The sequence below is a fragment of the uncultured Rhodococcus sp. genome (genome assembly GCF_963525155.1).
GTDB classification, from domain to species: Bacteria; Actinomycetota; Actinomycetes; order Mycobacteriales; family Mycobacteriaceae; genus Rhodococcus_F; species Rhodococcus_F qingshengii.
The window spans coordinates 1-104,422 of record NZ_CAURKP010000002.1 but is presented as its reverse complement, the minus strand read 5'-3'; the positions used below and the strand labels follow the sequence as shown (position 1 = coordinate 104,422).

At 62.8% G+C, this 104,422-nt stretch carries 98 protein-coding genes and 4 tRNA genes; 42 read left to right on the top strand and 60 right to left on the bottom strand.

Annotated elements, in window-relative coordinates:
• The coding region (locus RWT78_RS01060; protein ID WP_314673368.1) for a GGDEF domain-containing protein at positions 1-815 on the top strand (815 nt) is incomplete at its 5' end.
• A gap of 12 nt (positions 816-827) precedes the next feature.
• On the opposite strand, the gene RWT78_RS01055 is transcribed toward RWT78_RS01060, so the two are convergent.
• Positions 828-1,283, bottom strand: coding sequence for an Rrf2 family transcriptional regulator (locus tag RWT78_RS01055; RefSeq protein WP_003943908.1), 456 nt, complete (start codon positions 1,281-1,283; stop codon positions 828-830).
• A 128-nt stretch (positions 1,284-1,411) separates the two neighbouring features.
• Here RWT78_RS01055 and RWT78_RS01050 point away from each other — a divergent pair, with 128 nt between their 5' ends.
• Positions 1,412-2,353: a sterol desaturase family protein gene (locus RWT78_RS01050; protein ID WP_003943902.1), complete on the top strand. Its 942-nt coding sequence runs from the start codon at positions 1,412-1,414 to the stop codon at positions 2,351-2,353.
• Here the strand turns inward: RWT78_RS01050 and RWT78_RS01045 are convergent.
• From RWT78_RS01045 to RWT78_RS01035, 3 genes are all read right to left on the bottom strand, one after another.
• Positions 2,319-2,657 carry a DUF202 domain-containing protein gene (locus RWT78_RS01045; protein ID WP_003943794.1) on the bottom strand — a complete coding sequence of 113 codons (339 nt, stop codon included), beginning with the start codon at positions 2,655-2,657 and terminating at the stop codon, positions 2,319-2,321. The genes RWT78_RS01050 and RWT78_RS01045 overlap by 35 nt on opposite strands.
• Positions 2,658-3,008 (bottom strand): DUF202 domain-containing protein, encoded by a 351-nt coding sequence (locus RWT78_RS01040; RefSeq protein ID WP_314673364.1) that lies wholly within the window; start codon positions 3,006-3,008, stop codon positions 2,658-2,660. It abuts the gene before it with no gap.
• A gap of 123 nt (positions 3,009-3,131) precedes the next feature.
• Positions 3,132-3,815 carry a YceI family protein gene (locus RWT78_RS01035; protein WP_003943876.1) on the bottom strand — a complete coding sequence of 228 codons (684 nt, stop codon included), beginning with the start codon at positions 3,813-3,815 and terminating at the stop codon, positions 3,132-3,134.
• 245 nt (positions 3,816-4,060) lie between these two features.
• Here RWT78_RS01035 and RWT78_RS01030 point away from each other — a divergent pair, with 245 nt between their 5' ends.
• Both RWT78_RS01030 and RWT78_RS01025 read left to right on the top strand, forming a co-directional pair.
• Entirely contained in the window at positions 4,061-4,234 is a 174-nt protein-coding gene (locus RWT78_RS01030; protein ID WP_003943953.1) for a hypothetical protein, read from the top strand.
• A 98-nt stretch (positions 4,235-4,332) separates the two neighbouring features.
• Positions 4,333-5,820 carry a DUF1254 domain-containing protein gene (locus RWT78_RS01025; RefSeq protein WP_231915696.1) on the top strand — a complete coding sequence of 496 codons (1,488 nt, stop codon included), beginning with the start codon at positions 4,333-4,335 and terminating at the stop codon, positions 5,818-5,820.
• A 52-nt stretch (positions 5,821-5,872) separates the two neighbouring features.
• Here the strand turns inward: RWT78_RS01025 and RWT78_RS01020 are convergent.
• The 4 genes from RWT78_RS01020 to RWT78_RS01005 all read right to left on the bottom strand — a co-directional run bounded on the left by RWT78_RS01020 (position 5,873) and on the right by RWT78_RS01005 (position 7,351).
• Positions 5,873-5,963, bottom strand: a tRNA-Ser gene (locus RWT78_RS01020).
• 56 nt (positions 5,964-6,019) lie between these two features.
• Complete coding sequence (locus RWT78_RS01015; protein WP_003943869.1) at positions 6,020-6,211, bottom strand: CsbD family protein; 192 nt, start codon at positions 6,209-6,211, stop codon at positions 6,020-6,022.
• Between the two features lie 138 nt (positions 6,212-6,349).
• Entirely contained in the window at positions 6,350-6,811 is a 462-nt protein-coding gene (locus RWT78_RS01010) for a nucleoside deaminase (RefSeq protein ID WP_003943976.1), read from the bottom strand.
• Positions 6,812-7,351: a tRNA adenosine deaminase-associated protein gene (locus RWT78_RS01005; RefSeq protein ID WP_003943823.1), complete on the bottom strand. Its 540-nt coding sequence runs from the start codon at positions 7,349-7,351 to the stop codon at positions 6,812-6,814.
• A gap of 48 nt (positions 7,352-7,399) precedes the next feature.
• Between RWT78_RS01005 and RWT78_RS01000 the strand changes: the two genes are divergently transcribed.
• Positions 7,400-8,374 carry a prephenate dehydrogenase gene (locus RWT78_RS01000; RefSeq protein ID WP_314673381.1) on the top strand — a complete coding sequence of 325 codons (975 nt, stop codon included), beginning with the start codon at positions 7,400-7,402 and terminating at the stop codon, positions 8,372-8,374.
• A gap of 26 nt (positions 8,375-8,400) precedes the next feature.
• Here the strand turns inward: RWT78_RS01000 and RWT78_RS00995 are convergent, their stop codons facing one another.
• Positions 8,401-8,988 carry a putative glycolipid-binding domain-containing protein gene (locus RWT78_RS00995; protein ID WP_073512852.1) on the bottom strand — a complete coding sequence of 196 codons (588 nt, stop codon included), beginning with the start codon at positions 8,986-8,988 and terminating at the stop codon, positions 8,401-8,403.
• 238 nt (positions 8,989-9,226) lie between these two features.
• On the opposite strand from RWT78_RS00995, the gene RWT78_RS00990 reads away from it, so the two are divergent.
• The 5 genes from RWT78_RS00990 to RWT78_RS00970 all read left to right on the top strand — a co-directional run bounded on the left by RWT78_RS00990 (position 9,227) and on the right by RWT78_RS00970 (position 13,668).
• Complete coding sequence (locus RWT78_RS00990) at positions 9,227-10,372, top strand: DNA cytosine methyltransferase (RefSeq protein ID WP_030535749.1); 1,146 nt, start codon at positions 9,227-9,229, stop codon at positions 10,370-10,372.
• Positions 10,369-11,229 carry a hypothetical protein gene (locus RWT78_RS00985; protein WP_003943911.1) on the top strand — a complete coding sequence of 287 codons (861 nt, stop codon included), beginning with the start codon at positions 10,369-10,371 and terminating at the stop codon, positions 11,227-11,229. The genes RWT78_RS00990 and RWT78_RS00985 overlap by 4 nt, the downstream gene beginning before the upstream one ends.
• A 10-nt stretch (positions 11,230-11,239) precedes the next feature.
• Positions 11,240-11,644 carry a very short patch repair endonuclease gene (locus RWT78_RS00980; protein WP_003943838.1) on the top strand — a complete coding sequence of 135 codons (405 nt, stop codon included), beginning with the start codon at positions 11,240-11,242 and terminating at the stop codon, positions 11,642-11,644.
• Between the two features lie 10 nt (positions 11,645-11,654).
• Positions 11,655-12,344: a DUF998 domain-containing protein gene (locus RWT78_RS00975; RefSeq protein ID WP_007731663.1), complete on the top strand. Its 690-nt coding sequence runs from the start codon at positions 11,655-11,657 to the stop codon at positions 12,342-12,344.
• A 79-nt stretch (positions 12,345-12,423) separates the two neighbouring features.
• The gene (locus tag RWT78_RS00970) at positions 12,424-13,668 is read left to right on the top strand and encodes a prolyl oligopeptidase family serine peptidase (protein WP_314673350.1); all 1,245 of its coding nucleotides are present in this window, start codon (positions 12,424-12,426) and stop codon (positions 13,666-13,668) included.
• Between the two features lies 1 nt (position 13,669).
• On the opposite strand, the gene RWT78_RS00965 is transcribed toward RWT78_RS00970, so the two are convergent.
• From RWT78_RS00965 to RWT78_RS00920, 10 genes are all read right to left on the bottom strand, one after another.
• Positions 13,670-14,848: a cation:proton antiporter gene (locus RWT78_RS00965; RefSeq protein WP_003943855.1), complete on the bottom strand. Its 1,179-nt coding sequence runs from the start codon at positions 14,846-14,848 to the stop codon at positions 13,670-13,672.
• Between the two features lie 34 nt (positions 14,849-14,882).
• Positions 14,883-15,512, bottom strand: coding sequence for a pyridoxamine 5'-phosphate oxidase family protein (locus tag RWT78_RS00960; RefSeq protein WP_007731668.1), 630 nt, complete (start codon positions 15,510-15,512; stop codon positions 14,883-14,885).
• On the bottom strand, positions 15,509-16,324 hold the full coding sequence (locus tag RWT78_RS00955) for an ABC transporter ATP-binding protein (protein ID WP_075831856.1): 816 nt from the start codon (positions 16,322-16,324) through the stop codon (positions 15,509-15,511). Before RWT78_RS00955 ends, RWT78_RS00960 begins: the two co-directional genes overlap by 4 nt.
• Positions 16,321-17,373 carry an iron chelate uptake ABC transporter family permease subunit gene (locus RWT78_RS00950; RefSeq protein ID WP_003943885.1) on the bottom strand — a complete coding sequence of 351 codons (1,053 nt, stop codon included), beginning with the start codon at positions 17,371-17,373 and terminating at the stop codon, positions 16,321-16,323. Before RWT78_RS00950 ends, RWT78_RS00955 begins: the two co-directional genes overlap by 4 nt.
• The gene (locus RWT78_RS00945) at positions 17,370-18,413 is read right to left on the bottom strand and encodes an iron ABC transporter permease (RefSeq protein WP_314673342.1); all 1,044 of its coding nucleotides are present in this window, start codon (positions 18,411-18,413) and stop codon (positions 17,370-17,372) included. The genes RWT78_RS00950 and RWT78_RS00945 overlap by 4 nt, the downstream gene beginning before the upstream one ends.
• Positions 18,410-19,444 carry an iron-siderophore ABC transporter substrate-binding protein gene (locus RWT78_RS00940; protein ID WP_064442985.1) on the bottom strand — a complete coding sequence of 345 codons (1,035 nt, stop codon included), beginning with the start codon at positions 19,442-19,444 and terminating at the stop codon, positions 18,410-18,412. The genes RWT78_RS00945 and RWT78_RS00940 overlap by 4 nt, the downstream gene beginning before the upstream one ends.
• Before the next feature lie 156 nt (positions 19,445-19,600).
• Positions 19,601-20,518, bottom strand: coding sequence for an AraC family transcriptional regulator (locus RWT78_RS00935; protein ID WP_314673339.1), 918 nt, complete (start codon positions 20,516-20,518; stop codon positions 19,601-19,603).
• Positions 20,519-20,564: 46 nt separating this feature from the next.
• Positions 20,565-20,637: transfer RNA gene (locus RWT78_RS00930), tRNA-Arg, on the bottom strand.
• An 82-nt stretch (positions 20,638-20,719) separates the two neighbouring features.
• Positions 20,720-20,811: transfer RNA gene (locus RWT78_RS00925), tRNA-Ser, on the bottom strand.
• 96 nt (positions 20,812-20,907) lie between these two features.
• Positions 20,908-21,627 (bottom strand): dienelactone hydrolase family protein, encoded by a 720-nt coding sequence (locus tag RWT78_RS00920; protein WP_003943860.1) that lies wholly within the window; start codon positions 21,625-21,627, stop codon positions 20,908-20,910.
• A 61-nt stretch (positions 21,628-21,688) separates the two neighbouring features.
• Here RWT78_RS00920 and hisC point away from each other — a divergent pair, with 61 nt between their 5' ends.
• From hisC to RWT78_RS00905, 3 genes are all read left to right on the top strand, one after another.
• Positions 21,689-22,765 (top strand): histidinol-phosphate transaminase, encoded by a 1,077-nt coding sequence (hisC, locus tag RWT78_RS00915; RefSeq protein ID WP_314673337.1) that lies wholly within the window; start codon positions 21,689-21,691, stop codon positions 22,763-22,765.
• Between the two features lie 100 nt (positions 22,766-22,865).
• Positions 22,866-24,560: a bifunctional UDP-sugar hydrolase/5'-nucleotidase gene (locus RWT78_RS00910; protein ID WP_209448262.1), complete on the top strand. Its 1,695-nt coding sequence runs from the start codon at positions 22,866-22,868 to the stop codon at positions 24,558-24,560.
• 37 nt (positions 24,561-24,597) lie between these two features.
• Positions 24,598-25,467: an MYG1 family protein gene (locus tag RWT78_RS00905; protein ID WP_003943978.1), complete on the top strand. Its 870-nt coding sequence runs from the start codon at positions 24,598-24,600 to the stop codon at positions 25,465-25,467.
• An 8-nt stretch (positions 25,468-25,475) separates the two neighbouring features.
• Here RWT78_RS00905 and RWT78_RS00900 read toward each other — a convergent pair whose 3' ends face one another.
• The gene (locus RWT78_RS00900; protein ID WP_064687965.1) at positions 25,476-26,486 is read right to left on the bottom strand and encodes an alpha/beta hydrolase family protein; all 1,011 of its coding nucleotides are present in this window, start codon (positions 26,484-26,486) and stop codon (positions 25,476-25,478) included.
• Between the two features lie 399 nt (positions 26,487-26,885).
• Here RWT78_RS00900 and RWT78_RS00895 point away from each other — a divergent pair, with 399 nt between their 5' ends.
• Positions 26,886-27,506: a LysE family translocator gene (locus tag RWT78_RS00895; RefSeq protein WP_007731691.1), complete on the top strand. Its 621-nt coding sequence runs from the start codon at positions 26,886-26,888 to the stop codon at positions 27,504-27,506.
• Positions 27,507-27,531: 25 nt separating this feature from the next.
• The gene (locus RWT78_RS00890; RefSeq protein WP_003943873.1) at positions 27,532-27,939 is read left to right on the top strand and encodes a DUF4259 domain-containing protein; all 408 of its coding nucleotides are present in this window, start codon (positions 27,532-27,534) and stop codon (positions 27,937-27,939) included.
• On the opposite strand, the gene RWT78_RS00885 is transcribed toward RWT78_RS00890, so the two are convergent.
• From RWT78_RS00885 to RWT78_RS00785, 21 genes are all read right to left on the bottom strand, one after another.
• Entirely contained in the window at positions 27,933-28,859 is a 927-nt protein-coding gene (locus RWT78_RS00885; RefSeq protein ID WP_003943975.1) for a D-isomer specific 2-hydroxyacid dehydrogenase family protein, read from the bottom strand. The two genes, RWT78_RS00890 and RWT78_RS00885, sit on opposite strands and share 7 nt — an antisense overlap.
• A gap of 88 nt (positions 28,860-28,947) precedes the next feature.
• The gene (gene yut / locus RWT78_RS00880) at positions 28,948-29,991 is read right to left on the bottom strand and encodes an urea transporter (protein WP_042447682.1); all 1,044 of its coding nucleotides are present in this window, start codon (positions 29,989-29,991) and stop codon (positions 28,948-28,950) included.
• A 34-nt stretch (positions 29,992-30,025) separates the two neighbouring features.
• Positions 30,026-30,973, bottom strand: a complete 948-nt coding sequence (locus tag RWT78_RS00875) for an urease accessory protein UreD (RefSeq protein WP_099696800.1) — start codon at positions 30,971-30,973, stop codon at positions 30,026-30,028.
• Positions 30,970-31,611 carry an urease accessory protein UreG gene (gene ureG, locus RWT78_RS00870; RefSeq protein WP_314673325.1) on the bottom strand — a complete coding sequence of 214 codons (642 nt, stop codon included), beginning with the start codon at positions 31,609-31,611 and terminating at the stop codon, positions 30,970-30,972. Before ureG ends, RWT78_RS00875 begins: the two co-directional genes overlap by 4 nt.
• A 10-nt stretch (positions 31,612-31,621) precedes the next feature.
• Positions 31,622-32,335: an urease accessory protein UreF gene (locus tag RWT78_RS00865; RefSeq protein WP_041814527.1), complete on the bottom strand. Its 714-nt coding sequence runs from the start codon at positions 32,333-32,335 to the stop codon at positions 31,622-31,624.
• The gene (gene ureE / locus RWT78_RS00860; RefSeq protein ID WP_019746461.1) at positions 32,319-32,966 is read right to left on the bottom strand and encodes an urease accessory protein UreE; all 648 of its coding nucleotides are present in this window, start codon (positions 32,964-32,966) and stop codon (positions 32,319-32,321) included. The genes RWT78_RS00865 and ureE overlap by 17 nt, the downstream gene beginning before the upstream one ends.
• A gap of 9 nt (positions 32,967-32,975) precedes the next feature.
• Complete coding sequence (locus tag RWT78_RS00855) at positions 32,976-34,694, bottom strand: urease subunit alpha (protein WP_003943847.1); 1,719 nt, start codon at positions 34,692-34,694, stop codon at positions 32,976-32,978.
• Positions 34,695-34,729: 35 nt separating this feature from the next.
• The gene (locus RWT78_RS00850) at positions 34,730-35,167 is read right to left on the bottom strand and encodes an urease subunit beta (RefSeq protein WP_003943812.1); all 438 of its coding nucleotides are present in this window, start codon (positions 35,165-35,167) and stop codon (positions 34,730-34,732) included.
• Between the two features lie 29 nt (positions 35,168-35,196).
• A complete protein-coding gene (locus tag RWT78_RS00845) occupies positions 35,197-35,499 on the bottom strand; it encodes an urease subunit gamma (RefSeq protein WP_003943837.1) in 303 nt (100 codons plus the stop codon).
• A 51-nt stretch (positions 35,500-35,550) separates the two neighbouring features.
• Entirely contained in the window at positions 35,551-37,230 is a 1,680-nt protein-coding gene (amt, locus tag RWT78_RS00840; protein ID WP_232508993.1) for an ammonium transporter, read from the bottom strand.
• 516 nt (positions 37,231-37,746) lie between these two features.
• Entirely contained in the window at positions 37,747-38,802 is a 1,056-nt protein-coding gene (locus RWT78_RS00835; RefSeq protein ID WP_229757070.1) for a squalene cyclase, read from the bottom strand.
• A 92-nt stretch (positions 38,803-38,894) separates the two neighbouring features.
• A complete protein-coding gene (locus RWT78_RS00830; RefSeq protein WP_314673314.1) occupies positions 38,895-39,590 on the bottom strand; it encodes an Imm52 family immunity protein in 696 nt (231 codons plus the stop codon).
• A gap of 86 nt (positions 39,591-39,676) precedes the next feature.
• Positions 39,677-40,372 (bottom strand): Imm52 family immunity protein, encoded by a 696-nt coding sequence (locus RWT78_RS00825; protein ID WP_314673312.1) that lies wholly within the window; start codon positions 40,370-40,372, stop codon positions 39,677-39,679.
• Positions 40,373-40,904: 532 nt separating this feature from the next.
• The gene (locus RWT78_RS00820) at positions 40,905-41,678 is read right to left on the bottom strand and encodes a hypothetical protein (protein WP_314673310.1); all 774 of its coding nucleotides are present in this window, start codon (positions 41,676-41,678) and stop codon (positions 40,905-40,907) included.
• A gap of 247 nt (positions 41,679-41,925) precedes the next feature.
• On the bottom strand, positions 41,926-42,621 hold the full coding sequence (locus tag RWT78_RS00815; RefSeq protein ID WP_003943888.1) for a hypothetical protein: 696 nt from the start codon (positions 42,619-42,621) through the stop codon (positions 41,926-41,928).
• A gap of 42 nt (positions 42,622-42,663) precedes the next feature.
• Positions 42,664-43,359 carry an Imm52 family immunity protein gene (locus RWT78_RS00810; RefSeq protein ID WP_003943963.1) on the bottom strand — a complete coding sequence of 232 codons (696 nt, stop codon included), beginning with the start codon at positions 43,357-43,359 and terminating at the stop codon, positions 42,664-42,666.
• Positions 43,356-46,457 carry a hypothetical protein gene (locus tag RWT78_RS00805; protein WP_314673308.1) on the bottom strand — a complete coding sequence of 1,034 codons (3,102 nt, stop codon included), beginning with the start codon at positions 46,455-46,457 and terminating at the stop codon, positions 43,356-43,358. Before RWT78_RS00805 ends, RWT78_RS00810 begins: the two co-directional genes overlap by 4 nt.
• Positions 46,454-46,792 (bottom strand): hypothetical protein, encoded by a 339-nt coding sequence (locus RWT78_RS00800; protein ID WP_054825479.1) that lies wholly within the window; start codon positions 46,790-46,792, stop codon positions 46,454-46,456. Before RWT78_RS00800 ends, RWT78_RS00805 begins: the two co-directional genes overlap by 4 nt.
• A 62-nt stretch (positions 46,793-46,854) precedes the next feature.
• Positions 46,855-47,247: a hypothetical protein gene (locus RWT78_RS00795; RefSeq protein ID WP_296553195.1), complete on the bottom strand. Its 393-nt coding sequence runs from the start codon at positions 47,245-47,247 to the stop codon at positions 46,855-46,857.
• A 91-nt stretch (positions 47,248-47,338) separates the two neighbouring features.
• Positions 47,339-48,022, bottom strand: coding sequence for an MspA family porin (locus RWT78_RS00790; protein ID WP_029537404.1), 684 nt, complete (start codon positions 48,020-48,022; stop codon positions 47,339-47,341).
• Positions 48,023-48,611: 589 nt separating this feature from the next.
• On the bottom strand, positions 48,612-49,463 hold the full coding sequence (locus RWT78_RS00785; RefSeq protein WP_003943973.1) for a glycoside hydrolase family 43 protein: 852 nt from the start codon (positions 49,461-49,463) through the stop codon (positions 48,612-48,614).
• A 252-nt stretch (positions 49,464-49,715) separates the two neighbouring features.
• On the opposite strand from RWT78_RS00785, the gene RWT78_RS00780 reads away from it, so the two are divergent.
• Positions 49,716-50,210: a DUF1877 family protein gene (locus tag RWT78_RS00780; RefSeq protein ID WP_021332843.1), complete on the top strand. Its 495-nt coding sequence runs from the start codon at positions 49,716-49,718 to the stop codon at positions 50,208-50,210.
• Between the two features lie 81 nt (positions 50,211-50,291).
• On the opposite strand, the gene RWT78_RS00775 is transcribed toward RWT78_RS00780, so the two are convergent.
• The 3 genes from RWT78_RS00775 to RWT78_RS00765 all read right to left on the bottom strand — a co-directional run bounded on the left by RWT78_RS00775 (position 50,292) and on the right by RWT78_RS00765 (position 52,224).
• Positions 50,292-50,381 (bottom strand) — tRNA-Ser (locus RWT78_RS00775).
• Positions 50,382-50,431: 50 nt separating this feature from the next.
• Positions 50,432-50,857, bottom strand: a complete 426-nt coding sequence (locus RWT78_RS00770) for a MarR family winged helix-turn-helix transcriptional regulator (protein ID WP_020968140.1) — start codon at positions 50,855-50,857, stop codon at positions 50,432-50,434.
• Between the two features lie 128 nt (positions 50,858-50,985).
• A complete protein-coding gene (locus tag RWT78_RS00765; protein WP_314673299.1) occupies positions 50,986-52,224 on the bottom strand; it encodes an alpha-hydroxy-acid oxidizing protein in 1,239 nt (412 codons plus the stop codon).
• Between RWT78_RS00765 and RWT78_RS00760 the strand changes: the two genes are divergently transcribed.
• Positions 52,223-53,212 carry an NAD(P)H-quinone oxidoreductase gene (locus tag RWT78_RS00760; protein WP_276117022.1) on the top strand — a complete coding sequence of 330 codons (990 nt, stop codon included), beginning with the start codon at positions 52,223-52,225 and terminating at the stop codon, positions 53,210-53,212. The two genes, RWT78_RS00765 and RWT78_RS00760, sit on opposite strands and share 2 nt — an antisense overlap.
• 15 nt (positions 53,213-53,227) lie before the next feature.
• Here RWT78_RS00760 and RWT78_RS00755 read toward each other — a convergent pair whose 3' ends face one another.
• Positions 53,228-54,430, bottom strand: coding sequence for a cysteine desulfurase-like protein (locus RWT78_RS00755; RefSeq protein WP_007731767.1), 1,203 nt, complete (start codon positions 54,428-54,430; stop codon positions 53,228-53,230).
• Between the two features lie 132 nt (positions 54,431-54,562).
• Here RWT78_RS00755 and RWT78_RS00750 point away from each other — a divergent pair, with 132 nt between their 5' ends.
• From RWT78_RS00750 to RWT78_RS00725, 6 genes are all read left to right on the top strand, one after another.
• A complete protein-coding gene (locus RWT78_RS00750; RefSeq protein WP_003943894.1) occupies positions 54,563-55,132 on the top strand; it encodes a bacterial proteasome activator family protein in 570 nt (189 codons plus the stop codon).
• A gap of 64 nt (positions 55,133-55,196) precedes the next feature.
• A complete protein-coding gene (locus tag RWT78_RS00745; RefSeq protein WP_314673295.1) occupies positions 55,197-56,069 on the top strand; it encodes an ABC transporter permease in 873 nt (290 codons plus the stop codon).
• A gap of 10 nt (positions 56,070-56,079) precedes the next feature.
• On the top strand, positions 56,080-56,886 hold the full coding sequence (locus RWT78_RS00740) for an ABC transporter ATP-binding protein (RefSeq protein ID WP_314673293.1): 807 nt from the start codon (positions 56,080-56,082) through the stop codon (positions 56,884-56,886).
• The gene (locus RWT78_RS00735; protein WP_314673291.1) at positions 56,883-57,779 is read left to right on the top strand and encodes a glycosyltransferase family 2 protein; all 897 of its coding nucleotides are present in this window, start codon (positions 56,883-56,885) and stop codon (positions 57,777-57,779) included. Before RWT78_RS00740 ends, RWT78_RS00735 begins: the two co-directional genes overlap by 4 nt.
• 197 nt (positions 57,780-57,976) lie before the next feature.
• Positions 57,977-59,047 (top strand): ribosome small subunit-dependent GTPase A, encoded by a 1,071-nt coding sequence (gene rsgA, locus RWT78_RS00730; protein ID WP_314673289.1) that lies wholly within the window; start codon positions 57,977-57,979, stop codon positions 59,045-59,047.
• Between the two features lie 46 nt (positions 59,048-59,093).
• Entirely contained in the window at positions 59,094-59,921 is an 828-nt protein-coding gene (locus RWT78_RS00725; RefSeq protein ID WP_314673287.1) for a class I SAM-dependent methyltransferase, read from the top strand.
• 3 nt (positions 59,922-59,924) lie between these two features.
• Here the strand turns inward: RWT78_RS00725 and RWT78_RS00720 are convergent, their stop codons facing one another.
• Positions 59,925-61,778, bottom strand: a complete 1,854-nt coding sequence (locus RWT78_RS00720; protein WP_314673285.1) for a glycosyltransferase — start codon at positions 61,776-61,778, stop codon at positions 59,925-59,927.
• A 135-nt stretch (positions 61,779-61,913) separates the two neighbouring features.
• Here RWT78_RS00720 and RWT78_RS00715 point away from each other — a divergent pair, with 135 nt between their 5' ends.
• Positions 61,914-64,133, top strand: coding sequence for a hypothetical protein (locus RWT78_RS00715; RefSeq protein ID WP_314673283.1), 2,220 nt, complete (start codon positions 61,914-61,916; stop codon positions 64,131-64,133).
• Here the strand turns inward: RWT78_RS00715 and RWT78_RS00710 are convergent.
• Positions 64,088-64,768, bottom strand: a complete 681-nt coding sequence (locus tag RWT78_RS00710) for a bifunctional 2-polyprenyl-6-hydroxyphenol methylase/3-demethylubiquinol 3-O-methyltransferase UbiG (protein ID WP_081557214.1) — start codon at positions 64,766-64,768, stop codon at positions 64,088-64,090. The two genes, RWT78_RS00715 and RWT78_RS00710, sit on opposite strands and share 46 nt — an antisense overlap.
• 108 nt (positions 64,769-64,876) lie before the next feature.
• Here RWT78_RS00710 and RWT78_RS00705 point away from each other — a divergent pair, with 108 nt between their 5' ends.
• Positions 64,877-65,905, top strand: coding sequence for a glycosyltransferase (locus RWT78_RS00705; RefSeq protein ID WP_314673280.1), 1,029 nt, complete (start codon positions 64,877-64,879; stop codon positions 65,903-65,905).
• A 2-nt stretch (positions 65,906-65,907) separates the two neighbouring features.
• Complete coding sequence (locus RWT78_RS00700) at positions 65,908-66,834, top strand: NAD(P)-dependent oxidoreductase (protein ID WP_314673278.1); 927 nt, start codon at positions 65,908-65,910, stop codon at positions 66,832-66,834.
• Here RWT78_RS00700 and rfbB read toward each other — a convergent pair.
• Positions 66,831-67,838: a dTDP-glucose 4,6-dehydratase gene (rfbB, locus tag RWT78_RS00695; RefSeq protein WP_054188651.1), complete on the bottom strand. Its 1,008-nt coding sequence runs from the start codon at positions 67,836-67,838 to the stop codon at positions 66,831-66,833. The genes RWT78_RS00700 and rfbB overlap by 4 nt on opposite strands.
• Positions 67,839-67,945: 107 nt before the next feature.
• On the opposite strand from rfbB, the gene rfbA reads away from it, so the two are divergent.
• From rfbA to RWT78_RS00665, 6 genes are all read left to right on the top strand, one after another.
• Positions 67,946-68,821, top strand: a complete 876-nt coding sequence (rfbA, locus tag RWT78_RS00690; RefSeq protein ID WP_020905793.1) for a glucose-1-phosphate thymidylyltransferase RfbA — start codon at positions 67,946-67,948, stop codon at positions 68,819-68,821.
• A gap of 1 nt (position 68,822) precedes the next feature.
• Positions 68,823-69,434: a dTDP-4-dehydrorhamnose 3,5-epimerase family protein gene (locus RWT78_RS00685; RefSeq protein ID WP_223257871.1), complete on the top strand. Its 612-nt coding sequence runs from the start codon at positions 68,823-68,825 to the stop codon at positions 69,432-69,434.
• Positions 69,434-69,904 carry a GtrA family protein gene (locus RWT78_RS00680; RefSeq protein WP_020905791.1) on the top strand — a complete coding sequence of 157 codons (471 nt, stop codon included), beginning with the start codon at positions 69,434-69,436 and terminating at the stop codon, positions 69,902-69,904. The genes RWT78_RS00685 and RWT78_RS00680 overlap by 1 nt, the downstream gene beginning before the upstream one ends.
• Entirely contained in the window at positions 69,901-70,731 is an 831-nt protein-coding gene (locus RWT78_RS00675; protein WP_050655616.1) for a glycosyltransferase, read from the top strand. The genes RWT78_RS00680 and RWT78_RS00675 overlap by 4 nt, the downstream gene beginning before the upstream one ends.
• A 69-nt stretch (positions 70,732-70,800) precedes the next feature.
• Positions 70,801-71,892: a S1C family serine protease gene (locus tag RWT78_RS00670; protein WP_003943984.1), complete on the top strand. Its 1,092-nt coding sequence runs from the start codon at positions 70,801-70,803 to the stop codon at positions 71,890-71,892.
• A 34-nt stretch (positions 71,893-71,926) separates the two neighbouring features.
• Positions 71,927-72,787 (top strand): RimK family alpha-L-glutamate ligase, encoded by an 861-nt coding sequence (locus RWT78_RS00665; protein ID WP_003943920.1) that lies wholly within the window; start codon positions 71,927-71,929, stop codon positions 72,785-72,787.
• On the opposite strand, the gene RWT78_RS00660 is transcribed toward RWT78_RS00665, so the two are convergent.
• From RWT78_RS00660 to RWT78_RS00650, 3 genes are read right to left on the bottom strand one after another with little or no spacing between them, the layout of a single operon-like run.
• Positions 72,773-73,744, bottom strand: a complete 972-nt coding sequence (locus tag RWT78_RS00660; protein WP_050655618.1) for an alpha/beta hydrolase — start codon at positions 73,742-73,744, stop codon at positions 72,773-72,775. The genes RWT78_RS00665 and RWT78_RS00660 overlap by 15 nt on opposite strands.
• Positions 73,745-73,763: 19 nt before the next feature.
• Complete coding sequence (locus tag RWT78_RS00655) at positions 73,764-74,672, bottom strand: PIN domain-containing protein (protein ID WP_218748713.1); 909 nt, start codon at positions 74,670-74,672, stop codon at positions 73,764-73,766.
• 54 nt (positions 74,673-74,726) lie between these two features.
• Complete coding sequence (locus RWT78_RS00650; RefSeq protein ID WP_073513418.1) at positions 74,727-75,203, bottom strand: GtrA family protein; 477 nt, start codon at positions 75,201-75,203, stop codon at positions 74,727-74,729.
• A 63-nt stretch (positions 75,204-75,266) separates the two neighbouring features.
• Between RWT78_RS00650 and RWT78_RS00645 the strand changes: the two genes are divergently transcribed.
• The 5 genes from RWT78_RS00645 (at position 75,267) to RWT78_RS00625 (ending at position 80,816) form a co-directional block, all read left to right on the top strand.
• The gene (locus RWT78_RS00645; protein WP_064073587.1) at positions 75,267-76,700 is read left to right on the top strand and encodes an FAD-binding oxidoreductase; all 1,434 of its coding nucleotides are present in this window, start codon (positions 75,267-75,269) and stop codon (positions 76,698-76,700) included.
• On the top strand, positions 76,697-77,458 hold the full coding sequence (locus tag RWT78_RS00640; protein WP_007731800.1) for a decaprenylphospho-beta-D-erythro-pentofuranosid-2-ulose 2-reductase: 762 nt from the start codon (positions 76,697-76,699) through the stop codon (positions 77,456-77,458). The genes RWT78_RS00645 and RWT78_RS00640 overlap by 4 nt, the downstream gene beginning before the upstream one ends.
• 90 nt (positions 77,459-77,548) lie before the next feature.
• Positions 77,549-79,402 (top strand): galactan 5-O-arabinofuranosyltransferase, encoded by a 1,854-nt coding sequence (locus RWT78_RS00635; protein WP_063315964.1) that lies wholly within the window; start codon positions 77,549-77,551, stop codon positions 79,400-79,402.
• A 73-nt stretch (positions 79,403-79,475) separates the two neighbouring features.
• On the top strand, positions 79,476-80,084 hold the full coding sequence (locus RWT78_RS00630) for a TetR/AcrR family transcriptional regulator (RefSeq protein ID WP_003943927.1): 609 nt from the start codon (positions 79,476-79,478) through the stop codon (positions 80,082-80,084).
• 99 nt (positions 80,085-80,183) lie between these two features.
• Entirely contained in the window at positions 80,184-80,816 is a 633-nt protein-coding gene (locus tag RWT78_RS00625) for a hypothetical protein (protein WP_202022615.1), read from the top strand.
• A 21-nt stretch (positions 80,817-80,837) separates the two neighbouring features.
• On the opposite strand, the gene RWT78_RS00620 is transcribed toward RWT78_RS00625, so the two are convergent.
• Positions 80,838-81,509 (bottom strand): MspA family porin, encoded by a 672-nt coding sequence (locus RWT78_RS00620; protein ID WP_003943954.1) that lies wholly within the window; start codon positions 81,507-81,509, stop codon positions 80,838-80,840.
• A 334-nt stretch (positions 81,510-81,843) separates the two neighbouring features.
• Between RWT78_RS00620 and RWT78_RS00615 the strand changes: the two genes are divergently transcribed.
• Positions 81,844-83,676 (top strand): glycosyl transferase, encoded by a 1,833-nt coding sequence (locus RWT78_RS00615; RefSeq protein WP_149357860.1) that lies wholly within the window; start codon positions 81,844-81,846, stop codon positions 83,674-83,676.
• Positions 83,677-83,685: 9 nt separating this feature from the next.
• On the opposite strand, the gene map is transcribed toward RWT78_RS00615, so the two are convergent.
• Entirely contained in the window at positions 83,686-84,450 is a 765-nt protein-coding gene (gene map / locus RWT78_RS00610) for a type I methionyl aminopeptidase (RefSeq protein ID WP_314673247.1), read from the bottom strand.
• A gap of 49 nt (positions 84,451-84,499) precedes the next feature.
• Here map and RWT78_RS00605 point away from each other — a divergent pair, with 49 nt between their 5' ends.
• The 3 genes from RWT78_RS00605 to RWT78_RS00595 all read left to right on the top strand — a co-directional run bounded on the left by RWT78_RS00605 (position 84,500) and on the right by RWT78_RS00595 (position 91,485).
• Positions 84,500-84,769: a helix-turn-helix domain-containing protein gene (locus tag RWT78_RS00605; protein ID WP_003943854.1), complete on the top strand. Its 270-nt coding sequence runs from the start codon at positions 84,500-84,502 to the stop codon at positions 84,767-84,769.
• Between the two features lie 82 nt (positions 84,770-84,851).
• The gene (locus RWT78_RS00600; protein ID WP_314673370.1) at positions 84,852-88,109 is read left to right on the top strand and encodes an arabinosyltransferase domain-containing protein; all 3,258 of its coding nucleotides are present in this window, start codon (positions 84,852-84,854) and stop codon (positions 88,107-88,109) included.
• Positions 88,110-88,182: 73 nt separating this feature from the next.
• The gene (locus RWT78_RS00595; protein WP_314673244.1) at positions 88,183-91,485 is read left to right on the top strand and encodes an arabinosyltransferase domain-containing protein; all 3,303 of its coding nucleotides are present in this window, start codon (positions 88,183-88,185) and stop codon (positions 91,483-91,485) included.
• On the opposite strand, the gene RWT78_RS00590 is transcribed toward RWT78_RS00595, so the two are convergent.
• Positions 91,482-92,432 carry a DMT family transporter gene (locus RWT78_RS00590; RefSeq protein WP_314673242.1) on the bottom strand — a complete coding sequence of 317 codons (951 nt, stop codon included), beginning with the start codon at positions 92,430-92,432 and terminating at the stop codon, positions 91,482-91,484. The genes RWT78_RS00595 and RWT78_RS00590 overlap by 4 nt on opposite strands.
• 73 nt (positions 92,433-92,505) lie before the next feature.
• Here RWT78_RS00590 and RWT78_RS00585 point away from each other — a divergent pair, with 73 nt between their 5' ends.
• Positions 92,506-93,417 carry a LysR family transcriptional regulator gene (locus RWT78_RS00585; protein WP_007731813.1) on the top strand — a complete coding sequence of 304 codons (912 nt, stop codon included), beginning with the start codon at positions 92,506-92,508 and terminating at the stop codon, positions 93,415-93,417.
• On the opposite strand, the gene RWT78_RS00580 is transcribed toward RWT78_RS00585, so the two are convergent.
• The 6 genes from RWT78_RS00580 to RWT78_RS00555 all read right to left on the bottom strand — a co-directional run.
• On the bottom strand, positions 93,414-94,955 hold the full coding sequence (locus RWT78_RS00580) for an acyl-CoA carboxylase subunit beta (protein ID WP_003943957.1): 1,542 nt from the start codon (positions 94,953-94,955) through the stop codon (positions 93,414-93,416). The two genes, RWT78_RS00585 and RWT78_RS00580, sit on opposite strands and share 4 nt — an antisense overlap.
• Positions 94,952-99,877 (bottom strand): polyketide synthase Pks13, encoded by a 4,926-nt coding sequence (gene pks13 / locus RWT78_RS00575; RefSeq protein ID WP_314673238.1) that lies wholly within the window; start codon positions 99,875-99,877, stop codon positions 94,952-94,954. The genes RWT78_RS00580 and pks13 overlap by 4 nt, the downstream gene beginning before the upstream one ends.
• 37 nt (positions 99,878-99,914) lie before the next feature.
• A complete protein-coding gene (gene fadD32, locus RWT78_RS00570) occupies positions 99,915-101,804 on the bottom strand; it encodes a long-chain-fatty-acid--AMP ligase FadD32 (protein ID WP_003943899.1) in 1,890 nt (629 codons plus the stop codon).
• Positions 101,805-101,986: 182 nt separating this feature from the next.
• A complete protein-coding gene (locus RWT78_RS00565) occupies positions 101,987-102,982 on the bottom strand; it encodes an LLM class F420-dependent oxidoreductase (RefSeq protein WP_007731815.1) in 996 nt (331 codons plus the stop codon).
• A gap of 205 nt (positions 102,983-103,187) precedes the next feature.
• Entirely contained in the window at positions 103,188-104,141 is a 954-nt protein-coding gene (locus tag RWT78_RS00560) for a cutinase family protein (RefSeq protein ID WP_003943848.1), read from the bottom strand.
• Positions 104,142-104,150: 9 nt separating this feature from the next.
• A partial coding sequence (locus RWT78_RS00555) for a DUF732 domain-containing protein (RefSeq protein ID WP_314673210.1) occupies positions 104,151-104,422 on the bottom strand: 272 nt, incomplete at its 5' end.

The window sequence follows — 104,422 nt, the reverse complement described above, 5'->3', positions numbered from 1 at the left end:
GAACTGCCTCGATTCTCATCACCTTCACCAGCCATAACGCCGCCCTTTTCGGCGCGGCACTCTTTGTCGCCACCGGCGCCTACTTCACCTATTTTCTCGATTACCGCTGGTTGGCCTTCCATCTCGCCTTTGCCACGACATTTGTCATCGCCCTGACGGTGCTCGGCCTGACGAACGGCGACTACTCGACAACCAGCGTGATCGCACGCACGGACGTAGTCCTGTGTGCAGTGATCTTCATTCCGGCCACAATTCAGTTCACTTGGCGGCAATTACTCGCGCGCGCAACGGGATCCAAAGTGGATGCGCTTACCGGCCTACTGAACCGACGAGGACTGTGGGACATGTCGGAGCGCATCTGGTCGGTCGCGTCGGCAAATCGTGCCGACATTGCTGTTGCCGTCGTCGACATCGACAAGTTCAAGGCGGTGAACGACACGTTCGGTCACGAAGTCGGTGACGCCGTCATCATCCGGACCGGAACGCGCCTGCAGGCGCATGTGAACGGTTTCGGTTACGCCGCGCGCACCGGCGGCGAGGAGTTCACCGTTGTGATGATCGGTACTCCGTACGGACTTCGCAAACGAATCGCGACGCTCCCCAAAGCCGTGGTGAACGCCTCCGACGACCCCCTGGCCACGGTCAGCGTCGGCGCAGCGACGCTACCTTTCATCCCACATCAGGAAGAGTTCGACTACAACGAGTTCTCCCGAGCAATCGTTGCGGCCGATCATCTGATGTACGACGCAAAATCCGCGGGAGGCAACACCGCGAACACTGCTCCTATGGCAGTTCCGCGTCGACGAGCACACTGAAACCGGGCTGTATCAGCGCCGATTCCACGCCTCGGGATCTGCCGTCAGTTCGTGAATGAACTCGGGCAACTCTCCACCTGCAACATCGGTGAGTGTGACATTTTCGAGCACAGCACGGAGGTTGACTCGCACTGCAATCCACACCTCCTTGAGGGGCGTTGCCGGTCCCCCGTAGTCGACGTCTTCCGGTCGCTGACCCCGAATCGAAGCCAGCGGTCCCTCGACAGCTCGTATGACGTCGGCAATCGTGATCTCGTCCGCGGACCGAGCGAGCCAGTATCCCCCGTCCGGGCCTCGACGGCTGTTGACCAAGCCGCCGCGCCGCAGGTCCGAGAGCACCGCTTCCAGGAACTTGTGGGGTATTACCTGGGATTTGGCGAGAAACTCGGCCTTGGCCGGGTCAGGACCAACTGCCGCGAGCTCGACCAGAGTCCGCACGGCGTAGTCCACCTTCGCGGTGATATGCACCGGCAATTCCTACCATCGTTCTATGAATAGTCGCAACAAACCTGCGAGTTCTTCGCCGCAAAGGGTTCCCTGACGTTACATTTTAATGCATGATGTAACGATCAGAGCTAGAGAACAGGACAAATCGCGTGTGGGAAACCCTTCTCGAATCATGGAAGTCACTGCTCGAACCGCTCCATGATCCCGTTACGCTCGCAATCCCCGCGTTTGTCATCTTCCTCGCAATCGAATGGTTCGCGGCCCGTGCGCTCGAAGATCATCCCGACGACGCCGACGGACGCGCACGGCCGGCACAGGGCGGCTACCGAAGCGTCGACGCCAGAACCAGCGTTCTACTCGGACTCGTGTCGATCGCAACGAGCACCTTCTGGAAAGTGCTGGCGCTGATCGGCTATTCCGCAATCTGGGTGTATCTCGCTCCGTGGCACCTCTCGCCGACTGCCTGGTACACCTGGGTGATCCTGCTGCTCGGAATCGACGTCCTTTATTACGCGTATCACCGCATCGCACATCGAGTTCGAGTCATCTGGGCCACACACCAGGCTCACCATTCGAGCGAGTACTTCAATTTCAGCACCGCACTGCGGCAGAAGTGGAACAACAGCGGTGAGATCATCATGTGGTTGCCGTTGCCGTTCCTCGGGATCCCGCCGTGGATGGTGTTCGTCGGCTTCTCCGTCAGCCTCGTCTACCAGTTCTTCGTCCACACCGAACGTGTCGGAAAACTCTGGCGGCCCATCGAATTCATCTTCAACACGCCGTCACACCATCGCGTCCACCACGGCTCCGACGCCGAGTACCTCGACCGCAACTACGCCGGAATCCTCATCATCTGGGACCGGATGTTCGGAACCTTCGCAGCCGAAACCCACCGGCCCACCTACGGACTCACGACGCCGGTCGGAACGTACAACATCTGGAAGCTCCAAACGCGCGAATATGCTGCCATTGCTCGCGATTGGAAGGCGTCGACATCGTGGCGGCAGCGAGCCGGCTACGTATTCGGCCCGCCCGGCTGGGCGCCGAAAGCCGAGGTCACTTCAGCAGAATCCACAGCCCCGTCGCACTGAGCAGGAGCAGAGCGACCGCGAGAGTTGCTCCCATACCCAAAGCGGGCGTTGCCTTTTCGGCCGAAAACTGGGCCAACCGCCTGGGCCGCGACCGACGTTCGTAGACCGTCACCGCGACGACGAGCACGGCAGCGACGGACGGGCCGATCAGGGCCACCGACCCGAACGGCGGCAACCATCTCAGACAGGCGGCAGACAAGCCGAGGATCGACAGACTCGTACGCACGAACGAGAGAGATGTGCGTTCGGACTGCAAGCCCTTGTCCGGAGGCTTGACACCTTCCGACGGTTCCAGCGCGGTCAATCAGTTCACGACCTCGACCACCAGGACGGTCGCGCAGATCACCAGCACGATGCCGACGACCGGCGCCATGAGCGGCACCGGCAACGAGCGCTCAGTTCGCAGTGCACGCTCGGCGCTGATCCAGTGGACAAAGGAAGTGATGGCGATCAGAGCACCGCCGACGAGCAACAACGCGGCCAAGCCGGCACGAACCGTCGGATTGAGAATGTCGCCGCCGAACGCTTCGAGTCCGACGCCCGACGCGACGAAGGCCGTTGCAGTGCGGATCCAAGCCAGATATGTCCGCTCATTGGCGAGCGTGAACCGTGGATCGGGGTCTTCGCCCGTTCGGAACGGTCTCCACCGGGGCATCACCTGTTCATTCCGTCCGGGCAGAGATCACACACTGCCTTCGGAACGGACAAGAAGAAAGGAAGGTCATGTCCTTAATCTTCCCTGCCCGCCCCGAAGCAGTGCGAATCGGGTGGACGTAATTCAGCTCGCGGCGAGTGAGACCAGGAAGTCCACCGAGCCGCTGCCGTCGACGGTGACGAAACCGAGGGACGGAGGCTCGACTCCGAAATCGGTCCAGGTGACCGGAATCGAGCCCGATGCGATCAGCGAATCACCCGAATGCAGCACGGTCATGTCGACCGACACCGGCTTGGACTGACCCTTGAGCGTCAGCGTTCCTGACACCGTGACCGTCGCCGTTGTTCCGTCCGTCGGTACAGCAGACAAGTCCACCGGCGAGTCGATCGTGAACGTCGCCGTCGGATACGTGCTGGTATCCATCACATTGCCCGTGAACTGGCCGTCGCGCCGATCCGAGTCGGTCTTGATGCTTGCCACCTGCACCGTTACTTCGCCGGAAGTGAGCTTTTCACCCTCGACAACCGCGTTTCCGCTCACCTCGCCGGTGGTTCCGACGACGGTCACACTCGATCCGTTGAGAATCTCGTGCACGGTGTACCCAGCTGCCGTCTGGTTGTCCCCCTGCCCGGCGACGACGGTCCATTGCCCGTCGATCGATCCGGACGCCGCCTCCGCGCCCTCAGTGGACACCACGGCCGCCGGTGCATCGTCTTCAGCGATGAACTTCCCGTACGCCCACGGCCCCACGAGCAGGGCGAGTACGACCACAACTACTGCTCCGCCGATCCACCAGATCTTTTTCATGGGCTCGACGATAGTTGCAGCTTCAACAGTTGTCAGGACTTACGACCTGGGAGAACCCTGTGAAAGTGCTCCACGACCACCCAAGGCGAGCCACATCTACAGCCATTAGTAATCATTTGGTAAAGTCGACTGTGCATTCCGGCCCCCAGCCTGGAATGCCTGGGCCGTGCGCATCGAATCATGCATCGATCCCGATGCGCACGGTCTGCCCGAAACACGAATCACACCGATCGAGGGAGCTCGCGATGGCGGACCTGACGCTCCTGACCGACGACGAGTTACGCGAGCGTCGGATCGCCCTCAGTCGATCCCTCACTACCGCAGCAGATTTGATCCCCACCCCGCCACCTTCGTTCTTCGAGAAGCTGAAGCAGGACATCGATGCCGCCGCTGCAGAGTGGATCGCCCGCCGCTCCTGAATGTTCGAATTGCGCACACAGAACCGGTTTTCGATTTCCTCACCGGTTCACCCCGCAAGGGTGATGATGCAGCGGACGGTCACCGGCACCATGACTTCATGGACTCCCCGACCGACTCAATCGCACAAGGTTTCACGCCGGCACACGCTCAACTGGCGAGATCGGCCGGAGTTCCAGCAACGCTCGCCGCTGAGAGTTACGTGGAAGCCCTCGCCCGGATCGTCTATTACTGGGGCTATCCAGCTGTGGACACCTTCGGCCGTACAAACATGTGGGAGATCATGGATGGCAAGACCGGACTCCAACTCGGCCTTCTGCCAGGCGCCGCCAAAAATTACACAGGTGCCCTCACCGACTACATGAGCCCGGCGCAGCGGTGGGTCGTCTCACCCAACAACGACACGATCTACGGCGCAGGATTCGCCGATCTCACCGACGAAACCGCAGTGATACAGACCCCGACCGAGGTACCCGACGGCCATTACTGGACTATCCAGATCGTCGACGTGCTGACCAATGTGACTCACCAACTTGGTTCGGCGACAGGCACTCCCGGCGGAAAGTTCCTTCTGGTCGGACCTGATTGGGATGGCGAGTTGCCGGAAGACTTCCTCGATGTGCTTCGATCACCGACGAACGTGGCTGGTGTCTTCCCTCGCAGTTTCGCAGCACGTTCCGAGGCGTCCAAGCAGCAGGCGCGGTCGGTGCTCGACCAGATCGGCATGTACCCGTTCAGCGAGGATCGACCCGGCCCGCGGTCCTTCGGCTACGAGGCCCACGCCGCGAACTCGATCTACCCTCAGGGCGTCACCGCCGAAATGTTGGCGGTCGATCCCGACGCCAGTCGACCTCAATGGGTGAAGCCGGAATCTTTCTGGACTGATCTTGCAGCAATGCTCGACTTCAACCCGACCATGGGCGCAGCAGACACCCCGATGGCTGATCAAGCCAAGACGCTTGTCGCACTGTATCGTTCGGACAAGTCGTACCGAGCGCTGCTCGACCGCGCCGCGCTCCGCGCCGACGTCGCCCTCCATCAATCGGCGAGCTACGTCCAAACCGGGGTCGACGCAGGCAACGGATGGCAACGGCAACGCAACAGTGGCCTGTGGGGCACCGACTGGTTCGGACGGGCGCTCGCGGCCGTCATCTACATTTACGTCAACGACTTTCACGAGGCTGTCTACCTCATCCGGGGTACCGACCACGACGGAGCGTTACTCCACGGCCGCGAGCGGTACACCATGACCTTCACAGAAGACGCACTCCCACCCGTCGACCGCAGTCGCGGCGGCTTCTGGTCTCTGACCATGTACGACAAGGACGCATTTATGCTCGCCGACGCACCGGGTAACCGCGTCAACCTCGGCACCGTCAATCTCGACGCGGGCGATCTCGTCTTTCGTGACGGGAAGCTCACCTTGCACCTGTCTCACGACGAGCCGACCGATCCGGATGCTCGTGCCAACTGGCTACCCGCTCCGCACGACGAATTTCGACTGATCATTCGCAGCTATGTCCCCGACAAATCAGTCCTCGATGAAACCTACCGATTCCCTGACGTCGTCCGAGCAACGGGACTATAGGCGCCACCAAGCACAAAAAAGCTCCCCACCTGCGTGAACAGGTGGGGAGCTTTGGCGGTGGCGGAGGGATTTGAACCCTCGGACGGGGGTTACCCGTCACACGCTTTCGAGGCGTGCTCCTTAGGCCGCTCGGACACGCCACCGTTGGTGACTTTACCGGATGGAGTGCCCGTGGCTGAAATCGCCAGGTGGAGCGGTATTACGTGAGCTTGTCCTTGATGCTGGAAGCGGCGTCCTTGACCTTCTCGCCTGCATCCTTGACGGCCGATTTCACCTGGTCGCCCTTGCCTTCGTTTTCGAGGTCCCGGTCACCGGTAGCGCTGCCAGCAGCTTCCTTGGCCTTGCCCCCGAGGTCTTCGGCCTTGTTCTGAGCCTTGTCTGCGATTCCCATGAGTACTCCTCTGTGAACGCGAACGAATCGCCTTCCGACGATCCGCCGATGCCCTGACGGCATCTGCCTCCACCATGCCCTCGATTGATGGATCCGGCTACCCGAGTGTGCGATCACTCTCGATGGGGAATACCGAAATCAGGCCCGCTGCTCGCGGAAGAAATCTTCCAAAAGCCCAGCGCATTCGTCCTCGAGGACCCCGCCGCGCACCTGCGGCCGATAGGTCAATCTTTTATCTCGAACTACGTCCCATAATGATCCGACGGCTCCGGTTTTCGGCTCCCACGCCCCGAAAACGACCCGAGAAACCCGGGCGAGGACCAGAGCGCCCGCACACATCGTGCATGGCTCGAGGGTCACGGCAAGCGTCGCACCTTCCAGGCGCCAGCCGTCACCGTAGGTTTTTGCGGCAGCACGCAACGCGAGGATTTCGGCGTGCGCGGTCGGATCGGACGATGCTTCCCTGGCATTGGAGGCCCGAGCAACTTCGACGCCGTCTGCGTCGAACACCACTGCCCCGACCGGGACGTCTGCGTCGGAGGCGGAACGTGCGGCCACGATGGCCGCACGGATCATGCGCTGATCGTCAGCGAGAGTCATCTAGCGCGGGAGCTTGTCGAGCGCTGCGCCGAACTCGGATGCGAACCCGAGTCGCTGCGCGATCATCCCCAACTGCTCGTCCGGATAGAGATCGGTCTCGGCCGCGATGACGGCGAGCACGGGTTCCGGCAGGCCCAGATCGGCCAGCACGGACAGATCGCCCTCTTCCCAGGGTTCGACATCGTCGAGGTCGTCCGGGTCGATGTCGGGGATCTCGATGTGCAAAGCGTCGAGGACGTCGGCCGCGATGTCGTAGTCGATGGCGGCGGTCGCGTCGGAAATCAGCAACTGCGTGCCCGACGGCGCCGGACGCAACACGATGAAGAACTCGTCGTCGACGTCGAGAAGACCGAAGACGGCACCCGAACTTCGCAGCTCACGCAGCTGCGTTTCGGCGGCCGAGAGCGAGGTCAACGCGTCGGGCGTCAGTGCCTTGACCGTCCAACGCCCCTCTTCACGGACCACCGCGACACCGAAGCCTTCAAGCTCCTCCGACTGGTTCGAAGAGGCGCTCTTGTTACCCGCGCGCTGTGCACCCATGGCGCAACGGTAGCCCGCCTGGTGCCAGTGAGTGAAGTCCGAGCATCGATGTGCCAACCTGAACTCGTGTCTGCGATCGATTCCGCCCCACCAGTCTGCGTTCTCGGCCTCGGATTGATCGGCGGTTCGCTACTTCGCGCCGCCGTCCGATCCGGCCGCCAGGCGTGGGGTTACAACCGTTCCAGCGAGTCCGCCGACGCGGCCCGAGCCGACGGTTTCGACGCCGACACCGATCTGGTTTCAGTGCTGCAGAGAGCGAAAGAAAGCGGCGCGATCATTGTGATCGCCGTGCCGATGCCTGCCGTCGACGCCACCTTGGAGGCAATCGCCGCGCATGCGCCCGACAATCCGATCACGGACGTCGTCAGCGTCAAGGGTGAAGTGAAGGCCGCGGTCGAACGAGCGGGCTTGAGCGCCAAGTTCGTGGGCGGTCATCCGATGGCGGGGACGTCAGCTTCGGGTTGGGCGGTCGGGGATGCCGATCTGTTCGTCGACGCGGTATGGGTTGTTGCCACCGACAACGGCGTCGACGCAGATGTGTGGTCGCAGGTCGCCGACCTCGCGCTCGACTGCGGCTCGGTGGTAGTGCCGGCCGAATCTCTCGAGCACGATCGAGCAGTCGCGCGAATCTCGCATCTGCCTCACCTGCTCGCGGAAACGCTTGCGATCACGGGAGCGGCCGGCGGCGAACTGGCTCTCGGGCTGGCTGCTGGGTCATTTCGCGACGGCACTCGCGTGGCCGGGAGCGCTCCTGGCCTGGTGCGGGCGATGTGCGAGGGCAACCGCGACGCCCTGCTGGTCGCGCTGGACGAGGCGCTCGACCTTTTGCAGGGTGCACGTACCGATCTGCTCGACAACGGCTCGACGGCACGATTGGTGGACGCAGGGTTCGCGGCGCGCGGCGCCTACGAGTCGCACGAGCGGTGGGACATCGAAGACGTTCAGGCCGGAGAACCCGACTGGATCAACCGGATGCGAGACGCCGGTCGACGCGGCGGCGTCATCCGGCGATCCGCAACCTAGAACTACGCAACCTGGAGATACGAAACCTAGATACGAGTTGCCAGACCCGGGTAGTCGAGGACAAAACCTTCGGTGTCGACGGACAGCGTCGAGCTGGACACCGGGGACAGCACACTGATTCCGTCGGCGCCGGAGCTGTAGGTGATGGTCGCACCCTCGACGCGCAGGTCGAGGAGATTGACGTAGACGACCGGGACCTCGGCGTCTTCGATGTCGTTCTGCAAGCCGACGCGGCGGATGGGCAGCGTGTTGAAGAACGGGCTGAGGATCACGTCGACATCGAGTGCGCCATCGAACGCAGAGCGCTGGTGACTGGCGCCGTTCTCGACCATCCAGGTGCCTTCTTCGTCCCGGCTGATCGACATCTGACGCTCACCGGCGGCCAGGGCGGTCCGCACGGACAACCGGCGGGTGATGCCGGCCTCGTCGGTGACCAGGTCGTACGACGCGCTGAATGCCGGGTGCTCACTGCAGGCTCCACCGATGATCCGGCCGGAAGCCTTGATGCGATTTCCGTTCAGCTGCACACGAACAGACTCCATACGAGGAGCGTTGTGGGCCTGCCAGGTCAATACCGCGGGCCAGGACGCGTCACCGGAAGGTTGGATGCTCACCCGACCACGGTAATGGACGAACGGGCACGGAGCACCGCTGGTTCGGGTTATTGCTTCGATCAGGGACCTTTTAGGGACTTCGATCGGCCCCGAAGATCTCGATGTAAGGCGTTTCACAACGGTTCTTCCGTAAGGAGCACGCCGCGGACCGAATAGTTGGCAAACGGTGTCGGAGTTCTCGAGTACCGTGCTTCTAGGTCGGTTCGTGAGGAAGGGTGCTGTGACGTCGTCGCGGAGCATGGTGGGTTTGTTTGCCGGTATCGGTGGTCTCGAGTTGGGGCTCTCGGAACATGGGTGGAACACCGAACTGCTGTGCGAAATCGATCCGGGCGCGCAGGCAGTTCTCCGTTCGCGTTTCGCCGACGTGCCGTTGCACGGTGACGTCACCAAACTTCGCGCGCTGCCCAGTGACATCGAATTGGTGGCCGCCGGTTTCCCCTGCCAGGACCTCTCTCAGGCCGGCAAAACGGCAGGCATCACCGGCGCACGCTCAGGCCTGGTGGACGAGGTGTTCCGTCTGGTCAAGCGTAAGAAGGGCCCGCGCTGGCTGTTGATCGAGAACGTTCCGTTCATGCTCCAGCTCGGCAAGGGCGCCGCCATGCGGCACATCACCGACGCCCTCGAAGACCTCGGATACACCTGGGCGTACCGGGTGGTCGACGCCCGCGCCTTCGGACTCCCCCAGCGTCGCCAGCGAGTCATCATGCTTGCCTCGCGCACAGATGATCCCCGCGAAATCCTGTTCGGCCAGGACGCCGGCGAGCGCCTGGGTGGCGATCCCGCGGACTACCCCTGCGGCTTCTACTGGACCGAAGGCACTCGCGGTCTCGGATGGGCCGTCAATGCCGTGCCGACGCTCAAGGGCGGCTCGTCCGTCGGCATCCCCAGTCAGCCGGCAGTCCGGTTGCCGTCAGGTGAGATCGTCACTCCCGGTCTAGTCGATGCCGAGCGACTGCAGGGTTTCGATCCCGACTGGACGCTGCCGTCCGTCGAGGTTCCCGGCCTACGCCACAGCCATCGCTGGAAGCTCGTCGGCAATGCCGTGAGCGTGCGGATGGCGTCGTGGGTCGGTGGCCGGTTGAGCGATCCCATCGAATACGACGCCGCGGGCGAGACGCCACTCGAACCGGGCGACGCCTGGCCGAGTGCGGCCTGGGGCCGTAACCGCCAGGCCTTCCGCGTCCATACCTCGACCTGGCCGGTCCAGTACGACTACGAGGATCTGAGCGGCTTCCTCGAAGACACGCGGTTGCTGTCGGCTCGGGCCACCGCCGGCTTCCTCAAGCGCGCACGCATGGGTAATCTTCGGTTCATCCCCGGTTTCATCGAGGACGTCGAAAGCCACCTCGAGCGGATGGGCGGATACCCCGAGGCCGCAGCATGACGGACTCGCTGTTCCCCGAACCTGAAACGCTGTTTTCCGAGCCGGAACACGAACCACTGTGGAGTGCACTGCAACTCGCGGGCGACAAGCCCCCGGCCGACGCCGATCGCGGCGAGAAGAAGAACTACGCCCAGCGACTGTCCAATCAACTGGCACAGACGGTGGCCGACGCTCTGCGTCCGCTGTATCCCAACATCACCCCGACGGCGTCCGGTGAAGGCCAGGAGGCAACAGTCGATGTCGCCAAGGGCCGAAAGCGCTTGGACGTCAAGGCACTCGACCCCACTCTCGGCCTGATCCTCTGCGTCTCCATCAAGACGTACAACTTCCAGGACTACAGTCCCCGCAGCGGCAAGCTGGGACGGTGGACCAAGAACATCGTCCGCAACGACCACGAATTGCGTGGCGAGGCAATGGTTCTGCATCAGCGTCAGCCGTACAGCGTCTTGGTAGCCGTCATGTTCGAGCCGTACGCCACGTGCGACGACGGCGACCCGACCAAGACCAGCGACACCGGCAAATCCTCTTTTGCACACCACGTCACGACGCTCTCGAAGCGCTCGGGCCGAGGCAAGCGCGCGGTGGTCGGCGTTCCGGGAAAGGCCTGGGTGGATCTCGGCGCCGAGGACACCCGCTACGACCTCTTCGAAAAGGTCTACATCGGACTCTACGAACCCGATGGCGCAGTTCGGTTCTTCGACGTCGACGAGCCGCCGCCGCGCAACGGACGCCCCACCGAAGCTCAGACGCTCTCGTTCACCGACTTCGTGACCGTCGTGCACGGTGAAGTGGAGCGTCGCAACAGGTTTGCGCCCACCTGGTCCGATCCCGAAGACAGCGAAGATTCCGACGGCTGAGGGAACCACGGTGCCTGCGACGGATCCTGCCACCAGCGCTCGGATGAGCGCTCAGCGTCGGCGCGACACCAAACCCGAAATCGCACTTCGACGCGAGCTGCATCGACGCGGACTCCGGTACTTCGTGGACCGAGCGCCGATCAAAGGTGTTCGCCGACGGGCCGATCTGGTATTTCCACGCCGCAAAGTCGCGGTGTTCGTGGACGGATGCTTCTGGCACAGCTGCCCGCAGCATGCGACGTTTCCCAAGAACAACGCGCAGTGGTGGACGGACAAGTTGGCCGCCAACGTGGTTCGAGACCGCGACACCGATGCACGTCTGGCAGAGCAGGGTTGGACCGTCATCCGCGTCTGGGAGCACGAAGATCCGCTGGTAGCGGCCGAACGCGTCCAGAAAGCCCTGCTAGGTCCGTAAGCTCGATTTCGTGAAGGAACGCAACGTTGCGCGGTGGGGTTTGGTGGCTGCGCTGGCTCTGGGCGGAATCGTCTACTCGTCGTGGATTCTCGAATTCTTCCTGGACACCGGCCTCGACCCGGTGACATCGTTCCTCAGCGAACTCGATGCCGAGAACCAGAAATACCGCGATGTCTTCGGTAACGCCGATGTCCTGTCCGCAATCTTGATGTTGATCTCCGGAGCGCTGGGCCTGCTGATCACGCCCCGGCGAAGGCTCTACGTCACGGGCTGGATTGCGCTGGCGGTGTTCGGCATCGCGACCATCGCCGACGCGTCGTTCCCCCTCGAATGCTCGGGCGAGGGTTGCCCGTCGAGCGCACCCGACGGTCTACTTCCGCAGCTCCACCATGTTCACGCGTTGACGAGCAGCGTGGCGGTCTTCGCGATCTTCACCGCGATGATCGCATTCACCGTGGGAGCGTTCAGGTATCGCGAGCACCCTTCTTTGCGGACGACGGGTCTGACCATTCTGATCCTGACTTCCCTTGCGACGGTGTGGATGTTGACGACCAACAGCATCGAAGTCTCCGGCGGCGGTAATCTCGGACTGGGTATCGCTCAACGTGCGCAGGTGCTGGGAATGTCGTTGTGGTTGTGCACCCTGGCATTTGCGATGTCGAGGCCGCCATCCACCGGGCTCCCGGCGTCGCCGCGCTGACAGGTTTTCCGGCAAGCGATTCGGGCGATCCTGGAACTACAACTGAAAATGGCTGCCCCGAACTAGCGAAGGTGTGCCCATGTCTCTCGCGTCGTCGTTCTTCGCCCATCCGCACCAGGCGTTCACTGCTGGTTTCTATCGCAACGAATCCTTCGACTTCGAGCTACGAGTCGTTCTCGGGCAAGCCACCTTCGGCGCGGCAGACACCGGCGAAGTGCTCTCGGCCATCGCTCACGTCGGCGAGAAGGACCTCGAAGGCTGGTACGAGGCCTGGTTCGACCTCGGTACACGGGTATTCGGGCAGGCCGTAGAGGCAGCCGAGGCCGGGCATTCGCGAAGCGCGTCCAACGCGTACCTGCGGGCGGCGTCGTACTTCGGTGTGGCGATCAACGCCGTCGACGGTCTCAGCGACGATTCGGTTCTGGTCCCCACTTTCAAACGTCACCGACAGGCGTGGGACCGCTTCGTCGACACCACCGCCCAGCCCGGCGAACGCGTCCGGATCCCTTACGAGGACACCTACCTTCCCGGGTACTTCTTCCGGCCGCCCGGCGACGTGCGACGGCCGACTTTGATCATGGTGAACGGTAGCGACGGCCCGATCAGCGGGCTGTGGGGCAGCGGCGGTGCCGGGGCGCTCGAGCGGGGCTACAACGTGTTGATGTTCGACGGTCCCGGTCAGCAGTCGATGCTCTTCGAGCGCAACATCCCGTTCCGTCACGACTGGGAAGCCGTCATCACGCCCGTCGTCGACTATCTCGTGGACCGGCCGGACGTCGATGCGTCGAAGCTGGCGATGTACGGGATCAGTCAGGGCGGGTACTGGGTGCCGCAGTCGTTGGCGTTCGAGCATCGGATCGCGGCAGCGATCGCCGATCCGGGGGTCGTGGACGTGGCCGCGTCGTGGCTCGCCCACATCCCCAAGAACATGCAGAAGCTGCTCGACGAGGGGAAGTCGGAGGCCTTCGACCGCGACATGGCGATAGGGCTGGGAATGAAATTCTCCAAGGACAGCGCCCGAATCTGGCGTTTCCGAGCGCGTCCGTACCTCGCCGCCGGCTACTACAACACTCTCGCCGAGGTTCGGAAGTACCACCTCGAGCACGTCGCCGGCTCGATCTCCACTCCCCTGCTCATCACCGATCCGGAAGGCGAGCAATTCTGGCCCGGTCAATCCAAGCGGCTTGCCGCCCTCGCCGGCGGACCGACGACGGTGGTTCCCTTCACCGCTGCCGAGGGCGCGAACTTCCACTGCCAGCCCATGGCGAGACGTCTGACGGATCAGCGGATGTTCGACTGGCTCGACGAGCAGTTGGATCTCTGAATCAGGACACTTTCTCCTTTTTCGTCAAGAGAGTGGCGAGCATCGGCAGCAATAGAACGGTGATCGCCCCGGCCGCGACAAGAATCGACGCGTTGTCCGACGACATCTGATGCGCGTCGACGGCAGCGCCAGTGACCGCCACGATCATGGGCAGGCCGGTAGCCCCGTACAACGCGACTTGCGCACTTTCGCGCGTGGTGAAGGGTGGTTCGACCTTCTCGAACTTGGTCACGAAGAACACCGGCACGCCGCGGACGACAACGATCAGGATCAGAAAAGCAATCAGTATGCCGGGACTGGCGGCGACCGCCGAGACGTCGATCGCCATGCCTGAAGTGATGAAGAAAATCGGGATGAGGAACCCGAAGGCGATCCCGTCGAGCTTGATCTCGAGGCGCTCGTCGCCCTCTGGCATCAGTCTCCGCAGGATGAAGCCGGCGGCAAATGCACCGAGAATGACGTCGAGTGAGAACACAGCCGACAGCACTCCGAGGCTGACCAACAACAGAACGGTGAGGCGGACCGTCGTCTGCGCCGTCGTGTCCGCCCCTGCCCGCACCAGGCGATGTGTCCACGAGCCTTCGTGAATCAGCTTGCCGGGCAGCACCGCAACGATGACAGCGATCAAGGCGAAGACGGCAAGAACGATCAGCGACAGTACGGCACCACGGGCACTCAGCAGCACCGCCATCGCGACGACCGGCCCGAGCTCGCCGACGGCCCCGTGGTTGAGGACGGTCTTACCCAAGCGTGTGTCGAGGAGTTTGTTGTCCTTGAGGATCGGCAGCAGCGTGCCCAGAGCGGTCGACGTCATCGCGATGGCAACAGCGGCTTCGGCGGAGATCACGTTCCTCATGCCAAGCAGCGCGACCACCGTGAACGCCAGCGCGAGGCAGAACAGCCACGTGTAGAGCGCTCGACGTCCGCCGCGCCCACTGAGTTCCTGTCGGTCGATCTCGTAGCCGGCGAGCAGGAACAGCATGCCGAGGCCGAGTTCGCGCAGGATGCCGATCGCTTCGCTGTCAGCTGCGATGTTGAGGGCGAACGGCCCGACCACTGCGCCCGCGACCAGTAGCAACACCACTTCGGGAACCAGTCGACGCGGGATCAGGCCCGCGACTATCGGCGCAATGGCCGCGATCAGCGCAATCCAGAACAGCGAGGAGGCAATTGAAGGCACGGATCATTATCGGACATAGGTGACGGATCTGCGCTCAGTACAGGTACTTGCGGTACGCCTCTTGTCTGGCGGGTTCGAGGTCCTCGACGCGCAGGCTGTGTTGCTCGGCCATCATGTCGCGCAGACTCGGTACCTCATCGGATGCGGGCCACGTCGACGGATCCCACAGCTTCGCCCGCAGAATTGCTCTCGCGCAATGCAGATACGCCTCGTCGATCTGCACGATCACCGCAAGCTGTGCAGGCTTGCCGTTCATCGCCATCGAATCCAACAGATCAGGATCGGTGGACAGAGTCGCCGTGCCGTTGACGCGCACGATCTCGTCGTGCCCGGGCGCGAGAAAGAGGATCCCCACGTGAGGATTCTCGATCATGTTCCGGTACGAGTCAGCGCGCCGGTTGCCCGGACGATCCGGGAGCACGAGCGTCTTCTCGTCGGGAAACAGAACCTGACTGACCAGGTCTCCACGCGGCGAGCAATCGCAATTTCCGGCCGCATCGGATGTCGCGAGCACAAAAAACCGTGCCTGCTCGATGAATTCACGGATCAACGGAGTCGTGTGAGCGGTCTGCTTCTCCATGATCGTCGGATGGGGCTGTCCGAGAATCGCATTGAGTTGTTCCACGGATTCGATCCGCCCGCCCGGGGCGTTCGACGCCGTCACGTCGACACGTCGTCGAGGACGTGGTGGCGCCCGAGCGGCAACACCAACGGCTTACCCGACATGGGGTCCGGGATGATTCGGCTCTCGAGACCGAACACGGTGCGGACGTTGTCGCTCGTGAGCACCTCGGCAGGATCACCCGCCGCGTAGACCCGGCGATCGGCCATGGCGACGAGGTAGTCGGCGTAGCGGGCGGCGAGATTGAGATCGTGCAGAACCATGACAATCGTTGTACCCCGAGTCCGGTTCAGGTCGGTGAGCAGGTCCAAGACCTCAACCTGGTGGCTCACGTCCAAGAAGGTAGTCGGCTCGTCGAGAAGAAGCAGATCGGTTTGTTGGGCGAGCGCCATCGCAATCCACACACGTTGGCGCTGACCACCGGAAAGCTCGTCCACCGATCGTTCGGCCAATCCGGTTGTGTCCGTGGCCGCAAGCGCCTCGGCGACAGCTGCGTCATCCTCGCGGCTCCACCTCGACAGCACCCGCTGATGTGGATGACGACCACGGCCGACGAGATCGGCGACAACTATCCCTTCCGGTGCGATCGGTGACTGCGGCAGCAGACCGAGCGTGCGAGCGAGCTTCTTCGCAGGCAGGCGATGAACATCCTTGCCGTCCAACAGAACATGACCGCTTCGGGGACTGAGTAGCCGCGACATCGACCGCAGCAGTGTCGATTTGCCGCACGCGTTGGCGCCCACGATGGTCGTGATCTTTCCCGGCGGCACCGCGAGGTCGAGCGATTCGACGACGGTCCGTCCTCCGTAACCGAGTTCGAGGTTTTCGACAGTCAGAGAGTGGGATTCGGTCACAGCGAACCTCCCGTTCGGTTGGAGCGAATGATGAGGTAGACAAGATACGGCGCTCCCAGCGCACCGGTCACCACGCCAACGGGGTAGCGGGTGCCGAAGGCGTACTGTCCGCAGAAATCGGCGACGAGCACCAGCAGCGCTCCGACCAGCGCCGACGGAATCAAAAGTGATGTTCCCGGACCGACGATGCGGGCGGCGATGGGCCCTGACAGAAATGCGACGAAGGCGATGGGCCCCGCAGCGGCAGTGGCAAAGGCGATGAGTCCGACGGCCGCAATGATCGTCAGAATGCGCGTTCGTTCCACTCTGACGCCGAGCGCTTGTGCTGCGTCGTCACCGAGCTGGCTGGTCGAAAGGTTGCGCGATTGGCTCAGCAGCACCGGTCCGAGGACAACCAGCGCCAGGAGCACGGGAACCGTCGAACCCCAGTTGGCACCGTTGAGACTGCCGGTGAGCCAACGCATCGTCTCCTGCAGATCCCACGCGGCGGCGGTACTGAGAAGGTAGGCGGTGACGCTGTCGAGCATCGCGGCGATGCCGATACCGATCAGTATGAGCCGAGTGCCCGCCACACCGTCCCGGAAAGACAGAACGTAGATCAAGACTGCGACGCCCAGACCGACGGCGATAGCAAAAACCGATACCTGTGAACCGCCGAGCGAAAGCGAGATGATCGCGAAAGCCGCTGCAGCGCTTGCGCCGGAGCTGATTCCGATGATGTCGGGGCTCGCGAGCGGGTTGCGCAGCATCGTCTGGAACGTGATGCCGCCCAAGCCGAAACAGATTCCGGCGACCACAGCGAGGACAGCGCGAGGCAGACGGAGGCGACCGACGGTGAACGAGGCACCAGGCACGTTCTCCCCCAGCACGACGCGAAGCACATCTGACGGCGGGTAGAAGGTTTTTCCCACCATCAGAGTGACCGCGAAAGAGGCGACGGCGAGGACCGTCAGCACGGCAATCACGATGCGGCGGCGTCTACCTCGTCGGATACGGCTTGCTCCGACTGCGTCGACCTCGACTTCGGGAGTAACGAATGTAGTGGTCACAGCTCACGTATTTTCTGACGGCGGACTATGTAAATGAAGAAGGGCGCTCCGATGAGCGCGGTGATGATGCCGACGTCGATTTCGCTCGGCCGGGCGACAATTCGTCCGAGAATGTCGGCGGCGACGAGAAGGCCGGCACCTGTCAGCGCAGAAAACGGTAGTAGCCAACGGTTGTCAATCCCGATCAGCAACCGGCACAGATGCGGGACAACCAAACCGACGAAGCCGATCGGTCCGGCAATGGCAGTGGCTGCACCGCAGAGCAGCACTGCACCGAGCGCTGCCACTGCACGAACCACCGCGACGCGTTCGCCGAGACCTGATGCAACCTCGTCGCCGAGCGCAAGAGAGTTGAGACTGCGCGCTGACAGCAGACAGATCACGAAGCCGACAATGAGGAAAGGCAGACCCTGCCGGATCACCTCGAAACTCGCGCCACCGACGCCGCCGATCTGCCAGGAACGAATGTTGCCCGCAATATCGTTTCGCGGCAGCATGATCGCAGTGATGAACGAAGCAAACGCAGCCGATGTTGCGGCCCCGGCAAGAGCCAACTTGAGTGGCGTGGCTCCACCTCGCCCGAGTGACCCGACCACGTAGACGAACAATGCCGCCCCGGCTGCACCGAGTACGGCCACCCAGATCATGCTGGTCTGGGTCCACAATCCGAACCACGCCATTCCGATCACCACGGCGAGCGAAGCGCCCATGTTGACGCCCAGGATTCCGGGATCCGCCAAAGGGTTTCGGGTAATCCCCTGCATCACCGCGCCGGCAAGACCGAGCGCAGCACCCACGACGATCGCGAGCACCGTCCGCGGAATGCGCTTGGCAATCGCACCCTGACCGATATTGTCGGTGGAACCGCCAAGTGCGGCAATGATGTCGGACCAATCGACCTCACGAGAGCCGATGACGATCGAAGCGCACATGAGCACCGCGAGGACCACGAGAAGGGCGATCAGCCACAGCGCATTGCCGAACGTCGGGCGCCGCGTATCGCGAGCGCCCGACGTCGAATCCTGCGAGGTTACAGTCACTCCGACTTTCCAGCGGCCCCGGCGAGCAGATCGACGTAGTCGCCGAGTACCCACGAAATCGCGAGTGGAGTCGGGTTGGCCGCCGTTCCCATCGGCCCGGTTCCATTGAGGAACACGATCGCGTTGTTGGCGACGGCAGGCATCTGCGAGAGCAGCGGGTCAGCCTTGAGTGCGTCGACAAGTGCCTGGTCACCGTAGGTGACGATCAGTTCGACGTCGTCGAAGACGTCCACACGCTCCGCACTGACCTTCTTCGAGAACTCACCACCCGTCGAGGCGTCGGCAACGCTCTTCGGCGTCGAAAGTCCGAGGTCCTCGAAGAACGCGGCGCGCGTGTCGTTCGCCGTGTAGAAGCTGACCTGGCTCAGATCAGCGGTGTCGACGTGCGTCAGGAACATGGTTGCCTTGCCGGCAAGCTGCGGATGTGAGGCAACCTCGTCGGCGATCTCCTTCTCGATGGTGGAGATCAGTTCCTGCCCTTCGGATTCCATACCCAAGCCCATGCTGTTGAACTTGATGACGTCGCGCCACGACGTCGCCCACGGCCCCTCGGGGTATGCCACGACCGGAGCAATCTCGCTGAGGGTGTCGTAATCCTCCTGCGTCAACCCGGAGTACGCGGCAAGAATGACGTCAGGGTTCGTATCGGAGACGGCTTCGAAGTCGATGCCGTCGGTCTCGTCGAAGAGCACCGGCGGCTTCGCGCCGAGTTCGTCGAGCTTTTCCTCGACCCACGGCAGCATGCCGTTGCCATTGTCGTCGCCGAACGTCGCCGCAGCCATTCCGACGGGAACCACGCCGAGAGCAAGGGGCACTTCATGATTGGCCCAGGCGACGGTGGCAACTCGCTCCGGCTTGGCGTCGATCGTCGTAGTTCCGAAAGCGTGCTCGATCGTGACCGGGAAGGAGCTGGATCCGCTTCCGGCGCTGCCGCCGTCGGCGGTCTCCGAGGAGTCGGAACTGCAAGCTGTCATGCCGAGGGCGACTGCGACCGCTGCTGCGGCCACCGCCAAGAAGCGTTTTGAACGCATGAAAACAGAACTCTCTCGAGAAGGGGTACGGCCCTCAACCCGGCTCGATAAGGCACTTAGGTGAGGTTTGCCTAAACCGTATACGGGAGGGCATTGTGGCGCAATCGCGTGTTTGGGACACTCCGTGTAGCGATCGAGACAAGGTGTGATGGCCGATCAGCTAGCCCGGAACATCCCTGGTGTAGCACCTGTAGTGCGGCGGAATGCCGCACCGAACGCACTGGTCGAGTGGTATCCCACTCGCTCGGCAACCTCTTGTAGATCCAAGCCGTGCGCAAGAAGCGTCACCGCCCGTTGGGCGCGCACCGCTGACACCCACTGCCCGAAACTCATCCCGGTCTCCGACCGAAATACCCGGGTGATGGTTCGCGGGCTGACACCGAGGAGCCTTGCCCAGTCGGACAGCGTTCGCATGTCACTCGGATCGTCACCGATCGCATCGACGATGGGTTGCAGAAGTGGCGAGTCCGGCACCAGCACCAGCAACTCGTTCGGCGACGGTGCCAGCACGTCGATCACCATCTGCTCCGTGAGCGAGCGCGAAGGAGCTCCGAGTGAATCGTCTGCCAGTCGCTCGAGGAGGTTCCGCAGCAGCGGAGTGACCTCGATCGCCACCGGCACGTCGGACAGAGAAGGAACTGACGCGATGTCGAGCTGAGCGGCCCGATACCAGGTGCCGGCCGGCGCGATCGCCGAGTGCAGGACGCCGGCGGGCATCCACAGACCGACGGTCGGCGTAATGGTCCACGTGCGCGATCCCACCGTGGCGCTCGACGCTCCCCGCTCGTTCCACAACAATTCGTGAGTCGGGTGCGAGTGCGCATCCCACCGGGTCTCGCGGGAGACAAGTTCGTCCATGCCCGCGATGACAAAGGGCACCTCGACCGCCCCGGCCGAGTAGACCGGGAGCGTCCGACTGTCGACGGTCTCCAACGGGTTCTCCTCGGTTCGCGTGGCTGCTCCGCAGAAAGCATAGGTCGCGTGGATCGGTTGTCGGTTCCCACGATCGCGAGGATCACCGCCCGAAATCGCCGAGGTGACCTCACACACATTCAAGAATTGCGTATGCACCACAACAAAAAGAAGGTCACAGACCTGAAGTCTGTGACCTTCTTTCTTGTGCGCCCGAAGGGATTCGAACCCCTAACCTCTTGATCCGTAGTCAAGTGCTCTATCCGTTGAGCTACGGGCGCATGTTCTGTTGTCTTGCTGGTCTTGCGTGTCTTACCGTCGTAATTTCTATCATTTCTAACCCGCCGGTCAAAATCACCGGCTTGGCGGAGGCGAGAGGATTTGAACCTCCGGTCCCTCGTAAAAGGGACAACTCATTAGCAGTGAGTCCCATTCGGCCGCTCTGGCACGCCTCCCTGGGGGTTCCGATCCTTTCGGACCGCCGGATCGAAAGATTACACACCCTTCGCCACCAAAGGCAAAACGTGTGGTCAGCGGGCTGTTTTGTGGACTTACCGCAGGTGGCTGTCGAACCAGTCGAAGATCCGGGTCTGAGCTTCGATGATCGAGGCCGAATCAGGGTCGTCGAGGTCAGCGTCCTCGGACAGCTGTGGCGGCTCGTCCGCCCGGTGAGCCAGTCCGGCGTAGCTGACCACCAGTGTCGCGACGTCGGCCTTCGCGGTCGCTTCCCGGAGCAGAGTCACGTGTTCGCGAGGCGTGCTGGGATCGTCCTCGCCGTACAGCGCCAGCCACGGCGCCTGCAGGGAAGTGGCCGCGTCGACAAGCGCCTGAGCATCCACCGACAAGGCTTCGACGATTCCCCGGGCGGCGACGCTCACCGCGGCGCCGACGGGACGGCTGGTGGCCACGAGCATCGCGGCGGTACCGGCGTCGTCGAATCCGAGCACCCCGATGGTGTCTGCGAGAACTTCGCGTCCGACGAGCCAATCGAGGGTCGCGTCGAAGTCGGCGAAGAGGTTGTCACCGAACACCTCACCCTGCATGTGTTCGGGTTCGCGGTGAAACAGGTGAGGTGCGACGCTCACCCACCCTTCGCCGGCAAGCGCGCACATCAGATTCAGCAGAGCCGGGCTGAACTTCCGGGCTTCATGCAGGACGACGATCCCGCCCCGCGTCGGGCCGTCCGGCTCCACCACGGTCAGCGGAACAGCCGTGGCGACCTCCCCTTCGGCTCCGCGCAGATACGCGGTGGCTCGGAAGATTTCCGACATCTTCTAACTCTGACACGCAGACGGCCGCTACGCACCAAATCAGTGCGCGCATAATCGACTCGTGACCGCACACATTCGCCCTGACCTCGCCTCCATCCCCGCCTACGTTCCCGGACGCAATTTTCCGGGTGCGATCAAGCTGGCGAGCAACGAAACGACAGTAGGGCCGTTGCCCGGTGTGCGTGACGCCGTCGCCGACGCGGTCGCCAATGCCAACCGCTACCCGGACAATGCCGCGGTTGCACTCATCGAGGCGCTGGCCAGCTTCTTGAAAGTCGAGCCGGCCAACGTCGCCGCTGGTTGCGGCTCCGTGACGCTGTGCCAGGAACTCGTGCAGATCACGTGCGATCAGGGTGACGAGGTCATCTACGCGTGGCGTTCGTTCGAGGCCTACCCCGTGGTCACTCAGGTCGGCCACGCCGTCTCGGTCAAGGTTCCGCTCACCGAGGACTTCGGCCACGACCTCGATGCGATGCTGGCCGCGATCACCGACCGCACGCGGTTGATCTTCGTGTGCAACCCCAACAACCCGACCGGCAATGCACTGTCGAAGGCAGAGCTCGAGAGCTTCCTCGACGCTGTGCCGGCGCACGTCGTCGTCGCACTCGACGAGGCGTACTTCGAATACTCACGCTCGGACGCCGACGGCATCGAACTGTTCCGCAGCCGCCCCAACGTGGTTGTTCTGCGCACCTTCTCGAAGGCGTACGGCCTCGCGGGAATCCGCGTGGGTTACGCGGTCGCGGATCCGGAGATCATCGTGGCCCTCGGCAAGGTGCACACCCCGTTCACCGTGAGCGCTGTCGCGCAGGCCGCCGCAATCGCTTCCCTGGCTGCAGCAGACGAACTGCTTTCCCGCACCGAAGGTGTCATCGCCGAGCGGACGCGAGTTCGAACCGCTCTGATCGAAGCCGGGTACACCGTCCCCGAGTCGTCGGCGAACTTCGTCTATCTCCCCCTCGGAGAGCTCTCTCCCGCTTTTGCCGAGGCGAGTACCGAAGCGGGCATTCTGATCCGCCAGTACGGCGTCGAGGGCGTCCGGATGACCATCGGCGATCCACACGAGAACGACGCATTCCTCGCTTTCACTGACACCGACGTCGCGAAGCAGGCCGCGGGCATCGGCGTCACCGCGTGACACTCGATACATAACTGTTACGCCGAGGACTGGAATTCGTTTCGGCAGACGGGCACACTCAGGGAGGTTCGAGGCCGGTCCGAGCGAGGGAGCACGACGCATGACGCGACGCATGACACGAACGTGTGCCGTGCTCGCAACGACCCTTCTCGCCACCACCGCGACCTCCCTGAGCGGCGTCGCCAACGCAGAGTCCCAGGACACCGTGTCGGTACGTCTGTTGGCGTTCAACGATCTGCACGGCAGTCTCCGCCCGCCGGAAGGTGTTCGCAGCGAGATCAGGCAGGCCGACGGCTCGCTCACTCCCGCAGGTGGCGCGGCGTATCTCGCGGCCTACGTGACGCAACTTCGCAGCCAAGCCACCAACTCGCTGCTGTATTCGGTCGGTGACAACTGGGGATCGTCGGCGCTCGAGTCGGCGATGTTCAACGACGAACCGACGGTCGAACTCCTGAACCGGATGAAGATCGACGCTTCCGCGATCGGCAACCACGAACTGGACAAAGGGCTCGCCGAGTTCCGACGCATGCAGTCCGGCGGTTGCTCCGCCGTCGATGCGTGCACGTTCAGTCCGTCCTTCGGCGGCGCCAACTTCCCGCTGATGGCCGCGAACATGACGTACACCAACGGCACCCCGGCCACATTGCCCTTCACCGTGAACATGGTCGACGGCATTCCGCTCGGAGTCATCGCGATTTCCCCCGCCAACACATCGCAGATCGTGACACCGGGTGGGATCGCCGATCTGCAGTTCGGCGACGAGGTCGAAGCGATCAACCGCACCGCCGACGTCCTCGACTTCTTCGGCGTCAAAGCCATCACCGTCCTCCTGCACCGTGGGGACGAACCGGCCGTCGAAGGTGGGCCCAACGACTGCAACGTCGAGTCCGGGCCGGCCCGCGACATCGCCCTTCGTGCGTCACCGAAGGTGGACGTCATCTTCACCGCCGACAGCCACCAGCAGTACAACTGCGAATTCCCTGATCCCGCAGGCAATCCCAGAGTCGTGATGCAGGGCGCTTCGCACGGCCGGATCGTGTCCGTCGCAGACGTCACCATCGATCGCAACACACGCGAGGTCGTTCGCGATCAGACGTCCGCGTTCAATCAGATAGTGACACACGATATTTCGCCGGATCCCGATATTCAGGCTCTCGCCGACCGGGCCTGGTCGGAGGCGTCGGACAGCGCTCAGCGGCCGGTGGGGACCATTACCGCCGATCTGACACGCGACCGCGTCCCCAGCGGCGAATCGACACTCGGCAACCTGGTCGCCGACGCTCAACTCGCCGCCGGATCGACACGAGGCGCCCAACTAGCGTTGACGAACCCCGGCGGCATGCGCGAGGACTTGGACTTCGGCACTTCCGGCCAGGTCACCTACCGCCAGGCCTACGGTGTTCAACCCTTCGGTAACAGCCTCGAGGTGCTCTCCGTCACAGGAGCGGTGTTGAAGGACGCTCTCGAACAGCAATTCCAGATCGACCTCGACGGCACCGCTACCGAGCGCATCCTCTCCCCGTCCGCGGGCTTCACCTACGCCATGGACCGGCGAGCAGCGCCGGGCTCGCGAATCTCGGAAATGCGCTTGAACGGGCAGGACATCGCCCCCGACGGCGTCTACAGCGTCGTGGTGAACAAGTTCCTCGCCGAGGGCGGGGACGGCTTCACCGCACTGAAGAACTCCACCCAGATGACCGGTGCCGGCAACGACCTCGACGCCTTGACCGCCCTGTTCGCAGCCGGGTCGCCGGTCTCGCCACCTGCCACCGACCGCATCCGCACCATCGGCTGACTAGGCATCCCCGCGCTCGATTGCCTAGTCTCGACGGGTGATCATCGCGACCCATAACGGCAAGTTCCATGCAGACGACGTCTTCGGCGTATCGCTGCTCAAGCAGCTGTACCCCGACGCCACCGTCGTTCGCAGCCGTGACGAGTCCGTCCTCGACAGCGCGGACATCGTGCTCGACGTCGGCGGTCGCTACAACCCGGCCGAGGGGCGCTTCGACCATCACCAGCGTGATGCCGGCGAGCGCAGCAACGGCATCCTGTACTCCGCCTTCGGTCTGCTCTGGCAGGAATACGGCCTGCAGTTCTGTGAAGGCGACGCCTCCGTGTTCCGCCGTATCGACAGCCGACTGGTCGAGGGCATCGACGCCGTCGACAACGGCCAAGAGATCTACACCCTCAACGACTACGGCACCAAGCCTTTTGATCTGTCGTCCGTGCTGGACCTTTTCAATCCGATCTCGTCCACCGACGAGGAGTTCGACACCCAGTTCGAGCTGGCCGTCGTTCTCGCAACCCAGGTCTTGATTCGCCTGCGCGCCAAGTATGCCGGCGACGCGGCGGCCGAGCGCGAGTTCACCGAGACCTACGAAAAAGCAACGGATCCGCGCTTCGTCGTGCTGGAACGCTTCGTTCCCCACGGCCGCGCCGCGTCGGCCCAGCCAGAGCTGCTGTTCACCATCTTCCCGAACACCAACGGCGGCTGGTCGATTCAGACGGTCAAGCCTGCTGACTCCAAGTTCGGTTCACGAAAGCTGTTGCCGGAGCCGTGGCGCGGCCTGAACGGCTCGGATCTTGCCGCCCAGACGGGCGTCGACAGTTCGGTCTTCTGCCACAAGGCCGGGTTCATCGCGGCTGCGCAGACCCGTGACGGCGCCCTCCAATTGCTCGAACTGGCACTGGCCGAGTAGTTCTCAGCTCACATTCCCAGCGCCGTCTTCACCGTCGGCCAGGAATCGTGAAGCGCGTCTTGCCAGTACGGCCACGAATGGGTGCCGTCGTTCCGATACGCGAACACTGCGGGAATCGACAACTCCCCCAACCTCGCTTCGAACAGTTGTGTGCACGTATTAGCGAGCGCCTCGAGCGGTCCGCCTTCGATGGCAGTCTGCAGTCCACTCGGGGTGAAGACGTTGTCGTATTCTCCGGGCGCACCTGTACCGGAGGACACGTAGATCGTCTTCCCACGCAGCGTTTCCGCGTTGGTGGACGGGTCGTGCTTTTGCCAGTCGGGGTCCGACGCCGGACCCCACATGTTGGTGGCGTCGCCCGCCTTGCTGGCCACGGTGAGCCGCACGGAATCCTGCGAGGACGATTCGGAGTTGTCGAGACAGCCACTGTACGAGGCCAATCCGGTATAGAGCTTCGGGTGATGTGTGATGAGGTTGGCCGCGCCGAGCGCACCCATGGACACCCCGCCGACCACATTCGTCCCATTTCCGGAAAACGCAGAATCGATCAACGCCGGAAGCTCTTCAGCGAGAAACGATTCCCACTTGTTCACACCGAGGTTCGGATCGTCGTTCTTCCAGTTGGTGTAGAAACTGCCGGTACCGCCAACAGGGAGAACGACGTTGACGTTCTTGTCGGCGAAAAACGCTTCGATGTCGGTCTTTTGAGTCCAGGTGCTTTCGGAGTATCCGGATTCCGAACCGGCACTGACGCCGTCGAGTAGGTAGAAGGACGGACGTGAACCGGCGCTCGACGCTGGATGCAGAACCTGCACTTGTACCTCGCGTCGCATGGCCGGCGACTCGACGAACACGGCACTGCGTGTGGGCGACAACTGCTCTATGCGATTGATGTGAGCCCCGGTCTGACCGGCCGAATCTCCTGGTGGGTTTTCAGGTGCCGGTTCGGCATACGCCACTCCGCCCACGACAAGCGCGAGCACGACCAACACAATCCCGACAAACCCAAATCTCCGCATCCGTCAAGCGCCCCCTGAGCATCGCACGACTACCGCTGACCCTCGATTGGACAGGACGAACGTCCCGGGGTCAACCCACTGGTTGGGATTTATTACTCGCGGGTATCCAATGGAGTTGGACAGTTCTCCACCGATGCACACACAGGTGTGGATAACTTCATTCACATCCACTTCCCAGTTGTGCATAACCTGTGGACAAAAGGATGAATTACAACAGAGTTATTCCTCCTACCTGCAACGATTCGTTTCCCCACAGTGTGCATAACTTTGTCGAACAGGGCTCGCGAGACGCCGGTTTCCGGGCGTGTCCATGCAGTTCACACCGCCGCGCCACTCTTTGTTCACAGGCACGACACCACCGGCCGACAATGCTCCCCACCCCGACTTCATACTTGTTGCATGCTGACCGCTCTGCTCGCCGCCACAGCTGTGCTCGCCCTACTGACTCTGGTCCCCGGGCCCGACATGGCCGTCGTGACGCAGGCTGCTCTCGGCGCGGGCAGATCTGCCGGTTTCCGGGTAGCGGCCGGCATCGTCTCGGGCCTTCTGGTGTGGGGTCTGTTGACCGTCCTCGGGCTTTCGGCGATCCTCGCCGCGTCGGCCGAGGCGTACACGGTGGTCAAGCTCGCCGGCGCGGCTTACCTGATCTATCTCGGTGTGCGAGCACTGTGGGAGAGCCGGACGTCGCGGATGCAACACAATGCCGACGCTCCACGATCGCAGAAGGCCGGAACGTGGAAGACGGGCTTCACCACCAACCTGCTCAACCCCAAGATCGCCGTCTTCTACACCGGACTGTTGCCACAGTTGGTTCCGGCCGGGTGGCCCACGGGACCGTCGCTTGCACTGCTGGTGCTCATCCACGCAGCCATCACCATCGTGTGGCTCAGCGGCTACGTGGTCCTTCTCTCGCGGGCACGTAGCACCTTCGAGAAGCCCCGAGTGCGACAGGCACTGGAGCGCATAACCGGAACAGTTCTTCTAGGATTCGGAGCGAAGATCGCGCTCGAAGCGCGCTGAGACGGCAATCGGAAAAGAGCAGACAGTGGGCGCGTGGGGATCGGGACCGTTCGAGAACGACGGTGCAGGGGATTTGATCGCGTCCATCGGGCACGGTGATTTCACCTTCGAATCGGTGAAGTGGGCATTCGAAGACGACTACCTCGAGGTCGACGGCGGCCAAATCGCCGTCGCCTTGCTCGAATTGGTACTGATCGTGCGTGCCGACCGCAAACGTGACCCTGCCACCCAAGACCTCGATCTCGACTCCTTCACCTCGGCCCTGACCAGTGAACGGCTCACCTGGCTGATCGAAATGGTGGAGCGCACCATCGCATCGACCGATTCGGAACTGTTCGAGCTGTGGGACGAGCAGGGACCGGAAGAGCTTGCGTCGTGGCGCGTTCCCGTCGTGGACGGTCTCGAGGATTTGCGCGTTCTGTCGGTTCAGTAGCCCGCCGACGGATCGATTACCGCAGCGAGGTCCCCACCCGCAGCGAATCGAGCGACGTTGGCGGCCACGTGATCTGCCAGCACACGCGTGAGCGTCGTAGCCGGGTTGGCGACGTGCGGCGTGATGATCGCGTTGGGCAGCTTCCACAACCGGTGCCCGTCCGGCAGCGGCTCGGGGTCGGTGACGTCCAGTGCCGCACCGCCGATCGAACCAGCTTCGAGAGCATCGACCAGCGCGTCCGTGTCGACCAGGTTGCCACGTGCGATGTTCACGATCCAGCTCGACTCCGACATCTGGTCCAATTCAGCCTTGCCGACCAGACGCCGCGTCGCGGACGTCGACGGTGCTGCGATCACGAAGTGATCCGCCCGGGACCAGATTTCACCGGTTCGATCGGCCGAGAGCGTTTCGGAAGCACCTTCGACGGGGGTGCCCGAGCGGGTGACGGCGATGACTCTGACCTTGGACGCGGCGAGGTACGGGATCAGCGCACGGCCGATTCCGCCGCAACCGATGATCGCCACTGTCGAGCCCTGCAAGGTGCCAACCCGTGGATCGAACTCTTCTTTTCGCCACGACTGCGCCGCCAATTGTTCGGGGAGAGAACGCACTCCGGCGAGGAGGAGCATCATCGTATGTTCGGCAACATTGCCCGCGTACGCCCCGGCAGCGGACGTCCAGACCCGCTTGTCGTCGATCACGTCGGCATCGAACCATGGCTCGATCCCGGCGAAGGGCAACTGCACCCAGCGAACCGAGTCAGGTAGCGACGACGGGAACGTGTCCGGACCATGTACCCAGACCACGCCCTCTGCCTCGGCTAGTGGAACGAGAACCCCACCGACTCCGCGAATTCCGTCGGCAATGTGCGGATCCTCGACGGGGCCGAGATGGATGCGAGGGGCGCTGGAGTCTGTCATGTAGGTGCGTTCCTTCGAGAGTGGCGGGGCGGTCGGATCAACTCATCGGTGTGCCCCAGCGTACGGGCGCCTCGCCAATTCGGCCCGTCTAGCCGTTCGCCTTTGCGATCGAATCCTTGCCTTCGGCCGCTCCGCCCTCGATGGTGTCGTGCTGGATAGGAACGAACTTCTTCTTCGGCAGCAGGAACAGCCACGTCGCGAAGACGAACGGGCCCGTTCCGGCCGGCAGGCTGATCGGAGCAAAGGCAGACACCAGCGTGCCGTGGATGACAACAGTCACCAGTACTCCGAAGACGGTGTAGACGAACACACGCCACGACGGGTTGTAGAACACCGATCCGAGAGCAATTGCCGTCAGCACCGAACTGAGCCCGTAGAGACCATTGCCGATGTCGACGGTGTTTGCGCCCAGCGCCAGTACCGAACCCATCGCTATCGCGGAACCGATGAGCGCGAACAACGCCGCCCAACGCGACGCGACCAGCAGCGCGATCACGAAGATAATGCCGGTGACGGTGTTGTTGATCAGAAAGATCTGGGAGACGTTGCGGAACAGCGTGTCCCACAGGAAGCTGAAAGTGATGTCGGCATGAACTGACGCCTCCCCGATGTGCTGGGGAAACTGGCCCGCGCTGAGGTCTGACGTTTCGATCCGCAGGAACTGAAACGCCGCAAGAAGGAAGAACCAGTTGACGAGGTTGAACGGAAAGGTCAGCGCCGGTACGCCCCACGTCTTGAAGACATTGGCAACGGCCAGGAACGCGATCGTCGACGCGGCAGCTCCCACCACGAGGTAGATCCACAGCATCACGCCGCCGGCAAGGAACGTCGGAAAGGCAGCTCCCACAAGAACTCCGTTGTATCCGTACAGGCCGATACGCATCGAATCGTCGTCGGAGTGCAGCATCATGCCGGTGACGGTGGATACCACCAGACCCACCACGGCACCGATCGCGACGGTGATCGTGTCCGCGGCTATCGCGCCCCAGAAGATACCGACCAGAAACAGCAGGCCCGTCAGCGCATTGCCCTGGAACATCACCTGCCCGGAGCCTTTGAGATTCGTGTCGATGAATCTGAGCACGACGTTCTTGTCCGCGACGTCGTCCCACGGTTTGGTGATGGTGGTCATCGCGCGTTCCTCGATCCCTATCAGGCAATCCGCGTCATCCCCAGAGCGGGACGGGCGGAATGGTGGTGTCCAGAACTGCCTTTCGTACCAGAGACCAGAAATCACGGACCTTCGCCTTGACGGGTTCGCTCTCCGGACCGAGGACTTTGAAGATGAGACCGGCGTCGTTCGGTAGCCGGCTCGCCCCGGAGACGACCTTGCCGTCACGGCCCGGAACTATCTCCTCGAGAATGGCGTCGGCGTGCTCCTTCGGTGTCAGTAGGATGACATTGCCGAAGACGTCGTGGTCGCCCATGATTCCGCCGTATCGCACGGGGAAGCGTGCCGGTTCGATCACCAACTTCTCGGTGAAGAGATTCTTCCCGTCCGGGCGCTTCGCCTTGATCAAGGTGGAGTACAGGTCGTAGACGAACATCTCTCCGCCGTCGTGATACTTGCGACCCGGCATCACGATCTCCGAGAACAACAGCGTTGCAGTCGGATCCACCGTGATGTCGGTGCGCGCGTAGTACCTCGCGCTGCGGTGTGGGATCGTCACTCCCGGCATCAGTTCGAGATACGAATTCTCGGCCAGCACCACTTTCTGGAGTTGTGACGCGTGATTGGCATCCATCCGGTGGACTTTGGTAGCCGACTGGGTGGTCACGTGTGCAAGGGAACCTGGCTCCATTTCGATGGTCAGGAACAGTCGATCACCTTGCAGCACACTGCCGGAGGTCGAGATCATGTAGACGCACGGCATGGTCGGCAACGCTTCGTCCCAGTACAGCGCCTGCTGAACCAGCAGCGGTGTCTTGCGGTACATGTCCCGCAGGATCGTCTTGTCGCCGCGGTCGACAAATCGCATCTCGAGAACCCCGGTCTTACCGACCTTGCCAGCAGGCGCCTGCTTCGGCTGGTCCTGGTACTGATCGAGTTCCGGGATGGTCGGGATCGGCCCCGGGAGCGACCGCGATGCTCCCGGGACGGGCGGTGCACTCACGGTACGCTCGCTCCCACTTCCTCTTCGTCGAAGAGGACTCCGTGCACGATGAGGTCCACCACGTCCTTGATGCCTTCCCCTGTCATGCAATTGGTGAAGACGAACGGCTTGTCTCCCCGCATTCCCTTGGAGTCGCGATCCATGACTCCGAGATCTGCGTTGACGTACGGTGCGAGATCGGTCTTGTTGATGACCAGGATGTCGGACTGCGAGATTCCCGGACCGTTCTTGCGCGGAATCTTGTCGCCTGCGGCTACGTCGATGACGTAGATGAAGAAGTCGACCAAAGCAGGGCTGAACGTCAGTGTGAGGTTGTCGCCACCACTTTCGATGAAGACCACGTCGGTGTCCGGGAACGTTTTCTCCATGTCCTCGACCGCCGCGAGATTCATACTCGGGTCTTCGCGGACGGCGGTGTGTGGGCAGGCTCCCGTCTCCACGCCGACGATACGTTCCTCCACGAGAACACCTTTGAGAGCCTTGCGCACATGCTTGGCATCTTCGGTGGTGACCACGTCGTTGGTGATGATCAGAACGCTGGTGCCCCGCTTGATGAACTCCGGCGTGATCGCCTCGATGAGTGCGGTCTTACCCGAACCCACGGGTCCGCCGATTCCGATGCGCGTTGTCTTCTTCATCGTTCTCCTTCTAGTTCATGAACATTCGGACGTGCGCCTTGACGTGAACCGCAGCCAGAATGTCGATCATCGGGGCGAAATTGGACATGTCGTCGAGTCCGTAGTCACGCACTGCGGCGTACTCACGGCCGGCGCTCTGATTGACCTCGAACAGAATCTCTTGCGTCGTGAGGTGATCGACTCGGACGATACGAAGGGCAGCGCCGAGCAACGTCATCGCGACACCGTACTGATTGACCGTGAAAGCGTCCTCTTCCGGAGAACCCATCTCCGCGAAAGCAATTCCGAGGCCGACGGGGTAGGTACCCGGCGTCTCCCCCGATGCGATCGCGGCCAACCACTTGTTGAACAGGGTCTCACCGGCCAAGCGCCCGCCGAGTTCGGCCAACTTCTTACCCATGCGGGTACTCATCGTGCGTGCTTCTTCGTTGAGTTTGCGTTCGATCACTGCATGATCAGCGGCGAGGATCGCCGAGAAATCACCGGCGGTCGCGCCCCGGTGCGCCGCGAGTACGGCGATACCGTCGCACGTCGCGCCCTGATGGGCGGCCGAGAGCACAAACTCCCGCAGCGACGGACCACCCGTGACAATTCCCTGCGCCACGGCCGATTCCAAACCGTTGGAGAACGAGAAGGAACCGACCGGGAACATGGAATCGGAAAACTGCATCATCCGCATCGCGCGGTTGATGCTGAGCCCGGATCCCTCAGACGAGAGGGTCATGGGTATGCCCCTCGCCCTCACGCGCGGCCGCACCGAACAAACGGCGTGCCTCGTGTGGAGCGATGTAGGGAATGACCTCGGCACCCGGGATGAAGGTGTACTCGATGCCCTCGAAAGCATGTGTCCGCATCACCGAGCCCATGACCGCCTTGTCGACCGTCAACGGAACGTAGACCTTCATTCCCTTCACCACGGCAGGCCAGTGCTGGTTACCCACGGCATGTCCCAACTCCAGGCACGTCTGAATCATCTTCTCGGGCGTGACGTCGACCAGTGCGCTCAGGTCGATCTCCAACACGTCCTTGAGGTTGATCCTGGCCACGACGACGGTGTTCGCCGGCTCGTCCCACAGCAGAATGTCGCCGTCCTGCAACTGAATACCCCGATCGAGCGAGACGGCCAATTCACGGCCACCGATCGTGGTGCGTCGTAGCCGACTCTTCTGCGCTTCCCACTGATCGAGCGACAAGACGTCGACTACCGCATTGTCGAGTCGACCGACCCACTCCTCGTCGGTCTCCTTCCCGAGCAGCGCGTCGATTCGCGTCGGCTTTCCGCTCGGCGCGGTCATCTCGCCGTGCGTGTGTGGCGTCGCATCGGCGCCGTGCGTGTGTGTGATTGTTCCCGACACAGGAGACCCCTAACTGAAGAAGTAAAGTTGGTTCAAGCGAATGGATTCGGCAGGTTCGACGTATGCGTGGACGCCGTCCGCAGTCACCGCGAAGGTCTCCGGGTCCACCTTGATTTCCGGAGTGGCCGAGTTGCGAACCAGATCACGCTTGGTGACTGTTCTGGTTCCCTCGACAGCAACAACCTGACGTTCGAGACCGAGCCTGTCCTTGATGCCGTCGTCGAGTGCCGCTCGCGAGACGAACGAGACCGAACTCTGCGGCAACGCCTTACCGAATCCACCGAACATCGGCCGGTAGATCACCGGTTGTGGTGTCGGGAGCGATGCATTCGGATCTCCCATGGCGTGCCAGCTGATCAGACCGTTCTTGATGATCGTCTTCGGCTTCGCGCCGAAGAATGCGGGCTCCCAGAGAACAAGATCCGCCATCTTCCCGACACCGATCGACCCGACCACATGCGAAAGACCGAACGTCAAAGCTGGATTGATCGTGACCTTCGCGACGTAGCGCAACACGCGGAAGTTGTCGTGTGTCGGCGAATCCTCGGGCAGCTTGCCGCGGGACCGCTTCATGCAGTCCGCTGTTTGGATCGCGCGTAGCCAGTTTTCTCCAACCCGGCCCATCGCCTGTGAGTCACTCGAGAACATCGAGATGACGCCCATGTCCTGCAGTACGTTCTCGGCACCGATCGTCTCGGCGCGAACGCGGGACTCGGCAAACGAAACATCCGAGGGCACTTTGGGATTGAGGTTGTGACAGACCATGATCATGTCGAAGAGTTCGGCCTGAGTGTTGATGCCGTACGGCAACGTCGGATTGGTCGACGCCGGAAGTACGTTGTCCTCTCCCGTCACTCGCAAAATGTCGGGTGCGTGACCGCCACCCGCGCCCTCGCTGTGATAGGTGTGAATCGTACGGCCTTCGAAGGCCGCGATAGTGTCCTCGACGTATCCGGCCTCGTTGAGGGTATCCGTGTGAATGGCGACCTGAACGTCCATTTCGTCTGCCACCCGCAGAGACTCACGAATTGTGGCCGGTGTCGCGCCCCAGTCCTCGTGGACCTTCAGACCGGCCGCACCGGCCTTGATCTGTTCGACCAGCGACTGATGCCCGGACGAGTTCCCCTTGCCCAACATGCAGACGTTGACCGGCAAACCCTCGTTGGCCTTGAGCATCATCTCCATGTTCCAGATACCGGAAGTGATGGTGGTGCCGTTGGTTCCGTCGGTCGGGCCGATACCACCACCGATCAGCGTCGTCACTCCCCCACTGAGTGCGTGGTACGCCTGCTGTGGTGACACGAGGTGAACGTGTGGATCGATGCCGGCGGCAGTGAGGATCATCTGCTCACCGGAAATCGCGTCGGTCGCCGGACCGGTGGTCAGCCCCGGGGTGACGCCTTCCATCGTGCTGGAGTTTCCCGCCTTGCCCCAGCCGACGATCTTGCCGTCCTTGATTCCCACGTCTGCCTTGACGACACCGATGGTTGCATCGACGATGACCACGTTGGTGATCACGAGGTCGAGGGCACCGTCGATGCTGCACGACTCCGGATCCTGGCCCATGCCGTCGCGCAGCGTCTTGCCGCCGCCGTAGATCGACTCGTCTCCGATGGTTCGAAGATCTTCCTCGACCTCGATGTACAGGTCGGTGTTGCCGAGCCTGATCTGGTCACCCGTGGTGACCCCGAACAGACCCGAATACTCTTGTCTCGAAATGCTTGTCATGGGTGTTGCTCTCCTTCGTCCGCCGTGAACGAGAATCAGTCGGTTTGAGGTTCGGACAGGAAGCCGAGTTCTTCGGCACGCTGGACGGCTCCGGGGAGCCTCGGCCGGTAGGCAGCGTGGGTCGGCGCCCAACCGTCGACAAGTCCGTTGAAGCCTTGAACCCGTTGCTTGCCGCCGAACGGCACCAACGTCACTTCCTTCTCGTCGCCCGGCTCGAATCTGACCGCCGTGCCCGCTGGAATATCGAGGCGCCAGCCGAAGGACTGTTCACGATCGAACGACAACGCGCGATTGACTTCCATGAAGTGATAGTGCGAACCCACCTGGATGGGACGGTCACCGGTATTTCGGACCCGCAGCTTCAAACGCGGACGACCCTCGTTCAGTTCGATCGGCTCGTCCCGCAACACGTATCCGCCGACCGGCACTTTCTTCTCGCCACCGGAATCCTTCTTCGTCGATTTGCTTGCCATCTTGGAGTGCTCCTGACATCTCGGTCGGGCTACTGGATCGGAGAGTGCACGGTGACGAGCCGGCTACCGTCGAGGAACACCGCCTCGACCTGCACACGCGGAATCATCTCCGCGACACCTTCCATCACATCGTCGACCGTCAAGGCGTGCGATGCGTCGGCCATGACCTCCTCGAGGGTCTTGCCCTCCCGAGCTCCCTCCAGAGCGGCTGCAGTGATGACTGCGACGGACTCCGGATGATTGAGTTTGAGCCCCTTTGCCTTTCGCCTCAGTGCGACATCCGCCAACATGAGAATTGTCAGCTTGTCGAGTTCTCGCGGTGTCAGATGCATTCCGAACGCTCCTTGTCGATCATGCGGTAACTCCCTGTCGTCGAATACATGTCAGCTCCCCTGTTCCGTCGCTTCGGTGAGAGGTTCGGCCGCCTGCTGGACGAAACCGCTCCTCCTGCCGCCCGAGTACTCGTTGATCGCGTCCAGAACCGCCTGGGCATGTTCCGACGCGACCAGCACCTCGACACGCAACCGCTCCGTGAACACGACGTCGTTGCGTTGCCCGCGAAACTTGAGCGAGGCCGAGCCGCTCGCGGAGACATGCGCTTCCGATACGACTATCGATTCCGCTCCGGCAGCCAGCAGCGCCTCCCGTAGCTTCTCGGACTCGATGGTCTGCAATACCGCGGTGATGAGTTCGTGCTTCGGGGCGCCGAGGTTCGGAACAAGTTTTGCCCCCTCGACCAGGACCCCCGAGTCGAACCCGCTGGTCTGCGGCGCACCACCGGCGTCGACGAATGCGGCGTTGTAGCGGTATGCGTCCATGCCTTGCTGACGACGGTCGATGTCCACCTGGTCTTTCGGGGCCAGCTTGAGACCGATGGTCTTCTCGATGCCCGTGGCGATCAGCCAGGTCACCACGAACGAGAAAGCGATGACGACGATCAACGCCAGCGCCTGCTCGCCGAGTAGTCCTGCGCCGCCGCCGAAGAAGAGTCCGTCGCGGCCGATCGAATTGATCGCCTTTTCGCCGAACAAACCGAGAAGGAGTGAACCGAGGATGCCGCCGATGAAGTGGACCGCGATGACGTCGAGCGCGTCGTCGAACTTGAAGATCGACTTGAGCGCGAGCGCGAAGTGGCAGACCAGTCCGGCAAGCGCGCCGATCGCCAACGCGGAGAAGGTGCTGACGAAGCCGGCGCAAGGGGTGACGGTCGCGAGACCGGCTACCGCGCCGGTGATTCCGCCGATCGCCGTGGCCTTGCCCTCGGTGTACCTTTCGATGACGAGCCAGACGACCATACCGCCCGCTGCGGCGATGTGAGTGTTCATCAAGGCCTGTGCCGCAACACCATCGGCAGCCAATCCGTCGCCCGCGTTGAATCCGAACCAGCCGAACCACAGGATGCCTGCGCCGATCAACGCCAGAGGCACCGAGTGCGGGACTGCCTCGGCGTTGGGCCATCCCGGACGTTTACCTACCACCAGCAAGATTGCCAGGGCGGCGGCGCCGGCGGATGCGTGGACGACAATTCCGCCGGCCCAGTCCTGAGCTCCGCGGAGCGCCAACCAGCCTTCGGGATTGAAGAGCCAGTGCGCAATCGGGGGGTAGACGATGATCGACCACAGCACGAGCAGAACGGCCCAGCCCAAGGGCTTGAGCCGGTTTGCGGTCGCACCGGTGATCAGCGCAGGCGTGATGATCGCGAACATCATCTGATAGACCACGAACGCCAGAGTCGGTACCGCGACTGCACCTTCGATCAGGTGGAAGCCCGGGGCGGCGGCAGTGTGTATGTCCTGCAAGCCGAACAATTTGAGGTCACCGAGGAAGCCGGAACCCCAGTCTCCACTGAACGCGAAGCTGTATCCGAACACGACCCAGGTAATCGAGACGAGTCCGAGTGGGACGAGGTTCTGCTGCAACATGACGAGCGCACTGCTACCACGCACCAGACCGGCGTAGAAGAAGGCGAGTCCGGGAACCATGAAGAGAACCAGACCCGCGGAGATCAGCACCCACGCCGTGTCCCCACTGTCTATCACTGCTTCGGCTAACACCATTTCCATCGACATCGACGACCTCCGAGCATTATTCGGACCTGAACAAAGTCATTGGTTAGAGCAGCAATTCGCGATGTTCCGGTTCGCTGCGACAGTTACGCTACGCCCCATAGTTGCACCTTCTCAGCAAAATCGGGGGAACATCCGGTTTTCACGTTTAGTAGAGCATTGTTCTGGGAAAAGATGGGACTTTGCCTAAACATTGCGGACGCTCCACAACCTGCAATTGCGAGACTAAATCTCGCCGAAAGTGGTTTAAGTCCTGCAAAATGGGGAACGTAGCCGCAGGTGAGCGCCACTTTCGGAGCAGAAATGCCGTTTCCAGCTCGGGACTTAGCTCCCTAACCAAGACAATCGCGAGCACCTTATGCGATTACCAACGTCGGTGACCCGCCTATCCAATCGGGTAGGTAATTTCACCGAACATCTTCTCACCTGTTCAGATGATTAACCTTCACCGCACTGAGGGCAATCCTGTCGTTAATATGTTCTTAATCCGTACTGGATATTTCGACTGGAAGATCAAAGATCACCTTTCGATAACCTTTGAAGGTGAAATGACTTTCGCTGTAACTCTTTTGTTATGCAGAACCCTAGAGGGGAGGATTGATCCCACCAGGCGAGCACTCGGATGCCGGACAAAGTCAGCCACTTCGACGGCTCCCCCGCCTTTGTGTCGACCTCGAACCACACCCGCCCCGGTTGGCGACCGGCCTGGAGCCACGTCCCATCCGAGGCTCGAGCGGCCCGGATCATCTCGATCGCGTCCGCCATTCGCGGATCAGGCTCATTTCCATCCGACAACGACGCTTCGCGGAAGTAGTCGGCTGCGTTGAGCACGTTGTAACGCCACCGGAACGGGTACGCGAACCGGCCGATCCAGTCCCCCACCGGTTCCCCGGTCGAGAGTCTCCGGAACAGACCGCGCTGCAGCAAGAATTCCTCACCGGATCGTCGAGCCGCGCGCGTCTCAATTGTTCCCCCGGTCGCGATCTCGTACGCGAGAAGCCCTTTGAGTGAATTGAGGGTCGAATGGAACGACGATCGGGTCGAACCTTCGATCCACTCGCAGTTCCAACCACCATCCGGAAGTTGATGCCGCACAAACCAATCAGCCAGTTCATCAACGCGCATGTCGAGCCACACACCGTTTGCCACCGTCCAGGCGTTGATGCAGCAATCGACCTCACCGTCCCAGTACGGCCGGCCCTCGTACTCCCAGCGACAGTTCTCCGCGAGCAGTTCTGCGGTACGACGCTCCCGCAGAACACTGGCGTCGAGGCCCCACTCCCGCAATGAGTTGAGCGTCCAGGTTGTTGCCGTCCAGGGTTGCGAACTTTGTTCTGCTGCTTCGGGTCCCGCAAAGTCGAATTCAGCCGGGAAGAACGCCCCACCCGCCCATTGGCCGTCTCGGTCCTGCAATGAAAGCAGGCGTGCACCAAATCCTTCGGTGGCGATCGACGCGCGCGTCGCCGCCCACACAGTGGGCGCTTCGTTCACCAGGTCGCGCTCCACCTGCCACCGAATCGCTGGATCCGAATCGAGGAGCCACGCGAGCAAGTCGATTCGGGATGCCATCTGGCAATACTATCGAAAGGCGAAGCAGGCCATCCGGTTAACACATTTCTCGCCGTCTGATGCAATGGTGAATTCCAGACCCGTTGCGGGGCCTACACCGGGTAACCCAACGCCGCCCGCACCGCCACGATGTCGGCGGCAGCGACCTCCATTGGCTTGTCCCCCAACCGAACCAACGTGCCAATGGGCAGTTCCTCCACCACCGCAGATTGGGGGAGTTTGCTGCGATCGAACGTAACTCCTGAATGGAAGTATGTTTCCCATCCCACCTCCACCTCACCTTTCGACCGATTCTGAAGGTGCCGGTAGTCGCCGATGCTCCACCGAGCCCGATCCGGATCCCAATGCTTGACGATCACTCTCACGATCGCGTCTCCGATATCCGGGTCGAGCAACCGCCGGGTACTGTCGGTGAGCTGCTTCTCCGTCGGCAACGACACCCGGACACTGTTGGGAGCACTGGTTTCCAGCCCGCCGACCCAGGCACCGACCCGGCGCGCGGTCCCGTCCTCGGGCGACAAGTCGATGTCGTAACCCGGTCCCGGGGTGTCCGAATACCCCATCTCCTTCGAGCGGGAATACTCGAAGATTCGCACCAACCCGTCCACACTGAGATCTGCTGGCACCTTGTCGAACTCGGCAGTCGAGACCCACGGCAACGCCAACCCCGGGTCGACCGCTTCCAGATCATCGAGGAAAGCCCGCATCGTCTGCGCCACCTCCTGACTCGACTGCACCCGCGTGCCCCAATATCCGATCACGGTCGGCCATCGCCCGACTATGCTCATCGCCCCGTCCTTTCCAACCACTGCGTAATAGTCTCCGTCCGACTACGTGTCGCGACATGAGCAAGGGTCGGCGGTCACGCGGCGTCTTAGACCGGGTAACCCAGTGCTTCCCGCACCGCCAGGATGTCGGCAATATCGACGTCTAACGGTTTCTCGCCCAACCGAATCAACGTTCCGTTGGGGAGTTCCTCCAGCACAGCGACGACGGGCAGTTTGCTGTGATCGAGATCGATCCCGGACCGAATGTATGTCTCCCACCCGACTTCCACCTCTCCAGCCTTTTTCCCTTGGGCTTTCTGGTATACCGGCGTTCCCCAACGGGCTTTGTCTGGAGACCACTGTTCGATGATCGCTTTCATGATGGCGTCACCGACGCCTGCGGTTAGCAACCGCGATGCCTCCCCGATTGCTTGTTTCTCCGGGGAGAGGGTGACGTTGACGATATTCGGAACCCTCGGGACAGTCCGGCCAAGAGAGAATTGGATTCGCAAGAACTGGTATCTGTCCGGATGCAACAAACTCACGATGTAGCCAAGGTCGAAGGCCGCAACGGATTGCCCTTCGACATCCTTCGCTGCCCGGAAGATTTTCGCTAGGCCTTCCACGCTTAGATCGGTCGACTCGAAGGCAGTCTCGGGCGAAAACACCCAAGCTTGTCCAAGTGCTGGATCAATGTTCCTCAGACTATGAAGAAACGAGAACACCTCCGCTGCAATGCCTTCTACCGGTTGCGTCCGAGGGCCCCAATACCCGATCACTGTCGCGCCACGATCCGAATTCATCGACCTTTCCTTTCCAGCCACTCTGCGATCGTCATAGTCGTTCTCGGCAAATCATTGTCATTGAACAGTTGTGGTCCGGGTTGCTGCGGAGCGCCGGGGGCATCCGGATTCACCGGCACCTGACCGACATCAGGCAGAGTCGGCACACTTGGTTCCTCGGTGCGACCTGGCGAGGGAGCCTCCAGGGTGGAGTTCTCGGGTCTCGGGTTCGACCCCGGATCGCCAATCCCACCGGGCGAGAGTGATTCCCACTCGCCACGATCGGGATCGCCGGGAAAGTGGGTTGCGAGGGTTCCGGAATCGCAGGATCCGGGCGTGCAGGTTCATTCACGGACGGAACAGAGGGTTGATCATGCTCGGCAGGTGGAACTGTGCCGCCGATGGCGGGTATGCCGCGCGGTGGCACTCCACCCGGAGCGTCGATCAGCTGGTGCGTAGCCGGATCGGGATCGCGGCGCGGTAATTGCGGGCAGGCTGGTCGGTCCGCGCCATCCCTACCTGCAGGCAGCCCCGAGTGCGCCCAACGTAGGGCTCACAGCCGTCTGAAACCTTTGGGTAGAGGAATCTCCGGTCGTTCGGTCGGCAGTCCTGCTGCTGCGCGGATGCTTCGGATGTCCTCGACGGTTACCGGCGTGGACAGATTCTTCTGGATGACGATTGTGCCGTCCTGGTAGGGAAATGCCTCCACGCTGGGCGGGAGCTGCGTTTCCTTGATCGGCAACTCAGGACCGAAGTAGGTGCAACTGCCCACGATCGCGTCACCCGGTACGTTGAACTGAGGCGATGATTCGGTTCGGCGGTAGAGCACGGTGACACGCGAGTCCCAGATGTCGGCTAGTCCCTGTACGAGCTTCGATGCCAGCGAAATCAGTGATTCGTCGGCAAAGGCACATGCGAATGCGCCGGACCCTGAGGTGCCCCCGAAACTAACAACGACTTTGACGTCTCCAGCGGGTGAATACAGGGTCATATGTCGTCCCAATGAGAGGGGATAAATACCGCCGGTGGCATCAGGCGATCGTCTGCGCTCGAACAATGCGGCTTCGATCGATTTTTCCGTCGGAGGTACAAGGATCTGACGGATATTCGACGCCAAGGCTTGCTCGAGTCCGGCACCGTCGGGGAGGGCATCGCCTACTGTTTGGTACAAGTCGACGTCGAAGACAGGATCGATGTCGCGAAGCAATCGTAGCGAACGTGCAACGAGCGCGGCCGTGACGGCCTCGCTTTCAGGCGCACCCTTTCGTGGAATGACCTTCACTGTCAAGCCCACCGTAGGATTGCGGCGCAGTGATGACGTAGGCACTTTCACTCCCCTCCAAATACGATGATGTTGATGTTCTCCATCCCGATGACCTCGTCGAACGCATCCTCCATTATCTGAGCAGCTTGTTCTTAAGAACACCATCACCTGCGGACGTGAGCTTGGCCGTAACTTCTGGTGTCACAGCCGGCGCGAGCCTTTCGGTAGGCGAACCTCCGGTCGTTCGGTCAGCAGGCCGACTGCTGCACGGATGCTTCGGATATCGTCGGCAACCAACGGGGCGCGTGGATCACGCTGGATGACGATCGTTCCTTCTCTTGTACGGAAAAGCTTCGACAGTGGGTGGGATCTGCGTTTCGTTGATCGGCATCTCAGGGCCGAAGTAGGTGCAACTGCCCACCGTTGCGTCGCCGGGCACGTTGTACTGAGGTGTGAGCTCCGCATCCCGGTAGAGCACGGCCGTGGGAGCGTCCCAGATATCGGCCATACCTTGGACGAGTTTCAATGACAGTGAGATCAGAGATTCATCGGCGAAGCCCCCTGGGTACGGCCAGATGAAGGTGCAAAGTAAGGAACCTGCTCCTGCCGTACCCCCGAATCCGATGAGAATTTCGATGTTTCCGTTGTCGGTGAACAACCTGAGTTGATGCCCGAATGAGAGTGGGTAAATCCCGCCTGCGGCATCAGGAGACTTTCTGCTCTCGATCATTGCGGCCTCGAGGAGGCCTTCTGCCTGAGGCGTGAGGATCCGCCCACCATTCAATGCCAGAGCCTGCTCGACCGTAACGCCGTCGGGAAGGTCATTCCTCACGGAGCGATACATGTCGACGTCAAAGACTGGGTCAAGCTTTCGAAGGAACTGCAGTGACCGCGCTGCCAGCACTGCGGTGACCGATTCGGCTTCCGGCGGCCCCTTCCGCGCCATGACTTTCACGGTCAACCCGGACGCCGGATCGCGACGTAAAGATGAAGCAGACAACGTCACTCCTGCTCGAAGACGATCGACCAATCGGAACAGTCTCTGGCGCTACACCGGGTAACCCAACGCCGCCCGCACCGCCACGATGTCGGCGGCATCGACCTCCATTGGCTTGTCCCCCAACCGAATCAACGTGCCAGTGGGCAGCTCCTCTACCGCCGCAGATTGGGGCAGCGCGCTGCGATCGAACGTAACTCCGGAATGGAAGTACGTTTCCCATCCCACCTGGATCTGACCTCTAACTCGCGGTTGCAGATCGAGGTAGTCGCCGATGCTCCACCGAGCCCGATCCGGTTCCCAATGCTTGACGATCACTTTCATGATCGCGTCCCCGACATCCGGTTCGAGCAACCGTCGCAATTCGGGGGGAACATCCTTCTCCGTCGGCAACGACACCCGGACACTGTTGGGGGCACTGGTTTCCAGCCCGCCGACCCTGGCGATGATCCGCCGCGCGGTCCCGTCTTCGGGTGACAAGTCGACGTCGTAGCCCGGTCCCGGGGTGTCCGAATACCCCATCTCCTTCGAGCGGGAATGCTCGAAGATTCGCACCAACCCGTCCACGCTGAGATCTGCTGGCACTTTGTCGAACTCGGCAGTCGAGACCCACGGCAACGCCAACCCCGGGTCGATCGCTTCCAGATCGTCGAGGAAGGCCCGCATCGTCTGCGCCACCTCCTGACTCGACTGCACCCGCGTGCCCCAATACCCGCCCACTGTCGGCCGCCGCCCGAAAAAGCTCATCGCCCCGTCCTTTCCAACCATTGCGCAATAGTTTCCACCGTGACACCGACGACGTTCTCGTCGTCGAAGCCTCTCAAGGCGAGTTCAGCATATTGTTCGTTGAGCATCACCCACACGAGCTCAGCGTCCATCCCGGCTTGTGCGAGGGCATCGAGCTGCGCCTGAGCGGTCTTGGGCCAATCTTTTTGCCAAACACGGCCCCGGAAGTCCGTTACGTAAGGTTCACCGTTCCGGTCGAAGATGAAGTCGTAGATGTGTTTCGCATCGACGATGACGTTCATGTCCGGGAACCAACCGTCGAACTTGAGCTCACCGTTCTTCCCGGCATCGAATGGCAAGATGAACGCGAACTGCCCGTCCACCAGCGTGACGAGTTCCTGAAATACCCGAGAAGGCCTCAACCTCCGAGCGGCGTCGTACCGGAGACCTTCGCCTGCATCACCCCATACCCCGACATCGGTGCCATCCCGATCACCGATGATCCGGGACTGCAACGTACGCAGATCCAACGGGCCGACTCCTTCGACCTCCACGATGTCCGGCGGTGTTTCGCCGGGTGCGAGTTGCGGTGGTTTTTCTCGTGCGAACGGCATCCACCACAACGGATCCTGTTCAACCCCTGGTCCCTCCGGGCTGTCAGGCTGTGTGGGAGGCATCGTGACCGCGGGTCGCTGCGTCGGATCCTCGATGACGCCAGGGCTGGGAATGGTGCTCGGATCGGTGGCGAAGGGGTCGAATTCCGGTGGGCCGGGTTGCTGTGGAGCGCCGGGAGCATCCGGATTCACCGGCACCTGACCGACATCGGGCAGAGTCGGCACACTCGGTTCCTCGACGTGACCTGGCGAGGGAACATTCGGGGTAGAAATTCCTGGTGTCAGGTTCGGCCCTGGATCACCGATCTCCCCCGGCGTGGATGGTTCCCACTGGCCGCGGTCGGGATCGCCGGGCGAAGTGGGTTGCGAGGGTTCCGGAATCGTGGGATCCGGGCGTGCAGGTTCATTCACGGAAGGGATCGTGGGGTGGTCATGTTCGGCAGGTGGAACTGTGCCGTCGATGACGGGTATGCCGCGCGGTGGCAGTGTGCCCGGCCGGGGAATGTTTTGAGCAGGGGTCGATGGTGAAGTAACCGGGGGCCGGGTGGGTGTTGTCCGGTTCGAGACGATCAGGTCTTCGGCCCGGATCGCGCCGACGGCCAGACGGGCCCCGCGCAGCGGTGGGACGACGAAGCTCATGATCTCGTCGGTGTAGGGCTGATCGAAAGCGACACCGGGGTCCAGATGCTGCGCGTCGCCTATCCGAACTGGTTCGCCGGTGCTCCAATCGTACAAGGACAGTTCCGAGTTGGAATGGTCGAAAACCTGGTAGGGGCGTCCCTGCTCGTCGTAGGTGACCTGCAGGTCGTGCTCTTCTCCCTGCGCGTCGGTGTACGTCCAGCTCCACACGTTCGGCACCTTCGAAGGTGTGCCGGACCAGTTGGTTCCGTTTTCGTCCGTGAACGAGACGTCGCTGACAGCGGGTTCGGTGGTGTAGTCCTGCCCGCCGATGTTCGAAGTGATCGGCTCCTGGGTTTGGTCGGCGAGTATTGCGTCGCCGACGGGGTTTCCGGTTCCTGTTTCGGTGATCGGTGGTTCGGAGACCTCGGAGTTAGGGTCACCGGACATGAGATGGCCGAGGTCTGAATCTGCCGGGTCCGCAGGTTCTGTGGTGTAGTCGTGCCCGCCGATGTTCGAAGTGATCGGCTCCTGGGTTTGATTGGCGAGTATTGCGTCGCCGACGGGGTTTCCGGTTCCTGTGTCGGTGATCGGTGGTTCGGAGACCTCGTGGTTGGGGTCACCGACCATGAGCTGCTCGAGGCCTGAATCTGCCGGCTCCGGGGGGTTGGCGGCGAGGACGTTTTGTGCGTCCCTGCGGGCTTGTTCGCCCTCCGGGGTCATCGGGCCGATGAAGTTCGCCTGCGCTTCGAGCGCAGCACGTTCTTCCGGTGTCAGCTCCGGGTCGGCGAGGATCGGGTACAGCAGGTTCTCGATGCCTGCGGTGTCGACGACCTGGACGAGTTGCCCGTCCCGGATCTCGTAGTGCGTCGGAACAGGAGTGCCGTTGGCGTCGTACGCCCACGGGGCATCGATTGTCGAGACCGGATTCCCGTCGGCGTCGAAGACGGTGACCGTGCCATCGGGGTTGACACTCATGTGACCGCCGGGCGGCACCGTCACCGGAATCACGGATTCGTGCGACGACGTTTCGTCGTGGATCAGGAAGAAGAACCGGCTTCCGCCGGTGATCGGATCGAACACCCGCAACGAGGACTGCCCGCCAGGTGCGTACGCAGTCAACGGCGACACGACAGTCCCGACCGCCTGGGAGAGTACTGATTCGGGCGTGCGGGGGCTGAAAGGTCCCGGCCGCCCGCGCACTCCGATACCCGCAGCGGTGAACGCCGCAGCGCCGATCAGGGCGAGTTCGAGATACCGGTCACGGCCCGAGTCCTCCCCGGCGGTGGAAACATCTGCTGCCGGATCCGGAACCGTTTGGGCCGGTGCGATATTCGAATCCGAATCCGCGGGGATCGGTCCGGGACCACGATCGGTGGTGGTTCCCTCACCCGGGGTGGGTGTGGGTGAGGGAACCGCTGATGCCGATGCATTGGGGAATGCACCGACACCAGTTTCCGAGGCCGGGGACTCGGAAGCAATGGGCGGAACCTCGATCGTCGGCACAGGGACGATGGGGGTGCCGTTGTAGGTGGGAAAGTTCGTCGGAGCATTGGCCCCGACATTCGGGCCACCGCCTGGAGCCTGCGCACCGGGGAGCCCGACGGTGGTCGTCGGCGCAGCTGTCGACGTCGTGGACGGCGCACTCAGGCACGGGTTGATGATCTCTGGCGGGATGGGTGCGCCAGGTGGCAGCGACGCAATGAGATTCAGGTAGATCTGATGATCACGTGCTCGCACCGCCGCGCAGTCTTCTTCCGGCGTCGCGTTCGCCGGAGCGGCGGAGAGTGCGATTCCCGCACCGATCGCTCCGGCCGCTCCGGTCAACAGCGCCCCGGCGGCGAGCACACCCGCGAGAGTCCGGCGAAGTCGTCTACCGGACTTCACCGGTGCGCACCACGATTGTCACTCTTCTTCGTTCGGAGTAGCGCGATGAGTTTGTCTGCGCCCCACCAGAACAACCGTCCGGAGATCGACATCCACAAGAAGAACGCCAGGTAAACCAGGATCGTCCCGTAGTCGTTCGCCCAGCCGGCGAGCTTCCCGATCACCGCGAATGCCGCGATCAGCAACCCCAGTCCAACTGCAGTAGCGATCACAGCCTTGGAAAGTGGACTGAGTTCGCTGTCCGGATCCCAGCCATCAACGTCTGCAACGTCTTTACTATCGACGGCAGTGGATTCCGACTGGACACTGCGGCGTTCGGCGTTGTTGACGGTCATGGCTGGAACTCCAAACAGGAAGGGAGAGCGGGGACAACGGGTCGCCGGCGTTCGGCCTGGTATCAGTTCCAGTACTGCTCCGTCAGCACTATGTGCCCCTCACTGGCGGGGTGATTCGGGTCGGAGACAAAGACATTGGCATGCCCACCACGCGCGGCTGCTTCACCGAGCACAGCTCCTTCGAGGGCGTCGACCTTGCCATCGGTAACAGTTATCGCGGAACCAGGCGCCAACCAGACCCCCCTCAGCGAACCTGGAACGATGTTCGCAATCGCATCAGGAATCGGGCTCGCCGCCAGCGCCGCCGTTTCGGCGTTCGAAAGTGAAAGTCCGATCCGGCCATGTTCCGGTTGCACGATCGGAGTTGCAGCAGATGCCACGCCGGCGCCGAGAACACCGATCAGGGCGATACCTGCGCTGAGGGTTCCGGCAGTGGCCAAGGTACGAATCTTCATGATTTCTCCTTTGTGAGCGTGATGAGTAACCACCCCGGGACGGGACGGATCAGGAATTACTCGCCAGCAGCGCCGGCGAAGTCTGCGAGGGTCAGAGCCAGGCGGGATCGGAGTACACGAACAACGTGTTGTCGGACGTCGCCGTCGACACCGACAGTTGTGCGTACGAGCGGATCGTCACCGGCCCCATGCACGCATCAACCTTCACGTGCACGTTCTCTGCCGTGATCGACGCCTTCGACGACTCGAGATCCTTCTTCCCCAACGGAATCGTCGTGATCGTGCCCGGCGCAATCGTCGACTGAATACTCGGATTCACCGACGCATTCACACCCACGTTCGCCGACGGGACACCCGAAATACTCACACCGACAGACGGGCCGAGCGAAAAACCAAGCCCCAAGCCAAGTCCGGAGGAAACATCGATCTGGCAGCCGATCTGCAATCCCTGCTCGACATAACCGGTCTTCACTGCCGAATCGCCCTGACCACCGATCGTGCCGGTCACCTTCGCCGACACGAACCCCTCACGGGTGAACGCCGTCGTCGCCAGATTCGGCACCGGGTTCGCCGACAGTTTCGTGGCGGCAAGATCCAACGACCAACCGTCATCGGTGACAGTGCTCGCGAATTTGTCCGCCAACGCCGTCGGCGTTGCCGATGCACTCCCTGCGAAGACCACACCAGACGACAGCGCGGCAACCGCACACGTCGCGAGCCCCACTGCGACCCTCGATCGACGATGGGATAGGCCGTTTTGCGATTCGAGCGACATGAACTGCTCCTCCACGTGACACAGCAACCAGAGCGGTAGCCGACAACTAACTGAATTGGTTACCGGACGGTACCAATCGTCCTGTTTTCCCGCCAGCGCGCCGACTCCGCCATCTTGGATTTAGGGTGAACTTTCGGTAACAGATATATATCGACAGGCTTATCATCAGCAAAAAGGACCTAGGTCCCACTATGAGCAAGGTCACGGTTTGAAGGTAAGAAGAACCCTCAGAAACGGTGTGGCAAACCGAACTGAACCCACGTTTCGTGGGCCTCAGGGCAGTTGAAGGCCGAAAGTGCGGACATCCAGCCAGTGCACGTACTTGAATGTGCAACCAACAGGCACTACTTGGCAATCGATCGCAATCAAGACACCTGAGCGGGGCCTAGGAGCGCAACTCTGCATGGTTCACGCGGAGATGTTCACTTCGTGGTCGGCGCGAACTCGCAAGACCCACTTGCGTCGCACCGTTAGCTTGTCAATCACTGATACGTGCAGACGACGCGCAGAAGTAGTACGCATGTACGAGAAAGGGCTCTGACCAAGACCGCAGTCCTTGATCAGAGCCCTACCAACTCGGAGTCGAAAGTTATGCCGGTTCTCTCATGATGCCGAGATGCCGTGCAGTCCCGGACACCCCAGGAACCTCTTGCACAGGCGACCAGGTATTCAGCCCGTCCGTGCTGTCGGAGTAGAGATACTTACCTTCGGTATAGGCGTCGAGATAGATCCGCCAGTCGCCGCTCGGCAACTGAACTACGGCCGGACCTTCGACAAGCGAACCCCAATTCCCTGGCGGGACAAACGAATAAGGTCCCGTCACCGAAGGAGCGACCGCATGCTCGACGACCTTCCTCGTCTCGTTCTTGGTGAACGCATGATAGGTCGATCCGACTTTGACCACGGTGGTGTCGATGTGGTCCGCACCGATCCCGGCGAGCGGAACAGGCGGGCTCCACAACCGGAGCGACGGTTCCAACGCCGTCATCAGATACGGCACAAATCCTCCACCGGTCGACATCGACAGGATGACGTTGACACGATCGCCGTCCACAAACCATTCAGGCGCCCAGGCCTTGGTAACGAATGGTGACAGCGACGGTCCGTCGCTGAAACCGGCCGAACCCGAGAAGCCCGGCGGGCTCGCAGAACCGGTGCCATCTCCCGTTCCAGGCATCAACGCGCAGCAAAACGGAACCGGATAGTTCCCCAGCGGTGTCCAATTGATGCGGTCGCTGCTGCGTGCGAAACCGATGTTCGCCCCACCACCCGTCGTGTAGGTGAGGTAATACAACCCGTCTGTGTTCCGGAAGATGCTCGGATCACGCACGAGCCCAGACGGCGGCCTGTACGCCGACTGCTGGACGAGTTGAAAGCCGGTGCCGTCAGCCGACTCGTAGACATCCATGTCACGGTCGCTGGCATTACTGAACGCCACCATTGTGTATTTCCAGTCAGGCGGCGGCGCTGCGCTGCTGGCAGGGGCTGCGACCAGCAACCCCGCGACGACGAGGATCACCAGCGACACAACAGAAAGGCCGGTCCGTTTTGTCGGAATCACCGATGCAGTATGTATGACAGCCGGCCCACCATGGGTAACTTCGGTCGGAGTTAGAGCAGGATCGTTACCTAAGGCGATTCGCCTTGTTGTGAGGACGGGGACGCCGGCAAGGTCAGCCGTTAGCATCACGCCATGGAACTTGGGGTGCATTTCGCGCTGTCAGACAGCGTGGCAGCGGAACTTCTGGACGCACGCGGCGACGACGACAAACTCGGCGCAGTGGTCGAGGACATCGAGGAGACGGGCCGATCCGAGTTCTCGTGCGACACGGACAAGGCGTGGGATCCGATCCTGTGCGCCCTCTCCAGCACGGGGTACGAGCGCGTGTCCGAGAACTGGCCGGCCTACGGCGTGATCTTGGGGGACGACGACCTCAACACCGACACCGACGACCAACTCGTCACCTACCTGGCACCCGATCGGGTCGCCGAAGTCTCCTCGTACCTGGCGGAAATCACCGAATCCGAGTTCGGCGTGCGCTACGACGCGATGCCGCTCGACGACCGCAACCCCGAGTACGGTCCCGACGAGCGCCGGTACGCCTGGGGTTGGTTGCAGGAAGTGGCGGACTTTTTCCAGCGCGCGGCCCGAGAGAATCACCACGTGGTGTTCACCGTGCGGTTCTGACGCCCACTACCCAAGCAGTGTGACTCCGAAAACAGTAAAGGCTCTGACCTGGACCGAAGTCCGAGGTCAGAGCCTTTGCTTTGGCGGAAGCGGAGGGATTTGAACCCCCGGTGGGTTTAACGCCACGCTCGCTTTCAAGGCGAGTGCATTCGGCCGCTCTGCCACGCTTCCGTGGGCGATCCTATCGGGTGTTCCCGCGGACCGCGAAAACGGCTCCAGAGTCAGCGCTCGCCGATGGCTTTGTCGACCTTCTCGAAGACGTCTGCCAGCACGTCCAGTTCCTGGGGAGTCAGCAGATCGACCAGATTGTTCCGAACCCCGGCCACGTGAGTAGGTGCCGCCTCGGCGAGGCGACGCCTACCCTCTTCCGTGATCCGCGCGAGCACGCCGCGACCATCTTCGACGCAAGTGTCGCGCACGACGATGCCCTGAGATTCCATCCGCCTGATCTGGTGCGTCAGGCGGCTCCGCGAAGACAGCACGCCGTCTGCCAGGTCACTCATCCGCAACGACCCGTCAGCTGACTCCGAGAGCATGACCAAAATGCGGTAATCGGCCAACGACAGGTCGTGTGAATCCTGCAGTTCGCGGTTGAGAACCTCCATGAGGCGCTGATTACCGTCCATGTAACCGCGCCATGCACGCATCTCGCATGGCGTCAGCCACGGTGTCTCACCGTGCGCCGCCTGCGATGTCTCCTCGGTTGTCGCTTCAGCTGTCACAGGTTCCAAGTTTAGACCTGTGTCCGCCCGTCACAGTAAGACTCACCCTAAAGTCACGAATTGGACATGAGGATCGAGGAATCGATTTCGGCGACCGATGCCAGCCCCGCCAGCCCCATGGTGAGATCGAGGTCTGCCAGGAGACTGCGCAATGCATGACGCACTCCGTCCGCTCCGGCCAATCCCAACCCGTACACCCACGGTCGCCCGTACAGCACTGCGTCGGCACCCAAGGCCAGAGCCTTGATTACGTCTGCGCCACAACGAATTCCGGAGTCCATCAGGATGTCCACCTCATGCCCCACCGCATCAGCGACGGGACCGAGAGCGTCGAGCGCCGAAATCGACCCGTCGACCTGACGCCCACCATGGTTGCTCACGACAATGCCGTTGGCGCCGGCCGCAACGGCCTCACGCGCGTCGTCGGGATGGACAATTCCCTTCACCGCGATCGGAAGTGTCGTCCACTGGCGAAGTTTCGCGATATCCGCGATCCGCACCGCGTGATTGCCGAACAACGACACCCACGTCAGAACCGCGATCTGCAGGGCTTCTGCACTCTCCTCGGGAGGTGTGGCCAGTTTTGCGCGGAACACCTGATCCGACAGATAGTTGGCAATACCCTTCGCCTGCAGGAAGGGGAGGTGACCGAGTTCGAGATCCCTTGGACGCCAACCCATACCGGGAGTGTCGGCAGTCAGGACGATAGCCTTCGCGCCCGCCGTCTCCGCCCGACGGACAAACGACTCGGCAAGCTCGTCGTCGGCCGGCCAGTACAGCTGGTACCACCAGTTCTCGCCCGAGGCCGCCGCTACGTCTTCGATGGTCGATGACGCCGCCGTCGAGAGAATCGATCCGATCCCCAACTCGGCAGTGACCGAACCGACCGCAACCTCGGCGTCGTCGTGGACCAAGCCGAGCACGCCCACCGGAGCCGTCAGGATCGGTGCAGCCAACCGCGTCCCCAACACCTCGACGCTCAGATCACGCGCGTCGGGCGCCGCAGTCCCCCGCAACATCCGCGGCACGATCGCATGCTTGTCGAACGCCCGCAGATTCGACACCGCGGTTCGTTCGGTCGACGCGCTACCGGCGATGTACCCGAAAGCCTCTGGTGAGAGTTGCTCGCGCGCGGCATCTTCCAAGCCTGCCGCAGTCATCGGCAAAGCCGGCTTCGCGCCGCTCAGTCCCGTCAGATAGATCTCGTTCTGCATGTTCCCGAAGTAAGTCACGTCCGCGACGGTAGCGGCAAAACACCCGTCAGCGGGGAGATTCGCTAGCGTCGTATCCATGTACGCCATAACGATCGATCAGCCCGGCGGTCCCGAGGTCATGAAATGGGCGCAGCAACCCGATCCCGAACTGCCTCGCGGGCACGTACTCGTCGAGGTCGCCGCGACGGCGGTCAACCGCGCCGACCTGCTCCAACGCCAAGGCTTCTACCCGCCGCCGCCCGGCGCGAGTGACATCCTCGGCCTCGAATGCTCGGGCGTGATCGTCGAACTCGGCGAAGACGTCACCGGTTGGTCCGTCGGCGACGAAGTCTGCGCACTGCTGGCCGGCGGCGGTTACGCCGAGAAGGTCGCGGTCCCGGCAACACAACTTCTCCCCGTTCCCGCGGGCGTCGATCTCCGAGTCGCAGCGTCACTGCCGGAAGTTGCGTGCACGGTGTGGTCCAACGTCGTGATGCGGGGCGGCCTACGACGCGGACAGGTCCTCCTCGTCCATGGTGGTGGCGGCGGAATCGGCACCCACGCCATCCAGGTCGGCAAAGCCCTCGGCGCCCGCGTCGCAGTTACCGCGGGTTCGGAGGAAAAATTGAACCGCTGCCGCGAATTGGGCGCGGACATTCTGATCAACTACCGCGACAGCGACTTCGTAGCATCACTCGCCGAAGCCACCGACAACCACGGCGCCGACGTGGTTCTGGACAACATGGGAGCGTCGTATCTCGGACGCAACGTCGACGCACTCGCCATGGACGGCCACGTCGTGATCATCGGAATGCAGGGTGGCCGCAAGGGCGAGGTCGACATCGCCAAGCTGATGGGCAAGCGCGGAAACATCACGTCGACGGGCCTGCGCGGGCGTCCGCTCACCGGCCTCGGCGGTAAAGCGGACATCGTCGCCGACGTCCGCGCGAAGCTGTGGCCGCTGATCGCAGACGGGTCGGTTCAACCGATCGTGTCGACCGAACTTCCGATCACCGAGGCACCATTAGCCCATCAATTGCTGGATTCGCCGGAAACCGTAGGCAAGGTCATCCTCACGGTGAAGTGAGCCGAGCGGGGTCGATCAGCCCAGGGCGCCGAGTTCGGCGACCAGCTGATTGATCTCGTACCGCGTCGTGTACGGCGCAAGGCCGACGGTGACCGCGCCGCCTTCGTCGTTGACACCGAGGGCGTCGAGCAGCCTGGAACCACCATGCGTACCGCTGACCGTTGCGATGCGCTTGTCGGCCAGGTGCGCGGCGACCTTGTCTGCCGCCATGCCCTCGAGCGTGAAGCTGAGCGTCGGCACCCGCGTGGGTGCGCCGCCGATCACCATCACGTTGGGCAGGGCTGCGAGAGAACGCATGAGGTGATCGAACAGACCGTCCTGATAGTCCTGTAGCGAGCTGATCGAGGTTTCGAGGCGCTCACGCCTGGTTCCCGTTGCCGATTCGTCCAACCCGGCCAGGAAATCGATCGACGACGTGAGACCGGACAGCAGCGCGAACTGATGACCGCCCACCTCGAGTCGCTCGGCGCCACGCGCGTACGGGTTGAGCGACACGGCCGGAATTCGGTCGAGCAGTCCGGGATCGCGGAAGACGAGTGCGCCCACCTGTGGACCGCCCCACGACGGCGCGCTGACGGCAACGATGTCCGCCCCGAGATCAGCCATGTCCACATGCGCATATGGCGCTGCACCGACGGCGTCGACCACCATCAGTCCGCCGAATTCGTGCAGACGATCAGCTGCGGCGCGGACGTTCGGAGCCGAACCGACGACCGGTGATGCGGCCGTCAAGGCCACCAATCGAGTGGTCGAGGTGATGAGATCGTTGAACTGCCAACTCGGGAGCTCACACGTTTCGATTTCGACCTCTGCCCATCGCACCTGAGCGCCGTAGCGACTGGCCACACGAAGCCAGGGCGCGACGTTCGCCTCTTCGTCGAGGCGCGAGAGTACGAGACCGGTTCCGAGGCCCAACCGCGAACTGAGCGACTCGGCGAGCCAAGCCAACAACACCGCTCGGTCTGATCCGAGAACGACTCCCGCAGGATCTCCGCCGACCAGATCCGCGACCGCGGTGCGCGCACTCTCGAGAATGGCAGCACTACGACGGTTCGAGACGTGGCGACCGGAGGAAGAAGATGCAGAGGCACGGAACGCGGTGGAGACCGTCCGCGAGACGGCGTCCGGGATCTGCATTCCGGCCTGCGGATCGAGGTGGATCCAGCCGTCACCGAGTGAGGGAATCAACCCCCGTACGCGGGCAACGTCGTAAGCCATGCTCGACACTCTAGGTGCAGACGCCCGCTTAGTCGAAGGCAGTCACCCAATTACCCGTCAGTACAGTTATTCGGTAGCTAACTTTTTGGGGGTTACGCGGCGTTTGTCGCCCACACACGACAAGATGGAAGCATGACGAACCCCGACAAAGAGCAGGTACTCGTTATCGGACCCGACGGTCGACCCGTCGCGATGCCGGCGGCCGAGGCAGAGGCCTCCACATCTGGCACCACCGAAGGCGCGGAATCCGAAGCCGAGTCCGTCGCCGAGATGGTCGAGCAGCCGGCGAAGGTCATGCGAATCGGCACGATGATCAAACAACTGTTGGAAGAAGTGCGCGCCGCGCCGCTCGACGACGCCAGCCGCAAGCGCCTCAAGGACATCCACACCTCGTCCATCCGAGAACTGGAACAGGGCCTGGCACCCGAACTCCGTGAAGAACTCGAGCGACTGAGCCTCCCGTTCACCGACGACTCCATTCCCTCCGACGCCGAACTGCGAATCGCGCAGGCCCAACTCGTCGGCTGGCTCGAAGGACTGTTCCACGGAATTCAAACCGCACTGTTCGCGCAGCAGATGGCAGCGCGCGCTCAGCTCGAACAAATGCGGCAGGGTGCACTGCCTCCCGGCATGAGCATCGGGGCTCCGCATTCGCCTGCCCATCCGGACCAACAGAGCCCAGGAACCGGCCAGTATCTGTAACTCGGACCACCACTAGGTCCGAGGGAAATCCGGCGCCGACGCCAGGCCGGTAGGCTCGACCTCCGTGTCAGCATCCGCAATCGAATCCGAGACGCCGGACGCACCTGCGCCCGTGTCCGACTCCCAGACGTTCCGTCGTGCATTCAAAGACCTTCGCGACGGTCTGAATCAGCGTGAGTTGTGGCTCAGCCTCGGCTGGCAGGACATCAAGCAGCGCTACCGCCGGTCGGTGATCGGACCGTTCTGGATCACGATCGCCACCGGCGTGCAGGCCACCGCCATCGGCATTCTGTACGCGGCCCTGCTGGACATGCCACTCCAGGAGTTCCTGCCGTACGTGACGGTGGGCCTGATCGTCTGGAACCTCATCAATGCCTCGATCATCGAGGGCTCCGAAGTCTTCGTCGCCAACGAAGGCCTGATCAAACAGCTGCCGTCGGCCTTGAGCGTGCACATCTATCGACTGGTGTGGCGGCAGATGTTGTTCTTCGCGCACAACCTCCTGATCTACGTGATCATGGTGGTGGCGTTCGGGGTCTGGCGGAACCTGAGTTGGGCGTCGTTGGCTGCGATCCCGGCGTTGGGACTGATCGTGCTCAACGCACTGTGGGTCTCGATCGTGTTCGGCATCTTCGCCACTCGATACCGTGACATCGCACCGATTCTGTCTTCGCTGACGCTGCTCCTTTTTGTGCTGACACCGATCATGTGGACCACGCAAAGCCTCGAGGCTCAGGGCGGCGCGGTCCGAGATCGCGCAAAGATCGCCGAACTGAATCCGCTGTTCCACTACCTGGACATCGTCCGCGCGCCGATGATCGGGCAGCCCCAAGAGCTGTACCACTGGTACATCGTCATCACGATCACGGTGGCCGGCTGGGCCGTCGCCTTGCTGGCGCTTCGCAAATACCGGGCCCGCGTGCCCTACTGGGTTTAGGGACATCGCAATGACCGAACATGTGAACATTTCAACGCACGATGCCTGCGTCGATTTCCCGATCTTCGACGCGAAGTCCCGATCGATGAAAAAGGCTTTCCTCGGCAAAGCGGGCGGCGCCATCGGCCGCAACAGTTCCGACGTCGTGGTCGTGGAAGCCCTGAAAGACATCACGATGACGCTCAAGGAGGGCGATCGTGTCGGTCTGGTCGGCCACAACGGCGCCGGCAAATCTACCCTGCTGCGCCTGCTCTCCGGAATCTACGAACCCACCCGAGGATCCGCCACTATTCGCGGACGCGTCGCACCCGTCTTCGACCTCGGTGTCGGTATGGACCCGGAGATCTCCGGCTACGAGAACATCATCATCCGCGGCCTGTTCCTCGGTCAGACCCGCAAGCAGATGCTCGCGAAGATGGACGAGATCGCCGACTTCACCGAACTTGGTGATTACCTCGACATGCCGTTGCGCACGTACTCCACCGGCATGCGCGTTCGCATCGCCATGGGCGTCGTCACCAGTATCGATCCCGAGATCCTGCTACTCGACGAAGGCATCGGGGCTGTCGACGCCGAATTCATGAAGAAAGCTCGCATCCGGCTGCAGAAGCTGGTGGAACGCTCCGGAATCCTGGTATTCGCCAGCCACTCCAACGAATTCCTCGCCCAGCTGTGCAACAGCGCCATGTGGATCGACCACGGCCAGATCCGCATGCAAGGCGACATCGAAGACGTCGTGCGCGCCTACGAAGGTGACGACGCCGCAGAGCATGTGCGCCACGTCATCAAGGAAATGGAACGGGAGAGCACCCCGTGAGCGCACCCGAGAAAATCATCGGTGTCGTCGTCACTCACAAGCGTCGTGAACTGCTGGCCGAATCCTTGAAGGTTCTCAGCACCCAGTCGCGTCCGCTCGACCATCTTGTTGTCGTCGACAATGCCGACGAAGCCGATGTGAAAGAGCTCGTCGACAACGCTCCACTGCCGACCAGTTACATCGGTTCTCAGCACAACCTCGGCGGTGCCGGAGGATTTGCTCTTGGCATTCTCTACGCGCTTTCACTCGGCGCCGACCGCGTCTGGCTCGCCGACGACGACGGCCGCCCGGAGGGCCCCGAAGTCCTGGAAACACTGCTCGACTGTGCAATTCGGAACGACCTGGCCGAGGTCTCCCCCGTCGTCTGCGACATCGACAACCCCGACCACCTCGCCTTCCCACTTCGCCGCGGTACGTCGTGGCGCCGGTTGCGTTCCGAACTCGGCGACGAGGATCTCCTGCCCGGTATCGCGTCCCTCTTCAACGGCGCACTGTTCACCGCCGACGCGATCGATGCCGTCGGTGTTCCGGATCTACGCCTGTTCGTCCGCGGCGACGAGGTCGAGGTACACCGTCGCCTCGTGCGCTCCGGCCTGAAGTTCGGTACCTGCCTGCAAACTGCCTACGTCCACCCCAACGGCGCGGACGAGTTCAAGCCGATCCTCGGCGGACGCATGCACACGCAGTACCCCGACAACGACACGAAGCGCTACTTCACGTACCGCAACCGTGGATACATCCTCGCCCAACCGGGAATGCGGAAACTGCTTCCGCAGGAATGGGTTCGGTTCGGCTGGTACTTCCTGATCACACGCCGCGATCCGGCAGGACTGCGCGAGTGGATGCGACTGCGCAAGCTCGGCCGGGAAGAAAAGTTCGAACGCCCGAGTTAGTCAGTCGTCCTGAGTTGAAGCAGTTGCCCCGATATCTTTTAAATCAGTTGCACAGTCGCGTCTGCGGCTGAGACGATTCTGATCCGACGCATGGTGCGTCCTGAGATTTTCGAGGAGTGAGTATTGATGACTGTCGTGTTCCGCAGTTTCAGCACCGTCAACATTCACACTTCTTCGTACTCGAGGACACACTCACCATGTCGGAAAACAGCACGCCCCTGACCGAATACGGTTGGAACACAACACTCTCGAACAAATTCACTGCCCTGGCCCCACCGGACTCCGCACCCGGGCGCGTTCTTCGCGTCGACCGGGGGCGGTGTGACGTGGCCGTCGCCGAAGGCACAGTTCGCGCACTCAGCGGCAGCGATCCACTCTGTACGGGTGACTGGGTCGCCGTGGCCGAGTTACGGGACTCACGCGAACCCGAGATGCACACGGTCACTTCGATACTCCCTCGATCAAGCAGCATCGTTCGATCCTCGGCATCCGGAAAATCGGAAGGCCAGATTCTGGCGGCCAATGTCGACACCGTCGTCATCGCCACGGCTTCGGACGGCGACGTCGATCTCGGGCGCATCGAGCGACTACTCGCACTCGCCTGGGAAAGTGGTGCAACCCCTGTCGTGGCACTCACCAAATCGGATGCAGCTCACTATATCTCCGACACTCTCGCCGAGGTCACTGCCATTGCGCCCGGCGCAACAGTGCTGGCCGTCAGTGCCGAGACCAACGAAGGAATGGATGTACTCGATGCAGTTCTGGACGGCACCGTGGCGATACTCGGTCCATCAGGCGCCGGTAAGTCGACGCTCGCGAACGCCCTCCTCGCGGACACCACAGACGCCGATCGACTCGAGACCGGTCGCGTTCGGACCGGTGACGGAAAGGGACGCCACACCACCGTCACCAGAGAGTTGATCTCATTCTCCGGCGGCCGGACACTGATCGACACACCCGGCCTGCGAGGGGTCGGCATGTGGAACGCAGCGGAGGGGATCGACAAGACGTTCCCCGAGATCGAGGAGCTGATTGCAGAGTGCCGGTTCTCCGATTGCGCACACAACTCCGAGCCGGGATGCGCAGTCCTGAGCGCACTCGGGCGTGGCGATATCGACGAACGGAGACTTGCGAGCTACCGGAAACTACAGCGAGAGAATGCATGGAACGCCGCGCGAAGCGATGCTCGTCTGCAGGCAGAGAGGACGCGGGAGATCAAGGTGATCTCCCGACAACTCAAGAGTCACTACCGCGGTCGGGACCGGTAGCGAACAAAGCCTGGCAGCATGGGAGTGATCCCGACGAGAGGTTGCCATGTTCGAGCAGTTCCGTTCCAGCGCCAGAACCAAGCTTCAGCGTGCGGTATCCGAGGTGGTCGAGGCCGCCGACCGGCGCAACGCAGATCGCACGCAACAGATCCTCGATGCGCTGACGCTCTCACGTGACGAACTGGCCGGGGCCCGCGGTGACATCGCGGGCCTCCGGTCCAGGATCGACGAACTGGAATTTCGTCAGCGACGGGATCTGGCCTACGCCGTGGACCTGCAAGCGACGGCATCGACCGCAGAGTTCATCCTCGAACACCTTCGCGTCGCCGAGACGTTCGGCCACCCACACGACACGCTTCGCCACGCACTGGGATTGATCGAAATACCCGGCATGGCACTCGAATTCGGCGTTGCCAGCGGAACCACACTCAGGATCATCGCGGAGGCTTTCACCGAATGCGAGGGGACCGTCGCAGGTTTCGACGTGTTCTCCGGCCTTCCGGAGACCTGGCGCACCGGGTTCCCGGTCGGCGAGTTCGCACAGGAATCCATCCCCGAAGTGCCTGGAGCGCAACTTGTTCCGGGCCTCTTCGAGAACACCTTGCCCTCGTTCCTGAACGACGAACCCGGCCCCGTTGCGTTCCTGCACCTCGACGCCGATCTCTACTCGTCCACCAAGACGGTGCTCGATCTCCTCGGCGACCGACTGGTACCCGGGTCGATTGTCGTCTTCGACGAGTTCTTCAACTATCCCGGATGGAAGCAGCACGAGTACCGGGCGTGGGCGGAGTTCGTCACACGCACCGGCATCTCGTTCGAATACCTCGGGTACACCGTGGACAACGAGCAGGTCATCGTCGAGATCACCAGCTGAGAATCACTTCTCGTAAAGACGTGCCCAGTTCTCTCGACTCGTGAGTTCCGGCATCGCAGCACGGTACTTCGCCGACACGGCAGGGGCTTCCTTCTGGAACCGACGCAGTAGCTTGACCGTTCGGACAAGGAGAGCGCGCGCCGTAGCCTTGTCTCGCTGCCGGATGCGTACCCCCGATTGCGAAGCATCGGTGACGACAACATGGTCGAACCGCGAGATGTGCCACCAATGCGCGTCTTCGCGCGGGATATTGATCAGTCCGCCGCGGGTGCGACCCAACCACTGGTCCACCGCACGCTTGGCCAGGATCACTCGCATCAGGCTCGGTTCGCCGCCGGCGCGCTCGGTGTGGAGTTCGTTCGAGGGAACCGGAGCCGTGGCAGCGTCGTGTTTGATCGTCTCCGCATATTGCGCTCGGCCGGCGCGGATACTTGCCATCGCCTCGATGCCGCCGTCCCGCAACGCCTCCGGACCGTCGAGGTAGTCCTCGATGCCCTTCAGCGTCGTGAATGCCAGGCCGTATTGCATTCCGACGAGGAATTCGGAGATCTGGCGGAAGAACTGACGTGAGAGTCCCTTGGTGTCAAGGTCGCTGTGCAGTGACCCGACGACGAGCGAGTTGCGCGTACTGAAGTAGCGCGCCCAGTCGTCGAAGTCCTTCCAGTAGAAGTCGGCATGCCACACGGCAGCGTTGGGCAACGTGACGGTGACGAATCCCGCTTTCCGAGCGCGGATTCCGTACTCCACGTCATCCCACTGGAAGAAGATCGGAACGGGCAAACCGATGGTTTCGACAACTTCGGCGGGGATCAGGCACGTCCACCAGGCGTTGTATCCCGCGTCGACTCGACGCTCTTGGCGCTTCTTGAGCATGCTCGTGTTGATGAGAGCCTTGGGCACTCGCTGACCGTGGTGGAGGGTCTTCAGATCTACGTCTTCGGCACCGACATTGAGGAAATCGGGATTGAGCAGATACATCATCTGCGCACCCACCAATGTCGGTTCCACCGTCATATTCGCAAAAGCGTTGAGGCGCAACACTGTTTCTGGTTCACAGAGAATATCGTCATCCATCAGGATGACGTCGGCGACATCTGCCCCCGTGGACGTCGCCTCGAACAATCCGCGTGAAAAACCGCCTGCTCCGCCGAGATTCGGCTGCTGCAGATATTTCAGCTTCTCACCGAGCTTGTCTGCCGCCTCGACGAAGCGCGCCCGATCTTTCACCAGGTCGTTGCCCTGGTCGACGACATACACCGAACTGATGAGGGCACGCACGGTAGCGTCGGAGGCCAGCGCAGCAACCGTCTCGGCGCAATCGTCGGCCCGATTGAAGGTGCAGATCGCCACCGAGACCGGGCGAACCGTCTCCGGAGCTGCCACGGTCCATTCCAAGTTCTCGATCGCTATCGGAGCGTCGAGGGAATCCACCTCGAGCCAGAGGGCGCCGCCGTCGACGAATTTGTCCAACGGTGAGGTCAATGCGACCTCCGAAGACCCCGATCCGTCGCGGGTTTCGAGGATGCGGCGATGCCCGGCGATATCCGAAGCAACCATCCGGACGCGGAACCGACCCTCGCTCTCGATCCGCAGCGATGCCTCGACCTCGGTGACAGTCGTCCACCGCTGCCAGTAGCTGGCAGCGAAACGCCCGAAATAGGTGTTGGTGCTGATACGTGCGCCCTTGTCCAGAGCGACTCGGTGCCGGGTCCGCTCACCGGAGCCCTTCCGGAACTCGACGTACAGGTCGTCGTTGACTATCGGCGACATTCCGACGAACACGCCGCGCTGGACCACCAAACGGCGAGCCATGACCTGCCCGTTCTCCGGCACCCCCACCTTTACCTGCTCGGGCATATGACTCCTACGTGAATCTTGAAAAAGCTGTACCTGTCACTCGCAGGGTATCCGAGGTGGAATTACCCCCGAAACTCGAAAACACAGCCTCGGCTACTGTCTCTGGTGCATCCACCCGTGCGACCTGGAGATCCCTTGACACTCGAACTACCCGCTCCCACCCGTCGGGAACGCTGGAGCTGGGGCGCTGTGATCCCAGCAGTCGTGTGCCTCGCATTCTTCGCGATCGTCACGGTGGACCCTCGCTACTTCTATGTCGACGACACCGAATCCGGTGCGGTCGGCAACTGGGTTCAGCTGGGCCATCTGATGCGAGAGGGACAATTCCCCTCGCTGGTTCTGGATCAGTGGATGGCCGGAAACTATCCGGTCGAGGGTCAGGGCGGGCTGTGGAACCCGGTCCAGATCTTCATCAACTACATCGCACCGTCCGTCGACAATCTCGCTTTGCTGGCCACGCTGGTGAAGTTGGCATTCGCGATCATCCTCGGATGGGGCGTCTATCGAGTCTGCCTCGAATACGGCGCGCGCCCCTACTGGGCGGCCGTCGCCGGAAGCGCAGTGCCCTTTGCCGGGTTCACTCTGTACTTCGAGTACCCGTCGTGGGTTACGTCGGTGATCGGAATGGCCTGGGTGGTGCAGGCATGGGCCAGCGGAATTCGCTATGCCCGCGGCCGGTCGGGGCCGATACCCGTCTTCGTCTTCCTCTATCTCGCGATCAGCGTCGGATACGTCCACGCGGCATTGATGGCCGGAGTGACCGTCGGGGCACTGATGCTGGGCGAATACGTCCGCAGTCCGCAGTGGCGGACAACAGTGAAGCTCGGACTGGTCGGCATCTCGGCCGCCGCCTGCGGAGCCATCACATTTCTGCCCGGCCTGCTCTCCTCTGCGGTCACCTGGCGCACCGGCGAAGAAGGTACGTTCAACGACAACTTCCTGACCGCTCCGTGGTCCGAAACACTCACAGCGAGCATTCCGTCGTCGGTTTCGAGCATCGAGTCCTGGACAGGTGAGACCACCTACGCACCGATCACCTACATCGCGTGGTTCGCGATACCGGCACTGGCATTCATCGGCTGGCGGAAAGCACAGGGTTCGCTGCGAGAGTTGGTGACCCCGCTGCTGCTGTTGGCCTTCATTCTGCTGTTCACCGCGGGCCCCAGCGACATCGGCCAGATTCGGTGGCCGGCACGACTTCTTCCCTTCGTCGCGGTGTTCTCCCTGGTACTACTCGGTGTGCTGCTGAGCCGATTCGGGACTTTGGACAAACTGCGATCACGTGTCATCGCTGCATCGTTGATCGTGTTCGTCTTGATGATTCGCGCCAGTTCTTCGGGTCCGCAGTACTTCATCCGGCATCTCACCTGGGCTGTCGTGATCATCGCCGTCGGAGCACTCGCCATCTACCTCGGTCGTAGATACGGCGCCCCGGCGATCGCAGGTCTACTGATTCTCACCATCGCTCCGGTGACTCTGTATCAAGTGATCGCGTATCCCCAGGCGCTGAACAAGTGGTACCTGCCGACCAGCCAATCCGAAGCCAAGGCGAACTTTCCGGATTTCCCGGGCACGACCCTTCAGCTCGGCAATCGCGCGCTGATCCGAATCGACGCCGAAACAACAGAACTCCCGTGGACTTCGCAGGTGTACGGAAACTACGCCAAGGTGCTCGATCTCGACTACGTCAACGCGTACACCCCGGTCGGCCACGCGGACTTCGCTTCGCTGCTGTGTATGGGATTCGACGGGTCGACGTGCGACGACGCCTACCGAAACGTGTTCAGGCCGGATGAATACACCGGTCGAACCAGCGCAGACCTGATGCTGCTCGACCGCGTCGTCCTTCAACGGAAGCAGTACCCGGGCGCTGACAACGAACCCGCCCCACCCGGGTGGCACTGGGCAGAAGTGCCCGAGATCGCCCAGGACCAGATCTACATCCTCGAACGCGACGCCGGCCCGATCTCCGGTCAACCGGGCCGTGTGTCGGCAACTGTCAATGCCGACGCACAGTCCGAGTACATGAGCGTCAAGAACGAGCGTGTGCGAGTCAGCTCACCGGGCGGTGGCAGCGTGGTATTCGCACGGTTGGCATGGCCGGGCTACACCGCGACCCTCGACGGCGAACCCATCCCGACCAAGGGCCTTGGCGGAACGTACCTCTACGTCGATCTGCCGCCTGGCACCGACAACGCCGAACTGGTGATCAACTTCCGTTCCCCAGGACAAAGGATCGGCTATGTCGGTATGGGCTTCGGGCTCGTTATCCTTGCCGGCCTCTCCGTGATCTACTACCGCGACAGGCGTCAGAGCCGGGACGGGACCTCCGCGATCACCACAGACTCGTTGTAGATGAACGGCTTTCCCATCCACCGCGGAAACGGGAACGACAGCGAGCGCCTGACTACAAGACCATTGTCCGCACAGATCTTTTCGAGGTCGACGCCGTCGAGGAAGACGGTATGCGTGGGATCGCTGGCGAAGCCACGTTCCTGAGGGCAGATCAGCATGACGGTCGCACCCGGTTCCAGGAATGGAAGGTACTCGGCGACGATGCCGGAAGCTTCTCCCGCCGGCAGGTGCTCGAGGAGATGCGCCATCAGCATTCCGTCGAAGGTTCGCTGATCGCTTTCGGAGTGAAATTCCGCCGAAGAGTACGCCTCGAACCCGACCGATCGACAGAACTCCACCGAATGTTCGTTGTGGTCCACCCCGACACTGCCAGGGGGAAGATTTCGCAGATTTCGGCCGATCCCGCAGCCGACGTCGAGCACCTTCCGGCCGCCGAGGAAACGTCGGATATTCCACTGATACGGCGCTTGCACGTTCAGAATGCGCTTCCATTTGGCGCCTTGAAGCTCACGCAACCGAGCCGTGTACTCGGTGTCGGTGGTATCACCGCTACCCGTATCGGCTCTCCCCGGAAGGCCTGTGTTCTCGCGATTGTTCTCGCGTCGATCGTTGGTGTGATCTTCGAACTCGGCCACTGGAGACTCACTTTCGTCGAGTGATCCGGATCATAACTTCACGATTCGCCGACATGTACGCCCCCACGCCGAGAAGCCGACCCCCGGCGACGTATACACTCCCCGCCTGTGAAGACCGATGGCACACCCGAGTCGGTGCAACCGCACCGAATTTCCGTCGTCGTGCCGGTTTACCAGGGCGAACACACTCTCAATGCACTCATCGACGAGATACTTCCCCTGACGAAAACACAGACCACTCCCGGCGGGCGGCCGTTGGTCGTCGAAGAAGTCCTTCTCGTCTTCGACCACGGTCCGGACGGATCAGCTGTGGTCATCCGTGAACTCGCGAGACAACATGACTTCATCCGACCCATCTGGCTCTCGCGCAACTTCGGCCAACATCCGGCAACACTGGCGGGAATGGCGTCGAGTGGTGGCGAATGGGTTGTCACGATGGATGAAGACGGCCAGCACAACCCGGCCGACATCGGTGGACTCCTCGACACTGCACTGGACCAACAGGCCACCCTCGTCTACGCGCAGCCCGTTAACGCGGCACCCCACGGGGCGCTACGCAACGCGGCGTCGAAGTCGTCGAAATGGCTGACCACCAAAATTCTCTCGTCCGAGAACTCCGTGAAGTATCAGAGCTTCCGACTCGTCCTCGGAGAGGTCGGACGGTCGGTCGCCGCATACGCCGGATCCGAGGCGTACCTCGACGTTGCTCTGGGCTGGATCGCGGGAGAGGTCACCACCAGCCCGGTTCAACTGCGTGAGGAACGCGGACGCGCATCCGGATATCACCTCAGAAGCTTGCTGTCGCATTTCTGGCGAATGGTTCTCTCCAGCGGCACCAAGGGCCTGCGAATGGTCAGCTTGATCGGCTTCCTGTTCGCTGTCGGCGGTCTCGTCATCGTCCTCTACGTGTTGGCGTCGTACGTGTTCTTCGACGCCGGCGTCGAGGTACGAGGATGGGCGTCGACGATGATCGTGATGCTGTTCGGTTTCGGGGCAGTGCTCTTCTCGTTGGGTGTGATCGCCGAATACATCGGTGTCGCAGTCAAGACGGCAATGGGAAAGCCGCCGTACCTCATCGTCAGCGACCCCGCGTCAGGCCCGTTGGGGCGCCGGAACGCCACCGAGCCACCCGCGTAACAATGAATGTCCCCACGTGGGTAGTCGGCAGCGGCGGCCTCCTCGGCAGCTCCGTAGCCCGCGAACTCGAGCGCCGTGGGGCCGACATCCGCACCAGCCGCGTCCCGTGGGGCGAACCCGCTCTGGCCAGGGAAATCCTCTTTGCCGATGCCAGAAAACTGGTTACGGACACAGCCGGCGGCCCGTGGCGAATGGCGTGGTGCGCCGGTGCAGGTGTGAACGGTACGAGCAGTGACGAATTCGCTCGCGAGAACCAACTCATGAAAGACGTCCTCGACGAGCTGGGGGCGGCGGACGCAGGCGTCGGGACCGTCTTCCACGCTTCGTCTGCCGGCGGCGTCTACGCCGGAGCTCCCGGAGCACCGCACACCGAAACAAGCGCGACCAATCCACTGGCCGACTACGGGCGAGCAAAGCTCGATGCCGAATCCATTGTTCGCGAATTCGGCTCCAGAAGCGGAACCCGCACTGTCATAGGAAGATTCGCAAATCTCTACGGCCCGGGTCAGAATCTGGCGAAACCCCAAGGCCTGATTTCGCACCTCTGCCGAGGCTATCTGCTGTCGATGCCCATTTCGATCTACGTTCCCATGGACACGCTTCGGGACTACGTCTACGTCTCCGACGCGGCCGAAATGGTGGTCGACAGCTTCACCCGAGCGGAAGCGTCGCAGGAACCGACGGTCACCAAGATCTACGCGTCCGGACGCAGCGTCACCATCGGGGCGATCCTCGGCGCGTGCCACACCGTCTTCAGAAAACGCCCCAACGTTGTGCTAGCCAGTTCTCCACTCGCTTCGGCGCAAGCCCGAGACCTACGGCTGCGATCGATCGTGTGGACCGATCTGGACCAGCGCACACATCGCCCGTTGCCTGCCGGGATAGCGTCGACCCTCGACTCCATCCGCCGCAATCTGGCTGCACACTAGGAAGTGGTCTTCTCGCCGGCTGCCACGTATGCCTGCTCGGTCGCGTCCTTCTGCGGACGCCACCACTGTTCGTTGTCGCGGTACCAGTCGATCGTCGCTTCCAGACCACTGCGGAAGTCCTCGTAGCGCGGGGACCAGCCAAGTTCTTTCCGGAGCAGACTCGAGTCGATCGCGTACCTCACGTCGTGGCCCGGGCGGTCGGTGACAAAATCGAACTCGTCGGCGCCACGGCCCAATATCTGCAGAATCGACTCCATGACAGTTCGGTTGTTCATCTCACCATCAGCGCCGATCAAGTAGGTCTGACCGATCCGGCCACCGTCGATGATCGCCCAGACCGCGCTGTTGTGGTCGTCGACATGAATCCAGTCACGGACGTTCAAACCGTCGCCGTACAACTTGGGACGCAATCCGGCGAGAACATTGGTGATCTGCCGTGGGATGAACTTCTCGACATGTTGATAAGGGCCGTAATTGTTCGAGCAGTTCGACAGGGTGGCCCGGACGCCGAACGAACGGGTCCACGCGCGCACCAACATGTCGCTCGATGCCTTCGTCGACGAGTAGGGGCTCGACGGGTTGTACGCGGTCGACTCCGTGAAACGGTCCGGATCGCCCAGTTCGAGGTCTCCGTACACCTCGTCGGTGGAAATGTGGTGATACCTGACGTCGTGCTTGCGCACAGCCTGCAGGAGCGTGAAGGTTCCCACGATGTTGGTCTGCACGAACGGCCACGGATCAGCGAGCGAATTGTCGTTGTGCGACTCGGCAGCAAAATGAACGACCACGTCGGCAGCGCCCACCAGTTGGTCGACGAGAACTGCGTCGGTGATGTCGCCGTGAACAAACGTGATGCGGTCGGCTATCGAATCGAGCGAAGACTTGTTGCCCGCGTAGGTCAGCGCATCGAGCACCGTGACCTCGGAGTCGGGGCGCTCTGCCACCGTCTGATGCACGAAATTGGCGCCGATGAAGCCTGCACCGCCAGTCACGAGAACTCTCACGTTTGCGCCTCCACGATCACCGAATCGAACCGATCTATCTACCGGCCACGCACGATACCGTGCGCCCGAGATTTGTTTCTCCAGCGAACACTGGAACACTTCGAGGCATGCGCGGAATCATTCTGGCGGGCGGCACGGGGTCGAGGTTGCACCCCATCACGCTCGGCGTGAGCAAACAGCTGGTCCCCGTCTACGACAAACCGATGATCTATTACCCACTCAGCACCCTGATGCTGGCCGGGATTCGCGACATCATGATCATCACCACAGAAGACGACGCACCGCAGTTCCAGCGGTTGCTCGGCGACGGCTCGCAGTTCGGCGTCGACCTGACCTACCAGATCCAGCACGAGCCGAATGGTCTCGCACAAGCCTTCGTACTCGGAGCCGGCCACATCGGTTCGGAATCCGCGGCCCTGGTCCTCGGCGACAACATCTTCTACGGCCCAGGTCTGGGCAGTAAGCTCACGCGTTTCGAGAACATCGACGGTGGCGCCGTATTCGCGTACTGGGTTTCGGACCCCACGGCTTACGGAGTCATCGAGTTCGACCGCGAAGGCAAAGCCGTCTCGCTCGAGGAGAAGCCGGCGAACCCGCGCTCCAACTATTCGGTGCCTGGCCTCTATTTCTACGACAACGACGTTGTCGCCATCGCCAAGGACCTCGAACCATCGGCACGCGGCGAATACGAGATCACCGACGTCAACCGTGCGTACCTCGAAGCTGGCCGCCTCCAGGTCGAAGTACTTCCTCGCGGCACCGCGTGGCTCGACACCGGAACTTTCGATTCGCTTCTCGACGCATCGAACTACGTGCGCACGATCGAGGAGCGTCAGGGACTCAAGATCGGCGCGCCCGAAGAAGTTGCGTGGCGGCACGGATTCATCACCGACGACGAGCTACGCATTCGTGCTGAGAAGCTCCTCAAATCCGGATACGGAAAATACCTTCTCGAACTTCTCGACCGCGGCAAGGACTGGTGACATGGCAGATACTCACGTGATGAGCCAGTATCGCGAACTGAAAGTGCCAGGGGCCTGGGAATTCACACCCAAACAGTTCGGCGACGACCGTGGAGTCTTCCTCGAATGGTTCCGTGAACCCGGATTCTCCGAGATCACCGGCCGCACCCTCGACCTTCAGCAGGCCAATTGCTCGGTCTCGGCTGCCGGCGTCCTACGAGGCATCCATTTTGCCGACGTCCCTCCCGGACAGGCCAAGTACGTTACGTGTGTCAAAGGCGCGATACTCGACATCGCCGTCGACCTCCGCGTGGGATCGCCGACCTTCGGCCAGTGGGATTCGGTCCTTCTCGACGACGTCGACCGCAGAGCGATCTTTCTGTCCGAAGGGCTTGGGCATGCCTTCCTGTCCCTCGAGGACAACTCGACAGTGGTTTACCTGTGCTCGACGGGATACGCCCCCGAGCGTGAGCACGAAGTTCACCCCCTCGATCCCGACATAGCGATCGACTGGCCCACCGTGGGTCGCAGCGGTGAGCCCCTGAACATCACGCTCTCCGCGAAGGACACAGCGGCACCGTCGCTTCAAGATGCCGTGTCGGCAGGGCTGCTGCCCACGTTCGGCGAAGGCTGATGGCTTCACCGGATTCGACTGCAACACCCCCCGCCGGAATGACCGGCAGGCCGGGTCCGTTGATGCGCGTCGTCAAGAATCAGGCCCTTGCCTTTCTGCTCGTCGGTGGCGTCAACACGGCGCTCGGAACCGCCTGGTTCATTGCCTGGCAGATCGCGCTCGGCGATCAATTCGGCTACCACTTCGCGATCGTTGCCGGGTACGTCTGCAACCTGCTGTGCGCTTTTGCGATGTACCGCTACCTGGTCTTCGAAGTTCGCGGCCACTTCCTCCGTGACTTCTGGCGATTCGTCGTCGTCAATTTCGGCGCCTTCGTGATCAACCTCGCGCTGATGACCGTCGCGGTCTCGGTCCTGCACTTTCCTCCCATCCCGTCACAACTCGTCATCACTGCGGTAACCGCAACAGCAAGCTTCTTCGGTTACCGCGATTTCTCGTTCAGTCGAAACAAGAGAACAGGCAACTCATGACTCCGCGTGTTTCCGTCGTCGTCCCGGCTTACAACAATGCCGACTACATTGCCGAGACGATCGACTCGATCCTGAATCAGAGCTACCAGGACTTCGAACTGATCATCTCGGATCATTCGTCGACCGACGACACCGTCAAGGTCCTGGCGCGATACGCCGACGATCCGCGGATCGAGATCCTGTCGACCGAGGCCGGCGGCGGAGCGAAGCGAAACTGGGACCGGGTCAGCGAAGCTGCGAACGGAGAGCTCCTGAAACTGGTGTGCGGTGACGACACCATCTACCCCGAGTGCCTGGCGGAACAGGTCGCGGCTTTCGACGAGCACCCCTCGGTGGTACTCGTGGCCTCGCAACGCAAACTGGTCGATGCAAACGGAAAGACCATCCTCTCCGCGCGCGGACTTGCAGGGCTGAAGGGACTGGTCACCGGGCGCGACGCGGCCCGAAAGACGGTAACGGCGGGAGCGAACATCTTCGGCGAGCCCGGATGTGTACTCATGAAGCGATCCGCCTTGAAGGCCATCGGATGGTGGGACGACACCAACCCGTACGTCATCGACGAAGCCACGTACACCGCCGTCGCACTCCAAGGGGACGTCTATGCGATCGCCAAACCCCTCGCGTCCTTCCGCGTCAACGCCGGACAGTGGAGTGTGCGTCTGGCCAAGGATCAGGCACGCCAGGCAGCGGCATTCCACAAAGATCTCCGGGAATCGGATCCGACTCTCGTCTCCGCAATGGACGTCCGAATCGGCGACGCACGCGCACTCGCCACTTCGTTCATGCGTCGCGGCGTCTACATGCTGTTGCGCCATCGCATGTCTTGATCGTTGCCGGTTGGGTAATCTTCACCTTTCACGACTCGATGGCATGACACCGGCGGGACGGACGGCTGGATGACCAAACGTGCGAGCAGACGCGGCCTGTGGACGGCCGTCGTTCTCGCAGCCGGCCTCGGTGGTCTCGCGCTGGTCGCACCGCCCCTGACTCCGGGAACGATCGAGTCCGCACCGGTCACCGTCATCACGACCACCCCACCCGCGCCGGTTGTTCCACTCACGCCGGAGGAGCTCTCGGCCCGGGTGGTCCCCACCATCGTCACCATCACGGCGCCGGCCGGATTCACCACCACTGCTGGGACCGGGATCGTGCTCTCCCCTGACGGAGTGGTGCTCACGAATCACCACGTCATCAGCGGAGCCTCGGACGTCACTGCCGTCAGCATGTCCAACGGGCTGATCTACGACGCCGAGATCCTCGGGTACGACAGCGTCAGCGATCTTGCCGTCCTTCGACTCGCGGGCGCTGACGATCTGCCGGTGGCTGTGGTCGGCAAATCAGCAGAAGCCGCTCGCGGGGACTCCGTCACCGCAATCGGAAATGCGGAAGGCGGCGGAGTACCCGTCCCTGCTCCCGGCGTCATCACCAACCTCGGTGTCACCGTCAACACCCGCAACGTGTCCGACGGATCGCGAAACCAGTTGAAGGGCCTCATCGAGGTCGACGCGGACATCCGGCCTGGCGATTCCGGTGGCCCCCTGGTCAACGCCGTTGGCGAGCTGATCGGCGTCAGCAGCGCGGGCAACGCCGTCACCGACCGCACCGAAACCTCACCGGCGCCTCAGTCCTACGCGATACCGATCGACACCGCACTACCGATCGTCGAGCAGGTACTCGGTGGCCGCTCCTCCGAGACCGTGCGTGTGGGACCGACACCCGTACTCGGTGTCGCGGTGAAGGATCACGCGGACATGCCGGCCGGCGCCGAAGTTGTTGCCGTGAGCTTCGATTCGCCGGCCGAGCGGGTGGGGCTGACCAAAGGTGCGGTCATCACCGAGTTCGGTGGCAGCCGGATCGCGTCGTCCGCTGATCTCAACGCGGCGATGAGCTCGCGCCGCCCCGGCGACACCGTCGCGGTGACGTGGGTGGACGCAACCGGGCAACCCGGGACCGGTTCGCTGGTCCTCGACGAGGGGCCACCTCGCTAGTCGTACAGGGCGCCAGCCGTGAAAGCATCGTGGCATGACCACGGTTCTCCTGCTCACCTGTGACGGCGCCGCCCGCGAGGCGGATGTCGAAAGCAAACTCGTCATGGAAGCTCTCACCTCCTACGGCATCGCGTCGACGATGGCGCCGTGGTCGAGCCCGTCCCTCCTCGATATCGACGCCGACCTGGTTCTGATCCGGTCGACCTGGGACTACACCCAGCGCCTCGACGAATTTCTTGCCGTTCTCGATCAGCTGACCGCTCCGATCGCCAATCCACTCTCGATCGTGAAGTGGAACGCACACAAGGGATACCTCACCGAACTTGCCGCGGCCGGCGTACCTATCGTCCCAACCGCTGTGATCGCTGCCGGAAAGAGCGAAACACTCACCCTCCCTTCGTTCAAGGGTGCCGACGTCATCGTCAAGCCTGCAGTGTCCGCCGGCGCTGTCGGAGTGGGAAAGTTTGCCGCGGGGTCCGCGCAGGCCCACGCTCACCTCAGCTCGATCCTCGACGGCGGTAACGACGCGTTGGTGCAGCCATTCGTCTCGGACGTCGTCGACGGTGAGCGCTCGATCATCCACCTCGGCGGATGCTACTCGCACGCTGTCCGGAAGATCCCGGCCGCCAACGACTTCCGCGTGCAGGAATTTCACGGCGGAACCAACCACCTCCACGAACCGTCCGCCGCCGAACTCGCGGTGGCCAACGCGGCACTGGCCGCAGCCCCATGCGGACCCGGCGAATTGCTTTATGCGCGTGTGGACGTCGTGGGCCCGGTGGATCAACCACTGCTCATGGAAGTGGAACTGATCGAGCCCGAACTCTTTCTGCCATTCGCCCCTGGATCTGCCGACGCCCTCGCACGGGCAGTTGTCGCGTCACTGCGCACGTGACGCCTGGGGCGGGACCGCATCCAGCCTGGTGCGAATGAACCTGGCAACGTCACGTAGCGCTGCCCGGCTCTCCGGCAGGCCAGGCCAGACGGCGGGAAACGCGTGAACCTGGCCGTTCCAGATCTGCAGCGAGCACGGCACCCCCGCGGCGGCGAGCCGTTGCGCCATCACCTCCGAATCGACTCTGAGCACCTCGGATTCGGCGGCGATCAGCAACGACGGCGGCAGCGCGGCCAGATCGCCGTCGACGGGTGAGTTCGTCTGTCCGCCAAGCTTTCCGATCGCCATCAATGCCGACACCGGGGCGATAACGTCGCGTCGAGCGTTGGCGTGGACCGATTTGGTGGTGCAATCGAGATCGAGGAGAGGTGAGAGCCCGACAAGACCGGCCGGAACCTCGAGCCCCGCGGAAACAGCTGCAAGTGCCGTCGCGAAAACCAGGAAGCCTCCGGCCGAATCGCCAACGAAGACAACCTTTTCCGGCAAGGCTCCCTGTTCGAGGAGCCACCGGTATGCATCGAGACAGTCGTCGACGGACCCGCTGATGCTCGTGCTCGGCAACTGTCGATATGCGATGTGCAGGACCGGAAGGCCGGTTCGCTTGGCGATGCTTGCAACGACCGGCCGATGCGTGTTGAGCCCGCAGCACATGAACCCGCCGCCGTGCAGGTAGAGAACAACACCGTCGCGCAGATCAGCCGTCGAGCCTGCCGTCCGCACGAGTTCACCGTCGAAACCTGGAAAGCGAATCGCTTCCCGATCGATCCCGGACGGAATGCGTACACCCGCGGCCGAGTCCAGCACTGCGGCGCGGCGCATGGCGCCAGGCGTCAGCGGCGCGATCCCGACCACGGGCCGAAGCATCCATCGACACGCGTTGTAGAGGACCTGCGATTCGATACTCGGCCTGCCGTATCGAGTTCCGGTCCTTCGACTGACTGTCGGCAACAGAGACATCTGTCCAGATTAGAAGCGATCAGGCACCGAAGAGGTCGACTTCGTCGAGATCGTCGACGATCGTGACCTTTCGTTTCCGCCCGCCGATGACCTTGCCCAGACCGCGCAGTCCACCGGACTGAGCTTTCGGGGCGGGTTCGATGCGCTGCGGCGCAACTCTCGTCCGCGCTGCGCGCTGAACAGGCTTGGGGGCGGGGGCTGCTGCAGGTGCCGCGGGTTCGGGAACCTCGGCTGGAACCACCGCTTCCGGCTCCACGAAGCCCTGAGCAACCGGGGCCTCGGGCGCGACCTCAGCGGCTTCCTCGACCTCCGCCACCTGCTCCACCTGCACCGGTCCGTCGATCACCGGGATGTCCGACGCCCAGCGGACCCGATACTCCAGACCGCGCGACGCCAGCTCACGCGCGAGATCGCCGTGCCAGACCCCGTCTTCGCCGTCGCCGTATGCCCGTGCGTCGGAGCTCACCCAGATGACGTCGACGCCCGGGTTGCGGTCGGCGAGATCGAGCACGGTCAGCCAGTTCAGCGTCGCCGGATATCCGTCTCGCTTCTTCTTGTCGGTATAGGGCCGACGCAGCGAGATCGCCCTCTCGGCCACCTCGACATGCGACACGTCGACTGGATCGACCACTTCGACGCCGATCGCCACGAGGTCTTCGATCACGTCGTCGACGTAGCCGTCGGCCTTGTCGTGAGCAGCGTCGACGAACCTCGTAAGGTCGCGCCGCAATCCCAGTCGGTCGTACATGCGCGCCTGGACGCTCAGGGCCGCGATCATCTCCGCCGATTCCTCGCGGTAGCGACTCGCAACCTCGAGGACGACCAATCGCGGCACGACGACGCGGTGTCCGAGTGCGCGAGCGTCGGCGATGGCAGTGTCGAACCGTACACCCCTGGTCAGGGCCGAAGAATCGAGAACGATGATCATGCGCTCGATTCTCTCTCGAGAAACCGGACGAATGCGCTAATCCACCCCGAACCGTTACTTGATCTTGAAGATCACTGCCCGCTGAACGATGAAGTTGATGACCGTCGCGGTGCCCTGCGCGATGACGAAGGCCAGCGGCATGCGCCACCACTCGTCGGCGAGCACATGCACCATCAGCGCGTTGAGCCCGACCTGAACCGCAAAAGTGACCGCGTACAGCACGACAACAGCGATGAAGCGGGCGCGAGAAGGCTCGGCCTTGAACGTCCACCGCCGGTTGATCAGATACGCCGTCGTAGTGCCGGCGATAAAGCTGATCGACTTGGCCACGCTCAGATCGAGGCCGACGACCTTGAACAGGAATGCGTACAGCCCGTAGTCCACGACCGCCGACAGCCCACCCGTCGCGACGAACCGGACGATCTGCGTTTTCAGGTCCAACGCGTCGTCGGCGATGTCCGTCGTGACAGGAATCTCGACGGGCAGCGGGACGTGGGGTTCGTGCTGGTGACTTGCAGGTGTTTCGGGCACGACGACGAGAGTAACCACTCGAGTCGGAGCCGTCGGCACTACTCCCAGGTAACCTCTACCTTGATGTCCACGACAGCAGAAGAGACGCCGCAGCCGGCTCTCCACACCCAAGCCCGCACCCTCACCGGTTGGGGACGCACCGCCGCCACCACCGCACAGGTGCTGTCCACCCCCGACGTGGAAGTGATCGCCAACGCGGTCGCCCAGGTTGCGGAACAGAACGATTCCAAGCCATCGCATCTGCGACGCGGCGTCATCGCGCGCGGCCTCGGCCGCTCGTACGGTGACCCGGCGCAGAACGCCGGCGGGCTGGTCATCGACATGAATGCACTCGACCGCATTCATCGCATCGATCGCGACACCGCTCTGGTGGACGTCGACGCCGGCGTGAATCTGGATCAGCTGATGAAGGCTGCTCTGCCGTTCGGCCTGTGGGTTCCGGTCCTGCCGGGTACTCGTCAGGTCACGATCGGCGGCGCCATCGGCTCGGATATCCACGGCAAGAACCACCACAGCGCGGGCAGCTTCGGCAACCACGTCGTGTCGTTGGATCTGCTGACGGCCGACGGCAAGGTTCGCACGCTCACCCCCAAGGGCGGGCGCAACGACCCGAAGGCCGCACTGTTCTGGGCCACGATCGGCGGCATGGGCCTGACGGGCATCATCTTGCGGGCAACCATCAAGATGACACCGACCGAGACGGCATACTTCATCGCCGACGGCGACGTCACCAACAGCCTCGACGAGACCATCGCGCTGCACAGCGACGGCAGTGAGGCCAACTACGAGTATTCGAGCGCGTGGTTCGACGCGATTTCCGCGCCCCCGAAGCTCGGTCGTGCGGCAGTCTCGCGCGGATCTCTGGCGAAGCTCGACCAGCTTCCGGCCAAGCTGCAGAAGAACCCGCTCGCCTTCGACGCACCGCAGTTGCTGACGTTCCCCGACGTCTTCCCCAACGGGCTGGCCAACAAGTTCAACTTCACCGCGATCGGCGAGGTCTGGTTCCGCAAGTCCGGCAAGTACCGCGGCAAGGTCCAGAATCTGACGCAGTTCTACCACCCGCTCGACATGTTCGGTGAGTGGAACCGGGCGTACGGATCCAACGGATTCCTCCAGTACCAGTTCGTGGTTCCGCCGGAGGCCGTCGACGAGTTCAAGAAGATCATCGTCGACATCCAGCGCAGCGGGCACTACTCGTTCCTCAACGTGTTCAAGCTCTTCGGCGAGGGCAACCAGGCGCCGCTGAGCTTCCCGATCCCGGGCTGGAACATCTGCGTCGACTTCCGCATCAAGCCGGGCCTGAACGAGTTCGTCACCGAACTCGACAAGCGTGTCCTCGAATTCGGCGGACGCCTGTACACGGCCAAGGACTCGCGGACGTCCGCAGAAACCTTCCACGCCATGTACCCGCGTATCGACGAGTGGATCGCGACGCGCCGCAAGTACGACCCCACAGGCGTTTTCGCCTCCGATATGTCCAGAAGGCTGGAACTGTGATCAACGCTGTAGGTAACCCGCAAACCGTTTTGCTTCTCGGTGGAACCTCCGAGATCGGCCTCGCCATCTGTGAGGAGTACCTGAAGAAGGCGCCGCTCCGCGTCGTTCTGGCGGCACTCCCCGGCGATCCGGGACGCGAAGCTGCGGTCAAGCAGCTCGAAGCGAAGGGTGCCACCTCGGTGGAGCTCATCGACTTCGACGCCGTTGATTTCGAGTCGCATCCGAAGGTGATCGACCAGGCGTTCTCGAACGGTGACGTCGATGTCGCCATCGTCGCCTTCGCACTGGACGGTGACTCCGAAGAGCTGTGGCAGAACCAGCGCAAGGCCGTTCTGGTGGCAAACGTCAACTACACCGCTTCCGTCTCGGTCGGTGTTCTTCTCGGCGAGAAGATGAAGGCTCAGGGCTTCGGCAAGATCATCGCGATGTCGTCGGTTGCCGGCGAGCGCGTCAAGCGTGCCAACTTCGTCTACGGCTCCACCAAGGCGGGCCTCGACGGTTTCTACCTCGGACTCGGCGAGGCTCTCGCGGAATTCGGACCGCAGGTCACCGTCGTTCGCCCCGGCATGGTGCGCACGCAGTTCAGTGCCCACGTCAAGGAAGCTCCGCTGACGGTCAACAAGGACATCGTCGCGAAGCTCGCTGTTGCCGCCTCGGACAAGGGCAAGGAAATCGTCTGGACTCCCGGCCCGTGGCGCTTCGTCATGATGGGTCTTCGCCACGTGCCGCGCCCGATCTTCCGGAAGTTGCCGGTTTAAGCTCCTCCCGTGCCAGAAACAACAACTGCTCCGAGTACAGACCTTTCGACCCCGTCGCCGTGGCGTAATGCCGCGGCGACGGTGGTGGAAATGGCCCTCGGAGCGCTGGTCGCCGCTGTTGTAGCCGCTGTCGGGCTCTTTGCTTTCGGCCGAGTGCAGTGGCCGGCGTTCACCTCTTCCAATGTCACGCAGGCAGTCACGACGGTGCTGCAGGTGCTCTGCATCGCAGTGGTCGGTGTTGCGGTTCTGATGTTCCGCGCCCGCAAGGCCGAGCGAGTCGCAAAACTCCTCTCGTGGGCCGGGCTCTCCGGCTTCGTCACCACGACGCTCGGACTTCCCCTGGCCGCGACGAGTCTGTATCTGCACGGCGTCTCGGTCGATCAGCAGTTCCGGACCGAGTACCTGACCCGGCTGACGGATTCTGCTGCGCTGCAGGACATGACGTACGTGGATCTGCCGCCGTTCTACCCGGCCGGCTGGTTCTGGATCGGTGGACGCGTCGCGAACCTGCTGGGAATGGACGGCTGGGAAGCCTTCAAGCCCTACGCGATCGGCTCGTTGGCTGTCGTCGCCGTCGTTGCACTCGTGTTGTGGACCAAGCTGATTCGACGCGATTGGGCCGTCGTCGCGGCATTGGCCGTCACTGCCGTCGTGTTGGCGTACAACTCCCCCGAGGCGTACGGCGCCGTCATCAACCTCCTGATCCCGCCAGTGCTGATCCTCGCGTGGGGCGCATTGGACCGGCCGGGGGCATCTCGATTTGCCGGAGCCGGCGCAATACTCGGGACGGGCCTGTTCCTCGGTCTCGCCGCAACGGTCTACACGCTCTATCTCGGATTCGCCGCGTTCGCAGTGACTCTGATGGCCTTGGTTGCCGCAGTACTTGCCGCACGCGCCCAGAACACGTGGAAAGCCGCACTGGGACCCCTCGTCAGGCTCGCCGTGATCGCGGTGATCTCCGGCCTGGTGGCTCTGACCGTCTGGACGCCGTACCTGCTGAAGGCACTCTCCGGTGCCACCGCAGAGTCCGGCACCGCAATGCACTACCTCCCCGATTCCGGTGCGGTACTGCCCTTCCCGATGCTGAGCTTCACCCTTGTCGGTGGACTGTGCCTACTCGGCACGATCTGGCTGATTTCGCGGTTCCTGTTCTCCCGCCGCGCCCGAGCACTCGGTATCGGTGTCATTGCCGTGTACCTGTGGGCACTGCTGTCCATGACGTTCACCGTTGCCGGCAGTACGCTCCTCGGCTTCCGACTGGAGCCGGTCCTGATCGGACTCCTTGCCGCCGCCGGTGTGTTCGGTTTCTTCGAGTTCGCCGGTTGGATCGTGCTGGCCACCAGCGAAAATCCTCGCGTCAAAGCGGTACTGGTTGCACTCGGTGTCATCGGAGCCATCGCTTTCGCGCAGAACATCCCGCAGGTGCTGGCGCCGGATATCGCTGTGGCATACAGCGATACCGACGGTAACGGCGAGCGCGGCGACAAGCGGCCCCCAGGTGCCGAAGCCAATTACGCCGACATCGACCGGATCATTCGCGAGCAGTTGGGACGCGAACCCCATGACACGGTGGTCCTCACTGCCGACATCGGCTTCCTCAGCTTCTACCCGTACTTCGGCTTTCAAGGACTGACGTCGCACTACGCGAACCCGCTCGCCGATTTCCGTGCGCGCGCTGCGCTGATCGAGCAGTGGTCGGAACTGAAGACGCCTGACGAACTGGTAACTGCGCTGGACTCGGCGCCGTGGCGCAGCCCCGACGCCTTCGTCTTCCGCCAGGGCGCCGACGGGTACACGCTGCGGTTGGCAGAGGACGTCTACCCCAACGACCCGAACGTCCGCCGCTACACGGTCACGTTCCCCAAGGAACTGTTCGACGATCCTCGTTTCACCGTGACCGAGCAGGGGCCGTTTGTGGTCGTTACCCGCTCTGACGCAATCTAACCAGGAGATACGTCACAAAAGGCTTACCGTCGGGGTCGTTGACGCGACCCCGACGCACCCCTAACTTCATACCGTGCCCCGAACCGATGCCCGAGCGGCGATGATCGATGCAGCCGAGCGTCTGGTTGCCGAGCGAGGTCTGGCCGCTCTGACTCTTCGTGATGTTCAGACCGAAGCCGGGCAGGCCAACAAATCGGCTGCGCAGTATCACTTCGGGTCACGTGAAGGTTTGCTGGCGGCCGTCGTCGAGTCCAGAATGCGACCTGCCGGTGAGCGTCGTCGTGAGTTGCTCGACACGATCGATCTCGACGCGAATCCACCGACGATGCGTGCCCTCGTCGAGGCTCTCGTCCTGCCGTTGGCGGAACAGACCATCTACCGTGAGGGCACGTTGTACGCACGGTTCCTGGTGCAGTCGATCTTCGACCCGGCGATGTCGTCGACCATCCGTGACCACATGCAGGCCGAGAGTTTCCGCGAAGTTCAGCGGCGGATCGTTGCTGCGTCCTCCTTACCGGCAGAGATCGCCGAACTTCGGGCGGGAACTCTGACCGTGCTCACCGTCGTCACTTTTGCCACGTGGGAAGGCCGCGTCGACAGCCGAGAACGTGCTCACGTGATCGTTGCCGACCTGATCGAAAGTTGCCTCGGAGCACTCTCGGCCCCGGCTGCGCAAATCTGACACGCGGTCCGGCGAGTTTGTTTCCGAAACTGCCGGGGTACTCAGCCCCTCCAAGCGCAGTCGAGCAAACGGCCGCATCAACCACCGGCGGGGTAGGTGATGACAGTGAGCGAACTCGTTGCGCAAAGCCGCGAGCTTGTACCGCATCGTGCAGTTCTCGATTCCGCAGAGCATGTTCTGGTCATTGCGCGCGGCAAACCGTTCGGGCGCGAGCAGGCTTTCCATGAAGTGTTGAGCGTCGCGATTCGCAATCGCATCGAAGTACTCACTCTGGCAAGGGCTCTCATCGACGTGTCCGAGTCCCGCGACTACCGCGCGATCCCGACCGACACCGCGCACACCGTTGCGGTGCTCGAATGGGGCGAGCTACTCGAGATCCCCACCGAACACCACGAGAAGTCCAGGGCCGAATCATCCGAGGACGTCGATGAATCGAGTGAACCCGACGATCCGATCGAACCCGAGTATCTGGTCGAGACCGACGTGGGCGGACGGGTCGTCTTCGTCGCCCTCGCGTTCACGATCGGCGGGATAGTCGGATTCTTCGCGCACGACTGGGCACTTCTGCTTCTGATCACCGCCGTGTACCTCGTGTGGATCGCGGCACGGTTGGTCGCGAAACTCGTCAGTGTTTCTCGTAGTGCCCACTGGGCGGACGCTTCGCCGATTCGTGGCGCCGATTCGACCACACGGAACGCGGAAAACTCCCACCATCACGCTGTTGCAGCGTGACGGCGGGAGCATCCGCTTTCGCTAAAGCCTCTGCGGTACACCGTAAGTGACGACGGTATCGCCATTCGACGTGACAGCCTTCGCGTACGGCCTGATGGTCACCGGACCGATTGCTCCCTGTACGTAACCGTGAACTCCGGACAGACGGACAGCGGCTTCGGGACCGTCGAACTCCTGATCTTCGAGCAGCGCGACGTCGGTGATACCGCCCGGCGCCAGGTCGACGTCCAGTTCCTGCGACGGAATGATGTCGCCGCCGATGACGAACCCATTGGAAATATCCAGGCCCAGTTCGAAATCCGGAACCAGACCGATCCCGAGGTTCGTTCCGCTCTCGACTGCCCAGTCGAGACCAGGACTGTTGAGAACGACCGTCGCGCCGGTCAGCGCGATCGGGTAACCGATCTGATAGCCGATCGTCAGCTTCGTTCCGGTGAAACTTGCTGCATCCGGGCCGTCGATCTTCACGCCGGCAACCCCGTCGTGGAAGAACTCGACACTCAGCGGTGAGCTGTCGAGAGGTGGAAAGACGTGGATAGCGGTATCAGCCTGGAAGACTTCTATCCGATTTCCTTTGACGTCGGTGATCGAACTGGTGTTGTCGACGCCTGCCGACGCCGTCCCACCCCCCAGGACAACGGCCAACAGGGCCACTGCCCCCACTGCGCTACTGCGAACTGCTGTCTTCGACATGCACAAGCACCATCCCATCCGGTATAGGCCCCGGACGTAGGTTCCAACTCTTCGTCGAGGATGGGATTCGTCGGGGCTGCCTGAACAAACGCGAGCAAGATCCTTGTTGCGATACCCCGGTCACGAACCCGTCAAACGGTGCACGAAAACATTACTTTCCGGACAAGTCGGGCGGACCGGTTTGTCCCGCTGACTGCGCCCGCTCGCGGACGCGAACCGTTTTGTTCGTTACTCTGACAGTGGAAGTTATCGAATCGAGACCTAAGTAGGCCACCCCGAACTTCTGAGATCGCCACTTCAGGGATGGGCGCCAGAACCGAAAGGCACCGACTGCATGACCGAGACCTTGCCCGACGTCCAACTGCTCGAAGAAGCACGTCCAGGGCGAGTCCGTTCAGCAGTGCGGCGCTCGGTCGTCCAGCGCGGTCGTCTGGTCGACCTCGCGATCATGGCGACGTTCACCGTCGCGGCGATCTACGTGATGTCCAACCTGTGGAGCGATCTGCAGTCCGGCTATCTGTTCAACGCGGGCCGCGACCAGGCCATGTGGGAATGGTTCTTCGCCGATACCGCTCACGCCCTCGCCCAGTTCCGCAGCCCACTGTTCAGTGACCTGCAGAATTATCCACTCGGCGTGAACCTGATGGCCAATACCGCGATGTTCGGCATCAGCATCCCGTTGGCCCCGATCACGCTGATCTTCGGACCGACCGCCACGTATGCGATCGGGCTGACCGCCGGCCTCGGCGGCACCGCCATCGCTTGGTACTGGGCATTCTCGCGGCACGTACTGACCGGAGTCTCCGTCCGCTCCAAGGTCGCCGCCGCCGTCGGAGCGGGGTTCTGCGGATTTGCGCCCGCCATGATCTCGCATGCCAACGGCCACCCGAACTTCGTCGCGTTCTTCGTACTTCCGTTCATATTCTTGCAGGTAGTGCGCATTTCGAACGGCAAGCGTCCGGTTCGCGACGGTGTCGTCCTCGGCCTACTCGTCGCCTGGCAGATCTTCCTCGGCGAAGAACCGCTCCTCATCTTCACGATGTCAGCCATGGTGTTCGGCGCCGCCTATGCACTGCCCGACCTGGCCAAGTCGCGCCAGGCGATCAAGCGCGCGATGCCCGGCCTCGTGATCGGCGGTGCGGTCACACTCCTGATCACCGCGGTGCCGCTGTGGTCGCAGTTCTTCGGCCCAGCGAGCTACGACGGCGTCTCACACGGTCAGGCCGGCAACGACACCGCTGCACTCACCACGTTCCCGACCGAATCGGTTGCGGGCGACCCCGAGGGCGCGGAGTTCCGAATGAACCCGACCGAGGAGAACGCGTACTTCGGATGGCCGCTGGTGCTCCTGCTTCTCGGTGCAACGGTGTGGCTGTGGCGCATCCGCCTGACCCGCGCGGCTGCCGCCGTGATCGTGGTCATGGGTGTGCTCTCACTCGGTTCCGAACTGACCATCGACGGTGACAAGACCGGCATCACTCTGCCGTGGAAACTCCTCGCCGACCTGCCGTTGTTCGAATCGGTGCTCGAATCCCGATTCGCGATGGGCGCGATTCCGGCGATCGGGCTGCTGCTCACCCTCGGCACCTACCGCGCTTTTGTCGAACTTCGTGGACCGCGCCGCACGGCAGCCGGTGTCTGGCTGGTGGCTCTCGCCGTCGCGATGATTCCCCTGATCCCGACCCCCATCGACGCCGATCAGCGATCTGCGACGCCCGAATTCATCACCAGCGGCTCGTGGGAGAACTACGTCAGCGACGGCACCCTGGTGACGGTTCCCGTCGCGAGCGCCGAAGACGCCCGCGCACTGAGCTGGCAGGTCGACGCCGACTTCGGCTTCCCCATCGCCGGCGGGTACTTCGTCGGCCCGGATTCGAAGACCCGTGCCGGAATCTACGGCGCCGAGTCCCGGCCCACCTCGACCCTGCTGGTCAATGCCAAACAAACCGGCAAGGTCCCGTTGATCGACGTGGGCACCAGAGCGAACGCACTGACCGACCTGCGGTACTGGCACGCCGACGTACTGGTGCTTCCCCGATTCTCCGGCGACGACGCCCTGCGCCACACGGTCGACGAGCTGGTCGGCTTCGACGCCAAGCGCGTCGACGACGTGTGGGTGTGGGACGTACGAGACCTCGTGAGCGGCAAGACCTCCAACCAGAGCTGAGCGGGTTGATCAGCGGGTCATGATCACCGGACCGTCTTCGGTGATCGCGACCGTGTGCTCACTGTGCGCAGCCCGGGCGCCCGAAACGGTACGAAGGGTCCACCCGTCGGCGTCGTGCCGGTAGTCGTCGGTTCCGTCGGCGATGAGCATCGGTTCGATGGCGATGACCAGGCCGGGACGCAGCCGGAAGCCTTTGCCTGCTCGACCTTCGTTGGGCACGTCCGGGCCTTCGTGCATCTCGCGGCCGATGCCGTGCCCACCGTGATCGGCCAGCATGCCGTACCCGCGGCCACGCGCGTACTGTCCGATCGCGGCACCGATGTCGCCCAATCGGTTTCCGGGCTGGGCAGCGGCAATGCCACGGGAAAGCGCCTCATCGGTCGCGTCGATCAGTGCCTGATCCTCACTACTCCCCCGCCCGACAGTGAAGCTGATGGCGGAGTCACCACACCAACCGTCGAGTCTCGCGCCGCAGTCGATGCTGACCAGGTCACCGTCGCGAAGCCGGTAGTCATTCGGGATACCGTGCACCACAGCATCGTTCACACTCGCACAGATGGCGCCTGGGAACGGCGTCGGTGCCGTTGCCGGCCGGTAGTTCAAGAACAGCGCCGAGGCGCCGGCCGCCGAAATAACCTCCGCGGCAACGGCGTCCAATTCGAGCAACGTCACCCCGACGCTTGCCGCCTCACGCGCCGCAGCCAGAGCCTGCGCCGTGATTCTCCCAGCCGCCGCCATCGCGTCGATTTCCCCTGCGGTCTTGATTTCGACCATTTCGAACACCTTCCTTGTCGAATAACTATACCGGTATTACTATAAGCACATGGTGCGCGTGCCGCTGACGGCGGAAGAACTCGAACGAGGACTACGACTGGGTGAACTCCTGCGATCGGCGCGGGGGGACCGAAGCATGGTTCAGGTAGCGCTCGACGCCGGTATCTCCGTCGAAACGCTGCGCAAGATCGAAACCGGACGCATCGCGACACCCGCCTTCTTCACCATCAGCGCGGTCGCGGAAGTGTTGGGTATTTCACTCGACACCATCGCCCGAACACTTGAAACACCACAATCCGAACAGGAAGTTGCATCCTGAGTAGTTCTCTCAGAATGTGCGGGCCCGCACTCGCCTAACATCGTTCCTTGTGCCGTCTGAAGTAGTAGTGCCCCCGAAACCCGTGCCCACTGGCCCCGAAGCTCCCCGAGAATCGGATTCCCAGCGAGTCCGGACGGCACGACTCATCGCGATAGTCACCGGACTTCTTGGCCTGCTTCTTGCACTCGCGACGCCGTTCCTGCCCGTCAAGCAGGAAGCCGCGAGCATCGACTGGCCGCAGGGTGGGACCGTCAACAGCGTCTCGTCGCCGCTGATCTCCTACTCGCCCACATCGCTCGACATCAGCATCCCCTGTTCCACCCTCGGCCAGTTGGGCGGCAGCGGCGGCACACTGCTCTCGACCATGCCGAACGGGGCGCCGGACCGAAACGCCCGCGGCCTCACCGTCCGCACCACTGCCGACCGCCTCGAAGCACTCACCCGCGATTCGGTACTGATCTCGACCCCGCTCGATCAACTGAGCGGGTGCACGGCGATCACCATCACGACCAACTCCGAGCAGACCGTCGCGGCGGTCACCGGAATCGACGGCGTCGGCACCACCCTGACCGGTGACTACCGCCCACAGGTTGTCGGCATCTTCACCGACCTGCAGGGCGCAGCGCCCGCCGGACTGTCCGCCCACATGGACGTCGACTCCCGGTTCTCGTCCAGCCCCACACTTCTCAAACTGTTCGCGATGATCGTGGCGGCACTCTCGACCATCGTCTCGCTGTACGCACTGCACCGGATCGACGGCGTCGACGGCCGTCGTGCGCGGCGGTTCCTTCCGGCACGGTGGTGGAAGTTCACCGGCATCGACGCCCTGGTGATCGGCACGCTGGCGCTCTGGCATGTGTTCGGCGCCAACACTTCCGACGACGGTTATCTGCTCGGCATGGCCAGAGTCTCGGAGCACTCCGGGTACATGGCCAATTACTTCCGTTGGTTCGGCGTCCCCGAAGCGCCGTTCGGTTGGTACTACGACGTGCTGGCGCTGTTCGCGAAGGTCAGCACCGCAAGCATGTGGATGCGCCTGCCCGCGTTGATCGCCGGCATTCTGTGCTGGATGGTCATCAGCCGCGAGGTGATACCGCGACTCGGTGTTGCGGTGCGCCGCAACAAGGTTGCCATCTGGACGGGCGGGCTCGTGTTCCTGGCCTTCTGGTTGCCGTACAACAACGGCCTGCGTCCCGAGCCCATCATCGCCCTCGGCGCCCTGCTCACGTGGTGCTCCATCGAACGCGCCATCGCCACCGGACGTCTGTTGCCCGCCGCGATGGCCGTGCTGATCGCCGCATTCTCGCTGGCCGCCGGACCTTCCGGGCTGATCGCGATCGGCGCGTTGATCGCCGGCGCCCGGCCGATCCTGCAGATCCTGATCGCCCGCGGCAAACGCGTCGGCTTCCTGTCCCAGGTCATGCCGATCCTCGCAGCCGGAACCGTGGTTCTTGTCGCAGTCTTCGCAGATCAAACCCTCGCAACGGTTCTCGAATCCACCAGGGTGCGAACGGCCGTCGGGCCGAACGTTCCGTGGTTCGAGGAACGGTTGCGTTGGGACGCACTGATGACCATCTCCCCCGACGGCTCACTGGCCCGCCGCTTCGGCATGTTCGTCATGATCGTCGGACTCGTCTTCTGCGTCATGATGATCCTGCGCAAGGGCCGGATCCCCGGCACCGCGATCGGGCCCTCGCGCCGAATCCTCGGCATCGTGTTCGCGTCGCTGCTCCTGATGCAGTTCACCCCCACCAAGTGGACCCACCACTTCGGTGTGTACGCCGGTCTGGCCGCCACGGTGGCCGTCCTTGCCGCCGTCGGTGTGAGTGCGTCGAGCATGCGCTCCAAACGAAACCGCGCGCTGTTCGCCGCGGGCATCCTGTTCATCCTCGCTGTGGCGTTCACGAGCTCCAACGGCTGGTGGTACGTCTCGAGTTACGGCGTCCCGTGGTGGGACAAGCCGCCGTCAATCGCCGGCAAGGGATTCTCGACGGCCTTCCTCGGTCTGACAATCCTCGCGCTGCTGTTGGCAGCTTGGTACCACGTCATGGAGCCGCGCGAGCGAAACGGCACAGAGGACAGCGTCAAGAAGACAAGGCGACTTCGCCTTCTCGCCCCGTCACCGTTGACCATCGCGGCCGGAGCCGTCGTGCTCTTCGAGGTGCTGTCCCTACTCAAGGGAGCGGTCGGTCAGTACCCCGCGTACTCGATCGGCAAGTCCAACATCGAATCCGTCTTCGGCGGAAGCTGCGGTCTCGCGGGTGAGGTACTCGTGGAGTCCGATCCCAACACCGGCGTCCTGCAATTGGTGGACAGGCCCACCGACCTCGCCGGCGCCGGAGCTTTCGGTGCAAGCGAATCGAGCGGATTCTCGCCGGACGGAGTCGCCGGCGACCTCACCGCAGACGCCGAGGACTCGACGGCGGGCAGTGCAAACAGCCTCGACACCACGACCTCTCAGTCCGGCACCACCAGCACGCCCGGAACCGGATCCGGAACCGCTGGCGGCTCGCAGTCGACCTCGGGCGTCAACGGCAGCAACGTCGCGCTCCCGTTCGGGCTCGACCCCGCAAAAACCCCGGTGCTCGGTAGTTACGGAGCACCTCAGAACGCGTCACTGACCACCGGTTGGTATTCACTCCCCGAGCGCAACGACGCCGCACCGCTCCTGACCGTCGCGGCCGCCGGACGCATCCGCTACGTCAACTCCGACGGCATCGTCACCCCCGGCGCAGTGCTGCAGGTCGAGTACGGCAAGAAGCAGGCCGACGGGAGCGTCGACGCACTGGGACGTGTCGATCCGATCGACATCGGCCCGTCGCCGTCGTGGCGCAACCTGCGCGTTCCGATGGATCAGCTGCCCGCCGACGCCGACACCGTGCGTCTGGTGGCCAGTGACACCGACATCAGCGCCGACCAGTGGCTGGCGGTCACACCGCCACGAGTGCCGACCATGCGCACGCTGCAGGACGTCGTCGGATCCACCGATCCCGTGCTGATGGACTGGGCTGTCGGTCTGGCCTTCCCGTGCCAACGTCCGGTGGATCACCTGTACGGCGTCGCCGAGATCCCGGAGTGGCGCATCCTGCCCGACCGCATCGGTGCGGAGTCCACCAACGCCTGGCAGGACCACTACGGCGGCGGACCGCTCGGCTGGACTACCGAACTGCTCTCGGCCAGGGCATTGCCGACCTATCTGGACAACGACTGGGATCGTGACTGGGGATCGCTCGAGCAGTACACACCGCTCGATCCGGACGCGATTCCCGCGCAAATGAACGTCACCACCGAGACCCGATCGGGCACCTGGACACCGGGCCCGATTCGTTACCAGTCGTAACTGTTACGCGTGGACCTACCAACCACCTGGGCACGGTAGGTCCACGCTCAGCCCTGACATACCATCGGTAGCCGTGCCCGACGCCGTGACAGCTTCACCCCAGACTTCGAGTTCGCCGCCTCCTGCTGGTCAGGATGCCCGCGAGCGTTTCCATCGCACGCGATGGGTCGCGATCATCGCCGGCTTGCTCGGCTTCGTGCTCGCACTGGCGACTCCGCTGCTTCCCGTCGTGCAGACGACGGCTTCGGTCAACTGGCCGCAGAACGGCGTGATCGGCGACGTCGAGGCACCGCTGATGGCGCAGGTTCCCATCGACGTCAACGCATCGATCCCCTGTACCGCGGTCAGCTCGTTGCCGGAGGGCGGCGGCATCTTGCTGTCGACGGCACCTGCACAGGGCGACGGCGCGGCACTGTCGTCGATGTTCGTCCGGGTGTCCGCGACGAGCGTCGACGTGCTCGATCGCAACGTCGTCGTCGCTTCGGCGGCACGCGAGGACGTCGAGTCCAGTCGCTGTGGCGCCATCGCGTTCAGCTCTGACGTCAACCGAACCACGGCAGAGTTCGTCGGACTGACCTATCCCGACGGCAACCCGATTCGTGGCCAGCTCGACGGTGACTTCCGCCCGCAGGTGGTCGGCGTCTTCAGCGACCTGCCCGACGGCGCTGCCCCCGAGGGCCTCGGCTTCTCGATGACGATCGACTCACGTTTCTCCTCGAGCCCCAGCGTCTTGAAGCTGGTCGCGATGATCGTGGCCGTCCTCTCTACCATCGTCGCGCTGGTCGCCCTGGCTCGCCTCGACGGCACCGACGGCCGCAAGCACCGACGCTTCCTGCCCGCACGCTGGTGGAAGTTCTCCGGTATCGACGGAGTGGTGGTCGGCACACTCGTCGTGTGGCACTTCATCGGCGCGAACACCGCCGACGACGGTTATCTCCTGACCATGGCCCGAGTCTCACCGGACGCGGGATACATGGCCAACTACTTCCGTTGGTTCGGCGTTCCCGAGGCCCCGTTCGGTTGGTATTACGAAGTGCTGGCCGTGATGGCGAAGATCTCGACCGCGAGCCCGTTCATGCGTCTGCCCGCTCTGCTCGCCGGAATCCTCTGCTGGATGGTCATCAGCCGCGAGGTCGTCCCGCGTCTCGGCCGGGCGGTTCGCCGGAGCAACGTCGCCCTCTGGACCGGCGGTCTGGTGTTCCTGTCCTTCTGGCTGGCGTACAACAACGGTCTTCGCCCCGAGCCCATCGTGGCTCTCGGCGCACTGCTCACCTGGTGCTCCATCGAGCGCGCCATCGCCACCGGACGTCTGCTGCCCGCGGCCACGGCAATCTTGATCGGCGCCTTCACTCTTGCCGCCGCACCCACCGGATTGATGTGTATCGCAGCCCTTCTCGCCGGTGTGCGCCCGTTGGTGCGTATCGTCGTCAAGCGTCACCGACTGGTCGGCACACTGCCGCTGCTCGCTCCGATCGCCGCTGCCGGAACCATCGTGCTGGTGGTCATCTTCGCCGACCAGACCTTTGCCGGTGTCATGGAAGCCACGCGCGTCCGAACGATCATCGGGCCCAATCTCGAGTGGTACCAGGACTTCCTGCGCTACTACTACCTCTTCGTCCAGACGGTCGACGGCTCGGTTGCCCGACGCTTCGCATTCTTGACGATGATCCTGTGCCTCTTCACGACGCTCTTCGTGTTGTTGCGCCGCGGCCGCGTCCCCGGCGCGGCTACCGGTCCGTCGTGGCGCCTGGTCGGCGTCGTCTTCGGCACGATGTTCCTGATGATGTTCAACCCCACCAAGTGGACTCACCACTTCGGTGCGTACGCGGGCATCGCCGGTTCTCTCGCCGCGCTGACCGCCGTGGCCGTGTCCGCGTCCGCCCTGCGCTCGCGTCGTAACCGATCGGTGTTCGTGGCCGGACTACTCCTGATGCTCGCGTTGACGTTCGCCGGCATCAACGGCTACTGGTACGTCTCGAGTTACGGCGTGCCGTGGTTCGACAAGACCATCTCCTACGACGGCCGTGAATCCAACACCCTGTTCCTCGCGCTCTTTGCTCTCGCCTTGGCCTTTGCCGCCTGGCAGTACCTGCGTGAGGGATTTGCCGCCCCGCCCGAGAAGCCGAACACGGCCAAGGGCAGACGAATTCGCAAGTTCGCGGCCGCTCCCCTCACCGTGATTGCCGGTCTGATGGTCCTGTTCGAGGTGCTCTCGCTACTCAAGGGTGCAGTGTCGCAGTACCCGGCGTACTCGCTGGGCCGAAGCAACATCGAGGCACTCGCGGGCAAGACCTGCGGCATGGCCGAGGACGTTCTGGTCGAGACCGACGTCAATTCCGGGAATCTGCGGCCTCTGACCGCTCCCGGATTCAACGCCGAGGATCCGTTGTCCGGAGTTGATTCGAAGGGCTTCTCCCCCAATGGGGTTCCCAGCGATCTGACTGCGGATTACATCGAGGTCAAGCAGGGCATGGGTAATACCGACAGCCAGAGTGTCGGCCCCAGCTTCGCCACCGGCTCCGGCGCCGGGACCAGCGGCGGCACCGGCAACGTCGGCGTCAACGGCAGCACGGCCAAGCTCCCCTTCGGTCTCGATCCGTCGAAGACGCCGGTCATGGGCAGCTACCAGCCCGGCGTACAGGAACCCGCTTCCCTCATCTCGAGTTGGTACGGATTGCCCACTCGCAGTGAGGAATCACCGTTGGTGGTCATGTCCGTCGCCGGGCGCGAGTGGTCCGTCGACAACACCGGTGCCATCACGTACGGCCAGTCGCTGCTGGTCGAGTACGGCAAGACGCAGCCCGACGGAACCGTGCAGGTTCAGGGTTCGTACATGCCGCGAGACATCGGACCCGCGCCGTCGTGGCGCAACGTCCGTATCCCGATCGACGAACTCGCGCCGGACGCCGACGCCGTTCGGGTGGTCGCGTTCGATCCCAACCTCACGGGCGATCAGTGGATGGCATTCACGCCGCCGCGCGTGCCCAAGCTCGAGTCCCTGAACTCGTACATCGGCAACGAGCAGCCGGTGCTCCTGGACTGGGCTGTCGGCCTTCAGTTCCCATGCCAACGTCCGTTCACACATCAGAACGGCGTGGCCGAGATGCCGAACTTCCGCATCCTCCCGGACCGTCCTCTTGCGGTCAGTTCCACCGACACCTGGCAGTCCGCGGACAACGGTGGCCCGCTCGGATTCACCGAGGTTCTTGCCGGTGCGACGACGGTTCCTACGTACCTGAAGGACGACTGGGCGCGGGACTGGGGATCACTCGAGCGGTACGACCGGTACTTCCCCAATGCGGTTCCGGCAGAGGTGGAGACGGGCACCGCAACCCGCTCGGGCATGTGGATGCCCGGCGAGATGCGAGTGCACTAGCCTGCGCTACCTACTCGGGTGACTGCTCGGGTGCGACGTACGGAGACGGCCGAGACCGCTCCGACAACGACGACGCACCCGAGTAGTTGCCCAACGCCTGGCCGTTCGCCGAGCAGCACAACTGCCAGCAGCACGGCGAGAACCGGTTGCATGAGCAGGAGCGTCGCGCCCACCTCGGCGGGAAGCCGAGGGAGCGAGTTCCCCATCAGCATCCAGCCGAACACCTGGCCGACCAGTGCCAGTGCCGCGAGCCAGCCGAACGCTTCCCAGCCCGGGACGAAATCGATCCGGCCCCACAGTGATCCGATGACGGACCCGGCGATGCCCGCGGACGTCGTCGAGATCAACACCTGGCTCGCTGCCCGATCCGCCTCGCCCGTCCGGCCGACCACGAAGATGTAGCCGCCGTAGGCGATTCCGGAGACGAGCGAGAGCGCCGTTCCCCACAGCAAGTCGTCGCCGGTTCCCCCACCCCCGAACACGCCGCCCGCCAAGGCGATTCCCGTGAACATGAACGGCAGGGCGAAGACGAACCGCATCGGCACCCGATGGCCGAACACCAACCAGGACAGTGCGGGCACCACGACCACCTGCACGTTCACGACGACGCTCGCCATCCCCGCGCCGATCATCAGAATCGACTGCGACCACAACGCGAAATCCAGCCCGAGCAGCAGACCGCCGAGCACCTGCAGAACGACTGCCCGCCGGCTCGGCTTGCCCACCCGGCGGTACTCCCGCCACGCCAACCACAACAGCGGCGGCAAGGCCAGGAAGCAACGGAAGAAGACGGCGGTCGAGGGCCCCACATCGGCCAGCTTGATGAGGAGCGAACTGATCGAGATCGCAGCTGCGCCTCCGACGACCAGCAGTCGAGGGTCGATGCGCCCCCGAGGAGTTCGGGTGGGTGTCGATGTCTGCGCGGTCGCGGAGGTCAGTGCGGTCACTCGACAATGTTCCTGCCGCTAACTATTCAGCACAAGCAAATGTTCAGACCGTATATTCGGTAGCATTACTACTGTGTTGAATCTCGAAAGACTTCGCGCCCTGCACGCCGTCGCCGAGAACGGATCAGTGGCGGCTGCCGCCCGCACCTTGCATGTCACACCCTCCGGGATTTCGCAGCAGTTGAACAAGCTCGAGCGAGAGGTCGGTGTTCCGCTCCTCGAACCGCAGGGCCGCGGTGTGCGACTCACAGAAGCGGGCCGAATCCTCGCGCGCCGAACCGCAGAGGTTCTCTCGACGCTCGCCCAGGCAGAGGCGGAAATCGCGTCGCTGCAGAGCGAGGTGACGGGCCGCGTACGTATCGGCGCCCTGGTCTCCCCCAGCAGGACGGTGCTGCCGCGAGCCATCGCCGAAATCAGGCATGCGCACCCGCAGCTCGAAATCACCTTCAACGAAGGCGAATCCGAAGAACTGCTCCCCGCACTGATTCGCCGCGACCTCGACGTCGTGGTGGTCGACAGTTGGAGCACTCTGCCCGTCGAACTTCCCGACGGACTCTCCTTCACGCCCGTGTACGACGACGTGGCGCTGCTCGCTCTCCCGGCGTCACATCCGCTGGCGGAGAACAAGGTCGTCGCGCTCAGCGAGCTGTCCGAGCATGCCTGGGCGACGTGGACCCGGGGAACGGACTTTCACACCTTCACCGTCAGGACCCTGCGCGCGCAGGGGTTCGACCCACGAATCGAGTACGAGGTCGCCGAGTTTCCCACCCAGGTCGAATTCGTCGCTCAGGGCCTCGCCGTCGCATTGATTCCACGCTTGGCGAGAGTTGTACCGCCGGAAGGTGTTCGAATGCTCGACACGGTTCCGCCGCTCGGCCGAGACATCTACCTCGCCTGGCGGACAGACAGCGAAAGGCCGGCCGTCCTGGCGGCGATAGAAGCGCTACGCCGCCAGTTCGACGCCCTCGGTGACAAAAAGAACTAGAGCGGCATCAAGTTGTGCTTGCGCGGGTTCTTGAAGATCGTCTTGTCCGCGAGCAACTTCAGAGCCTTACGGATCTCGAGACGCGTCTGCGAAGGCTCGATCACCGCGTCGATGTATCCGCGCTCGGCCGCGATGTACGGCGTCGCGACGAACTCGTTGTAGAAGTTGATCAGCTGAGCACGCACCGCGGGTGCATTCTCGCCGGCCTCGGCGAGCTGACGCCGCCCCATGATGTTGACGGCGCCCTCGGCGCCCATCACGGCGATACGAGCGGTCGGCCACGCGAGGTTGATGTCGGCACCAAGCTGCTTGCAGCCCATGACGGCATAACCGCCGCCGTACGCCTTACGAACCACCACAGTCACCTTCGGCACAGTGGCTTCGATGTACGAGAACAGGAAACGCCCGCCGCGCTTGATGACGCCGACCTTTTCCTGATCGACGCCGGGAAGGAAGCCCGGTGTGTCGACGACGAAGACGAGCGGGATGTTGAAAGCGTCGCACAGACGCACGAAGTGGGCGGCCTTGTCGGAGCTGTCCGCGTCGAGGGCGCCGCTGAGGTACGTGGGCTGGTTGGCCACGACACCGACGGGCAGGCCGTCGACGCGGGAGAATCCGGTGATCACGTTGTGCGCGACCTGGGCTCCGATTTCGTGGAAAGTGCCGTCGTCGAAGATCCGCAGAATGATGTCGTGCATGTCGTAGCCGGCGTTGTCGGCATCCGGCATGAACGCATTGAGTTCGAGATCCGACTCGGTGATCTCGGGTTCGAGGCCCGGGTTGATCAGCGGCGCCTTCTCCTGGCACGACGACGGCATGAAGCTCAGGTACTCACGCACCCAGTCGAAGGCAGCCTTCTCGTCGGGAGCGACGTGATGGATGTTTCCGTACTCCGCCTGCTTGCGGGCTCCACCCAAGTCCTCGAGGCTGACCTCTTCGCCGGTGACCGACTTGATGACGTCGGGTCCGGTGACGAACATGTACGACTCTTCGGTCGCGACCACGACGTCCGTGTTGATCGGGGCGTACACGGCACCGCCGGCGCATTTACCGAGGATGACCGAGATCTGCGGGCACAGGCCGGACAACGGCTCCTGACGTGAACCCATGTTGGCGTACCAGGCCAACGAGGAAACGGCGTCCTGGATGCGAGCTCCACCGGAATCGTTGATACCGACGACCGGGCAGCCCACCTTCAGCGCAAAATCGTTGACAGCTGCGACCTTACGGCCGAACATCTCTCCGGCGGCACCGCCGAACACCGTCTGATCGTGCGCGAACACGGCTACCGGACGCCCGTCGACGGTTCCGTGACCGGTCATGACGCCGTCGCTGTACGGGTTGCCCTCGCCCGCCATCTTCACCAGGGCACCGATCTCGATGAAGCTACCGGGGTCGAGCAACATGTCGATGCGCTGGCGCGGCGTGCTGTGCCCTGCTGCATCGCGCTTGGCAATGGCCCGAGCCGAGCCGGGTTCCTTTGCCTTCTCCAACTTTTCGCGGAGTTCAGCGAGCTTCTCCGCGGTGGTTGTCGTCACTTCTGAACTCCGGTTTCCGCTGCTTTGGTCTGAGCTGTCTCGATCTGGGCCAGCTTGGTGGTGAGGTCTGCCGCAACCTTCGCGATGTACGGCTCGTCGACGATCTGCAGGTGGTCCCCGCCGATGTAGACGACCTCGAGGTTCTTCACGTAGTCACCCCAGCCACCATCCGCCTTGCGGGTCTTGAATGCAGGCTCGAGCGTCATCAGCTCGTCGTGGTACTTGTCAGCCATGTAGAGCACGACGTCGCCGTCGTAACTGCTGAACTCGGCCGTCTGGATGGCGCGATTGTCCAACCACGACGTCCGCTGATGCTCGATGATGCCGCCGGGAATCTTGGCGCCGCTCATCTTGATCATGTCCATCAAGATCTGGATCTGATCCTCGTCGGCTTCGGTGGAAGCCAGAACGTCAAGCGGCAGCGGCACATCCAGGTTGTAGGTGCGCTTGGCGAACTTGCCGTAGCGCTCCCAACGCTTGCGTCGTTCCGCCTCGGTGTCCGGCACGACCTCGCCGGCCATGACGGTGTCGAGCAGCCCGACCACACGCACGTCGGCGCCCTGCTCGCGCAGCAACTTCGCGACCGCATACGACATCACGCCACCGAACGACCAGCCACACAGCACGTACGGCCCGTCGCCCTGGATCTCACGCAGCAGCGGAACGTAAGCAGCAGCGCGGGTTTCGATCGAGCCCTCGACCCGCTCGAATCCGTACATCGGCGTGCCGGCGGGCAGGCGCTTGAGCAGAGGCTCGTACGTCACCGTCGAACCACCGGCAGCATGGAAGACGAATACCGGTACGGCAGTGGAACCTTCGGGGCGGGCACGCAGAGTACGCACGAGTCCGTCGATCTTGCCGTCGTCCTCGAGGTACTGGCGAACGACGTCCGCAAGCTCTTCGATGGTGGTGGAGTCGAGAACGTCGTCGAGAGTGATCTCGCCACCGGCACGCTCGGAAAGCCGAGCAGCAAGCTTCTCGGCGACCTCGTCACCGACGATCGGCAGATCGTTGAAGATGCCCTTGGCCGACTTCCCGGTGACAACCGCCCACGTCGCAAACGTCAAGCGCTCGGCCGCATCTCGCGGCGGAACGTCCGAGCCTGCGTCGTCGGCAGTTCCGGCTCGAGAAGGATCGGAAGGCGCAGCTGCAACCGGAGCAGTGGTAGGTAGTTCCACTGCCACCTCGGCGGGAGCAACGTCCTCGTCAGCAGCGTCGGCCGCCAACTTCTCCGCGGCCTGCTTGTCGGCCATCGCCTGAACCTCTTCGCGATTGTCGATCGCGTAGCGCAGGTACTTGTTGACCTCGTTGAGGCTCGCGTCCTTGACTGCCTGGAGCTGGAGCTGCGGAATGTCGAACTCGTACTCGACGCGGTTCTTGATACGCATCGCCATGAGCGAGTCGAGACCCAGTTCGATGAGCGGAACCTCGGCCGGCAGATCCTCCGGCGAGTACCCCATCGACTCGGCTACCACGATCTTGAGGCGGTCGTCGAGGCTCTGCGAACCGTTCGGATCCCACTTGCCTCCGGCGTCTTCGACGACCTCGGCCAGGGATTCCATCGGCGCACTGGTCTTGACCGGCGCGCTGACGACCAGCTCGGGCAGCGGCTCACCCGACGTGACGACGGCGTCGAAGAGCAGACGGAACGTAGCACCCTCACGAGCGTGCACCTGCACCGACGCTCCACCCGGATGCGGGTTGAGTGTCGTCGTCAGGGTCGCAGCGCCGGCCAGCTCACCATGGGGAACGGCAGCGGTGAGAGCGACATCCGAGAGCACCTGTCCGGCAGCAGCGCTCACGAGCACAGCCAGATCGGTGACGGCGGATGCGTCGACCTCCCACACGTGGCGGCCGTCGGGCAGAGCGACGTGCGAACCGGGTACGCGAGCCGAACCGCCGGCACTGACGCGAATGTCGAGCCAATACGGCTTACGCAGGAATGCGGTACGCGGAACCGAAGCGAAATCGCCTGCGGGAAGCAGAGACTCGAGGTTCACGGCATGGCCGTGCACGTACAGCTGCGCGAGAGCGGCAAGAACACCCGCGGACTCGTCTTCCTTACGCTTGAGCGTCTGGATGAGCTCCATGTCGTGCAGGCCCGAATCGAAAGCGGTAGCCGCCACCGACATCAACGTCACCGGGTTGGGTGCAAGCTCGACAAAAGTGGTGTGGCCGTGGGCAACTGCACCGCGTACCGCGTTGGTGAAGTACACGCTGTGGCGAAGACCCTTGACCCAGTACGCCTCTTGATGGATCGGCTCGTGACCGGGACGGTAGAAGGTGTCCTTGTCGACGGACGAGTAGACGCCGAGCTTCAACGTGGTCGGCTCGATACCGGCCAACTCGGCGGCAAGCTCACCGAGCAGCGGATCTACCTGCGAAGTATGGCTGGCGCCCTTGGTCTGCAGGACACGCGCCATCTTGCCGTCGGCCTCGGCGGCCGCGACGATCGCCTCGATGTCCGGCTGTGGTCCACCGATCACCGTGTGCGTCGGAGCTGCGTAAACACAGACCTCGAGCTTGGGGTACGTGGGCAGCAGCGCCTCGATCTCGGATGCGCTGTACTCGAGCAGAGCCATCAGACGGATGTCGTCGCCGACAAGTGCGCCCTCGGCCTCACCCATCAGCCGTGAACGTGAACAGATCACGCGGACAGCGTCTTCCAGGTTCAGACCGCCGGAAACGTACGCGGCAGCGGCCTCACCCATCGAGTGCGGAACCACGGCTTCGGCCTCGGCGCCGTGGTGACGCAGCAATGCGGCCAGACCGACCTGGATGGTGAAGATTCCCACCTGGGCGGTCTCGACGTTGTACTCGATCGAATCGTCGAGGAACATCTCGACCATCGAGTAGCCGGCCTCGTCCTGGATCAGCGCGTCGACCTCGTCGACGGCCGCCTTGAAGGCCGAGTTCTCCGTGTAGAGCTGCTTGGCCATCTTGCGGTGCTGCGAGCCGAAACCCGAGAACACCCACACCGCGCCCTTGGGCGACGGCGAGTCGGCGGAGAAGACTCCTTGAGCAGGCTTGCCTGCGGCGACGGCGCGCAGCGAGCTGATGGCCTCGGAGCGCGTCTTCGCCAGAACAGCGGCGCGCGAGCGTCCGTGGTTGCGACGCGCGAGTGTGCGGGCGACGTCGGCGAGGGGCGTCTTGCTTCCCTCTTCGGTTTCGAGCCAGTCGGCCAGGTCAGCGGCTGCGCGGCGACGACGCGACGGCAGCGCGCCGGACACAGCCAGCACAACGGTGCTCTCGTCTTCCACAGGTGCATCGGCGACAGGGGCATCCACTACCGTCTCGGCAGGCACGTACTCCTTGACCACGACGTGCGCGTTGGTTCCACCGAAACCGAAACCGGAGACACCGGCGACAGCCTTGCCGGTGTAACGCGGCCAGTCGGTGGCCTCGGGCGTCACCTGCAGGTGCGACTTCTCGAAGTCGATGTGCGGGTTCGGGCCCAGGTAGTTGATCGTCGCGGGAATCTTGTTTTCCTGCATCGCCAGAACGACCTTGATCAGGCCGGCGGCACCTGCAGCTGCTTCCAGGTGCCCGAAGTTGGTCTTCGCGCTACCGAGCAGTGCCGGCTTGTCTTCGTCACGACCACGACCGACGACACGACTGAGCGCGTCGGCCTCGATGGGATCACCGAGATCGGTACCCGTTCCGTGCGCCTCGATGTAGTCGACGGTGGTCGGCAAGATTCCGGCGTCGCGGTACGCGAAACGCAACACGTCGGCCTGGGCATCGGGATTGGGGGCGAGCAGACCGTTGGAACGGCCGTCCTGGTTGACCGCGGATCCGGCGATCACCGCGAGGATGGAATCTCCGTCACGCTCGGCGTCTTCGAGGCGCTTGAGCACGACGAGTCCGCCGCCCTCACTGCGAACGATGCCCTGAGCCTGAGCGGAGAAGGCACGCAGTTTTCCGTCGGGAGCGAGCATCCCGGTCTGATCGAAACCGAGGGTTCCGGGAGGGGCCAGCAGCATGTTGACGCCACCGGCCAGCGCGATGTTGGAGTCACCGCTGCGCAGCGAGCGCACAGCCTCGTGAACGGCAACCAGCGAAGACGAACACGCGGTGTCCAGAGCGATGGACGGTCCACGGAAGTCGAAGAAGTACGAGACCCGGTTCGCGACGATCGCCGTCGACGTTCCGGTCAACGCGTACGGATGCGCCGTCGTCGGATCACTGACCGCGAGCAACTGGTAGTCGTTGGCGGAACTGCCGATGAAAACACCGACCTGCTTGCCCTTGAGCCCACTCGCCGGAATGCGAGCGTGCTCGAGTGCTTCCCACGCGAGTTCGAGTGCGAGGCGCTGCTGCGGATCGACGTTGACGACCTCGAGCGGAGACATCGCGAAGAACTCGGCGTCGAAGCCCTTGACGTCGTCGAGGTACCCGCCTTTGGTGTTCGCGTTCTCGACCGCGGCCTTGATGGCGGGATCCGACATGAACTCGGCCCAGCGGTCCTCGGGGAGGTCGCTGATGCCGTCGCGTCCGGCCGCCAGCATTTCCCACATGTCCGAAGGCGTGTGCCCGGCACCGGGGAATCGTGTGGACAGTCCGACGATGGCGATGTCGTGAGCGTCCGTCGTGCCGCCTGAGACGTAATACGAGGCGTCGACGGTCTCCTCCGGCGCCTCGGGCTCACCTTCGATGATCCGAGTAGCCAGCGAAGCGATGGTGGGGTGTTGATAGGCAACCGTGGCGGTCAGCGTGACGCCGAGCAGATCCTCGATGTCTCCGCTCAGAGCGACTGCGTCCCGCGAGGCGAGCCCGAACTCTTCCATCGGGCGATCGTCCGTGATCGACCCCGCCGGCTGACCGGTCGCGTTGGCGATCCAATTGCGAAGCCACTCACGCAGCTGCGCGACACTCATTTCGCTCACAACGTCTTTGCTCTGCGCACCATCTTGTTCAACCATCAACTCACCAAGCCACCGATCATGAAGGGACTGCTCCTCAAACGCTATCGGGGAATGCGGTCTGCTGATAGCCGCCTCGCAACGTTCCCTCGATATAGCTCGCCTTACACGCGCGGCGAGCGATCTTGCCGCTGGACGTACGCGGAATCGAACCCGCGGGGACGAGCAGGATGTCTCGGGCCGTAACACCGTGACGGGACGAAATCGCCGCACGCACGGTGTCCGCGATCGGCTGCGGATCGGCCTTGCCTGCGCCGGGAGCACGCTCGGCCACGATGACCAACTGCTCCGAGGAATCGTCGTCGTCGAACTTCAGACCCGAGTGCGTGTTGGAGAACACGACGGACGGCAGCTGGTTGGCCGGTACGGCAAACGCAGCGATGAAGCCGGGGCGCAGAGCCGGGCTGGCTTCCTGAGCCGAAGCCTCGAGGTCCTGCGGGTAATGATTGCGACCGTCGACGATCACGAGGTCCTTGACGCGCCCGGTGATGTACAGCTCGCCGTCGACGTAGACGCCGAAGTCGCCGGTACGCATCCAGTTGGCATCCGCCGGCGTGCCCTCGGTGTGGCTGTCTTCGCTCAACCGATTGTCCAGCTTGTTGTGGAAGGTCTCCGCCGTCTCGTCGGGGCGACCCCAGTAGCCGATACCGATGTTCTCGCCGTGCAACCAGATCTCGCCGACGTGATTGTCGGGGACCTCGGTCAGCGTCTCGGGATCGACGATCGCCGCCCACTGACTGCGCGAGACGTACCCACAGGAGACCTGCGCGATTGCGTTCTCGGAGTACTGGTCGACGATGACCATGCGTCCCTTGTTGAGTTCCGTGCGGTCGACGTAGATGACCTTGGCCTCGTCGGAATGCTTGGTCGAGGAGACGAAGAGCGTCGCCTCGGCCATGCCGTACGACGGCTTGATCGCAGTCTTGGGCAGACCGTACTGAGCAAAAGCGTCGTTGAACTTGCGCATCGACGACGTCGTGACCGGCTCACTGCCGTTGATCAGACCGATGACGTTGCTCAGGTCCAGGGTCTCGCCGTCCTTCGGCAGGCCACGCGCGGCAGCGTGCTCGAAAGCGAAGTTGGGAGCGGCAGCAAAGGTGCCGGCGCCGTCGGAAACCGCAGCAAGTTCCTTGATCCACCGGTACGGCCGCTGCACGAAAGCACGCGGGCTCATGATGGTGATGTACTTGCCGCCCAGAGCAGGCAGGATGACCGTCAGCAGGCCCATGTCGTGGAACAGCGGCAGCCACGTGACGCCGCGTGAGTCCTCGTTGAGTTCGATGGAGTCGACCATCTGGAGCGCGTTCGTTCCGACAGCACGATGGGTGATCTCCACGCCGGCGGGAACTCGGGTCGAACCCGAGGTGTACTGCAGGTACGCGATGTCGTCGAGTTCGATGTCGGGGCGAACCCACGTTTCACCGACGGTGTCGGGAATCGCGTCGACGGCGATGATGCGCGGACGCTCGGCAGCGGGAAGCGAGCGGAACAACTGGCGAACACCGGCCGCCGACGATGCGGCAGTCAGAATCGCAGTCGGCTTGCAGTCACCGAGAACAGCGTGAAGACGGTCGGTGTGACCGGGCTCGTCCGGATCGAAGAGCGGCACCGCGATGGAACCGGCCTGAATGGCCGCGAAGAACGAAATGACGTAGTCGAGTCCCTGCGGAGCAAGAATCGCGACACGGTCGCCACGCTTGGTGACCTGCTGCAGACGGGCTGCAACAGCGCGCAGACGCACACCGAACTGCTCCCAGGTCAGCTCCAGGGCTTCACCGTCACGCTCGCGTGAGTAGTCGATGTACCGATACGCGAGCTCGTCCGCGTTGACACGCGAGTGTTGCTCGACGTAGTCGACCAGCGTGAAGCCTGGTTGCAGGCGGATCTGGCCCTTCTCGTCGAGAAAGCCATCGAACAGCGCGTTCATTCCATCTCCTCCGAAGCGATCACACAAGCACTGTCTTTCATGCCTGCGCCCCAGACTTCCTTCGCTCTCTCGGGTCCATCTTCGATCAATCGAATCGCACTTTGTGCGCAACTCACCTGAATCACTTCATCGATCCCAAACCATCGATATGTTACAGATTCGCATCGTCCGTATTCTCCGGCCTACTCGCCCGCCAGTAACGGGATGATCGGGGCGAACGCTTCCATCTGCGTCGGGAAGACCCCGACGTACGACATCGACGTCTTCTCGCGGACCAGTCGAATCTGGTCTGCGATTTCCTCGAAAGTGCCCACAGCCAGGTATGGAGAGTTCAACAGCTCCTCCACGCTCAGCTTACGATCCACTTCGATGTTCGGCGGAAAACCTTGGTCCAGAGCGGCGATTGCCATTTCGGCAGCCTGCTCTCGATCGTCGGTGATCATGATCATGGTGATGGTCCAGTTGAGTTCGATCTCATCGAAACGCTCGCCGGCAGCTTCGCGGATCCGCTCGACACGTTCGATGGTCTTTTCCATCGTGATTCCGGAGAGCAGAAGCCGCCCGTCACGGTTCGTCGGTGTGGCGACCGAGATGATGTCCGCGTACTTCGCCGCGAGAGCAAGCATCTTCGGGCCTCCGCCGCCCACGATGATCGGTGGCCGCGGGCCCTGCCGCGGTCGCGGGCTGCCCTTGAGGCCGCGCACCTGATAGTGCTTGCCTTCGAAAGTGCATTCCTGCCCGCGCAGAAGAACGTCGAGAATCTGCAGAGACTCCTCGAGCTTCTCGATGCGAACGCCCGGACTTTCGTAGGCGATGCCGCCCTTGTCGAACTCTTCCTTCATCCAGCCCGCACCGATACCGAGTTCGAGTCGACCACCGGACAGCACGTCGATAGTCGCCGCGTCCTTCGCGAGCACAGCAGGATGACGGAAGCCGTTGGCCAACACGGCGGTGCCGAGACGAATCTTGTCGGTGGCCACCGCGAGCGCTCCGAGAGCGGCGATCGGGCCGACCTGATTACCCAGGTGATCCGGAATCATGAACGAGTCGTAGCCGAGTTCCTCGGCCTTCTGCGCGAGCTTGACGAAGCGTCGCGCACCACCCTCTTCGGCGTTGCCCTCGCCACCGGCCGCAAACCGAAATTTGCGTAGGGCATCGCTGCCGTGGGTGGAACTCATATATCGATCTCCTGTGATGGACACGTACGTCGTACTCGAACTACAAACTCGGACAAATCGAACCTACTCGCCAGTCACTTACGTGACAGCACTGTAGAGGAAGCCCCCGGACCGTGCAGCACTCTACCGGGACCAAACGAGCAGATTACCCGCGAGCGAACTCCCGAGACGCCCGATTGTGACGAATCAACAGTGCGGCGGTGACTCAACTGTGGGGCGGCGTCGGTGCAGCGTCGATCTTCTCCGCAGCCCACTGTGCCATCCATTGGGTGGCCGTCGTGCCGTTCGGATCGACTTGGAAGGAGTTGTACATCGCGTGCACAGGGTTGTTGTAGTACTCGAGCAGTCGCGGCGCCGAACTCAGCCAGTTGGTCGGGTTGAGAGCGGCTGCCGGCGCGTCGCAGATACCGTCGCTCGGCGCGCAGATCTGATAGGTCCGATCGTTGAGGTCACCGAACCCGCCGGGCCTCGGGCCGGTCATCGTGAGACCGGGCAGCTTCAGCCCGTTCAGCGACAGCTCGGCGCCGACACCGGCAACGCTCGGGCCAACGGTGTTCCCGAACGCCGGATCGCGCCGACCGTCGGCGATCAAGCCGACGCCCAGAACCAGATCGGCAGGCACCGCGCCGGTACCGTCGCCGATACTCGCGGCGACGTCACCCGCGATCACCGCGCCCTGGGAAAATCCAGTCAGGACGTAACTCGTGAGCGGGCACTCGGCGTGCCGCTTCATCAGAAAGTCGTTAGTGGCAGCAGTTCCCGCAGCCCGACTGTTGTTGTAGGACTGCTGTCCGTCCGGCGGGATCGCCACCGGATTCGAAAACTGTGCGACATACGGAACGGTGTAGACGTCGGCCCGGGAAGTATCGAACTTCTCCTGCAGAGGACGGGTCACGTTCAGCATCAACGACGCCGGATTGGCCGTCGGGTTGTACGGGTCGTCGGTAGCGCTCGACTCCCACGTACCCGGTATGGCTACTACCTGGACATCGGGGCAACTGGCCGGCTGAGACACCGGAGGCTCCGGGCTCGGCGGGATCGGAGTCGGCGAAGGCACCCGCCCGGCCAGGATGTACCAACCGCCGATCACGACCGCTGCGACCACAAGAATGATCAGCAGCGGGATCAGGCACCCACGACGCTTTCCAGACCTCGCCATGACCCGCGCCTACTTGCAGTAGGTGGCGTTGGCGACGTCGATGTAGATCTGAGCGTTCGCACCTGCCTGCTCGGGAGTGATCTGCTTGCCTTCCGCCGACGCTTCCTGGCCGACGAAGGCGGTCACGAAGGTCAGGACCTCGTCGTCGGTCTGAGGACCGGCAGCGCAGATGTAATTGGCCGTGTTGACGGCGATGCTTCCGTCACCGGCTGGGGTGATGCCCTTCGCCTTCAGTCCGTCGAGGAACTTCTGTGCCTCGGGACTGACCTCGACGACTGTGG

Bases quoted from the DNA above. Each gene is read 5' to 3' on its own strand.
- RWT78_RS00725 (WP_314673287.1), top strand. From the start codon at position 59,094: ATGTTCGAGCAGTTCCGTTCCAGCGCCAGAACCAAGCTTCAGCGTGCG.
- RWT78_RS00810 (WP_003943963.1), bottom strand. From the start codon at position 43,359: ATGAGCTTTTTCGGGCGGCGGCCGACAGTGGGCGGGTATTGGGGCACG.
- RWT78_RS00985 (WP_003943911.1), top strand. From the start codon at position 10,369: ATGACGGACTCGCTGTTCCCCGAACCTGAAACGCTGTTTTCCGAGCCG.
- RWT78_RS01040 (WP_314673364.1), bottom strand. From the start codon at position 3,008: ATGCCCCGGTGGAGACCGTTCCGAACGGGCGAAGACCCCGATCCACGG.
- RWT78_RS00855 (WP_003943847.1), bottom strand. From the start codon at position 34,694: ATGACAAGCATTTCGAGACAAGAGTATTCGGGTCTGTTCGGGGTCACC.
- RWT78_RS00655 (WP_218748713.1), bottom strand. From the start codon at position 74,672: ATGATCATCGTTCTCGATTCTTCGGCCCTGACCAGGGGTGTACGGTTC.
- RWT78_RS00750 (WP_003943894.1), top strand. From the start codon at position 54,563: ATGACGAACCCCGACAAAGAGCAGGTACTCGTTATCGGACCCGACGGT.
- RWT78_RS01015 (WP_003943869.1), bottom strand. From the start codon at position 6,211: ATGGGAATCGCAGACAAGGCTCAGAACAAGGCCGAAGACCTCGGGGGC.
- pks13 (WP_314673238.1), bottom strand. From the start codon at position 99,877: ATGGTTGAACAAGATGGTGCGCAGAGCAAAGACGTTGTGAGCGAAATG.
- RWT78_RS00560 (WP_003943848.1), bottom strand. From the start codon at position 104,141: ATGGCGAGGTCTGGAAAGCGTCGTGGGTGCCTGATCCCGCTGCTGATC.
- RWT78_RS00910 (WP_209448262.1), top strand. From the start codon at position 22,866: ATGACGCGACGCATGACACGAACGTGTGCCGTGCTCGCAACGACCCTT.
- RWT78_RS00795 (WP_296553195.1), bottom strand. From the start codon at position 47,247: ATGAAGATTCGTACCTTGGCCACTGCCGGAACCCTCAGCGCAGGTATC.
- RWT78_RS00685 (WP_223257871.1), top strand. From the start codon at position 68,823: ATGGCAGATACTCACGTGATGAGCCAGTATCGCGAACTGAAAGTGCCA.
- RWT78_RS01025 (WP_231915696.1), top strand. From the start codon at position 4,333: ATGGACTCCCCGACCGACTCAATCGCACAAGGTTTCACGCCGGCACAC.
- RWT78_RS00825 (WP_314673312.1), bottom strand. From the start codon at position 40,372: ATGAATTCGGATCGTGGCGCGACAGTGATCGGGTATTGGGGCCCTCGG.
- RWT78_RS00865 (WP_041814527.1), bottom strand. From the start codon at position 32,335: ATGACCCTCTCGTCTGAGGGATCCGGGCTCAGCATCAACCGCGCGATG.
- RWT78_RS00845 (WP_003943837.1), bottom strand. From the start codon at position 35,499: ATGCATCTGACACCGCGAGAACTCGACAAGCTGACAATTCTCATGTTG.
- RWT78_RS00740 (WP_314673293.1), top strand. From the start codon at position 56,080: ATGACCGAACATGTGAACATTTCAACGCACGATGCCTGCGTCGATTTC.
- RWT78_RS00665 (WP_003943920.1), top strand. From the start codon at position 71,927: ATGACCACGGTTCTCCTGCTCACCTGTGACGGCGCCGCCCGCGAGGCG.
- RWT78_RS00615 (WP_149357860.1), top strand. From the start codon at position 81,844: ATGACCGAGACCTTGCCCGACGTCCAACTGCTCGAAGAAGCACGTCCA.
- fadD32 (WP_003943899.1), bottom strand. From the start codon at position 101,804: ATGAACGCGCTGTTCGATGGCTTTCTCGACGAGAAGGGCCAGATCCGC.
- RWT78_RS00625 (WP_202022615.1), top strand. From the start codon at position 80,184: ATGACAGTGAGCGAACTCGTTGCGCAAAGCCGCGAGCTTGTACCGCAT.
- RWT78_RS00755 (WP_007731767.1), bottom strand. From the start codon at position 54,430: ATGGCTTACGACGTTGCCCGCGTACGGGGGTTGATTCCCTCACTCGGT.
- RWT78_RS01005 (WP_003943823.1), bottom strand. From the start codon at position 7,351: ATGGGTGCACAGCGCGCGGGTAACAAGAGCGCCTCTTCGAACCAGTCG.
- RWT78_RS00990 (WP_030535749.1), top strand. From the start codon at position 9,227: ATGGTGGGTTTGTTTGCCGGTATCGGTGGTCTCGAGTTGGGGCTCTCG.
- RWT78_RS00770 (WP_020968140.1), bottom strand. From the start codon at position 50,857: ATGCGTGCATGGCGCGGTTACATGGACGGTAATCAGCGCCTCATGGAG.
- RWT78_RS00895 (WP_007731691.1), top strand. From the start codon at position 26,886: ATGCTGACCGCTCTGCTCGCCGCCACAGCTGTGCTCGCCCTACTGACT.
- RWT78_RS00785 (WP_003943973.1), bottom strand. From the start codon at position 49,463: ATGGTGGCGTTCAGTAATGCCAGCGACCGTGACATGGATGTCTACGAG.
- RWT78_RS00940 (WP_064442985.1), bottom strand. From the start codon at position 19,444: ATGCGTTCAAAACGCTTCTTGGCGGTGGCCGCAGCAGCGGTCGCAGTC.
- RWT78_RS00565 (WP_007731815.1), bottom strand. From the start codon at position 102,982: ATGAGTTCCACCCACGGCAGCGATGCCCTACGCAAATTTCGGTTTGCG.
- ureG (WP_314673325.1), bottom strand. From the start codon at position 31,611: ATGAAGAAGACAACGCGCATCGGAATCGGCGGACCCGTGGGTTCGGGT.
- RWT78_RS01030 (WP_003943953.1), top strand. From the start codon at position 4,061: ATGGCGGACCTGACGCTCCTGACCGACGACGAGTTACGCGAGCGTCGG.
- RWT78_RS01035 (WP_003943876.1), bottom strand. From the start codon at position 3,815: ATGAAAAAGATCTGGTGGATCGGCGGAGCAGTAGTTGTGGTCGTACTC.
- RWT78_RS01000 (WP_314673381.1), top strand. From the start codon at position 7,400: ATGTGCCAACCTGAACTCGTGTCTGCGATCGATTCCGCCCCACCAGTC.
- RWT78_RS00830 (WP_314673314.1), bottom strand. From the start codon at position 39,590: ATGAGCATAGTCGGGCGATGGCCGACCGTGATCGGATATTGGGGCACG.
- RWT78_RS00970 (WP_314673350.1), top strand. From the start codon at position 12,424: ATGTCTCTCGCGTCGTCGTTCTTCGCCCATCCGCACCAGGCGTTCACT.
- RWT78_RS00620 (WP_003943954.1), bottom strand. From the start codon at position 81,509: ATGTCGAAGACAGCAGTTCGCAGTAGCGCAGTGGGGGCAGTGGCCCTG.
- RWT78_RS00645 (WP_064073587.1), top strand. From the start codon at position 75,267: ATGTCCACGACAGCAGAAGAGACGCCGCAGCCGGCTCTCCACACCCAA.
- RWT78_RS00635 (WP_063315964.1), top strand. From the start codon at position 77,549: ATGGCCCTCGGAGCGCTGGTCGCCGCTGTTGTAGCCGCTGTCGGGCTC.
- RWT78_RS00660 (WP_050655618.1), bottom strand. From the start codon at position 73,744: ATGTCTCTGTTGCCGACAGTCAGTCGAAGGACCGGAACTCGATACGGC.
- RWT78_RS00675 (WP_050655616.1), top strand. From the start codon at position 69,901: ATGACTCCGCGTGTTTCCGTCGTCGTCCCGGCTTACAACAATGCCGAC.
- RWT78_RS00885 (WP_003943975.1), bottom strand. From the start codon at position 28,859: ATGACAGACTCCAGCGCCCCTCGCATCCATCTCGGCCCCGTCGAGGAT.
- RWT78_RS00780 (WP_021332843.1), top strand. From the start codon at position 49,716: ATGGAACTTGGGGTGCATTTCGCGCTGTCAGACAGCGTGGCAGCGGAA.
- RWT78_RS01010 (WP_003943976.1), bottom strand. From the start codon at position 6,811: ATGACTCTCGCTGACGATCAGCGCATGATCCGTGCGGCCATCGTGGCC.
- RWT78_RS00680 (WP_020905791.1), top strand. From the start codon at position 69,434: ATGGCTTCACCGGATTCGACTGCAACACCCCCCGCCGGAATGACCGGC.
- rfbA (WP_020905793.1), top strand. From the start codon at position 67,946: ATGCGCGGAATCATTCTGGCGGGCGGCACGGGGTCGAGGTTGCACCCC.
- rsgA (WP_314673289.1), top strand. From the start codon at position 57,977: ATGTCGGAAAACAGCACGCCCCTGACCGAATACGGTTGGAACACAACA.
- RWT78_RS00670 (WP_003943984.1), top strand. From the start codon at position 70,801: ATGACCAAACGTGCGAGCAGACGCGGCCTGTGGACGGCCGTCGTTCTC.
- RWT78_RS00720 (WP_314673285.1), bottom strand. From the start codon at position 61,778: ATGCCCGAGCAGGTAAAGGTGGGGGTGCCGGAGAACGGGCAGGTCATG.
- yut (WP_042447682.1), bottom strand. From the start codon at position 29,991: ATGACCACCATCACCAAACCGTGGGACGACGTCGCGGACAAGAACGTC.
- RWT78_RS00790 (WP_029537404.1), bottom strand. From the start codon at position 48,022: ATGTCGCTCGAATCGCAAAACGGCCTATCCCATCGTCGATCGAGGGTC.
- map (WP_314673247.1), bottom strand. From the start codon at position 84,450: ATGGTCGAAATCAAGACCGCAGGGGAAATCGACGCGATGGCGGCGGCT.
- RWT78_RS00800 (WP_054825479.1), bottom strand. From the start codon at position 46,792: ATGACCGTCAACAACGCCGAACGCCGCAGTGTCCAGTCGGAATCCACT.
- RWT78_RS00920 (WP_003943860.1), bottom strand. From the start codon at position 21,627: ATGTCGGAAATCTTCCGAGCCACCGCGTATCTGCGCGGAGCCGAAGGG.
- RWT78_RS00700 (WP_314673278.1), top strand. From the start codon at position 65,908: ATGAATGTCCCCACGTGGGTAGTCGGCAGCGGCGGCCTCCTCGGCAGC.
- RWT78_RS00835 (WP_229757070.1), bottom strand. From the start codon at position 38,802: ATGGCATCCCGAATCGACTTGCTCGCGTGGCTCCTCGATTCGGATCCA.
- RWT78_RS00765 (WP_314673299.1), bottom strand. From the start codon at position 52,224: ATGGATACGACGCTAGCGAATCTCCCCGCTGACGGGTGTTTTGCCGCT.
- RWT78_RS00900 (WP_064687965.1), bottom strand. From the start codon at position 26,486: ATGCGGAGATTTGGGTTTGTCGGGATTGTGTTGGTCGTGCTCGCGCTT.
- RWT78_RS00605 (WP_003943854.1), top strand. From the start codon at position 84,500: ATGGTGCGCGTGCCGCTGACGGCGGAAGAACTCGAACGAGGACTACGA.
- RWT78_RS00760 (WP_276117022.1), top strand. From the start codon at position 52,223: ATGTACGCCATAACGATCGATCAGCCCGGCGGTCCCGAGGTCATGAAA.
- RWT78_RS00850 (WP_003943812.1), bottom strand. From the start codon at position 35,167: ATGGCAAGCAAATCGACGAAGAAGGATTCCGGTGGCGAGAAGAAAGTG.
- amt (WP_232508993.1), bottom strand. From the start codon at position 37,230: ATGGAAATGGTGTTAGCCGAAGCAGTGATAGACAGTGGGGACACGGCG.